The 115343-nt window shown below is 43.7% G+C and carries 109 protein-coding genes, 5 tRNA genes and 2 pseudogenes (1 of these 116 running past the window's edge); 65 read left to right on the plus strand and 51 right to left on the minus strand.

The window, feature by feature from the left end:
* Window positions 1–1362: pseudogene (locus ACPD8L_RS16295) on the minus strand (hypothetical protein); the annotation flags it as partial.
* Window positions 1363–1574: 212 nt separating this feature from the next.
* Here ACPD8L_RS16295 and ACPD8L_RS16300 point away from each other — a divergent pair.
* The 6 genes from ACPD8L_RS16300 (at window position 1575) to ACPD8L_RS16325 (ending at window position 6992) form a co-directional block, all read left to right on the plus strand.
* A complete protein-coding gene (locus ACPD8L_RS16300) occupies window positions 1575–2315 on the plus strand; it encodes a carboxypeptidase-like regulatory domain-containing protein (RefSeq protein WP_116217457.1) in 741 nt (246 codons plus the stop codon).
* Complete coding sequence (locus ACPD8L_RS16305; protein ID WP_421808884.1) at window positions 2312–3097, plus strand: carboxypeptidase-like regulatory domain-containing protein; 786 nt, start codon at window positions 2312–2314, stop codon at window positions 3095–3097. The genes ACPD8L_RS16300 and ACPD8L_RS16305 overlap by 4 nt, the downstream gene beginning before the upstream one ends.
* A 76-nt stretch (window positions 3098–3173) precedes the next feature.
* Window positions 3174–3692, plus strand: coding sequence for a DUF6702 family protein (locus ACPD8L_RS16310; RefSeq protein ID WP_293302587.1), 519 nt, complete (start codon window positions 3174–3176; stop codon window positions 3690–3692).
* Between the two features lie 60 nt (window positions 3693–3752).
* Window positions 3753–6071: a M1 family metallopeptidase gene (locus tag ACPD8L_RS16315; RefSeq protein ID WP_116217460.1), complete on the plus strand. Its 2319-nt coding sequence runs from the start codon at window positions 3753–3755 to the stop codon at window positions 6069–6071.
* A 78-nt stretch (window positions 6072–6149) separates the two neighbouring features.
* Window positions 6150–6428 carry a Sec-independent protein translocase subunit TatA/TatB gene (locus tag ACPD8L_RS16320; RefSeq protein ID WP_116217461.1) on the plus strand — a complete coding sequence of 93 codons (279 nt, stop codon included), beginning with the start codon at window positions 6150–6152 and terminating at the stop codon, window positions 6426–6428.
* Window positions 6429–6431: 3 nt separating this feature from the next.
* Window positions 6432–6992, plus strand: a complete 561-nt coding sequence (locus tag ACPD8L_RS16325) for a phosphatase PAP2 family protein (RefSeq protein ID WP_423944645.1) — start codon at window positions 6432–6434, stop codon at window positions 6990–6992.
* On the opposite strand, the gene ACPD8L_RS16330 is transcribed toward ACPD8L_RS16325, so the two are convergent.
* Entirely contained in the window at window positions 6970–7611 is a 642-nt protein-coding gene (locus ACPD8L_RS16330) for an O-methyltransferase (protein ID WP_423944648.1), read from the minus strand. The two genes, ACPD8L_RS16325 and ACPD8L_RS16330, sit on opposite strands and share 23 nt — an antisense overlap.
* A 70-nt stretch (window positions 7612–7681) precedes the next feature.
* On the opposite strand from ACPD8L_RS16330, the gene ACPD8L_RS16335 reads away from it, so the two are divergent.
* Window positions 7682–8140 carry a GNAT family N-acetyltransferase gene (locus ACPD8L_RS16335; protein WP_423944651.1) on the plus strand — a complete coding sequence of 153 codons (459 nt, stop codon included), beginning with the start codon at window positions 7682–7684 and terminating at the stop codon, window positions 8138–8140.
* 58 nt (window positions 8141–8198) lie between these two features.
* A complete protein-coding gene (kynU, locus tag ACPD8L_RS16340; RefSeq protein ID WP_423944653.1) occupies window positions 8199–9467 on the plus strand; it encodes a kynureninase in 1269 nt (422 codons plus the stop codon).
* Here the strand turns inward: kynU and ACPD8L_RS16345 are convergent.
* On the minus strand, window positions 9441–10322 hold the full coding sequence (locus tag ACPD8L_RS16345; RefSeq protein WP_423944655.1) for an AraC family transcriptional regulator: 882 nt from the start codon (window positions 10320–10322) through the stop codon (window positions 9441–9443). The genes kynU and ACPD8L_RS16345 overlap by 27 nt on opposite strands.
* Window positions 10323–10444: 122 nt before the next feature.
* Here ACPD8L_RS16345 and ACPD8L_RS16350 point away from each other — a divergent pair, with 122 nt between their 5' ends.
* Complete coding sequence (locus ACPD8L_RS16350) at window positions 10445–11593, plus strand: MFS transporter (protein ID WP_293302568.1); 1149 nt, start codon at window positions 10445–10447, stop codon at window positions 11591–11593.
* Between the two features lie 8 nt (window positions 11594–11601).
* Here the strand turns inward: ACPD8L_RS16350 and ACPD8L_RS16355 are convergent, their stop codons facing one another.
* Window positions 11602–12279 carry a hypothetical protein gene (locus ACPD8L_RS16355; RefSeq protein WP_423944657.1) on the minus strand — a complete coding sequence of 226 codons (678 nt, stop codon included), beginning with the start codon at window positions 12277–12279 and terminating at the stop codon, window positions 11602–11604.
* Between the two features lie 80 nt (window positions 12280–12359).
* Here ACPD8L_RS16355 and ACPD8L_RS16360 point away from each other — a divergent pair, with 80 nt between their 5' ends.
* The 5 genes from ACPD8L_RS16360 (at window position 12360) to ACPD8L_RS16380 (ending at window position 16275) form a co-directional block, all read left to right on the plus strand.
* Window positions 12360–12989, plus strand: a complete 630-nt coding sequence (locus ACPD8L_RS16360; RefSeq protein WP_116217469.1) for an RNA polymerase sigma factor — start codon at window positions 12360–12362, stop codon at window positions 12987–12989.
* A complete protein-coding gene (locus ACPD8L_RS16365; RefSeq protein ID WP_116217470.1) occupies window positions 12990–13178 on the plus strand; it encodes a hypothetical protein in 189 nt (62 codons plus the stop codon). It abuts the gene before it with no gap.
* A gap of 36 nt (window positions 13179–13214) precedes the next feature.
* Window positions 13215–14042: a mechanosensitive ion channel family protein gene (locus tag ACPD8L_RS16370; protein ID WP_421808890.1), complete on the plus strand. Its 828-nt coding sequence runs from the start codon at window positions 13215–13217 to the stop codon at window positions 14040–14042.
* 84 nt (window positions 14043–14126) lie between these two features.
* A complete protein-coding gene (locus ACPD8L_RS16375) occupies window positions 14127–14675 on the plus strand; it encodes a ClpP family protease (protein ID WP_423944661.1) in 549 nt (182 codons plus the stop codon).
* Window positions 14676–14922: 247 nt separating this feature from the next.
* Complete coding sequence (locus ACPD8L_RS16380; protein ID WP_423944664.1) at window positions 14923–16275, plus strand: FAD-dependent oxidoreductase; 1353 nt, start codon at window positions 14923–14925, stop codon at window positions 16273–16275.
* A gap of 663 nt (window positions 16276–16938) precedes the next feature.
* Here the strand turns inward: ACPD8L_RS16380 and ACPD8L_RS16385 are convergent.
* The 3 genes from ACPD8L_RS16385 to ACPD8L_RS16395 form a co-directional block, all read right to left on the minus strand.
* Window positions 16939–18207: an Ig-like domain-containing protein gene (locus ACPD8L_RS16385; protein ID WP_423944666.1), complete on the minus strand. Its 1269-nt coding sequence runs from the start codon at window positions 18205–18207 to the stop codon at window positions 16939–16941.
* 176 nt (window positions 18208–18383) lie between these two features.
* On the minus strand, window positions 18384–19163 hold the full coding sequence (locus ACPD8L_RS16390; protein WP_116217474.1) for a zinc ribbon domain-containing protein: 780 nt from the start codon (window positions 19161–19163) through the stop codon (window positions 18384–18386).
* 3 nt (window positions 19164–19166) lie between these two features.
* A complete protein-coding gene (locus ACPD8L_RS16395) occupies window positions 19167–20261 on the minus strand; it encodes a Nif3-like dinuclear metal center hexameric protein (protein ID WP_423944669.1) in 1095 nt (364 codons plus the stop codon).
* A 48-nt stretch (window positions 20262–20309) separates the two neighbouring features.
* On the opposite strand from ACPD8L_RS16395, the gene lpxK reads away from it, so the two are divergent.
* Entirely contained in the window at window positions 20310–21308 is a 999-nt protein-coding gene (lpxK, locus tag ACPD8L_RS16400; RefSeq protein ID WP_421808892.1) for a tetraacyldisaccharide 4'-kinase, read from the plus strand.
* Here the strand turns inward: lpxK and ACPD8L_RS16405 are convergent.
* The 9 genes from ACPD8L_RS16405 to ACPD8L_RS16445 all read right to left on the minus strand — a co-directional run bounded on the left by ACPD8L_RS16405 (window position 21305) and on the right by ACPD8L_RS16445 (window position 30107).
* Window positions 21305–23488, minus strand: a complete 2184-nt coding sequence (locus tag ACPD8L_RS16405) for a response regulator (protein WP_423944671.1) — start codon at window positions 23486–23488, stop codon at window positions 21305–21307. The two genes, lpxK and ACPD8L_RS16405, sit on opposite strands and share 4 nt — an antisense overlap.
* 35 nt (window positions 23489–23523) lie before the next feature.
* Window positions 23524–24534: a type I glyceraldehyde-3-phosphate dehydrogenase gene (gap, locus tag ACPD8L_RS16410; RefSeq protein WP_423944674.1), complete on the minus strand. Its 1011-nt coding sequence runs from the start codon at window positions 24532–24534 to the stop codon at window positions 23524–23526.
* Between the two features lie 27 nt (window positions 24535–24561).
* A complete protein-coding gene (gene lipA / locus ACPD8L_RS16415; RefSeq protein ID WP_116217479.1) occupies window positions 24562–25437 on the minus strand; it encodes a lipoyl synthase in 876 nt (291 codons plus the stop codon).
* 61 nt (window positions 25438–25498) lie between these two features.
* Window positions 25499–26059, minus strand: coding sequence for an RNA polymerase sigma factor (locus ACPD8L_RS16420; RefSeq protein ID WP_116217480.1), 561 nt, complete (start codon window positions 26057–26059; stop codon window positions 25499–25501).
* Window positions 26060–26094: 35 nt separating this feature from the next.
* Window positions 26095–26301, minus strand: coding sequence for a membrane or secreted protein (locus ACPD8L_RS16425; RefSeq protein WP_116217481.1), 207 nt, complete (start codon window positions 26299–26301; stop codon window positions 26095–26097).
* Window positions 26302–26375: 74 nt separating this feature from the next.
* Entirely contained in the window at window positions 26376–27134 is a 759-nt protein-coding gene (locus ACPD8L_RS16430) for an anti-sigma factor domain-containing protein (protein ID WP_116217482.1), read from the minus strand.
* Window positions 27131–27697: an RNA polymerase sigma factor gene (locus ACPD8L_RS16435; RefSeq protein ID WP_116217483.1), complete on the minus strand. Its 567-nt coding sequence runs from the start codon at window positions 27695–27697 to the stop codon at window positions 27131–27133. The genes ACPD8L_RS16430 and ACPD8L_RS16435 overlap by 4 nt, the downstream gene beginning before the upstream one ends.
* 202 nt (window positions 27698–27899) lie before the next feature.
* Entirely contained in the window at window positions 27900–28916 is a 1017-nt protein-coding gene (gene murB, locus ACPD8L_RS16440; RefSeq protein ID WP_423944680.1) for a UDP-N-acetylmuramate dehydrogenase, read from the minus strand.
* On the minus strand, window positions 28917–30107 hold the full coding sequence (locus ACPD8L_RS16445; protein ID WP_116217485.1) for a pyridoxal phosphate-dependent aminotransferase: 1191 nt from the start codon (window positions 30105–30107) through the stop codon (window positions 28917–28919). It abuts the gene before it with no gap.
* Window positions 30108–30333: 226 nt separating this feature from the next.
* On the opposite strand from ACPD8L_RS16445, the gene ACPD8L_RS16450 reads away from it, so the two are divergent.
* Entirely contained in the window at window positions 30334–31599 is a 1266-nt protein-coding gene (locus ACPD8L_RS16450; protein ID WP_293302527.1) for a PDZ domain-containing protein, read from the plus strand.
* A gap of 61 nt (window positions 31600–31660) precedes the next feature.
* On the opposite strand, the gene ACPD8L_RS16455 is transcribed toward ACPD8L_RS16450, so the two are convergent.
* Window positions 31661–32047 (minus strand): DUF1573 domain-containing protein, encoded by a 387-nt coding sequence (locus ACPD8L_RS16455; RefSeq protein ID WP_116217486.1) that lies wholly within the window; start codon window positions 32045–32047, stop codon window positions 31661–31663.
* Window positions 32048–32246: 199 nt separating this feature from the next.
* Between ACPD8L_RS16455 and ACPD8L_RS16460 the strand changes: the two genes are divergently transcribed.
* A complete protein-coding gene (locus ACPD8L_RS16460) occupies window positions 32247–34877 on the plus strand; it encodes a valine--tRNA ligase (RefSeq protein ID WP_423944684.1) in 2631 nt (876 codons plus the stop codon).
* 85 nt (window positions 34878–34962) lie between these two features.
* Window positions 34963–36228: a sterol desaturase family protein gene (locus tag ACPD8L_RS16465; protein WP_423944687.1), complete on the plus strand. Its 1266-nt coding sequence runs from the start codon at window positions 34963–34965 to the stop codon at window positions 36226–36228.
* Here the strand turns inward: ACPD8L_RS16465 and ACPD8L_RS16470 are convergent.
* The 6 genes from ACPD8L_RS16470 to rsfS are packed head-to-tail and all read right to left on the minus strand — an operon-like array spanning window position 36225 to window position 40933.
* Window positions 36225–36488, minus strand: coding sequence for an acyl-CoA-binding protein (locus ACPD8L_RS16470; RefSeq protein ID WP_116217489.1), 264 nt, complete (start codon window positions 36486–36488; stop codon window positions 36225–36227). The genes ACPD8L_RS16465 and ACPD8L_RS16470 overlap by 4 nt on opposite strands.
* On the minus strand, window positions 36481–37146 hold the full coding sequence (locus ACPD8L_RS16475) for a phosphatidylserine decarboxylase family protein (protein WP_423944689.1): 666 nt from the start codon (window positions 37144–37146) through the stop codon (window positions 36481–36483). Before ACPD8L_RS16475 ends, ACPD8L_RS16470 begins: the two co-directional genes overlap by 8 nt.
* The gene (locus ACPD8L_RS16480) at window positions 37136–37939 is read right to left on the minus strand and encodes a phosphatidate cytidylyltransferase (protein ID WP_423944692.1); all 804 of its coding nucleotides are present in this window, start codon (window positions 37937–37939) and stop codon (window positions 37136–37138) included. Before ACPD8L_RS16480 ends, ACPD8L_RS16475 begins: the two co-directional genes overlap by 11 nt.
* 4 nt (window positions 37940–37943) lie before the next feature.
* Window positions 37944–38552 (minus strand): LUD domain-containing protein, encoded by a 609-nt coding sequence (locus tag ACPD8L_RS16485; RefSeq protein ID WP_116217492.1) that lies wholly within the window; start codon window positions 38550–38552, stop codon window positions 37944–37946.
* 45 nt (window positions 38553–38597) lie between these two features.
* Window positions 38598–40550, minus strand: a complete 1953-nt coding sequence (gene ftsH / locus ACPD8L_RS16490) for an ATP-dependent zinc metalloprotease FtsH (protein ID WP_116217493.1) — start codon at window positions 40548–40550, stop codon at window positions 38598–38600.
* A 5-nt stretch (window positions 40551–40555) separates the two neighbouring features.
* The gene (gene rsfS, locus ACPD8L_RS16495; RefSeq protein WP_116217494.1) at window positions 40556–40933 is read right to left on the minus strand and encodes a ribosome silencing factor; all 378 of its coding nucleotides are present in this window, start codon (window positions 40931–40933) and stop codon (window positions 40556–40558) included.
* 82 nt (window positions 40934–41015) lie between these two features.
* On the opposite strand from rsfS, the gene ACPD8L_RS16500 reads away from it, so the two are divergent.
* Window positions 41016–41759: a biotin--[acetyl-CoA-carboxylase] ligase gene (locus ACPD8L_RS16500; protein WP_293302505.1), complete on the plus strand. Its 744-nt coding sequence runs from the start codon at window positions 41016–41018 to the stop codon at window positions 41757–41759.
* On the opposite strand, the gene ACPD8L_RS16505 is transcribed toward ACPD8L_RS16500, so the two are convergent.
* A complete protein-coding gene (locus ACPD8L_RS16505) occupies window positions 41753–42151 on the minus strand; it encodes an SRPBCC family protein (RefSeq protein ID WP_293302501.1) in 399 nt (132 codons plus the stop codon). The two genes, ACPD8L_RS16500 and ACPD8L_RS16505, sit on opposite strands and share 7 nt — an antisense overlap.
* Window positions 42152–42159: 8 nt before the next feature.
* A complete protein-coding gene (gene pyrE / locus ACPD8L_RS16510; RefSeq protein ID WP_116217496.1) occupies window positions 42160–42798 on the minus strand; it encodes an orotate phosphoribosyltransferase in 639 nt (212 codons plus the stop codon).
* A 7-nt stretch (window positions 42799–42805) separates the two neighbouring features.
* Here pyrE and ACPD8L_RS16515 point away from each other — a divergent pair, with 7 nt between their 5' ends.
* Window positions 42806–43405: an NUDIX hydrolase gene (locus tag ACPD8L_RS16515; protein ID WP_421808901.1), complete on the plus strand. Its 600-nt coding sequence runs from the start codon at window positions 42806–42808 to the stop codon at window positions 43403–43405.
* Here ACPD8L_RS16515 and ACPD8L_RS16520 read toward each other — a convergent pair.
* The 5 genes from ACPD8L_RS16520 to ACPD8L_RS16540 form a co-directional block, all read right to left on the minus strand.
* Window positions 43402–45210, minus strand: coding sequence for a M14 family metallopeptidase (locus ACPD8L_RS16520; protein ID WP_423944699.1), 1809 nt, complete (start codon window positions 45208–45210; stop codon window positions 43402–43404). The two genes, ACPD8L_RS16515 and ACPD8L_RS16520, sit on opposite strands and share 4 nt — an antisense overlap.
* Window positions 45211–45253: 43 nt before the next feature.
* Complete coding sequence (locus ACPD8L_RS16525; protein WP_293302492.1) at window positions 45254–45667, minus strand: response regulator; 414 nt, start codon at window positions 45665–45667, stop codon at window positions 45254–45256.
* Window positions 45654–47489, minus strand: a complete 1836-nt coding sequence (locus ACPD8L_RS16530; protein WP_423944702.1) for a PAS domain-containing sensor histidine kinase — start codon at window positions 47487–47489, stop codon at window positions 45654–45656. The genes ACPD8L_RS16525 and ACPD8L_RS16530 overlap by 14 nt, the downstream gene beginning before the upstream one ends.
* Before the next feature lie 199 nt (window positions 47490–47688).
* The gene (coaD, locus tag ACPD8L_RS16535; RefSeq protein ID WP_116217499.1) at window positions 47689–48147 is read right to left on the minus strand and encodes a pantetheine-phosphate adenylyltransferase; all 459 of its coding nucleotides are present in this window, start codon (window positions 48145–48147) and stop codon (window positions 47689–47691) included.
* Between the two features lie 32 nt (window positions 48148–48179).
* The gene (locus ACPD8L_RS16540; RefSeq protein WP_423944705.1) at window positions 48180–49154 is read right to left on the minus strand and encodes a D-alanine--D-alanine ligase; all 975 of its coding nucleotides are present in this window, start codon (window positions 49152–49154) and stop codon (window positions 48180–48182) included.
* A 78-nt stretch (window positions 49155–49232) separates the two neighbouring features.
* On the opposite strand from ACPD8L_RS16540, the gene ACPD8L_RS16545 reads away from it, so the two are divergent.
* From ACPD8L_RS16545 to ACPD8L_RS16565, 5 genes and pseudogenes are all read left to right on the plus strand, one after another.
* Window positions 49233–49820 carry a PASTA domain-containing protein gene (locus ACPD8L_RS16545; RefSeq protein WP_116217501.1) on the plus strand — a complete coding sequence of 196 codons (588 nt, stop codon included), beginning with the start codon at window positions 49233–49235 and terminating at the stop codon, window positions 49818–49820.
* Between the two features lie 2 nt (window positions 49821–49822).
* Window positions 49823–50851, plus strand: a complete 1029-nt coding sequence (locus ACPD8L_RS16550; RefSeq protein WP_293302482.1) for an RluA family pseudouridine synthase — start codon at window positions 49823–49825, stop codon at window positions 50849–50851.
* Between the two features lie 88 nt (window positions 50852–50939).
* Window positions 50940–51701: a peroxide stress protein YaaA gene (yaaA, locus tag ACPD8L_RS16555; RefSeq protein ID WP_293302479.1), complete on the plus strand. Its 762-nt coding sequence runs from the start codon at window positions 50940–50942 to the stop codon at window positions 51699–51701.
* A gap of 171 nt (window positions 51702–51872) precedes the next feature.
* Complete coding sequence (locus tag ACPD8L_RS16560) at window positions 51873–54419, plus strand: phosphoenolpyruvate carboxylase (RefSeq protein ID WP_423944709.1); 2547 nt, start codon at window positions 51873–51875, stop codon at window positions 54417–54419.
* Between the two features lie 35 nt (window positions 54420–54454).
* A pseudogene (locus tag ACPD8L_RS16565) lies at window positions 54455–55162 on the plus strand (uracil-DNA glycosylase family protein).
* On the opposite strand, the gene ACPD8L_RS16570 reads toward ACPD8L_RS16565, so the two are convergent.
* From ACPD8L_RS16570 to ACPD8L_RS16620, 11 genes are all read right to left on the minus strand, one after another.
* Window positions 55149–56645 (minus strand): M20/M25/M40 family metallo-hydrolase, encoded by a 1497-nt coding sequence (locus ACPD8L_RS16570; RefSeq protein ID WP_423944711.1) that lies wholly within the window; start codon window positions 56643–56645, stop codon window positions 55149–55151. The pseudogene ACPD8L_RS16565 and the gene ACPD8L_RS16570 sit on opposite strands and share 14 nt — an antisense overlap.
* 33 nt (window positions 56646–56678) lie before the next feature.
* Window positions 56679–57440, minus strand: coding sequence for a tryptophan synthase subunit alpha (gene trpA / locus ACPD8L_RS16575; RefSeq protein ID WP_423944713.1), 762 nt, complete (start codon window positions 57438–57440; stop codon window positions 56679–56681).
* Window positions 57441–57532: 92 nt separating this feature from the next.
* The gene (gene trpB, locus ACPD8L_RS16580) at window positions 57533–58714 is read right to left on the minus strand and encodes a tryptophan synthase subunit beta (protein WP_423944716.1); all 1182 of its coding nucleotides are present in this window, start codon (window positions 58712–58714) and stop codon (window positions 57533–57535) included.
* Window positions 58711–59442: a phosphoribosylanthranilate isomerase gene (locus ACPD8L_RS16585; RefSeq protein WP_423944719.1), complete on the minus strand. Its 732-nt coding sequence runs from the start codon at window positions 59440–59442 to the stop codon at window positions 58711–58713. The genes trpB and ACPD8L_RS16585 overlap by 4 nt, the downstream gene beginning before the upstream one ends.
* 107 nt (window positions 59443–59549) lie before the next feature.
* Window positions 59550–60335: an indole-3-glycerol phosphate synthase TrpC gene (trpC, locus tag ACPD8L_RS16590; protein WP_423944721.1), complete on the minus strand. Its 786-nt coding sequence runs from the start codon at window positions 60333–60335 to the stop codon at window positions 59550–59552.
* A gap of 85 nt (window positions 60336–60420) precedes the next feature.
* Entirely contained in the window at window positions 60421–61416 is a 996-nt protein-coding gene (gene trpD, locus ACPD8L_RS16595; protein ID WP_423944724.1) for an anthranilate phosphoribosyltransferase, read from the minus strand.
* An 87-nt stretch (window positions 61417–61503) separates the two neighbouring features.
* Window positions 61504–62070 carry an anthranilate synthase component II gene (locus ACPD8L_RS16600; RefSeq protein ID WP_421808910.1) on the minus strand — a complete coding sequence of 189 codons (567 nt, stop codon included), beginning with the start codon at window positions 62068–62070 and terminating at the stop codon, window positions 61504–61506.
* A 2-nt stretch (window positions 62071–62072) separates the two neighbouring features.
* Entirely contained in the window at window positions 62073–63470 is a 1398-nt protein-coding gene (locus ACPD8L_RS16605; protein ID WP_423944727.1) for an anthranilate synthase component I family protein, read from the minus strand.
* A 241-nt stretch (window positions 63471–63711) separates the two neighbouring features.
* Window positions 63712–64284, minus strand: a complete 573-nt coding sequence (locus ACPD8L_RS16610) for a YceI family protein (protein WP_423944729.1) — start codon at window positions 64282–64284, stop codon at window positions 63712–63714.
* A 34-nt stretch (window positions 64285–64318) separates the two neighbouring features.
* Complete coding sequence (locus ACPD8L_RS16615) at window positions 64319–64951, minus strand: NAD(P)H-dependent oxidoreductase (RefSeq protein ID WP_423944732.1); 633 nt, start codon at window positions 64949–64951, stop codon at window positions 64319–64321.
* Window positions 64952–64957: 6 nt separating this feature from the next.
* Complete coding sequence (locus ACPD8L_RS16620) at window positions 64958–65404, minus strand: MarR family winged helix-turn-helix transcriptional regulator (RefSeq protein WP_421808915.1); 447 nt, start codon at window positions 65402–65404, stop codon at window positions 64958–64960.
* A gap of 133 nt (window positions 65405–65537) precedes the next feature.
* Between ACPD8L_RS16620 and ACPD8L_RS16625 the strand changes: the two genes are divergently transcribed.
* The 27 genes from ACPD8L_RS16625 (at window position 65538) to ACPD8L_RS16755 (ending at window position 88635) form a co-directional block, all read left to right on the plus strand.
* Window positions 65538–66095: a TlpA family protein disulfide reductase gene (locus tag ACPD8L_RS16625; protein ID WP_423944736.1), complete on the plus strand. Its 558-nt coding sequence runs from the start codon at window positions 65538–65540 to the stop codon at window positions 66093–66095.
* 123 nt (window positions 66096–66218) lie between these two features.
* Window positions 66219–66527, plus strand: coding sequence for a rhodanese-like domain-containing protein (locus tag ACPD8L_RS16630; protein ID WP_116217519.1), 309 nt, complete (start codon window positions 66219–66221; stop codon window positions 66525–66527).
* A 6-nt stretch (window positions 66528–66533) separates the two neighbouring features.
* On the plus strand, window positions 66534–67043 hold the full coding sequence (locus tag ACPD8L_RS16635) for a DinB family protein (RefSeq protein WP_423944739.1): 510 nt from the start codon (window positions 66534–66536) through the stop codon (window positions 67041–67043).
* Window positions 67044–67064: 21 nt separating this feature from the next.
* Window positions 67065–68345 carry a DUF2851 family protein gene (locus ACPD8L_RS16640; RefSeq protein ID WP_423944742.1) on the plus strand — a complete coding sequence of 427 codons (1281 nt, stop codon included), beginning with the start codon at window positions 67065–67067 and terminating at the stop codon, window positions 68343–68345.
* An 8-nt stretch (window positions 68346–68353) separates the two neighbouring features.
* Entirely contained in the window at window positions 68354–68581 is a 228-nt protein-coding gene (locus ACPD8L_RS16645) for a PspC domain-containing protein (protein WP_116217522.1), read from the plus strand.
* A 3-nt stretch (window positions 68582–68584) separates the two neighbouring features.
* Window positions 68585–69592 (plus strand): potassium channel family protein, encoded by a 1008-nt coding sequence (locus ACPD8L_RS16650; protein WP_116217523.1) that lies wholly within the window; start codon window positions 68585–68587, stop codon window positions 69590–69592.
* A gap of 85 nt (window positions 69593–69677) precedes the next feature.
* The gene (locus tag ACPD8L_RS16655; protein WP_423944745.1) at window positions 69678–71297 is read left to right on the plus strand and encodes an alanine/glycine:cation symporter family protein; all 1620 of its coding nucleotides are present in this window, start codon (window positions 69678–69680) and stop codon (window positions 71295–71297) included.
* A gap of 176 nt (window positions 71298–71473) precedes the next feature.
* A complete protein-coding gene (locus tag ACPD8L_RS16660; protein WP_423944747.1) occupies window positions 71474–72169 on the plus strand; it encodes a ComEA family DNA-binding protein in 696 nt (231 codons plus the stop codon).
* Window positions 72170–72203: 34 nt separating this feature from the next.
* Window positions 72204–73343 carry an acyl-CoA dehydrogenase family protein gene (locus ACPD8L_RS16665; RefSeq protein WP_293304689.1) on the plus strand — a complete coding sequence of 380 codons (1140 nt, stop codon included), beginning with the start codon at window positions 72204–72206 and terminating at the stop codon, window positions 73341–73343.
* A 70-nt stretch (window positions 73344–73413) separates the two neighbouring features.
* Window positions 73414–73608, plus strand: a complete 195-nt coding sequence (gene rpsU / locus ACPD8L_RS16670; RefSeq protein ID WP_116217526.1) for a 30S ribosomal protein S21 — start codon at window positions 73414–73416, stop codon at window positions 73606–73608.
* Between the two features lie 98 nt (window positions 73609–73706).
* Complete coding sequence (locus ACPD8L_RS16675; protein WP_423944750.1) at window positions 73707–74597, plus strand: tyrosine-type recombinase/integrase; 891 nt, start codon at window positions 73707–73709, stop codon at window positions 74595–74597.
* Window positions 74598–74651: 54 nt separating this feature from the next.
* Window positions 74652–74954, plus strand: a complete 303-nt coding sequence (gene hpf, locus ACPD8L_RS16680) for a ribosome hibernation-promoting factor, HPF/YfiA family (protein ID WP_116217527.1) — start codon at window positions 74652–74654, stop codon at window positions 74952–74954.
* A 102-nt stretch (window positions 74955–75056) separates the two neighbouring features.
* Window positions 75057–75130: transfer RNA gene (locus ACPD8L_RS16685), tRNA-Thr, on the plus strand.
* A 23-nt stretch (window positions 75131–75153) separates the two neighbouring features.
* Window positions 75154–75236, plus strand: a tRNA-Tyr gene (locus tag ACPD8L_RS16690).
* Between the two features lie 78 nt (window positions 75237–75314).
* A tRNA-Gly gene (locus ACPD8L_RS16695) sits at window positions 75315–75387 on the plus strand.
* A gap of 98 nt (window positions 75388–75485) precedes the next feature.
* Window positions 75486–75557: transfer RNA gene (locus tag ACPD8L_RS16700), tRNA-Thr, on the plus strand.
* 48 nt (window positions 75558–75605) lie between these two features.
* Entirely contained in the window at window positions 75606–76793 is a 1188-nt protein-coding gene (gene tuf, locus ACPD8L_RS16705; protein WP_116217528.1) for an elongation factor Tu, read from the plus strand.
* 68 nt (window positions 76794–76861) lie between these two features.
* Window positions 76862–76934 (plus strand) — tRNA-Trp (locus ACPD8L_RS16710).
* A gap of 21 nt (window positions 76935–76955) precedes the next feature.
* Entirely contained in the window at window positions 76956–77144 is a 189-nt protein-coding gene (gene secE / locus ACPD8L_RS16715; RefSeq protein WP_116217529.1) for a preprotein translocase subunit SecE, read from the plus strand.
* Window positions 77145–77150: 6 nt separating this feature from the next.
* The gene (gene nusG, locus ACPD8L_RS16720) at window positions 77151–77702 is read left to right on the plus strand and encodes a transcription termination/antitermination protein NusG (RefSeq protein WP_116217530.1); all 552 of its coding nucleotides are present in this window, start codon (window positions 77151–77153) and stop codon (window positions 77700–77702) included.
* A gap of 155 nt (window positions 77703–77857) precedes the next feature.
* Entirely contained in the window at window positions 77858–78295 is a 438-nt protein-coding gene (gene rplK / locus ACPD8L_RS16725; protein ID WP_116217531.1) for a 50S ribosomal protein L11, read from the plus strand.
* Between the two features lie 20 nt (window positions 78296–78315).
* On the plus strand, window positions 78316–79005 hold the full coding sequence (gene rplA / locus ACPD8L_RS16730; protein ID WP_129656124.1) for a 50S ribosomal protein L1: 690 nt from the start codon (window positions 78316–78318) through the stop codon (window positions 79003–79005).
* A 26-nt stretch (window positions 79006–79031) separates the two neighbouring features.
* Window positions 79032–79550, plus strand: coding sequence for a 50S ribosomal protein L10 (gene rplJ, locus ACPD8L_RS16735; RefSeq protein ID WP_116217533.1), 519 nt, complete (start codon window positions 79032–79034; stop codon window positions 79548–79550).
* A 55-nt stretch (window positions 79551–79605) separates the two neighbouring features.
* On the plus strand, window positions 79606–79986 hold the full coding sequence (gene rplL / locus ACPD8L_RS16740; RefSeq protein ID WP_116217534.1) for a 50S ribosomal protein L7/L12: 381 nt from the start codon (window positions 79606–79608) through the stop codon (window positions 79984–79986).
* A gap of 127 nt (window positions 79987–80113) precedes the next feature.
* Window positions 80114–83923: a DNA-directed RNA polymerase subunit beta gene (gene rpoB, locus ACPD8L_RS16745; RefSeq protein WP_116217535.1), complete on the plus strand. Its 3810-nt coding sequence runs from the start codon at window positions 80114–80116 to the stop codon at window positions 83921–83923.
* Window positions 83924–83962: 39 nt separating this feature from the next.
* The gene (rpoC, locus tag ACPD8L_RS16750) at window positions 83963–88261 is read left to right on the plus strand and encodes a DNA-directed RNA polymerase subunit beta' (protein WP_116217536.1); all 4299 of its coding nucleotides are present in this window, start codon (window positions 83963–83965) and stop codon (window positions 88259–88261) included.
* A gap of 62 nt (window positions 88262–88323) precedes the next feature.
* Entirely contained in the window at window positions 88324–88635 is a 312-nt protein-coding gene (locus ACPD8L_RS16755) for a DUF3467 domain-containing protein (RefSeq protein ID WP_116217537.1), read from the plus strand.
* A 45-nt stretch (window positions 88636–88680) separates the two neighbouring features.
* Here ACPD8L_RS16755 and ACPD8L_RS16760 read toward each other — a convergent pair whose 3' ends face one another.
* Complete coding sequence (locus ACPD8L_RS16760; protein ID WP_116217538.1) at window positions 88681–89112, minus strand: hypothetical protein; 432 nt, start codon at window positions 89110–89112, stop codon at window positions 88681–88683.
* 113 nt (window positions 89113–89225) lie between these two features.
* Entirely contained in the window at window positions 89226–90815 is a 1590-nt protein-coding gene (locus ACPD8L_RS16765; RefSeq protein WP_116217539.1) for a peptide chain release factor 3, read from the minus strand.
* 398 nt (window positions 90816–91213) lie between these two features.
* Between ACPD8L_RS16765 and ACPD8L_RS16770 the strand changes: the two genes are divergently transcribed.
* The 9 genes from ACPD8L_RS16770 (at window position 91214) to ACPD8L_RS16810 (ending at window position 105461) form a co-directional block, all read left to right on the plus strand.
* Window positions 91214–94588 carry a T9SS type B sorting domain-containing protein gene (locus tag ACPD8L_RS16770; RefSeq protein WP_423944763.1) on the plus strand — a complete coding sequence of 1125 codons (3375 nt, stop codon included), beginning with the start codon at window positions 91214–91216 and terminating at the stop codon, window positions 94586–94588.
* Window positions 94589–94601: 13 nt separating this feature from the next.
* Window positions 94602–95549 (plus strand): PorP/SprF family type IX secretion system membrane protein, encoded by a 948-nt coding sequence (locus tag ACPD8L_RS16775; protein WP_116217540.1) that lies wholly within the window; start codon window positions 94602–94604, stop codon window positions 95547–95549.
* Between the two features lie 10 nt (window positions 95550–95559).
* Complete coding sequence (locus ACPD8L_RS16780; RefSeq protein ID WP_423944766.1) at window positions 95560–97506, plus strand: OmpA family protein; 1947 nt, start codon at window positions 95560–95562, stop codon at window positions 97504–97506.
* A 2691-nt stretch (window positions 97507–100197) separates the two neighbouring features.
* The gene (locus tag ACPD8L_RS16785) at window positions 100198–102240 is read left to right on the plus strand and encodes a T9SS type B sorting domain-containing protein (RefSeq protein ID WP_423944769.1); all 2043 of its coding nucleotides are present in this window, start codon (window positions 100198–100200) and stop codon (window positions 102238–102240) included.
* 2 nt (window positions 102241–102242) lie between these two features.
* Window positions 102243–103199: a PorP/SprF family type IX secretion system membrane protein gene (locus tag ACPD8L_RS16790; protein WP_423944772.1), complete on the plus strand. Its 957-nt coding sequence runs from the start codon at window positions 102243–102245 to the stop codon at window positions 103197–103199.
* 56 nt (window positions 103200–103255) lie between these two features.
* Entirely contained in the window at window positions 103256–103789 is a 534-nt protein-coding gene (idi, locus tag ACPD8L_RS16795) for an isopentenyl-diphosphate Delta-isomerase (protein ID WP_116219376.1), read from the plus strand.
* Window positions 103786–104193 carry a 6-pyruvoyl trahydropterin synthase family protein gene (locus tag ACPD8L_RS16800; RefSeq protein ID WP_423944775.1) on the plus strand — a complete coding sequence of 136 codons (408 nt, stop codon included), beginning with the start codon at window positions 103786–103788 and terminating at the stop codon, window positions 104191–104193. Before idi ends, ACPD8L_RS16800 begins: the two co-directional genes overlap by 4 nt.
* A 1-nt stretch (window position 104194) precedes the next feature.
* Window positions 104195–105163: a type I phosphomannose isomerase catalytic subunit gene (locus ACPD8L_RS16805; protein WP_423944777.1), complete on the plus strand. Its 969-nt coding sequence runs from the start codon at window positions 104195–104197 to the stop codon at window positions 105161–105163.
* Between the two features lie 25 nt (window positions 105164–105188).
* A complete protein-coding gene (locus tag ACPD8L_RS16810; RefSeq protein ID WP_421808927.1) occupies window positions 105189–105461 on the plus strand; it encodes a hypothetical protein in 273 nt (90 codons plus the stop codon).
* Here ACPD8L_RS16810 and ACPD8L_RS16815 read toward each other — a convergent pair whose 3' ends face one another.
* The 3 genes from ACPD8L_RS16815 to ACPD8L_RS16825 form a co-directional block, all read right to left on the minus strand.
* On the minus strand, window positions 105462–106160 hold the full coding sequence (locus ACPD8L_RS16815; RefSeq protein WP_116219380.1) for a DUF4369 domain-containing protein: 699 nt from the start codon (window positions 106158–106160) through the stop codon (window positions 105462–105464).
* A 46-nt stretch (window positions 106161–106206) separates the two neighbouring features.
* Window positions 106207–107469 carry a DUF819 family protein gene (locus tag ACPD8L_RS16820; protein ID WP_421808929.1) on the minus strand — a complete coding sequence of 421 codons (1263 nt, stop codon included), beginning with the start codon at window positions 107467–107469 and terminating at the stop codon, window positions 106207–106209.
* A gap of 77 nt (window positions 107470–107546) precedes the next feature.
* Window positions 107547–109745, minus strand: a complete 2199-nt coding sequence (locus ACPD8L_RS16825; RefSeq protein WP_423944781.1) for a DUF5916 domain-containing protein — start codon at window positions 109743–109745, stop codon at window positions 107547–107549.
* 164 nt (window positions 109746–109909) lie between these two features.
* Here ACPD8L_RS16825 and ACPD8L_RS16830 point away from each other — a divergent pair, with 164 nt between their 5' ends.
* Window positions 109910–110680, plus strand: a complete 771-nt coding sequence (locus tag ACPD8L_RS16830; RefSeq protein ID WP_116219383.1) for a S1/P1 nuclease — start codon at window positions 109910–109912, stop codon at window positions 110678–110680.
* Between the two features lie 12 nt (window positions 110681–110692).
* Here the strand turns inward: ACPD8L_RS16830 and ACPD8L_RS16835 are convergent, their stop codons facing one another.
* Window positions 110693–111562, minus strand: coding sequence for an AraC family transcriptional regulator (locus ACPD8L_RS16835; RefSeq protein ID WP_129656205.1), 870 nt, complete (start codon window positions 111560–111562; stop codon window positions 110693–110695).
* 208 nt (window positions 111563–111770) lie between these two features.
* Between ACPD8L_RS16835 and ACPD8L_RS16840 the strand changes: the two genes are divergently transcribed.
* Window positions 111771–112151: a hypothetical protein gene (locus tag ACPD8L_RS16840; RefSeq protein WP_116219384.1), complete on the plus strand. Its 381-nt coding sequence runs from the start codon at window positions 111771–111773 to the stop codon at window positions 112149–112151.
* A gap of 48 nt (window positions 112152–112199) precedes the next feature.
* On the opposite strand, the gene ACPD8L_RS16845 is transcribed toward ACPD8L_RS16840, so the two are convergent.
* Window positions 112200–112832, minus strand: a complete 633-nt coding sequence (locus tag ACPD8L_RS16845) for an MOSC domain-containing protein (protein ID WP_423944785.1) — start codon at window positions 112830–112832, stop codon at window positions 112200–112202.
* Window positions 112833–112898: 66 nt separating this feature from the next.
* Window positions 112899–113246 carry a DUF6249 domain-containing protein gene (locus ACPD8L_RS16850; RefSeq protein ID WP_116219386.1) on the minus strand — a complete coding sequence of 116 codons (348 nt, stop codon included), beginning with the start codon at window positions 113244–113246 and terminating at the stop codon, window positions 112899–112901.
* Window positions 113247–113361: 115 nt separating this feature from the next.
* Here ACPD8L_RS16850 and ACPD8L_RS16855 point away from each other — a divergent pair, with 115 nt between their 5' ends.
* Together ACPD8L_RS16855 and ACPD8L_RS16860 are read left to right on the plus strand one after the other, a co-directional pair.
* Window positions 113362–113955, plus strand: a complete 594-nt coding sequence (locus ACPD8L_RS16855; protein ID WP_421808933.1) for an RNA polymerase sigma factor — start codon at window positions 113362–113364, stop codon at window positions 113953–113955.
* Window positions 113948–114364 (plus strand): hypothetical protein, encoded by a 417-nt coding sequence (locus ACPD8L_RS16860; RefSeq protein WP_421808934.1) that lies wholly within the window; start codon window positions 113948–113950, stop codon window positions 114362–114364. Before ACPD8L_RS16855 ends, ACPD8L_RS16860 begins: the two co-directional genes overlap by 8 nt.
* On the opposite strand, the gene ACPD8L_RS16865 is transcribed toward ACPD8L_RS16860, so the two are convergent.
* Together ACPD8L_RS16865 and htpG are read right to left on the minus strand one after the other, a co-directional pair.
* A complete protein-coding gene (locus tag ACPD8L_RS16865) occupies window positions 114356–114715 on the minus strand; it encodes a DoxX family protein (protein WP_116219389.1) in 360 nt (119 codons plus the stop codon). The genes ACPD8L_RS16860 and ACPD8L_RS16865 overlap by 9 nt on opposite strands.
* 132 nt (window positions 114716–114847) lie before the next feature.
* Window positions 114848–115343, minus strand: the 3' end of a protein-coding gene (htpG, locus tag ACPD8L_RS16870) for a molecular chaperone HtpG (RefSeq protein WP_423944791.1). Its footprint extends 1394 nt past the window's final position; the window shows 496 of its 1890 coding nt (coding positions 1395–1890); its start codon lies off the right edge, out of view; the stop codon is at window positions 114848–114850.

Here is a 115343-nt window from a genome sequence, read left to right on the forward strand (position 1 = left end):
TAGTTCGTTGGTGTCGTCGTTGACAAACGCCGACAGGTCCACTTGGTTTCCGGGTGTCGCGGGGTTGCTCAGGGTTAGTATGTTGCTTGCATCTACACTGATGTCGGATAGTTCGTTGGTGTCGTCGTTGACAAATGCCGACAGGTCCACTTGGTTTCCGGGTGTCGCGGGGTTGCTCAGGGTTAGTATGTTGCTTGCGTCTACACTGATGTCGGATAGTTCGTTGGTGTCGTCGTTGACAAACGCCGACAGGTCCACTTGGTTTCCGGGTGTCGCGGGGTTGCTCAGGGTTAGTATGTTGCTTGCATCTACACTGATGTCGGATAGTTCGTTGGTGTCGTCGTTGACAAACGCCGACAGGGCCACTTGGTTTCCGGGTGTCGCGGGGGTGCTCAGGGTTAGTATGTTGCTTGCGTCTACATTGATGTCGGATAGTTCGTTGGTGTCGTCGTTGACAAACGCCGACAGGTCCACTTGGTTTCCGGGTGTCGCGGGGTTGCTCAGGGTTAGTATGTTGCTTGCGTCTATACTGATGTCGGATAGTTCGTTGATATCACTCAAATCTTCATCCGCAGTAATATGGTTATTGATGGCGGTGGTGTTGGCCAAAATATCCGCGCTCTCCTCTAATGGTGAAAGGTCTGTAAAAAAGCTGGTGGTTCCTTCATTTACTGTTAGTCGGTTGTTGGCTGGGTTAAAAGTTACCGCCGTAATATCATCATCCGCTAGATTATCCACATAACTTTTTGTGGCGGCATCCTGCGGGGCTGTTGGATTTTGCAAATTGGTAAGCCTAGCGGCATTCCCCATGCTCACGTCGGTCAAGGGAGTGCCAAACCCACTAAGGGGGATGGACAATTTGTCCAATTTAGCATTGGTAATGGTGCCATTTTGTATTTTATCGTTGGTTATGGTCTCTACGGCAATATGGGAATTGAGAACGGAGAAATTGGTGATGTTGTCGCTTCCGATTTTGTTCACCTCATAATTGTAATTGATGCCATCGGGTGTATCCTCTTGGGTAATGACCACTGTACTGTCCTGAGATGTAACATTGTGTAGGGCCAAGGTGCTTACGGTGAAGGAGTTGTCCAGAGTTTCACAGATGTTGATCCATTCCGTGCCATTATAGTAATGAAGGCAATCTTCGTCGGTGTTGTAGACCAAGGCACCGGCCAAAGGAGTAATGCTGTTCATCTCGATATTGCTGACCCTGGTAATGACCAAGGCACGCGTGCTGCTTTCCAATTCCAGTACGGAGGCTGGGTGCAAGGTTTGCGGATTATCGCCAATTTTTACCTGACCGCTAAGGGTGTTGATCATGAGTAGGCCAATGACCAAGTAGAAGATATGCGTTTTCACAGTATTCGTATTTGAGGGTTTCCAAACGGAAACTACAAAACTAAACCTATGATCGGATTATGGGAACATTTCCCGTCAAAATGCGAAGTTCAAGGGTGAACGGGCACCCTATTTGCCTTAAAAGCCGTGATAGAATTAACAAAAGTTTAGAACGGCTTTATTTTTTTATATCGTCTTCAAGGGTTTTCTTTAACTTGGGCTAAATATGTTTTATGAAAAATGCAATTGTCATCCTGTTCTCGCTGCTCCTTTCCGGGCTGTCCATGGCGCAGGATAACCGCCAGATTTTGAGGGGAAAGGTACTTTACAGGAATACCAATGTACCCAATGAGAATGTCATCAATTCCACCACGGGAATGGCCACCATCACCAATGAGGATGGCGAATTTGCCATTTCAGTGCAGGCAGGGGACCAATTGGTCTTCACGGCGATCAATTACCAGTTGGAAGTCATTACGATTACGGGTGAAATTCTACGGAACAATCGCTTGGTGGTGGAAGTGAACGAAAAAGTACGGGAGCTGGATGAGGTGGTCGTGACCCCTGAGGACCAAGAACGTTTCCTGGAAGTGAAAAATGAGGATTTTAAAGAGTATAACTACGAGATAGACCGTAGCACCGAAGTGGAGAATGTCGCAGAATCCCGAAGCGTTCGGGGTATGCGGGACGGACTGAACTTCGTGAATATCTTCAAGGCCCTGTTCAAGGCGCAACAGGCTGAAGGTCAGCAGAGGGAACCGCTCAAGGTCAGTGAGGTGCTTAGGCATGTCTATGATGATGAGTTTTTTGTGGCCGACCTACGGTTGCCTCAGGACAAAATAGATGATTTCTTGTTGTATTGCGATGATAAAATCCCATCGCAGACCCTATTGCGCAAGGAAAACGAATTTCAACTTATCGATTTTTTGGTAACCCAGAGCAAGGCCTATTTGGCCACCATGGATGACGAATGAAAAGATTCCTTTTGGCATTCGGATGTCTTATGGCAATTTCGGTCCAAGCACAAGATGGACCTTCCAAATCCCTTTTGGGCAGGGTCACCAGTCAAGGAGGTGATGTGGCCGGTGTAGTGGTCCAGAACATCAGTTCGGAGCAGGCTGTGATCACCGATATGGATGGGAACTTTTCCATTATAGTGCAACAGAACGATACCTTGGTGTTTTCGGCGGTTCAGTATCAAAGAAAGGTACTTCCCATAACCGAAGTGCTCTACAACACCAGTTTTGTAATGGTTCCCTTGGATGAGTTTGTGAATGAACTGAAGGAAGTAGTGGTAAGACCGTATGACCTTTCTGGCGATCTAAACCAAGATTTGGACAAACTTACCTTGGAGAAAGACGTTAGCGCCGAAGCTTTGGGATTGCCCAATGCACACCAGAAAATACCCACCCAAAGCGAACGGAAATTACAGGAAGCCGGCCGAATGAAGATCGTTGGTCCAGCTATTCCCATTAATCCCTTGATAAATGCCATAACCGGTCGCACCAAGATGTTGAAGGAAAGGGTGAAGTTGGATGGGACCTATGCCCGGACCCAAAGGGTCCAGGATTTTTATGTAGACTCGCTTTTTGTGGTCACGTTAAAGATTCCCATGGAAAAGATTGACGACTTTATGTATTTCTGTGAGGTGGATGAAGCTTTTCAAAAAACCGTAGATTCGCACGATAAACTCAAAATTTGGGATTTTATGGTCCAAAAGAGTAGGATGTATCGGAAGAACAACAATTTGGACTAGATTTTTGTCCATCCTTTGGCACAAAAATTGACCTAATACTGTAACACACCCCAAAGTTTTGAGTCAAATAGTACATATGATGAAAACGAGAATTGCAAAAAGAACGGCACTACTTTTTACTGCCGTACTTCTTTTGTCCTTTGCGTCGGCACATAAATTCTACGTTAGCGTTACCAATGTGGTGTATTCCGAAAAGGAGGATGCCCTTCAGATCACCAGTCGCATCTTTATTGATGATTTGGACAAATTGTTGGAGGAACGCTACGGTATCAAGGCAAAATTGGCCACTCCCAACGAAGCCAAGGTTTCCGATGAGTATATCGAAAAATATTTCAGGGCCAAGTTTGTCTTGGAACTCGATGGAAAGCCAACTCCCTACACGTTTTTGGGCAAACGCTATGACAATGATGTGGTGATCTGCTATTTAGAGGTTGCCCAAGCCAATTTTGAAGGGCTAAAAACACTTTCCGTACAAAATGAAATCCTTACCGATCTTTTCGATGAGCAGCAAAATGTGGTCCATATCAAATGGAAGGGACACAAAAAGAGTTTTGTGCTCATTAAGGAAAATAATAAAGGAATGTTAAACTTATAACGTATTGTTAAGAATTGGTTAAAATACGCTATTTTTCACCGTTTTAAAATCAAATTAAAAATGAACAAAGTCAAGTATTGTGTTGCTTCTTTCTTGTTTCTTTTTGGTGCCGTGACATTATCGGCGCAGGAAGAAGGAGAGGTGAAGCAAGAGCGACAACCCGGTCATTATAACCAAAGTAAATTTAAACAGTTGTACGAGGAGTTTTCCACTCCAAATAGCTATAGGGCTGCATCTGGGGCACCGGGCCCAGATTATTACCAGCAGCAGGCCGACTATGTCATTGATGTGAAATTGGATGACAAAAATGCACGTATCCATGGCGAGGAGACCATTACCTATCACAACAATGCTCCTGAGGATTTAGAATTTCTATGGGTGCAATTGGACCAAAACGTACGGGCCAAGGACTCAAAGTCCCCTCTACGCAACGGTAATGGAGTGAACATTGCCTATACGGCAGGAAACTTTGCCGAAACTTATATCAATGAGCCTTTTGATGGAGGTTTCAACATAGAGTATGTAAAGGACGCCAGTGGAAAGCCATTGTCCTATACCATCAATCAGACCATGATGCGGTTGAACATTCCCCAACCCCTAAAAAGTGGAGAAAAAATATCTTTCTCCATAAAGTGGTGGTACAATGTACCCGATCATACAGTGAACAGGGCGCGTTCCGGATTTGAGTATTTTGAGAAAGACGGTAACCGTGCCTATGTTATAGCGCAGTTTTTTCCAAGAATGGCCGTCTACAGTGATGTGGAAGGCTGGCAGAACCATCAGTTCTGGGGAAGTGGGGAGTTTGCCCTACCCTTCGGAAATTATGAGGTGAGCATTACCGTTCCATCCGACCACGTTTTGGATGCCACGGGTGAATTGCAGAATCGCGATGAGGTGTTCTCCAAAGAAATGATGAAGCGCTACAAAGAAGCCAAAAAGTCATACGATAAGCCCGTGATCATTGTAAACCAGGCTGAGGCCGAAGCCGCTGAGAAAGGCTTTGCCACCGATACCAAGACCTGGAAGTTCAAGGCCACCAATGTCAGGGATTATGCCTTTGCCACATCCCGAAAGTTTATTTGGGATATGCAGGCCGTAAAGATTGGCGGAAAGGATGTTATGGCCGTTTCCTTATATCCCAAGGAGGGAAATCCCCTTTGGGAGGATATGTCCACCAAAGCTGTGGTACAGACCCTAAAGACTTATTCACAACATACGTTTGATTATCCGTATCACAAGGCCATTTCCGTTCACGCCAAGAACCAGGGTATGGAGTATCCCATGATTTGCTGGAACTATGGTCGTCCTAACGAGGATGGTACCTATTCCGATAGGACCAAATTCGGGATGATCAGTGTGATCATCCACGAAGTGGGCCATAACTTTTTCCCAATGATCGTAAATTCAGATGAGCGTCAGTGGGGATGGATGGATGAAGGTCTGGATACTTTTATGCAGTATTTGGCAGAGCAGGAATTTGGAAGGAACAATCCAAGTGTCATTTCCCCCAACGAAAATTACCCATCACGAAGAGGGAATCCAGCCGATATTGTGCCCTATATGAGTGGAGATCAAAGCTTTATTTCCCCCATCATGTCCAATCCGGAGAACGTATACCAATTGGGCCCGAATGCCTATGGTAAACCTGCCACTGCATTGAATATTTTGAGGGAGACCGTAATGGGCAGGGAATTGTTCGATCATGCGTTCAAGACCTATGCACAACGTTGGATGTTCAAACACCCTACCCCAGAGGATTTCTTCCGTACCATGGAAGACGCTTCCGCAGTGGATTTGGATTGGTTCTGGAGAAGCTGGTTCTATACCACCGATTATGTTGATATAGGCGTAAAAGGCGTCAAGAAGTACTATGTGAGCAGCGAGCCCACGGCAGAAATGAAAAAGTACATGGCGGACAGGAACATTACCGAAGCCGATTTGCCGCCCTTGGTATATTTGGCCGAAGAATCCAGCGAGGACTTCATGCCTGAACTGAAAGGGAAGGCCCCATCAGAAACTTCGCAGAACCTAAAGGAATTTATGATGGACAACATGACCGAGGCCGATAGGGCAAAGGTCAAGGAGCCCAAATATTTCTACGAAATCACCTTTGATAAGCCGGGAGGCATACCCATGCCCTTGATCGTGGAGTATACCTATGCCGATGGTACCAAGGAAAATGTTACCTATCCCCCAGAAATTTGGAGAAAGAATGACGCCGAAGTAAAAAGGGTCATTTCCTCACAAAAAGAGTTGGTGGGCATTGTGGTAGATCCCAAGTTGGAAACCGCGGACATTGACACCACCAATAATGCGTGGCCCATGAAGGATGAAAAATCCGATTTTGATAAGTTCAAGGATAACATCAAAGGAAAATAATACAAAACTCTTGAAAGAGCCTCGTGATTTCACGGGGCTTTTTTTATTTTCCCAACAACTTCTGATTATATTTGTTGTATGTATTTTCTATTCATTAGCGGAGGAGAGATTTTTTTCATCCTATTTATAGTGGTGATGGTCTTTGGTGCCGATAAAATCCCTGGAATAGCCAAGGGGCTTGGTAAGGGAATGCGTCAGCTGCGGGATGCTACGGACGACATTAAGCGTGAAATCCAGAAAAGTGCCGAAAGCCAGGGCATCGATACCGATTTTACCAAAGATATTAGGAATGAACTCAACGAGGTCAAGAAAAATGTGGATGAAGTAACGGGCTCCATCAAAAGGGGAACCAAGTAATCCATGTTGGAGCGGCTTCTGGAGTGGGATCGGGACACCTTTATCTATCTCAATGGGCTGGGTATTGAAAGATATGACGGTTTTTGGACCGTTGTCACCAACTTCATGACTTGGACCCCACTCTTTATCCTTTTTATTTTTTTATTGTTCCGCAAATTTCCGAAACCCGAGGCCTTTTATAAACTATTGACCGTTTTGGGATTGGCCCTTTTTATCACGGCCATTACCCATTGGACCAAGATTTCCGTTGCCCGTTTAAGGCCCAACAACACCGAGGAGATCAACTTGCTTATACGGATTCTTAAAAGCCCGACCGATTATAGTTTTTTCTCTGGGCATGCCTCAAGCTCTTTTTCCCTGACTTTATTGCTGTTTCTGTTTTTGAGAAAAAAGATAAAATGGGCCTATCTGTTTTTCATTTGGCCCATCCTTTTTACCATGAGCCGTATTTATGTTGGCGTGCATTATCCCATTGATATTATTGTGGGGATGTTGGTAGGATTGTTGTCAGGGGCACTTTTTTATAGGTTGTACCAAAAATTTATTTCACCCTACACAAGGTAAGCCCATCCCTGATGGGCAACAATACCGTTTCCACTCTGGGATCGTTTTTCAGTTTTTCGTTATAGGCAAGAAGTGATGCTGTGGCCTTGTCGGACGGGTCAAGAGGTTCCACTACTTTTCCTGACCAAAGTACATTGTCCGAAAGGATGACACTACCCGGTTTGGTCTTTTGGATGACGGCTTCAAAATAGGCGTCATACTCTACCTTATAGGCATCTATAAAGATCAGGTCAAAAGTAAGGTCGAGTTTAGGGATGATGTCGAGCGCATCACCCGTATGTTGTATAATTTGGGAAGCGTAATCACTCCTATCAAAATACCTACGTTGCATATCGTGCAATTCCTCATTGACTTCAATGGTGTGTAGTTGTCCATCTTTTTGAAGCCCTTCGGCCAAGCATAGCGCTGAATACCCCGTATAGGTTCCAATCTCCAAAATATTTTTTGGCGCAATGATTTTGGACAGTAAACTTAACACCCGTCCTTGAAAATGCCCGGTAATCATGCGGGGACGGACCACCTTCAAGTGGGTTTCCCGGGATAGCTCAGCCAAAAGGGCCGGTTCGTTCTCGGAACTGTTGATCAGATAATTTTCAAGTGTGGAAGAAAGAAAATGCATGTTTTTATTTTTGCAAAAATAGAGAAAGAACTACATTGAAATACCAGTTTAGCAAAAGGAAACCATGTCAATGAAAAATATACAGATCAGGAATGCCCATTTGGAGGATTTGCCTGTGCTCTTGGAGTTTGAGCAGGAGATCATAAAGGCGGAGCGCCCTTTCGATGTCACCCTGAAGGAAGACCCTATCAGTTATTATGACCTCAAGGCCATGATTTTGGACCAAGAAGCCTCCGTAGTGGTGGCCGAAGTGGATGGAAAAGTAGTGGCTTCGGGTTATGCCATTTCCAAAAGGGCAAGACACTATTTGGACCATGAGTACTATGCCTATTTAGGGTTTATGTATACCGATGATCAATATCGGGGTATGGGTATCAATGCCAAGATCGTGGAGGCCTTAAAGTCTTGGTCCTTGGAAAGAAAGTTCAAGGAAATTAGGCTTACGGTGTACAATGATAACCTGCCAGCCATTAAAGCCTATGAAAAAGTAGGTTTTAAAAAGCACATCATAGAAATGCGTTTGGCATGACCCGTCAAAGTAAAATCGTATTACAAATTGTATTTTTGAAACCAATCAAAAGCATAGTATGACCTTTAAAAACACCTTGGAATTTGCCCAACAATTGGATGCGGAAGATACCCTTTACCGCTATAGGGAAGAGTTTCATTATCCGCAGGTAGATGGGAAAGATGTCATTTATTTTACGGGCAATTCTTTGGGATTGCAGCCCAAGCGTTCACAGAAATATGTGGATGAGGTAATGAAGGATTGGCGGGAACTCGCTGTGGAAGGGCATTTTTATGCCGATAAACCCTGGTGGGACTATCACGAACGGTTGGCCGAAGGCCTTTCCAAAGTAGTGGGAGCAAAGCCCGAAGAAGTTTCGGTCATGAATACCCTTACCGTGAACCTACATTTGTTGATGGTCTCCTTTTACCGTCCCACAGCCCAAAGGTTCAAGATCATTTGTGAGGAAAAGGCCTTTCCGTCCGATCAGTATATGTTGCAAAGTCAGGTCAGGTTTCATGGTTTGGACCCCAACGAGGCCATTGTCGAGGTAAAAAAGCGCGATGGGGAACATTCTTGGAGAACCGAGGATATCCTAAAGACGATTGAAGAAGTGGGGGATGAACTTGCACTGGTACTGATGGGCGGGGTCAATTACTATAACGGGCAGGTATTGGACATGAAGGCCATAACACAGGCCGGAAAGTCCGCTGGTGCCTTTGTGGGATGGGACTTGGCACACGGTGTGGGCAATGTGAAACTCCAATTGCACGATTGGGGCGCTGACTTCGCTGCATGGTGCAGCTACAAATATATGAACAGTGGTCCGGGGAATGCTTCCGGTATTTTTGTTAACGAACAGTACCTCGGTCAAAAGGATATTCCGCGTTTTGAGGGGTGGTGGGGCACTAAAAAGGAGACCCGATTTTTAATGGAACCTGAGTTCGACCCGATTGCTTCAGCGGATGCATGGCAGTTGAGCAATCCACCTATATTGTCCTTGGCCCCTTATTTGGCTTCTTTGGAGCTTTTTGATGAGGTGGGCATGGATGCCCTGATTGAAAAGCAACGGAACATAGTGGCCTATTTGGAATTTATCCTTCATGAAATTGATAAGCAGGTGGAAAGTTCCTTTGAAATCATTACACCTAAGGATCGAGGCTGTCAGCTTTCCGTGTTTTTACATGGCGAAGGCAGGTCCTTGTTTGATTATTTGATGAAAAATGGAGTGATTACGGATTGGCGGGAACCCAACGTGATCAGATTGGCACCTGCTCCCTTTTATTGCTCCTTTGCGGACATGTACAATTTTGGCCAGGTATTAAAGCAGGGCATCCTGCAAAAGTAGACTATCATATTTCCTTTTTAGATAATTGGAAGGGGTAGTGCCCTGATATTTTTTAAACTGTCGGGAAAAATAGGAAGGGTCATTGAACCCGGATTGGTACATGACCTCGGTGATCAACGTGTTGTTGGTATTGAAAAATTCCAATGCTTTATTGATTCGGAACTCATTCACAAAGTCGATAAAGGTACGTTGGGTCATTTTTTTAAAGAATCTGCAGAACGAATTTGAGGTAAGGCCCAACTGGGTCGAAATTTCAACTACGGAAATAGTGCCCGAATAGTGCTCGTTCACATATTCAAAGATTTCCTCCAATCTTTTGATGTCATCCTTTTTGAAGTTGTCCAAGGTGAAATTATCAAATAAAGGTTCATAAGAAGTTTCTCGGGACAAGTGGTTCAATATAGAGAGAAGGTTGATTAATTTGCCTTGATGGTCCAAATCCCCGAACCGTTCAAAATCGGGCCAAAGTCTTTTATGGACCTCAGAACCAAAGACCAAGACCTGTTTCGATTTTCGAATTAGGGCATTGATCTTGCCCAACTCGGGAAAAACCTTGAGTTTCTCCTCCAAAAACTCTTTTTTGAATTGGATTACGATCTCTAGGTTGTCCACTTGTTCCCTATTGCCAAAATCGGCATGGGGAATGTTTCCACCCAAAAAAACCAAAACACCGTTGGAATAGGCTTTCTTTTGTGGACCAATGCGCAATACCCCAGAGCCATTCTTTATATAGACCATTTCATATTCAGGGTGAACATGCCAACCTGCAGATGCACAATGGTTTTCATTGGCGTAGGACTCAATTTTTAAGGAGGTGTCTACGGCAACATTGATGGATTCCAATAAGGGCTTCATAAAGTAAAATTACCTAAAATTTAAAATAATAGGAATGCTTAGGAATAAATCATTTTAGTATTGGAATAATATAGGCAAGTCAATTAGGATTAGGATTGTTTAATTTGTAGGTACAATATTCTATGAAATCACTCGCACTTATTTTTTCCAACCCTAGGTATTTTGCTCCGGCCTGGGTTTTTACCAGTCTTAATATTTGGTTTGGTACTTGGGCCATTTATATACCCACTGTTAAGGAAAAGCTGGGTATAGACAAAGCTGATTTGGGTATTGCCCTATTTTGCTTGTCCCTTGGGGTTTTTACCATTTTTCCCATGGCCTCCAAGATCATCAACAGATTGGGAGTTGGAAAGGCTACTTGGGTTGGGGTGCTCTGTACAAGCTGTGCGGCCATGTTGCCCCTGATGGCTCCTAGCTACCCAATTCTAATGGGAAGTCTTTTTGTTTTTGGGTCCTGTACCGGATTTACGGATATCTCCATGAACACCTTGGTGACCGAAATTGAGAAAGAGGACAAGAAAAATTTCATGTCCGCGGCCCATGGTTTCTTCAGTTTGGGTGGAATTTTGGTGGGCTTGGGAAGTTTTCTTATCCCAGTTATTGGAAACCCGGTACTTCATATGGGGCTTACAGTGGCTTTGGTTTTGATAGTGAATTTAATGTTCTATAAAAACTACATCCATGTTGTTGCTGCTCCTGTGGAAAAGGAGCCCTTCAGCCTAAAGCTGTTCAAACCTTTGCTTTTGCTGGGTATTATAGGCTTTGTTTCCATGGGAAGTGAGGGAGCCATCATTGATTGGAGCGGTCTTTACCTGAAAGAGGTCACTATGGCCCCAGAAGTGCTTATTGGTTCAGGCTTTTTGGCATTTTCCACGGCCATGACCCTCGGGCGTTTTTTGGGAGATGGCATCAGCGCCCGGATTGGATCGGTTAAAATATTGGGTTTGGGAGCATTGGTGGCCATTGGTGGATATGCGCTGGTGCTTTCAGGACAGACCATACCCGCTATTGTTGGCTTTGCTTTTAATGGCCTTGGATTTTCGGTAATGGTTCCCGAGCTGTTCAGGATTGGGGGGAATGTAAAGGGGGTGGATTCCGCACAAGGCGTTTCCTTTATTGCAGGAACAGGGTATTCGGGCTTCTTGGTCGGACCCGTAATCTTGGGCTTCTTGGCAGAACAAGCCTCTTTGGTCCTCAGCTTTTATGTGTTATTGGCCTGCGTGCTACTAGTATTGGGGATTACATTCTTTCTCCATAAAACCCGAAAATAGACCTTCAATTATTGCACTTTCAATTGGGTGAAATAGAGATGGAAACTACCATCCGCCTTTTTGTGGCTCTTTGAAATTTGCATGCCATTGATTTCGGTATAATCTTCCCAAGTAGTAGTAAGTGAGGGTTCTTCTTGATTGGCTTTTCGGTAGGTCCACTCGCGGATGATATAGTCGTCCTTGAAATAAAAGTCATAGGCGTCTCCAGGAGTATACCCGCCATCATTGGCATATACAATGGTCAGCTTTTGCATGGTTTCCCCACTTATGGGGGCTTTCTCACTTAAGGAATGTCCAAAAGAATAGTTGCCCGCATCCCATATAAGATTAAAGGGCGCCAATAACCAATATTTGTCGTTGATAAACCCTCCGTTGGTTTTTTGGGCAATACTGTCCATGGATTTTCGGTTGTAGGTCAAGGTATCGGCCCCCGATATGGCAGTAACCTCATTTTTCTTGGTTTTCCAGACCCAACTGCGTTCAAAATGGATGCTGTCCCTATCCACATTGAACATAAAATCAATTTGGTTCACCGATTTCCAGTTGGCCAATCCATGCGCGTCGGCAATCAACTCAGGAATGTTTTTTTCAGGAGTGGCTTCAACAGTGTCCGGTGTTTTGGGTTCAGTCTTGCAGCCTATGAAAATGGCCAAAACAAAAATACTGACTAGGGATAGGGTCTTCATGTCTGGTTTTTAATCAAATATACCATGTTTTTAGCTTATCTTGCGCCCCATTTTTTGGTAAAAAACAAATCAACCTGGGTGTGACTTTTCTCAAAAAACTGTTTCTAATATTTATAAGTAACCCCGACAAGGAATATTTGGAAACGGAAGACCATTATGCCCATCTATCTGATGAGGAATTAGTGAAGCGTATTGTGGCGAGCAACGACCCTTTGTTATTTGAGAGGTTGTACGATCGCTATGCAAAAATGGTATACAACAAATGCTATGGATTTGCCAACTCTGATGATGAGGCAGAAGACTTGACCCAAGATGTTTTTCTACAGCTCTTCATTAAGTTGAAGATGTTTAAGGGTAAATCTAAATTTTCAACATGGTTATATTCCTTCACCTACAACTTTTGTGTCAACTACGTCAACCGGAACAAACAACGGAAGATAAGAGATCAATCCATTCCCGTGGAGGATACAGAATATAAACTTTCCGAAGAAGTCCCGGATGAGAGTCTCTATGAAATGAAGGCGGATAAGCTCAAGAAGGCCTTGGAGCTCATTGCGCCAGAGGATAAGTCAATTATGTTGTTGAAATATCAGGACGGAGCATCTATTAAAGACCTTGTAGGTATTATGGAGATTGGGGAAAGTGCGGTCAAGATGCGGTTGAAGCGAGCAAAGGAAAAACTATTGGAAATCTATAACACCCTACAATAGATGGCAAAGAAAGAAAGGAATCCGTTTAAGCAACTGGAGGCCTCCTTAAGGGAAGCTCCTCCAGGAATGAAGAAAAAGGTGATGAACGACATTGCTGCGGCAAAGTTGATCATGGACATGGCATCCCTCTTTTCCATTAATGTTGGAAGTGCTTTGCGAAAATTGTTCAGGACACTGGGAGAACACTAAGAAGAATACTAAGAAGAACACTATAAAGCTATATGTATGGAAACACTAAGTAATTGGAAGAATGTTACTTTGGACTCACTTTCTTCAATGGGGAAGAATATCGGCGCTGCCCTTCCCAAGATCGTGGGGGCCATTGCCATTCTTATTTTGGGATGGTTGATCATTAAGATCGTACTTTTTATTCTGGGCAAGATCTTGAAATTGGCCAAAATGGACGCTTTAAGTGAGCGTATCAATGAAATGGACCTTTTGGGCAATGGTAAGTTTAAAATCGATATCGTCAAGATTACCCTTGGGTTTGTAAAATGGTTGTTGCTGTTGGTCTTTTTTATTGTGGCTGCCGATATTCTGGATTGGGGAATCATCTCTACCGAAATAGGCAACCTACTGCGTTATTTACCCAGATTGTTTACGGCTTTGGTATTGTTTACCATTGGACTGTATTTGGGCAGTATAGTAAAAAATGCCATTAAAAATCTGTTCGAATCATTCGAGTTTGGGGGAGGTAAAATCATAAGTGGTCTTATGTTCTACGTAATTGTCATTTTTATGTCGATTACCGCCTTGAACCAAGCTGGAGTGGACACCACCATCATTACCAACAACATAACCATTATCTTGGGGTCATTTCTATTGGCCTTTGCCTTGGGCCTTGGTCTGGGTTCCCGGGAAATTGTGGCCGATCTTTTGCGGTCTTTCTATACCCGTAAAAACTATGCCGTTGGCGATAAGATTGTTATTGGGGAGGACAGTGGTGTTATCGAAGCCATAGAGAACAACAGTTTGACCTTGGTGACCAAGAAAGGAAAGTTTGTGATTCCAATTAAAGATGTGGTATCGCAAAAGGTGGAAATAAAGTCGTAAAACAGCAATTGGGGCAAAGTAGTTTCATTTGAACCGCAACTTCCTTGGAATTTGATTATTTTTGAAACTTTCAAGATATAAAAAATGAGTTCAAAGAAAGGAAAGGTTCAAGAATTGATTCAGGAAAAACTTCTGGAAGAGCGTAAAGTGTTTTTATGGGGCATGGTGGATGATGATTCGGCGAAACATGTCATAGACCGCTTGCTCTATCTGGATTTGCAGAACAACAAGGAAATCCAATTGATCATCAATAGCCCAGGGGGCTATGTGACCTCTGGTTTTGCCATTTATGATACCATCAAACAGATAAAAAGTCCGGTATCCACGGTATGTTCCGGTTTGGCGGCATCCATGGGCTCCATTCTACTTTCAGTAGGGGAAAAGGGAAGAAGGTTCATTCAGCCCCATGCCCGGGTAATGATTCACCAACCCAGTGGAGGTGCCAGAGGGCAGGCTTCCAACATAGAGATCCAAGCCAAGGAAATTATCAAGACCAAGGAGTTGGGTGCCCAAATTTTGGCAGATAACTGTGGCCAGTCGTTCGAAAAAGTGATGAAAGATTTTGATCGCGATTATTGGATGGGTGCCGAAGAATCTGTGGATTACGGTATTGTGGATGGAATCCTAGAGTAGAACATACATACTTAAAAGGAAAAAGTCCTTCGCAAGTTTTTGTGAAGGACTTTTTGCATATATATGGACGCCTAAGCGGAATATTCATAATATATACGGCAAGAGTGGTACCAAAAGTTTTTAAGGAAGTGTTAAAAATGACTTTTGCCTTTTTAGCTTTGAGGTTTTAGGGCATCGACCCAGTAAAGAAATAAGTGTTAAATTCCGTATTTTTGAGGTCTAACCACAATGGGCCCAAAGGGCATTTATGACACAGACCTCTAAAAATATAGCCATCATCGGTTCTGGATTGGTGGGTTCGCTCTTGGCTATTTACCTTCGGAAAAAAGGCCATTCCATAACAGTTTTTGATAGAAGACCGGACATTAGAACGATAGAGTTCTCGGGAAGGTCCATTAATCTGGCCATGAGCAATAGGGGCTGGCGCTCCTTACAGAAAGTGGGATTGGAAGATTCCATCAAGGAAATAGCCATTCCGTTGGACAAGCGGGCCATGCATGTGAACGACAAGCCGGTCTATTTCCAAAAGTATGGGAAAGACGGTGAGGCCATTTGGTCCATTTCCAGAGGTATCCTGAATAAACGGATGATTGATCTGGCAGAAGAAGCCGGTGCAGAGTTCCGGTTCAATGAGAAAGTTTGGGATGTAAATCTCCCAGAAGCCAAGATTTATACCGGGGAATCGGAGAAGAGTGAATGGAAAGAATACCAGTATGATCTTATTTTTGGCTGTGATGGGGCCTTTTCCCGCGTGCGCCACAAAATGCAACGTCGCAGTAGGTTTGATTACTCCCAGGATTTTTTGGATGTGGGTTATAAGGAACTGACCATTCCGGCCAATGCGGATGGGACCCATAAACTGGACAAAAACTCCTTTCATATTTGGCCTAGGGGTAAGTTCATGCTCATAGCCATGCCTAATATTGATGGTAGTTTTACCTGTACTCTCTTTTTACCTTTTGAGGGTGAGGTGTCTTTTGAAAAAATCACCACCCCCGATGAGGCCAAGGCCTTTTTCAAGGAATATTTTCCGAATGTAAAAAATGAGATTGAAAATCTGTCCCAGGACTTTTTCAAGAATCCTACCAGTGCCATGGTTACGATGAAGTGCTATCCGTGGACCTATTGGAACAAAGTGGCCTTGGTGGGCGACTCGGCCCATGCCATTGTGCCTTTTTACGGACAGGGCATGAATGCCGGATTTGAGGACATCTACGAGCTCAATGAGCTTATGGAAACCCATGGCGATGATTGGGATGCGATTTTCTCTGAATACCAAAAGACCCGAAAACCCAATGCGGATGCGATCGCGGAACTCAGTTACCGCAATTTTGTGGAGATGAGCAGCAAGACTGCAGATCCTAAATTTTTATTGCAGAAAAAGATTGAAAAGTGGTTTGCCTCAAAACATCCTGATAAATGGGTCCCGGTCTATAGCCGGGTAACCTTCTCGGATAAGCCCTATGCAGAGGCTTTGGCCATTGGGGATAGGCAAGAGGCTATCATGAAAGAGGTGATGCAGCTGCCCAATATCGAGGAGAAATGGGATTCCACAGGAGTGGAGGAAATGATTATTGGATTATTGGATAATCAGATTTAGTTATTATTCCGACCGGATGGGAGAAATCTTTTTTCAGCTCATGGATATTGCAAAATCGTTTGTGATATTTTGTGTCAATTGGTAGGGTAGGTGTTCAAAAGTTTCCTTCTGCTTTTAGGTATTGACACTGATTGCACGTCTTTTCTCGAAGACAGGGCCAGTTCCATGATTTTATGTTTGTTTGGGGTCATTTCGACCGAATGGGAGAAATCTTTATTCAGCTCATGGATATTGCAAAATCGTTGGTGATATTTTGTGTCAATTGGTAGGATAGGTGTTCAAAAGTTTCCTTTTGCCTTATATGTGCTGACTGATTCCACGAATTTTCTCGAAGACAGGGCCAGTTCCACGATTCTATGTTTGTCCGGGGTCATTTCGACCGAATGGGAGAAATCTTTATTCAGCTCATGGATGTTGCAAAATCGTTGGTGATATTTTGTGTCAATTGGTAGGGTAGGTGTTCAAAAGTTTTCTTCTGTTTTTAGGTATTGACACTGATTGCACGAATTGTCTCGAAGAAAACGTTCCCAAAGGTTTATTGAGCCAAATCGAAGTATGGCCATTGCCTTAGATTTTTAAACCGATGTGTTTATTTCTAAATGGCAAAGATCAAAGACAAAAACGACCAATTTTTTGAAATTTTATAAGTTCTTGGAATCTTTTTTAATGTACAAAAACAGAATAAGCACCGCTGTTTACCGTTTTCTCTATTTGCAACTCAGGATGGAATGCTCCATTTTTCCAAAGAGATGCCATATAGTTGACCTCACCACCTCCAGGTTCCGTATGTCCGGCAACGAGTACATCGCTGTCATCCACAAAAATTGAGAATCCATAGGTGTGTTGTATGGAGTCGTTGGGTAATGCAATGGTCTCTCCATTTTTCCAAATTGTTGCTACATTTTTGGAACCATCGTTTTCATAACCTGCTACATAAACATCAGTGTCTTTGACAAAAACGGAAGATGCTGTAGCGTAGTAGGCTCCATCCGTAAGAGGGTGGGCAACCCCATTTTTCCAGAGCATAGCTATAGTTGATCCGTTAATAAATTCATCACCAACCACATATGTGTCCTCGTCTTTTACAAATACGGCCTTTGCTGTTGCATTGTTGGTACCATCAGTGATGTCTTCTTCAACTCCATTTTTCCACAATTTTGCCACATACTTAGCCCCATTGAATTCATAACCAGCTACATATATGTTTTCTCTTTCCAAGAACACTGAATTTGCAAAGGAATCAAAGGGTCCGTCACTAAGGTCGGTAGCAACCCCATTTGTCCATAATTTTGCGATATAATAAGGTCCATGAAACTCCGTTCCAGCGATATAGGTAATGGAATTGTCCACTACTATGGAACTAGGGTATACAGACGTGCTTCCGTCAGAAAGCGGATGGGGTTCACCATTTTTCCAAAGCATAGCTACATCATACGAGCCATTAAATTCAGAACCTACCACATATTCATCATTGCCATCAACAAACATGGAAAGACCATAGGAATTTTGACTGCCATCAGTAAGAAATACAGGTGTTCCATTTTTCCAAAATGCCGCTCTAGCTATCTCATTGTCGTTGTCCATATATCCTGCCACGTAGGTGTTTGGCATAACGTTTAAATCCAACGATGTATTTATATCACCAAAGCTTGCCGTTATGGTAGCAAAGCCTTTGTCGACCGCAGAGATTTGCCCACTTTGATCCACAGTTGCAACAGATTCATCGGAAGAACTCCAAACAATGGTTCCATCAATTCCTGAAAGTGTTGCCTGAACATGGGCATCTTCCCCCCTGAACAATTCCAAGGTTTCGGTATCCAATGAAATGGTTGCATTTGGGTTGTTGTCAGATGGGGTTTCCCCGTCACTTTTGTCGCAAGACGATAGTGTTAAAGCAAACAGGCTGATGTAGAGTAATTTTTTTAGTTCCATAATACCTAAATTTTTATGAAAGCATAATTTCTACATTTATTGGTTTTTAACGGTTGCTGAATTGACGGATGCCCCTTTTGAATTGACGGATGGGTCTTTTAAGGCTGTTTGTTCAGAATCATGACAAACAAAAAAGCCACCTAAAAGGTGGCTTATATTTTTATGCAGTGCAGTTGTTATAGTTTGGCAAAAAGCGCTTGCATTCTTTCTTGTTCCTCTTCGGCCAACAAGGGGTCTACCAAGATTCGTCCGCTGTGCTCATCGGTGATGATTTTCTTGCGGGAAGCGATCTCTACCTGTACCTGTGGTGGAATGGTAAAGAAAGACCCTCCGGAAGCACCACGCTCCACAGGAACCACGGCAAGACCATTCTTAACGTTGTGTCGAATTCTTTTGTAAGCTTGGATCAAGCGGTCCTCGATTTTATCCTCGTATTCCTCGGATTTCTTCAATAGGGCTTTTTCCTCTTTCTCGGTTTCGGCCAAAATAGCATCCAATTCACCTTTTTTGTGTTTTAGGTGACCTTCGCGCTCGCTTAATTTTTCCTTGGTGTCGGCAACAACTTCCTTCTTCTGTTCAATTTGCGCCTTGAACTCCTTGATATTCTTTTCGGCCAATTGGATTTCCAACTCCTGGAACTCCACTTCCTTGCTCAACGAGTTGAATTCACGGCTATTGCGAACATTTTTCTGTTGCTCGGCGTATTTTTTGATCAAGGTTTTGGCCTCTTCAATAAGATTTTTCTTGGCAGTGATCTCAAAGTTGATGGTTTCCACATCGGTCTTGAGCTTGTCCATACGGGTTTTAAGGCCAAGGACCTCGTCTTCCAAGTCCTGTACTTCCAAAGGCAACTCGCCCCTTACATTGCGTATCTCGTCAACCCTGGAATCGATGAGCTGTAAATCGTACAGTGCTCTCAACTTTTCTTCCACGGTGCTTTCTTTTTTGTTCGCCATAAATTATAAATACTTGATGGGATTCGTTATACTCTCCGATAAAGAGACTGCAAAATTAGGAATTTTTTTCGTAAGATAATCAACCAATAAATCTTTTGTAAACTGCTCAGTTTCAAAGTGCCCAATATCTGCAATGACAAGTTGCCCTTCAGCTTCGTAAAATTGATGGTATTTTAGGTCCGAAGTAATGAAAACATCGGCCTTGGCCTTTTTGGCCGCCGTAATGGCAAAGGCACCGCTTCCGCCCAAAACGGCCACTTTTTTCACCTTCTTCCCCAACAGTTGCGAATGCCGCACAACAGAGGCGTTCATGGTCTTTTTTAACTGTTTTAAAAAGGTTTGCTCTTCCATTTCGGTTTTGAGCTCGCCCACCATGCCCATGCCCAAATCTTGATTGACATTCTCCAAAGCCACAATTTCATAGGCCACTTCTTCGTAGGGATGTGCCCCGAAAAGAGCTTTTAAAAGGTTGCTTTCCTTTTCAAAGGAATAAATGACATTGATTTGTACTTCTTTTTCCAAATGCAGCTCTCCCACCTCCCCAACACTGGGGTTGGCATTTGTCCCGGCTTTAAAACTACCCACTCCTTCCGTGCTGAAACTACAATTGCTGTATTTACCTATTTCTCCGGCTCCAGCTTTAAAAAGGGCCGATTTCACCTTTTCCGCATCTTCCAATGGGGCATAAGTAGTCAATTTTCGGATGGAACCGGTTTTGGGGATTAGGATTTTAGGGTCTTGAATCCCCAAAACCTCACAAATCTTGGCATTTACCCCCATAGGGCTGTTGTCCAAGGCCGTATGCATACTGTAAATGGCAATGTTGTGGGCAATGGCCTTCATCACCACCCGTTCCACATAGGTGCGGCCTGTGAGCTTTTTTAAACCACTAAAAATTATGGGGTGGAAACTGACGATGAGGTTGTGTTTTTTTTCAATGGCCTCGTCCACCACATTTTCCAAGGTGTCCAAGGTTACCAAGATACCTTGGACGGTCATGCTGGGGTTGCCCACCAACAATCCTACGTTGTCAAAACCCTCGGCATGGGGCAGAGGGGCCAGTTCTTCCAGTATTTTTGCAATATCCTTTACGGTCATTTCACATTTCTTAAGTAGGCTAAAGATAAAATATTATATTTTCGTCCCATGGTGCAATTGCTGCGCAAAATAGCGTTTCCTTTTTCCTTGATCTATGCCTTGGTGGTGCACGTACGCAATTTTCTGTACAACATTGGGGTGTTTGCTTCCAAATCGTACCGCACCCCGACAATTTGTGTGGGGAACCTTAGCGTAGGGGGTACAGGAAAAACTCCTATGATCGAATATCTGATCAGGGTATTGGACGGGCATAAAGTGGCGGTTTTGAGTAGGGGGTACAAACGCAAATCCGAAGGATTTTTGTTGGCAGATTCCAACAGTTCGGTATTGGATTTGGGGGATGAACCTTTCCAAATACATCAGAAATTTCCAGAGGTGTCCGTTGCTGTGGATGCGGACAGAAGAAATGGGATGGTCCAACTGGAATCCCAGGTACAGCCCCAAGTGGTTTTGTTGGATGATGCCTTTCAGCACAGACGTGTAAAGCCCAAATATTCCATTTTGCTCACGGCCCATGGCAATTTGTTCGTGGACGATTGGTATTTGCCTACCGGAAATCTAAGGGATGCAAAACGGGAATACAAGCGAGCTGATATGCTCATTGTCACCAAATGTCCAGATGTGTTGTCCAAGGACGATCGACGTACCATTTCGAAGAAATTAAAGCCATTGCCCCATCAAAATGTGCTGTTTTCTACATTGACCTATGGTGATCTTGTCAAACAAAGAAATGGGGATGGTTTAGTCCTTGATGTTTTGAAGGGAAAACGGTTGGCATTGGTCACAGGGATTGCATCACCCGGGCCGTTGGTGCATCACCTTGCATCTAAAGGACTGGTTTTTGAACATGTAGAGTTTGGGGATCACCACCACTTTACGGATGATGAAATCAACACATTCAAGGATTTTGAACTGATCCTGACCACTGAAAAGGATTATGTGCGATTGGAGGGGCGTGTGGAAAACCTATATTATTTGGAAGTGGCCCATAGTTTTGATGCCGAAGACCGTACCTTGTTGGAAAAAGCGGTCAAAGGGTTGTTCTAGACCAAGCCTTCCATTTTATTTTTGAAGATATTCTCCCCAATTTTTTGATAGAAGACCTCTGGTTTAAAGGGTTTGGTGACCACATCGTTGCAACCGGCCTGATAGAAACTGTCCAAGCTATCGTCCAATGAAATGGCGGTCAATGCAATGATGGGCGTCCCTTGATCGAACTTACGGATTTGGCGTGTAGCTTCCTCTCCGCTGATTCCGGGCATATGGATGTCCATTAAAATGGCATCATAGTCATTGGCTTTGGCCAAGTCAATAGCCTCGTTACCATTGTTGGCAATATCGCAGGTAATCTCTTTTTTGGTAAGCATCTTTTTGGTGATGACCTGGTTGATCTTGTTGTCCTCAACGATCAGGATGTGCAGACCTTTAAAATCAAATTCTTCGGGATCAAGTTCAAAGGCAACATTCTCCAAGGCTTTAGAATCGCACTTTAGGTCCATTTCAAAGAAGAAGGAGCTTCCATGGTCGATTTCACTTTCCAAATGGATGGTGCTTCCAAATAGGCCGAGTAGGCTTTTTACGATGGTTAGGCCAAGTCCAGTACCGCCATATTCCCGATTGATTTGTATGGAGCCTTGTTCAAAACTGTCAAAAATGTTTTTCTGTTGTTCCTCTGAAATACCAATACCATTGTCACGTACCTCAAAGTACAGACGTACATTATCTTCTTCTTTTTGCAATAGCTTCGCGATGACCTCTACCTTTCCGTTTTTGGTGAATTTGAGGGCATTGCCTACCAAGTTCATAAATACTTGGGACAGTTTTATGGGGTCTCCCAAAAGCTGTTGTGGAATGGCGGAATCATAATCAAGGATAAGCTTGGTCTTGTTCTCATTGGCATTCTGCTGAAGGGATTCCACCACATCGGTAAGCACTTTTTGCAGTTTGAACTCAATACTCAATGGCTCCAGTTTGTCCGCATCTATTTTGTTGATCTGGAGAATGTCGTTGATGAAGTTCAACAAATACTCACCGGAGAACTTCAATGATTTTAGGTGTTCTTTCTGATGTTCGGCAGGGTTTTCTTCCAGCAAAAGGTGGGTAAGCCCTGTGACTGCGTACAAAGGTGTCCGTAGCTCGTGGGTAACGGTTGAAAGAAAGTTGGTCTTGGCTTCCATAGCGGATACCGCTGCATCCCTGGCCAACTCCAATTCCTTGTTCTTGGTGTAGAGAAGGTCGTTGGTCTTGAGCTTGATTTGATTGTTCCTGAAAAGGGATACGGCAAGCAATGAGATGATGGTCAAAAAGGCCGAGGTGAGGATGGCGGTGATCTCCGAACGGTTTTTGGATTCACTGAGCTCCTCATTCTTTGCGGTAAGCTTGTTGATCTCGTTCATTTGATGCTCAAACCTGATCTTATCAGCAGTTTTTGCATCCAATTTGACCTTCTCAATAGTAAAGACGGAATCCTTTATCTGTTCCAAGGCCTTATTGTACTTCAAAGCTTCATTGTAACGGCCTATGATTTCATAAATCGCTGAGAGTTCTTCATTGGCCATTCGTATTTCTTTGGCAAAGCCATGTTTTTTGGCAAGTTCCAACGCAGCTTTGGAATGGACGATGCCCTCATCCATATCGTTCAATTTAACACTGATCTTGGCCAATTGTAGATTGGCCCTGGTTGCCAAAAAGGCCCTCTCCTTATCATCCGAATTTACAATAAGGGCGTGAAGGTTCTTTATGGCGTTGTCGTACTTTTCAATATTGGTGAAGATACTGGCCTCCAGAAGCAGAATATTGTTGCTCAGGTTCCTGTTGTTGCTCAGCATCCGTGATTCTTCCAATGATTTTAAGGATTGAAAGTTGTTGCCTTCGTCAAATAAGAGGGCTGCATCTACATAGAGGTGAAACGCCTGCCCATAGGAATAGGAAATGTCTTTTAAGAGGATACTGGCTCTGTCCCAATAGAAAATGGCCGTTTCCCTGTCCCCTTCCTCCAGAAACAAACGGGAATATTGATGGTAGGTGTCCAACAATAATTTGGCATCTTCATTTTCCTCGGCAATTTTGGCGGCTTGATCAAGGGTTTCCAGTGCCTTATCTATTTTGTTTTCATGTCTATAGGTCATGAATTCATCAAAAATAGTCTGTATGGTGGCGGTGGAATTGGCATCATTTTGACCAAAAGATAGTTGGGTGCATGCCAAAATGCACAGTAGAAATGGCAATTTACTGCCTATCCATTTGTGTAGTAAGCTCCTGATCAAACGTAATCTTTCTTTATAAGCAAAGCTATTAAATCAATAATTCTGGAACAATACCCAGTCTCATTGTCATACCATCCGATGATTTTCACCATTTTACCAATAACGGAAGTCATCAAAGAATCAAACGTACAAGAATGGTAACTATTGTTTATATCGATGGAAACAATAGGGTCTTCGGTGTAAAAAAGGATGTTTTTAAGTTCATTTTCGGCATAACTCTTAAAGGTAGCATTAATTTCTTCAATGGAAGTCTCCTTTTTTACATTAAAAGTGATATCGGTCAATGAGCCGTTGGGGACGGGTACCCGTATGCCACATCCGCCAATTACATCGGACAGTTCCGGGAATATTTTGGTCAACGCCTTGGCAGCTCCGGTGGTAGTGGGAATAATGGATTGTGCGGCCGCTCTGGCACGCCTCAAATCGCGATGTGGGGCATCGTGAAGGCTTTGGTCCGAGGTGTAGGAATGTATGGTGGTAATATACGCCTGTTCTATACCGCAAAGCTCGTTCACCACCTTGATCATGGGAGCGGCATTGTTGGTGGTACAGGATGCATTGGAAATAATATGGTCTTGGGCCTCAATGTCGCCTTCATTCACCCCAAGGACCACCATTTTAATGGCGTCATCTTCCGGGGGAACGGAAAGAATCACCTTTTTGGCCCCATTTTTCAGGTGAAAGGCCAATTGCTCCTCTTTTTTGAACTTTCCGGTCGCTTCTACCACAACATCCACATTATGGGCTGCCCAGTCAATATCTTGGGGATGGTTGTGGTTCAATACGGCCACTTTTTTACCATTGACCACAAAACCATCTTTTTCTGGAGTGACATCAGCATGGAATCTCCCATGGATGCTATCATATTTTAAAAGATGGGCCAGGGTAGGGGCATTGGCCAGATCGTTGATGGCCACCACCGAAATATGGGGATGGTCCTGTAATAATCTAAATAGGGTTCTGCCAATACGTCCGAAGCCGTTGATGCCAAGGGAAATCTGTTTCATGAAGGGCGATGTAGTAATAGGTTATGGCTAGTGAATGTGCTTATGGGCTTTGTAGGAAGACCGCACAAGAGCGCCACTTTCCACATGTCTAAAGCCCATTTCCAAGCCTATTTCCTCATATTTTTTGAATTGCTCTGGCAGAATGAACTGCTTTACGGGCAAGTGTTTTTTAGAAGGCTGCAGGTATTGCCCGATGGTGACCACATCCACATCAGCTTTTCTTAGGTCCTCCATGGTGGCAATGACTTCATCTTCCTCTTCGCCCAATCCCAGCATGATGCCGGATTTGGTTCGGTTGGCCCCATTTTTCTTCAAATACTCCAATACGCCCAAGCTTCGTTCGTATTTGGCCTGTATCCTGACCTCACGGGTAAGCCTTTTTACGGTTTCCATGTTGTGGGAGATGACTTCGGGGGCTACCTCCAAAATCCTGTCCAGATGGGTTTCAATACCTTGAAAATCAGGAATAAGGGTTTCAAGTGTGGTTTCAGGGTTCATGCGTCGTACCGCCTTTACGGTTTCGGCCCAGATAATGGAACCCATGTCCTTGAGGTCATCCCGGTCCACCGAAGTGAGCACGGCATGTTTAATGTTCATGATCTTGATGGAGCGGGCCACTTTTTCAGGTTCCGCCCAATCCACGGTCTCGGGTCTTCCGGTCTTTACGCCACAAAATCCGCAGGAACGGGTGCAAATATTCCCCAAAATCATAAAAGTAGCGGTGCCCTCTCCCCAGCACTCACCCATATTGGGGCAACTTCCCGAGGTACAGATGGTATGGAGGTCATATTTGTCCACCAAACCCCGTAGCTGGGTATATTTTTTGCCCGTAGGGAGTTTTACCCTAAGCCATTTGGGTTTTCCCTTGGGTGGTAAAACGCTTTCTGCTACACTTGTGCTCATACCTAAAATTTGAACTACAAAGATACGAAACTGGAAAGGAAACTTTAAGCGTAGAAAGCGCTCACTTTTTTTTGATGATTTCGGCCAAAAGTTTCTTGGCCCGCAGGAGCTTTACCTTGATGTTGTTCACCGGTTCGTTGAGTTCCTTGGCGATGGCGGCATAACTCAACTCGTTAAAATATCTCAGGTTGATTACTTTTTGATAATGGGGCTTCAATTTTTTGATGTCCTGTAACAAGTTTGCCAAATTTTGTTCCGTGATCAGTTGATCTTCCACGGTAGGGGTGTCGTCCAAAACCTTTTTCACCTCATCGCCTTGGGATTCCATTTCGTCCAAAAGACTGCGTTTTCTCTTTCGGATAAGGTCTACATGCAGATTTTTGGAAATGGTGATGAGCCATGTTTTGAACTCATAAGTCTCATCATAGGTATTTATTTTATCGAAAGCCCTGGAAAATGTACGGATGGTGATATCTTCGGCGTCATTTTCATTTTTGGTGCGCAGTAATTGAAAACCGTAGACATCGTTCCAAAAAGTGTCCAAAAGTGCACTAAAAGCAATTTGGTTTCCTTCCTTTGCTTTTAGGATATTTTCTTTAATGGACTTTTCGGTCTTCTCCAAAAATGTGACTTTGTATTGGCAGGATCAATGTATGATCATTGCGCTGGAACGGAGTCTTTTTTGCATTCTTGTTCATCGGGCATTTTTCCACAAAAACCACAGGCTTCACCTTCTTTGTTCAAAAATGGGTTTTGACTGGCGCAGGTACCTGCGAACTTACCGTCTTTTTTGCCCCAAATTTTTATTGCGATTCCAGCAAAAGCCAATGCCAAAAGACCAATGGTCAATAATGCTAACTTCATGTTCCAACTTTTTTACAAAGGTACAAAATACGTATATACAAAGCGGAAATTGGGGAATACTTTAAGAAAACCGCCTAATAGTTGATATTGGCCACAATGTTTTCCACCGATGGGGAGGTATTGCCTCCTTTGGGCTCCACGGTAATGTAGCTTACAGCCTTGTCCGCATAGGGAAGTGCCAATAGTTTGTCCTTCTCGTCAAACTGTTTGATCACTCCCAAGTTTACCAATTCCCCATTCACTTCGGCCCACATTTGGAAGCATTTGTTCTCCGGTAGGTTGGGCACATTGCTCACATTGATGTATGAAAGTTTTTTAACGGGGTTGATATAGGCAATGGCCTTAAGTTCCTTGCCTTCCCTCTTGCCATTAACGGCGTATTTTTTTGTGTCCGGGTTATTAAGAACAATGAACTGGTTTCGCATGTCTTCCAGCTGGTTCTTCATATTGTCTTCCAAATACTTGATTTTGTTGGTGACCAAGGTATTTTCTTGTTGAAGACTTTTGTTTTGGTTCCAGAAGAATACGGAAGAGCCCGCAAACAGCATAATGGCGACACTGGCTGCAACAGCATACCTGTAGAATCTTCTACGTACCATTTTTTCCTTTTTGGCACTGGAAACAATAATTTCTTTGAGCCCTTCAGGTGTTTTTCGGGCATACATTTTGGCGAAAGTCTCCAAATTGTCCTGAAGTTCATTATAGGTTTCCCTTACTTCAGGATACATGGTGATGTACCTTTCAGCCTTTAAGGTCTCTTCTTTTGTGGTATCTCCCAAAAGATACTTTTCCAGTATGTCGGAATCCAGAAATGTTTTTACTTTTTCTTTCATGGCGTAAAATTTAGTAAGGGGAGCAAGGCCAATGCCGTACCGTAAATCTTTCCAAGTTCCCTAAGGCCAATCTTTAATCTTGACTTTATGGTTCCCAAGGGGATATCCAATTCTTCACTTGCTTCCTGTTGCGTCATTCCCTCAAAAAACAAGGCCTCTAAAACAATTCGGTACTTAGGCTCTATCTTTTTAAGGTTGTCCTGGATATCCAGATGTTCGGGGCTCATGCCACTCACTCCTAAGTTATATACGTCCGAAACGTCTATTTGGACTTCCTTGTCCGCTTTATTGTTTACACTTCTTAATTTATCAATGGCGGTGTTTCGGGTTATTCGGAACAACCAGGTGAAAAGTTTTGCTTTTGAAGCGTCGTAGGAATCTGCTTTTTTCCAGATTTTAATAAAACTTTCCTGAAGCACATCCTGTGCCAATTCTTCATCTTTTACCACCTTGTAGGCCACACCATATAGGGTATCCCCGTAATTTTCATACAACAGGGATATGGCCTTATCGTCCCTTTCGGCCAAGAGTGAAACAATATGTCTTTCAATCAGTGTGCTCATCAACGATGGTTTATGGTAAAATTTTTAAGGGGCAAAAATCTAAAATAGGTTTTTCGTCGTATATACTACAGCGCTAAGTTAGAAAAAGCATTTTTGGTTGGCGTTGAAAAGAAAATCAAAAAGGTTTCGGCCTTTACGATATACATAAATTTGGTTAGTTTGGTTTGGTATAACCCCTGTTTTTGATTTATCAATGCAGGGGTTATTTTATGATATTGACCTCAGGCTGGATCTTGATGTTGAATTTTTGAGCCACTTCTTTTTGTATAAGTTGTGACAATTTTAGGATGTCTTCGCCAGTGGCATTTCCGTAGTTTACCAAAACAAGGGCTTGCTTTTCATGTACTCCGGCATTCCCAAATCGTTTTCCTTTAAAACCTGCTTGCTCAATAAGCCATCCAGCTGGAATCTTAAACTCCTCTTCATCCACCTCATAATGTGGGGCCTCTGGATGTTTCTTGATGAACCTTTCAAAGGCCTTTTTAGATATGACCGGATTTTTGAAGAAACTTCCACTGTTTCCCAATACTGCTGGGTCTGGCAATTTACTTTGCCTTATGGTGATGACCGCATCGGATATGTCCCTGATGGTGGGATAAACAATGCCATTTTTTTTCAATTCAGCCTCAATGGCCCCATACCCCGTGTGCAGGACATGGTCCTTTTTGGTAAGTTTTAGATGTACCGAGGTAATGATGTATTGACCCTTGGCCTCATTCTTAAAAATGGAATCCCGATATCCAAATTTGCAGGCTTCATTATCGAAACTTACAAGTTCTCCGGTTTTTATCTCCATGGCGGTACAGCTTACAAAAACATCCTTGAGTTCTACACCATACGCCCCAATATTTTGAATGGGGGCCGTACCCGTGTTGCCTGGGATCAAGGATAGATTTTCCAATCCACCATAACCTTTTTCCAAGGTCCATTGTACCAATCCGTGCCAGTTTTCACCGGCCATGACCTTTATTTTAACCTCATCTTCGTTTTCTTCAGCAATGGTGATGCCCTTTAGGTTGATATGTATCACAAGCGCATCGATATCCTTGGTAAGCAACATATTGCTTCCTCCGCTAATGATGAACTTTTTGGGATAGGATTTCAACTCCAATACTTTTTGGAGTTGCACTAGGCCGGTAATTTCAACAAAATAGCGGGCCTTGACATCAATACCAAAGGTATTGTAGGCCTTAAGGGATATGTTTTCCTGAATGTTCACCTAATTGTTGTACACTTTAAGCGCTTTGCCCAATATCTGGACCGCCTTTACAAGTTGGTCTTTTTCCAGCACATAGGCAATCCTTATTTGGTTTTTTCCCAATCCTGGCGTGGCATAAAATCCGCCTGCAGGGGCCACCATGACCGTATTGCCATTCATTTCAAATTTTTCGAGTAGCCATTGGGCAAAATCATCGGCATCGGCAATGGGAAGCTCTACCACGCAATAAAAAGCACCTTGCGGGACGGCTACTTTTACCCCTTCCAGTTTTCTAAGCTCAGCAATCAAGATGTCACGGCGCGATGCGTATTCAACAATGACCTCATCAAAATACGACTGCGGCGTCTCCAAGGCGGCCTCACTGGCTATTTGCGCAAATGTTGGTGGGGAGAGTCGGGCCTGGGCAAATTTAAGGGCGGTCTGGATGACCTCCTTGTTTTTGGATACCAAGCAACCTATCCGGGCTCCGCACATGCTATAGCGTTTGGAAACGGAATCGACCACAATGGCATGGTCCTCTAGACCTTCTTCCTGTAAAATGGAATGGTGCTGTCTACCTTCATAGGCAAATTCGCGATACACCTCGTCTGCTATCAGAAATAGATTGTGTTTTTTTACCAAAGCGGCCAGTTGTTGTATTTCTTCCTTGCTGTACAAGTACCCTGTTGGGTTCCCAGGGTTACAGATAAGGATGGCCTTGGTCTTTTCAGATATCAATTTTTCAAAATCAGCGATAGGGGGAAGGGCAAAATTATTTTCCAAGGTGGAAACTATCGGCACCACCTTGACGCCCATGGCCGTGGCAAATCCGTTGTAATTGGCGTAGAAAGGTTCCGGGATGATAATTTCATCGTTGGTATCCATAATACTTCCCATGGCAAAGGAAAGAGCTTCGGAACCTCCAGTGGTCACAATAATGTCCTTGGTGGTGACATGAATGTCTTTCTTGGCATAGTAAGCGGCAATTTTTTCCCGATAAACTTCGGAACCCTCCGTCATACTATAGGCCAATACCTCCACGGTATGGTTACGCACGGCATCCAAGGCCACTTTCGGGGTCTTGATGTCCGGTTGCCCAATGTTGAGGTGGATCACATGAATCCCTCTTTTCTTGGCGGCCTCGGCATACGGGACCAATTTACGGATTGGGGAAGCAGGCATAAGCCTTCCTTTTTCAGAGATACTTGGCATGTACTGATATTTTAGGCAAAAATGCTAAAACCCGCACTTGAAAACAACAGATTTGGGCATTATTTACACGGTTATTGGAATGTTAAATACGACTCGTTGTCTTTGATAATTTTGTATATTTCATAAGGATAACCCTTTAGAAGTAAGGAAATTGAAAAAAGGACTATACTTTTTTGTGCTTCTTTTTGTTGTGGCGCCCCTTTTGGTTTCGGCGCAAAAGTTTAAAATGCCCAGACACAAGAAGTTTCAAAAAGTAAAATTCGAACTGATTAATAACCTTATCATCATCCCCGTGCAGATCAATGGATCCGATCTTACCTTTGTTTTGGATTCTGGGGTGAGCAAACCCATTCTTTTCAACCTTTCCGGTCAGGATTCCATTTCCATCAACAATGTTTCCGAAGTGACCATAAGGGGATTGGGAGACGGTGAACCTATGAAGGCACTGAGTTCAATGGGGAATGTGTTCAGTTTGGGGGATGCAGAGAATTATTCGCAGGACCTGTATGTGGTTTTGGATAAGGGTATCAATTTCTCACCTTCGTTAGGCATTCCTGTACATGGTATTTTGGGTTTTGAACTGTTCCGGGATTTTATTGTGGAAATCAATTATGGGGCAAAATATATCAAACTCCATAATCCAGAGCACTATGTGCACAGGCAGGGCAAAAAAGCACAAACCCTTCCGTTGTCCATTATCAAAAGAAAGGCTTATGTGGAAGGCACCGTTCTGATCAAGGATTCCGAGAACATACCAGTTAAATTGCTTGTGGATACGGGAAGTAGCGATGCACTTTGGTTGTTCCATCAACCCGAAAAAGGCTTGGAGATTCCTGAGAAAAATTATGAGGATTATCTGGGAAGAGGGTTAAGCGGTGATATTTTTGGAAAACGGACCAAGGTCAATGGAATCAAAATTGGGGATTTTGAACTCAAGGAGGCCAAAGCAGCTTTTCCATATCGTGAATTCTTTGGGCTTATTGATAATTTGGGGGACAGAAACGGCTCGGTAGGAGGAGAGATATTAAAACGTTTCAATTTTGTTTTTGATTATGCCAATGGGGAGGTGACTATTAAAAAGAACGGGAACTTCCGTGTGCCGTTCCAATACAATTTGGCCGGAATTGAACTCCAGCATAATGGATTGCGGTACATTGCGGAAAGTATAGCAGGTGTTGGCGGCGTGGTAAGTTCAGAAAAGAATGCTTCCTTTGGAAATGTACAGATTCTACTGGAAAACAAAACCAAATTGAGTTTAGTGCCCGAAATCGTAGTTTCCGGGATACGGGCGGGAAGCCCTGCTGCTGAGGCTGGACTACGTGAAGGAGATGTGATTTTGGCGGTAAACGGTAGGCGGGTTTATCAGTATAAACTCCAAGAAGTGTTAAAAATGCTCAATGAAAAGGAGGGAAAGCGTGTTCGTGTGCTGATTGAACGTTATAATAAGGACTTACTGTTTTCCTTTGTCCTTAAAAAAGTCTTTGACGATTAAAAACAAAAAACCTCGAAAAAATAACTTCTCCGAGGTTTGTAGTACTATAATTTTCTTTTTTCTATTTGGCTCCCTCAGCCTTTACCGTACCTTTTATTTTTAGGATTTTGGTAGGTGTATCCGCATTGGAGGTTACCGTAATGGCCTTTCTAATGGGGCCAACCCTATTGGTATCGTACTTTACTTGGATTTGACCGGTTTTGCCGGGCAAAATGGGATCTTCAGGTTTTTTGGGGATAGTACATCCACAGCTAGATCGTACATTGCTGATTACCAATGGAACAGATCCGGTATTGGTGAATTCAAACACGCGAATTCCATCACTTCCTTTGGCAATTTCACCATAATCAATGGTTTCACTTTTAAACTCGATTTTTGCTGTTCCTTCTTGGGCATAAATTCCTAATGAAAGAAGACCAACAAACAACAGAAGTACAGTTTTTTTCATTTTTTTTGGTTTTGGGTGGATTTCAAATGTAGCTGATTCAATAGCTGCATCCAAAATTCTTTTGTTATGTAATAACGTTACTTATTTTTGTTTCGTATTTCAAGATTGGCTTTCATTCAGGAATAGCATAAAATTAACATGGTGCTTACCTTGAATTTGAACCAATCCATACCCTTAATTACAAAAACTGTACCGAAAAATGGAGATTCCATCAAAATATGAGCCCAATAGGGTTGAAGCGAACTGGTATGACTACTGGATGAAACACGATTTCTTCAGTTCAAAACCAGATGAAAGAGAGCCCTATACCATTGTTATTCCCCCACCCAATGTTACTGGGGTGTTGCATATGGGGCATATGCTCAACAATACCATACAGGATGTCCTGATCCGAAGGGCAAGACTTTTGGGTAAAAATGCGTGCTGGGTACCCGGTATGGACCATGCCTCCATTGCAACAGAAGCCAAGGTGGTGGCTAAGTTGAAAGAGGAAGGGATTCATAAAGCTGACCTAACCAGGGATGAATTTTTAAAACATGCCTGGGATTGGACCAATGAATATGGAGGGGTCATCCTTCAGCAATTGAAAAAATTAGGCTGTTCCTGTGATTGGGATCGCACCAAGTTCACCATGGATGACGATATGTCAGCCTCAGTAATCAAAGTTTTTGTGGATCTGTACAATAAAGGGCTCATTTACAGGGGCTATCGTATGGTGAATTGGGATCCAGAGGCCAAGACCACTTTATCCGATGAAGAGGTGATTTATGAAGAGAGACAGGGTAATCTGTATTATTTGGCTTATGCCATTGAAGGTTCCGATGAGAAGGTCACTATTGCTACTACACGACCCGAGACCATTTTAGGGGATACCGCCATCTGTATCAACCCCAATGATGAGAGATATCGCCATTTGAAGGGCAAAAAGGCCATTGTGCCCATCTGTAATCGGGTCATTCCGATCATTGAGGACGAATATGTGGATGTGGAGTTCGGTACCGGGTGCTTAAAAGTGACCCCGGCCCATGATGAGAATGATAAAAACCTTGGGGAAAAGCACAATTTGGAGGTCATAGATATTTTCAACGAAGATGCCTCCTTGAATTCCTTCGGAATGCACTACGAAGGCAAGGACCGTTTTGTGGTTCGGAAGGAGATTTCCAAAGAGTTGGAAGAAAAGGGGTATTTGGTGAAGACCGAGCAGCATACCAATAAGGTGGGAACATCCGAACGGACCAAGGCGGTGATAGAGCCCCGACTTTCCGACCAGTGGTTCCTGAAAATGGAGAAATTGGCAAAACCGGCCCTTGATGGGGTGTTGAAGACAAGGGATGTAAAGCTATATCCCCAAAAGTTTGAAAATACCTATCGCCATTGGATGGAAAATATCCGCGATTGGAACATTTCTCGACAATTGTGGTGGGGACAACAGATTCCTGCCTATTATTTTGGAGACGGACAGGACGATTTTGTAGTGGCCGAGACCAAGGAAGAAGCGTTGCAACTGGCCAAATCCAAAAATCCAAACATCCAAGCATCCGATCTACGCCAAGATGCCGATGTTTTGGATACTTGGTTCTCATCATGGCTATGGCCCATTAGCGTTTTTGGGGGTATTTTGGAACCTGAAAATGAGGAGGTAAACTATTATTACCCAACCAGCGACTTGGTCACTGGACCGGACATTTTGTTTTTCTGGGTGGCGCGGATGATCATTGCCGGATATGAATACAGGGATGAGAAACCCTTTGAAAATGTGTACCTGACCGGTTTGGTACGTGACAAGCAACGTAGGAAAATGTCAAAATCCCTCGGAAATTCACCGGATGCCCTCAAATTGATTGAGGATTTCGGTGCGGATGGGGTTCGTGTTGGACTTTTGTTGAGTTCCGCTGCGGGCAACGATTTGTTGTTTGATGAGGCCCTATGCCAACAAGGCGCCAACTTTGCCAACAAGGTTTGGAATGCCTTCCGATTGGTAAACGGATGGGAAGTGGCCGATTTGCCCCAACCCGAAGCGGCCAAGACAGGGATAGAATGGTATACCACCAAGTTTAACCAGACGTTGGCGGAGATTGAAGATCACTTCTCCAAATACCGTATTTCAGATGCTCTGATGGCTACCTATAAGTTGGTTTGGGACGATTTCTGCTCGTGGTTGCTCGAAATTGTAAAGCCGGCCTATCAACAACCCATAGACAGGGCAACCTATGATGCCGTTATCCATTTGTTTGAGGAAAATTTGAAACTCTTACACCCCTTTATGCCATTTTTAACCGAGGAAGTGTGGCAGCATACCGCAGAACGTACCCCGGAAGAGGCATTGATGGTATCCAACTGGCCCAAAGCCCAAAAAGTGGATACGAAGTTGATTGCTGATTTTGATTTTGCCGCCGAAGTGATTTCGGGTATACGCACCATCAGAAAGGAAAAGAACATTCCCCAAAAGGAAACTTTGGAGCTTTCTGTCTTGAACAGCGAGGGAGCAGGTACTGGGATGGATGCCATTATTATCAAATTGGCCAATATCTCCCAAATACAGACTGTGGATACTGGTTTGGATGGTGCCTTGAGCTTTCGGGTAAAGAGCAACGAGTACTTTATTCCGATCAGTGGGGCCATTGATGTGGAGGCCGAAATCGAAAAAATCAATGAAGAGTTGAAATACACCCGTGGATTTCTACAATCGGTACAAAAGAAATTGGGCAACGAACGCTTTGTGAACAATGCCCCAGAACAAGTGGTGGCCATAGAGCGTAAAAAAGCCGCCGATGCCGAGGCCAAGATCGAAACTTTGGAGAAAAGCTTGGCCAGTTTAGAAAACTCCTAGGTAGGGTAGAGACTTTTACTGTTTTCATTCCCATTTTGTCAATCAGTTGGGGATGAGTGTTTTACTTTTTCATATATTTAATACTATGGAATCGTATGCCACTGCCTTGTTGTATGCCATCCCCTTTTTTGTGGGGTTGGTACTTTTTGAGGTCCTTTACGGGTATTTCGCCAAAAAGCAGATGCACAATGTCATGGACACCGTGAGCAGTCTTAGCTCCGGGCTTACCAATGTGGTAAAGGATTCATTGGGATTAGGGGTTATCATAATCAGCTATCCATTTTTGTTGGAGCATTTGGCCCTTACGGAAATCAAGACTACGTGGCTGGTTTGGGTAGTGGCCTTTATTGTACTGGATTTTGCGGGCTATTGGAACCATAGATTGAGTCATCATATCAACTTTTTTTGGAACCAGCATGTCATCCACCACAGTAGCGAGGAGTTCAATCTTGCCTGCGCCTTGCGGCAACCCATTTCCAATTTATTGGGATATTACGCCCTTTTGTTGATTCCTGCTGCTCTTTTGGGTGTTCCCAACGAAGTTATCGCCATTTTGGCTCCTATCCATCTGTTTGCCCAATTTTGGTACCATACCCAGCATGTGGGTAAGATGGGTTGGTTGGAGTATGTTATTGTTACTCCATCCCAGCATAGGGTCCACCACGCCATCAACAAAGAATATATTGACAAAAATCTTGGACAGATTTTTTGTGTTTGGGACCGGATGTTTGGAACGTTCCAAGAGGAAATGGAGGATGTGCCACCACAATATGGCGTATTGAAGCCAGCCCATACCTGGAATCCTGTCATCATCAATTTTCAGCATTTATGGCGTTTGATAAAGGATGCATGGCGGACCAAGAGCTATTGGGACAAGCTGAGGATTTGGTTTATGCCCACAGGTTGGCGCCCTTCGGATGTCAAGGAAAAGTACCCTGTGGAGATTATTGAGGATGTATACCATTTTGAAAAATATAGACCAGAGGCTTCCAATGCGTTAAAGGGATATGCCATCTTCCAAATGGCGGCTACCACGGCCTTGATGCTTTTTATGTTCTACAACTATTCCGCAATAGGCTTTGATGGATTATTGCTTTTTGGGGCCTTCGTTTTTGTTGGAGTCTACGGCTACACCACCTTGATGGACCGTAAATCCTACGCCATTTGGATCGAGGTGATTCGAAGTGTGTTGGGCTTGGCTCTTATTTATGGTACACAGGATTGGTTTGGAATAAATGCCTATGCTTCCGTGGGTAGTCTTTTGGTGGCCCTGTACTTTGTTGTTACCATTTGTGGGGCGATATACTTTACCTATTTTGAAAAAAGCTATTCTACTCCTTTGGTGTCCTAAAGTTTTTTTACTTCAGATTCCACTAGGGCGATATATTTTTCCATAGCCTCTTTTACAGTAATGTTTTGTGCCTGAAAAAGGGCATTGGCCTTAAAGGCATTGATCAATGGGGTTCTACTTCCAGGGTTATCAAAATTTTTGTTGGCTACCTTAAAGTAGGCGTACAATTTCAATAATAAGTCGGCAGGTAGAGGTTCTGTGTACCCATTTACATAGGCCACTGCCTCATCAAAACGGGTATGTAGTTCCTCATCAATCATCCTGTTTGCGTATTGAGGCGATACAGGTTCTGGCCCCGACAACTTTTTGCCCAAGCTTTACCGTGATATTGCAGTCCAAAGGCAATAGAAGGTCTACCCGGGAGCCAAACTTGATGAATCCGGCATCCTGTCCTTGGGTTACTTGTTCGCCTTCCTCTGCATAGTTTATGATGCGTCTGGCCATGGCCCCTGCAATTTGTCGATACCCTATTTCACCAAATTTCGGGGTATGCAGCACTACCGTGGTGCGTTCGTTTTCTGTACTGGATTTTGGGTGCCAAGCCACCAAATATTTACCGGGATGGTATTTGGAGTAGGTGATGGTACCGCTGGTAGGGTAACGGGTCACATGCACATTTACTGGTGACATAAAGATGGAAACCTGCCTCCGTTTTTCCTTAAAATATTCGGGTTCGTCAACCTCTTCAATGACCACCACTTTGCCATCCACTGGGGCTAAAATGTCATCAAAATTTGGGGTGACCAACCGTTTGGGGTTTCTAAAAAACTGCAATATGGCAACGAGAAGGACAAGTGCTGCTATCTGTATGGTTAACCGAAGCCACTCCACTTCAACATAAAATTGAGCAGCAAGAATTGCAGCGACCACAATAAAAAAAGTGATGATGATAATTTTTTGTCCCTCTTTATGAAACATAGGAAAAGATATTAAGTACCAAATAAGCAAAAGGGGCTGCAAATACAAGACTGTCCAAACGATCCCAAATACCTCCGTGACCCGGTAAAATGGCCCCACTGTCCTTTACGCCTGCCACACGCTTGAACTTGGACTCCAAAAGGTCTCCCAGACTTCCTGCGAACACGATTACCGTGGCCAGGACCATCCACTGCACAACAGTTAGTTTAGTTTCGTAGAACGACATGATGTATGCTGCCGCCAGTGCAAAAATAAGACCTCCAATAGAACCTTCAATGGTTTTTTTTGGAGAAACTGAAGGAAATAGTTTGGTGCGGCCCAAAGTACGCCCTGTTAAATAGGCAAACGTATCATTGACCCATATCAAAATAAAGATGCCCGTAATGAGAAATTGTGCAAAACCATCTTCCTTGTACGGGATCATGGTAAGAAAGATGCATCCGCCGCCAATGTAGAGCACCGCGATGATAAACTTTTGTAATTCGGTAAATTTCCTGTCTTTTTTGGAGAAGAGGAACATGAGCAGGGCCATATCCACCGTAATGGTCAACAGCATTAAAATAGTGATCAAGGTACTGTCCTGAACCAAATAGATATATGCCCACCACAATGCCAAATAGGCCACGAAAATGTAATATCCCTTTAAACGGACAATTCTCTTGAACTCGGCCAAACAGGCCAGACCAAATGCCATAAAGAGAAAATCAAAAGCGTCTGAACTTAAAAAAACCGCTCCCAACAGAAGCACCACATAGATGATTCCCGTTATGGAACGCCTGAGGATTTCTTTCATGTAATCAATAGTCTTCTAAAAGCAAAAGATAGACATTTTTTGAGGCACTTCCATAGGAAAGAAAATCATCTTTGTTTTCCGGTGTGGGTTGGAAGTGTTTGAGTGTGGTGATATTGTTCGGGATATTTTTGCCGTATTTTTCCTTGATGATCTTTAGTGCCTCGCTAATGGAATCCACCAACTGGCTTGTAGTACCGAAGACGATTAGGTTGGAAGGCAATTCGTCCAACTTTTTTTCCTTGATTTGGTTGGAGCATACCAAGATGGATCCGTTGTGGGCCACCAAATGTTCGCAGGTGGTGAAAAAAATTTCACTTTCCTGACGATTTTCCGTGAATGCTATCTTTTCCGAAGAAAAGCGGGTCTCCAGTCGAGGGTCCAGACTATAGAAAAGATGATTTTGCCAATCGTTTTCGGAGATGATGCTCTTTAAAGCTTCGGATACTTCGGAAAAGTCCTCGCAGTAAATAAACTTGCCCCCGTTTTTCTTGAAGTAGATGGTGAACTTTTCGTCCACGGGAATTTTTAGATCGGGCATATGGTCCCCACGGGTTTCCACAGTTTCCTTTGAAACCTTTTTGCCTCCTCCAAAAAGTTTGCTAAAAACTCCCATTTATTTAGTTCGTATACATTCTACTTCGATAGTTGCCAATTGATGTTATTTAACAGGCTCTGGTTCTAACTCCTCTTCTTCTTTTTCAAAAGGGCGTCTTCCAAAAATCTTTTCCAAATCGTCCTTAAAGATAACCTCTTTATCCAAAAGTCTTTCTGCCAGTTCGGTAAGCTTGTCCTTATTGTCTTGCAACAATTTGATGGCTCTTTGGTACTGCTCTTCGATCATCTTGGATATTTCCAAGTCAATTTTTTGGGCAGTTTCCTCACTGTACGGTTTGGTGAACCCATATTCGTTCTGGCCAGAGGAATCATAGTAGGTGATATTTCCCAACTTATCGTTAAGACCATATATGGTAACCATGGCCCTAGCTTGTTTGGTCACTTTTTCCAAATCGCTCAAAGCTCCGGTGGATATTTTGTTGAAGATGACCTTTTCAGCGGCCCTACCCCCCATGGTGGCACACATTTCATCCAACATCTGTTCGGGACGTACAATAAGTCGTTCTTCAGGTAAATACCATGCGGCGCCAAGGGATTGTCCCCTTGGAACAATGGTTACTTTTACCAAAGGCGCTGCGTGTTCCAACATCCAGCTTACCGTTGCGTGGCCAGCTTCGTGGAACGCAATGGTCTTTTTCTCCTCTGGGGTAATGATCTTGTTTTTCTTTTCCAATCCGCCCACAATTCGGTCCACGGCATCCAAGAAATCCTGTTTGGTGACCGCTTTTTTCTCTTTTCGGGCTGCGATCAGGGCAGCCTCGTTGCAGACGTTGGCAATATCGGCTCCGGAGAAACCAGGGGTTTGTTTTGCCAAGAAATCCAAATCCAGGGTCTCGGCTGTTTTGATGGGCCTAAGGTGTACCTCAAATATTTCTTTACGCTCATTAAGGTCCGGAAGGTCAACATAGATTTGACGGTCAAAACGTCCGGCACGCATCAACGCCTTGTCCAATACATCGGCACGGTTGGTAGCGGCCAATACAATTACGTTGGTATTGGTGCCAAAACCATCCATTTCGGTCAAAAGCTGGTTCAATGTATTTTCACGTTCGTCATTGGAGCCGGTGAAATTGTTCTTTCCACGTGCTCTACCAATGGCATCGATTTCATCAATAAAAATGATGGCCGGGGATTTGTCCTTGGCCTGTTTGAAGAGGTCTCGGACACGAGAGGCCCCTACACCCACGAACATTTCCACAAAATCGGAACCGGATAGTGAGAAGAAGGGCACTTTGGCCTCTCCTGCCACAGCCTTGGCCAAAAGGGTCTTACCCGTTCCCGGAGGGCCTACCAAGAGGGCGCCTTTCGGAATCTTACCTCCCAGTGAGGTGTACTTGTCAGGATTTTTGAGGAATTCCACAATTTCCTGTACTTCTTCCTTGGCACCTTCCAGTCCGGCTACATCCTTGAAGGAAGTTCGGGTATCTGTTTTTTCGTCGAAAAGCTTTGCTTTGGATTTTCCAATATTGAAAATCTGTCCACCTGCACCGCCACTTGCACCACCTGACATTCTACGCATCAGGTAAATCCATATTCCTATGATCAGTGCAAAGGGGAGTAGGGATAGCAGTAGCTCGCCCAATACGTTGGATTCCGTGTCGAATTCAACAATGGTATCAAGGTTGTTTTCTTTTTTGATTTCGGTAATCTCGTTCTGGAAAATTTGCAGGTCACCATAGTCCAATACATATTGGGGCACCAAGCCGGCCGAAGGGAACAGCGGTTTTTCCGCTACACCTTTATGGACGTCTTTTTTCAGGGCCTCTTCCGTGAGGAAAACTTTGGCCTGACGGGTATTGGTAATGATGATGATCTTGGAGATATCACCGTTTCGCAAGTATTCCTGTAATTCGGACGTAGTGGTTTTTTCGGTATTGGAGAAACTGCTTCCGCCAAAAAATTGAAAGCCTATGATCAGTGCAATGACCACACCATAGATCCACCACGAACTAAAACGAGGTTTTTTAGGGGTATTTGAATTGTTTTCGTTTGCCATTTTTTTTAAGAATTGTAGCTGCTCTCCACCATGGTGACCTTGGCATCTCCCCAAAGTCCTTCAATGTCATAGAATTCCCTGATGTGTTTTTGAAATACATGTACCACAACATTTACATAGTCCATCAATACCCATTCTGCGTTTTCAGAACCTTCAACATGCCATGGTTTGTCATGGATGGCTTTGCTGACGGTTTTTTGGATAGAGGAAACAATTGCGTTTACATGCGTGTTGGAAGTACCATTGCAGATGATGAAGTAGTCGCAGACCGTATTTTCGATTTCCCTAAGATCAAGTAGATTTATGTCAACACCTTTAACTTCTTCAATCCCGTGTAAAATCAAGGCAATCAGTTCATCTGCGCTAGTTTTCGTTTTCTGCATTCAAAAATTTTAGTTTTTACAAAGTTATATTTTTTTTGTTTTCTTAGCCTTAGATTTTAACATATCATAAAGGCGTACCACATTGGGAGAACAATCACGGATAATCAAACTTGATGCCACGGACTCCACAAATCAGTATTTAAAGGATTTGTTGCAGACCAAAAATGCTTCGGATTTTACCGTGGTCGTCGCCAAAAAACAGCTCAAAGGAAGAGGGCAAATGGGGGCTACTTGGCAATCTGAAGAAGGTAAAAACCTTACTTTCAGCGCTTTAAAAAAGTTTAATTCTTTTTCGACAGAGCACCAGTTCAATTTGAACATTGCAGTGTCCTTGGCTGTTTGTGATGTTCTGAACACCATGGATCTTCCCAATGTCAGGGTGAAATGGCCCAACGACATTCTGTCAGGTTCATCAAAAATATGTGGCATTTTAATCGAAAATATTCTTAAAGGTCAGGAAATTCAATATTCCATTATCGGGATTGGCCTTAATGTGAACCAAACTTCTTTTGATAATTTGGACAAGGCGGCATCCATGCATACCATTAGTGGCCGCGTTTTTGACTTGGATGAGCTATTACATCTGATTTTGGATAGCATGAAACACCGTTTATTGGATATTGAAGACAAAACCATTGCCGAGCTTCTTCCCGAGTACGAACAGCATTTATTCCGAAAAGACAAACCCTCCACGTTCACCAATAGCAAAGGGGAGAGGTTTATGGGGTTTATCCGGGGTGTTTCGGAAACAGGGAAGCTTGTCCTGGAGTTGGAGGACCATATTTTTAGGGAGTACGACCTAAAAGAAGTATCCCTGCTTTATTGACCTATTTTATCCAAGTTGGAGGATAGGGTCTGCATGAAGTTGGTGATGGGCGATTTGATCATCATGGCCATCATGGCATTGAATTCTCCTTCAAAGTTCAGCGCCACTTCACTTTCATGATCACCCAAAGAAGTAATATCACCTGTCAAGGTAAACGGCAATTTGTCGCTGGCAGCTCCCAAAACCACTTTCTCATGGGGGATTTGCTCCTTCAACCTTAGCGTGATTTCTGGCATGCCCTTTAAGGCAAACTTGAAGGTTTTTTCATCCAAGACCTCAAATTTGTCAATATTACTGGGCATCAAGGTTTCAAAATTTTTGATATCGGAAAGAAAATCAAAAACTTCCTTACCACTTTTGGCCACTTTCTTTTTAGGGACTTCAATGTGCATTTTCTGGCTTATTTCCATTGCTGTGGATCAACCCTCCACTGCAATAAGGTTTTTAATTGTGATTCTTTGATATAATGTGTTTCAGAAGCTTGTTCTATGAGATGATCATAGTCGGAAAGGGTGTGTAGTTCCACATCTTCCTTTTCAAAGTTGTCCGTGGCTACTGGAAAACCATAGGTAAAAATGGCCACCATACCTTTTACGTGGGCACCCTGTTCTTTCAAGGCCTTGACCGCATTCAGGCTACTTTTTCCCGTGCTGATCAAGTCTTCAATGACCACTACATTCTGGCCGTGTTCCAGATATCCCTCGATTTGGTTTTGCCTTCCATGGGATTTGGGTTCCGGTCGGACATAGATGAATGGGAGGCCCAAGGCTTCGGCCACCAAAATGCCAATTCCAATGGCGCCTGTGGCCACACCTGCGATCACATCGGGTTTGCCATAGAGGTTTTCAACTTGTTTGGCCATCTCTTCCCGTACAAAATTCCGTATTTCAGGGTAGGAGAGCATGACCCTGTTGTCGCAATAAATTGGGGATTTCCACCCAGAAGCCCATGTGAACGGATTTTCGGGTTCCAACTTAATTGCATTAATTTGTAACAGCAGTTCAGCTGTTTTTTTTGCGATTCCCTTATCTAAAACCATTGCGCAAATGTATGAAGTTTTTGTAAATGAATCTCCACTGATTTTAACAAACAAGCGTCCGGATAAATCCAATGGAAGCCTTTTTTCCATGGATGGTGATTCTATTTTAAAGGCTATAGAGAAACTGGCCAAAGGGAAGCTGGACAAAGCGTATCTCTATCATCCCGATGGGGACGAGATCTTAAAGATGTTTCGCCATAAAATCCCTGTGGTGGTGGCTGGTGGTGGATTTGTCGTTAACCCAAAAGGCAAGGTGCTCTTTATCTATCGAAATGGAAAATGGGACCTGCCCAAGGGCAAAGTGGATAAAGGGGAATCTGTTGAAAATGCCGCCATTAGGGAGGTTGAGGAAGAGACCGGTGTTTCGGGACTGGCCATTGAACGGTTTCTGCGAACCACCTACCATATTTTTAAGAGAAATGGGGAATATCGTTTGAAGGAAACCCATTGGTTTGTAATGTCCACTTCGTTTACGGGCAAGTTGGTCGCTGAAAAATCGGAGGGCATATCCAAAGTAAAATGGAAAGGCCGAAGAAAGACCAAAAAGGCCTTGAAAAATTCTTACGCCAATATTGAGATCCTGTTTGAAGATTGGGAATGGGATTAGTCCCGGTCCAATATTTTTGAGGCTTCGCTATTTTTCTCAATACGATAGACCGGGTAGTTCAGATAGGCATCTTCCAAATATTTGGACTGTTGGAACAACCAATCCAATTGCGCATACCAATTTTCTGAAAATTCCGTATCCAATGCTTTCTTGGCCATAAAATTCTGTCGTAATACGGAATCCTTCACCAGCATATCCTTGGCTACATCTTCAAAGACATAGGGAGAAAAGCCTTCTTTTTGCTGGAGGACCGTATCAAAGAAGTTCCAATTGAAAAAAGAATCCACGCCTTGGGGTTCCAAGGTTTCCAAAATGTACCTGATCCCAGGTTGATGGGTGGGAATGACCACATCACCCGCATTAAAATGGACTATTTTAGTGCAACTGGTCACTTGGGTATTAAAATGGGGATAATGCCCTTCGTAAGGATTTTTACGGGTTTCATACTCCAGGATTTTATACCCGTTGACGGTAAGTGAAGTATCCTTGTCCAGTCTAAAATAACGGATGTTATTGGCTTGCAATCGGTCCATGACCTTCTCCCAGCTTTTCTTGACCACGTAGGCATCAGGCACGGTAATGGTATCCTTTGGGTAGTAGTAATTCCGATATACGGTTTCTTTGGTAAAGGGTTTGGTCCGGTCGTATTTTAAACGGGGAAGTCCGGTTACCTCGCTCAAGAGGCGTTCTGCTTCATATCCTTTGAATTGTAGTACAGAGGTTTGCGTGGTATCTACCTGCCAGGAGAAATAATACTGGGAAAGTCCAAGGTTCTCTTCATGGGTCTGTTTTCGTAGCTCCTTGATGGTGTCGTATTGTTTTTCCACCAGCTGTACAAGACTTTCCATAAGCTGATAGGTGCCTTCCACACGTTGGTCGTAGGGTTTTAGCATATGGGTCTCCACCATAAGTCCAAGGGTGTTCCAAAGCGAGGTGTAGCCTGTGGAGTATCTGGGATGGTCCATAAACTGGCTAAAACCCATTTCCGGTGGAACGTTGAAGACGTTTACATAGGGGGTAATGTCCCATTCTTTGTCCGCCAGGGACTTTTCCAGTCCCGGCATAAATTCTTTATGGAGGTACTGCCCTAAATTTCCACCCAATTTATTGTGCTGTGTGAACAAATGGGTCAGGGTATATTGATAATCCGCTCCGTTGCTCACATGGTTGTCCACAAAGACATCAGGTTTTACCCTGTGGAAGATGCTGGCAAAACCTTGGGCGTTTTTGGTATCCATTTTAATGAAATCCCGGTTCAGGTCGTAGTTACGGGCATTGCCCCGAAACCCGTATTCCTTTGGACCGTTTTGGTTGGCCCTTGAGGTTGAATTTCGGTTGAGGGCACCCCCAATGTTGTAAACGGGTATGGTGACCAATACGGTATTCTTTGGACTGGGCAGTGCTTTGGTGGCCAAGTCCCTGTACAGTAGCATGGTGGCGTCAATTCCATCACTTTCTCCGGGATGAATACCATTGTTGATCAGGATAATGGCTTTTTCCTTTCGGACATTCTCCAAGTTAAAATCCCCATCGGGGTTAAAGGTGACCATGTGTAATGGGTAACCACTATCGGTACTGCCTATCGTATGTATGTTGATTTGGGGGAAATCCCGTGCCAATCGCATATAAAATGCAATGGTTTCTTCGTAAGTCGCGGTTTCCTTGCCTTTTGAAGCTTCAAAAAAAGTTTGGTAAGAAGCGGCCTCATCCTGTTTTTGGTTTTCACAGGACAGACAGGTGATAAGTAGGGCAAAAAAGACAATGTACTTTTGTGCTATGCTAAATTCCTTATTGATCAATACCACTAAAAAACGCTGTTAGTAAACCTAAAAATACGGAATATTATGGTCACGATGCCAAATCTATACTTTCCAGGTCCGAAATCTCTATCTTAAAAATAGGCTTGTTCTTGTAGTTTAGACCATGCGGGCATCTATTTTTGAATTCGGTCCACTTTTGGTAATCCAAGGGGTCTATGGATGAGGTGATCATGTTTATGGTTATGTGCTCCTTGATATCCATTGAAATGAGCTCTTCCAAAAAATCCCATCCATCCATTATGGGCATGTTGATGTCCAAAAAAATCACTTCTGGAATGTCCTCCCCGTTTTCTATCCGTTTTTTAAGGGCATCCACCGCTTCCTTTCCATTTTCAAATATTTGGATATCGTCACAAATACAAACGGGTTTCAGCATCTTTTTGATGCCAAAAACAGTTATGGGATCATCGTCCACAATAAACATGCTGTTAACTTTCTTCATTAAAATACACATTGAATGTTGTACCCTTATCTACTTCACTTTTTGCGGTAATGCTACCACCCATGGCCTCAATTTGGTTTTTGATGATATATAATCCTAGACCTCGGGCATCCTTGTTATTATGAAACGTTTTATATAGTCCAAATATTTTGCCGCCGTACCGTTCCAGATCAATTCCAAGACCATTGTCTGAAACGCTGAACACCACATACTTGTCGTGCTTCTTGGCATTGATAGTGATTACGGGATTTCTTTCAGGGCTCTTGTACTTGACTGCATTGGTCAGTAAATTTACGATGATACTGTCCAAATAGGAGCTGCAGGCAGAAACACAAAGATCTTTGTCAACATGGTTGATGACCTCTACTTGGTTTTTTTCCAAAAGGGCCGATAGACTTTGCTGTACCTTGACAATGTTGTCATGGAGGTTGAGCGGACTCTTTTCCAGATTTACATTGGTGTTGATGTCGATGACCTCGTTCAGGTTGTCCAAGGTTTCCAAAAGACGGTCAGAAGCTTGTGAAAGCATTTTTAGGATATGCTCTTTTTCCCTTTCATCATCCTCATTGATAAGGAACTCCAATAACATTGAAAAATTCGCGGAATGGGACCTAAGGTTGTGGGAAACGATATGCGCAAAATTGATCAGCTTTTTGTTCTGTACCGAGGTAATATTGATAAGGTTCCTCAGTTGGTCCTCTTTTTTCTTGAGGGCCGTAATGTCCATACTGATGCCAATAAGCCCATTGATCTTGCCTTCATCATCAAAAAGTGGGATTTTGGAGGTTAAAAAATTGGTGTACTCCCCATCTTTTTTTATGCTGATGGTTTCTTTTCCCAAAATAGGTTTTAGGGTTCGGATAACTTGAAGGTCTTCATCCCGTGATGTCTTTGCAACTTCAGGGTCATATAGGTCAAAATCGGATTTCCCTATCATTTCTTCGGGCTTCTTGCCCAGATACTCACATTCTGCCTTGTTGACCAGAATTTTTCTGGAATCCAGATCTTTTGCAAAAATGTTCAAGGGAATATTATCGATCAGGGTATGGAGCAATTGCTCATTTTCCCGGGTCTTTGTTTCGGCCATTACCTTATCATGGATGTCTTGGAAGGTTCCAAAGACTTTTACGATCTCCCCATCCTTTTTAATGGGTTTGCCTGCGGCCTTTATCCATCGTTCTTCCCCTTTGGCAGTTATTATTTGAAGCTTTTGGTTAAAAGGGGTTCCCTGGGTCATTACCTGATGGAACAACATCGAAATCTTGTTGCGGGAATATCCTTGTTTATAAAAGGCTATGGCCTCACTTACCTCGGGTTGGTAGGATAAAGGTACTTGATGGATTTTTTTGGTTTCTTCGCTCCAGTACAGTTGTTCGGTTTCAATATGGTATTCCCAATTGCCAACATTCAGTACTTCAGATTGTGCCTGCAGCAATGTGTTCACCCTTTCCAGTTCCAGTTCCTTTTCCACCAATCGGGTGATGTCATCGGTTTGCACTATGGTGCCCATCAAGTTTTCCTTTTCATCAAACCATGGGGAAAAGGTGCTTTCAAACCATTGCCCAGATGCACCTGTGGTTTTGTGGTGTCTTATGGTGTGTGATGTACTGTCCTTTAAAGATGCTTGCAGGTCAATGTTCTCGACCATGTCCGAAAACAATTCAAAGATGTTGATGTCCATGCAGGACTTGGCTTGAATATCAAAAATATCGAGCCAAGAATCCGAGGCATCCATCAAAATACCTTTGGTATCCGCAAAGGCGGTTGCCTTGGGCAATTGCTTTAGCAAATAATGTTGGGCAATTCGTTCAACTGCTTTCAATGTACGGGGTCGTTAGGGGAACTTCTCGTAATTAAGAAATTTCTGACCAATTTATAGGTATTGACATTTATCAATAATTATTTGTTGTGAAAAGTTCCGAAACTGTTGTTTTTGGGAAAAAAAATAGGGTTTGAAAGTTTTTTTGTGGGACTTTAATTAGGAAAAACGTTGCGGAATTGTAAGATTTAGTGATAAACTATCATGATTTTACCACTACCGTTTCGGGGACCAATCCGGTGTAATCACCACCGTTTCTAATAACATCCCGTACAATGGAGGAGCTTATGTAGGATTTTCCTGATGAGGTCAATAAAAAGACCGTTTCTATCTCGGAGAGTTTTCTATTGGTATGGGCAATGGCCTTTTCGAATTCAAAATCTGCAGGATTGCGGAGTCCCCTCAATATAAAGTCCGCTCCAATTTTTTTGCAGAAATCCACAGTAAGGCCCTCGTAGGTGAGTACCTTGATCTTGGGCTCGTCCTTAAAGGCCTCCTTGATGAATTGGGTGCGTTCCTCCAAGGAGAACATGTACTTCTTTTCGGCATTGATTCCTATGGCAATGATCAATTCATCAAATAGGGTAATGCCCCGTTTGATGATATCGTAATGCCCAAGGGTAAGTGGGTCAAAAGATCCTGGAAAGATAGCGCGCCTCATGATGGGAAAGTTTGCTTAAAAATACAGATTTTCTATCGCAATGCCTCTACAATGGCACTGTCAAATAATTGATCCAATGAAATACCGGCCGTCTTGGCCTGTTGGGGCAAGAGACTTTCCTCTGTGAGTCCGGGAGTGGTGTTTACCTCCAAAAGGTGGGGGACATCCCCAATAAAGATAAACTCGCTACGGGTATAGCCCTTCATTCCCAAAGTTTTATAGATAAATTCGGCCAAAGCCCTGACGTTGGCTTCTTGGGTTTCGGATATCCGGGCCGGGGTAATCTCTTTGGATTTCCCTTGGTACTTGGCCTCATAATCAAAAAAATCATTTTCTGAAATGATTTCCGTAATGGGGAGCACGGTAACGGCATTATTGTACGTGATCACTCCCACGGAAACTTCGGTTCCGTCCAAAAAAGATTCAATGATTACCTCGTCATCTTCCTTAAAAGCTGCTGATAAAGCTTTGGTAAGCTCTGTCTTTTGGTACACCTTGGAGACCCCATAACTGCTTCCGGCCCTATTGGCCTTAACAAAACAGGGAAGTCCAACCTTTTCCACGATGGCATCTTCATCGATTTCCTGTCCATGGTTCACGTAGTATGAAGTAGCACAATGCACGCCATAAGGCTTTAAGGTACTCAACAAGTCCCGCTTGTTGAAAGTCAAAGCAGACTGATAGTGGTTACAGGAAGTTTGTGGAATTCCCAATAGCTCAAAATAAGCTTGGAGCAGTCCATCCTCACCAGGTGTGCCATGAATCGCGTTGAAAACACATTCGAATACAATTTTCCCGCCTTCAGGTTGAATACTGAAATCAGATTTGTCTACAGGAAATTCCTTGTTAGAATCATCCAGATACACCCACTTTTCCTTGGTGATCACAATCCGATAGGAATTGTATCGCTCTCTGTCCAAATACTTATGGACCACGTTACCGCTCTTTATGGATATGGCGTGTTCACTGGAGTAACCGCCCATGATAATGGCAATGTTTTTTTTCATCAGCTTGTCGAATATCGCGATGCCAAAGTAAAGAAAAAAGCACTGGCTTTCCTATATTTGTCCACATAAGCATATCGCATGAAACATTTTTTTGGATTTTTAAAAAGCAAGACCTTTCTCATACAATTGGGCCTAGCGGTCGTGGCCACAGTGCTTTTGGTTTTTTTGGCGTTGCAATGGCTTAAAAGTACCACCAACCATGGCGAGTTTGTGGAGGTGCCCGATTTTTCCAAAATGTCGGTAATGGATATGCGAAAAGCTGTTGAAGAGGCCGGATTGCGATATCAAGTGTTGGACTCCTCCAACTACAATCCGGATTACCCAAGGTTTTCCATCTTGGATCAAGACCCTCCCGCGGGAAACAAGGTCAAATCCAACCGAAAAATATATTTCACCGTGAATCCATCTGGGTACAAAAAGGTGAGTGTGCCGGATATCATCCAAGTCACCCAACGTAACGCCGCCTCCATGTTGAGGGCTGTGGGATTGGATGTGGAACGTGTTACCTACATTGACGAATTGGGTAAAGACATGGTCTACAACATGAAGTTTAAAGGGAAATACGTGAAACCCGGGGACAAGTTGCCCAAGACCTCCAAGGTAGAACTCATCTGTGGCAACGGAACCATTCCCGGTAGTGCCCGCGTACAAGCAGATTCGCAATAGTCATGGACGATTCGGACAACCAAGAACTTTCGCAGGAAGACCTCTTTGAGCATCACAGGTTTGTGGCATCAAAAGGCCAAGACCCTTTGCGTGTGGACAAGTTTTTGATGAATTTCATTGAAAATGCCACCCGAAATAAAATTCAACAAGCCGCCAAGCAAGGTCATATTTGGGTAAATGGTACCATAGTAAAGCAAAATTATAAGGTAAAGGCAGGGGATGAGGTCAAGGTGATGTTTGAGCACCCCCCGTATGAATTCCTCTTGACCCCAGAAGATATTCCTTTGGATATTGTCTATGAAGATGACTCCCTTTTGGTGGTGAACAAGCCGGCCGGCATGGTGGTGCACCCCGGTCATGGTAACTATTCAGGTACCTTGATCAATGCCTTGGTCCATCATTTTGACAATCTCCCCAATAATAGTTCGGAACGTCCCGGACTGGTGCACCGTATTGACAAAGATACTTCTGGGTTATTGGTCATTGCCAAGACCGAGGCGGCCATGACCCATTTGGCCCAACAGTTTTTTGAAAAGTCCAGTGAACGCGAGTATGTAGCCCTGGTATGGGGCAATGTGGAAGAAGATGAGGGAACCGTTGAAGGGCACATTGGTCGAAACCCCAAAAACCGACTACAGATGGTGGTTTTTCCTGAAGGGGATGAAGGCAAGGAGGCCGTGACCCATTACAAGGTGCTGGAACGTTTGGGCTATGTTACCTTGATTGCTTGCAAACTGGAAACGGGACGTACCCACCAGATACGGGTCCATATGAAATACATTGGCCATACACTCTTCAACGATGAGCGTTATGGAGGAGATAAGATTTTGAAAGGAACCACTTTTACCAAATACAAACAGTTTGTGGAAAACGCCTTCAAGACCCTTCCCAGGCAGGCCCTTCATGCCAAAACCTTGGGGTTTGAGCATCCCAAGACCGGGGAGTTTATGCGTTTTGAATCTGAATTGCCCCAAGACATGGTCAACTGTATAGAAAAATGGCGCGGATATGCCAAGCACCATGAATCATAGGTTACCTCAATCTTAAGATTGATAAACCCCATGGCCGTAAGGCGAAAAAAAGGAAAATCCTCGTTATTTTTACGGAAAATTAATTTCCATGAAAATTGTTATTTCTCCGGCCAAGTCGCTTGATTTTGAAACAGCATTGCCCACATCACAATATACACAACCCCAGTTTTTGGAGCAGTCCGAAAAGCTGAACGCCATCCTGAAAAAAAAGAAGCCAAAAGCCTTATCGCAATTGATGTCCATTTCAGATAAGCTTGCCGAGTTGAACTGGGAACGCAATCAACAATTTTCACCTCCGTTTACCCCGGAAAATGCCAGACCGGCCGTATACGCTTTCAATGGAGATGTTTACCAAGGCTTGGATGTCTATACCCTGCCAGGGAAAAAGCTTGACAAATTGCAGGATACCTTGCGGATTTTATCGGGACTCTATGGGGTGCTGAGACCTTTGGATTTGATTCAACCCTACCGGTTGGAGATGGGCACCCAATTGAAAATTGGCCGTAAAAAGAACCTGTACGAGTTTTGGAAAAAAGAGCTTACCGATCATCTGAACGGTGAATTGGAAGATAATGAGCTGTTCATCAATCTGGCCAGTAACGAGTATTTTGGCGCTGTGGATGAAAAGAAACTCAAGGTGCCGGTCATCACCCCAATTTTTAAGGATTGGAAAAACGATAAGCTCAAGGTCATTAGCTTTTTCGCCAAAAAAGCCAGGGGATCCATGGTACGGTATATTATAGACAGCGATGCCAAAACCTTGGAAGACCTTAAAGGTTTTGATCATGATGGCTATACGTTCAGCGCGGAGCATACCCTAAAGGAAAACCAACCCGTATTTGTGAGATAAGGCTTGTAAGGCCTTGAAAAGTTCCTTTTTTTTGGATAGGATACTACCAAGTGTTAAGTTTATGGAGCACATCTCCTAAATTGTGATACGCTTAAATTTAATCCCAAGGTTTGTCATTTATCACGACCTTTGGGAATTCAATCAAATTAAATAGAAAAATACCGAAATTACATGCAGCAGTCCAAACGGTTAGAAGAATTTAAAAAATCGGTTACCAATAAGTTCAATATTTACAACAGCCTCTTTTTGAGCCTACCCTACAAGAATGTGGAAAATGTGGGGATGCTCATTCCACTTTTACTGGATCAATGTGAAAAGGGATTGAAGGCTGGAAAAGATCCCCAAGAAATTTTGGAGGTCTTTTTTACCAATTTTGCTGGAATTGAGGATGAACAGGAGCGATTGGATTTGATGTTCCGCATCATCCAGTATGTAGAGCGCCAAGTGGTATTGTACGATAGTGTTGAGGATTCTGCTTTTCCCGAGCTTCAAAAATACAGCAACTCATTGACCATTAAGGACTATTTTGAGTTGGTCAACCGTACAAAGAATTGGGACAAGGCCTCCAAAAAGCTGTCTACCTTTAGTGCGAGGATTGTACTCACGGCCCACCCAACCCAGTTTTATACGCCTGCCGTTTTGGATATCATTGCAGAATTACGTTCGCTTATAGACAATGATCGCATTTACGATATTGATGTGACCTTGCAGCAATTGGGACTTACTTCTTTGGTAAATGCCAAGAAACCCACTCCCTTGGATGAGGCCAAGAATATCATATACATTTTACGGAATACCTATTACGATGCGGTTGGAGAACTGTACCAATATGTGAAGCGTAATATTAGGGATGCCGAATTTGAGAACTATAACATTATCAAACTGGGCTTTTGGCCCGGTGGTGACCGTGATGGAAACCCTTACGTGACTGCGGATATAACCCGCAAGGTTGCAGATGAGTTGAGGCTCACCCTTATGAAGTGTTATTACAATGAGCTGAAGGATTTAAGAAAAAAGCTGACGTTCAAGGGGCTTCAAGAAGACATCAACCAGCTTAGCGAAAAGCTGTACAATGCCATGTTCAATGCCGATGTGCATATCGCCTATGAAGAGGTCATACAAAGTCTCTATAGCATCAGGGAAAAATTGGTGGCAGAATATCATGAGCTGTATTTGGACCGCTTGGACCATTTGATTGATAAGGTGCATATCTTCAAGACACATTTTGCCACTTTGGATATCCGTCAGGATCATAGCAAACACAAGTTGGTCATAGAAACCATATTGAAGCAACAAGGTGCTATCAAGGAAAATCTTGAGGAGCTTCGGGAAGAGGAATTGGTACAATGGCTGCTTCACAAGGACTTGCAACTCAACCCCAACGATTACGACGAGGAGATTGTAAAAGATACCATTCTGAACATCCAACAATTAAAGGATATCCAGAAGAAGAATGGGGAAGAAGGCTGTAATCGGTATATCATCAGTAACTCCGAGGATATTTTTGCCGTTCTGTTCGTGTTCGGTCTATTCCGATGGAGCGGTTGGGATGAAAAGGACATCACTTTTGATATCATCCCTTTATTCGAGACCATGAAAGGGATGGAAGCTTCGGAAGAGGTAATGCAGACCTTGTTCCAGATTCCAAAATATAGGGAGCACTTGGAGAGACGAAATGAGACCCATACCATTATGTTGGGCTTTTCGGACGGCACAAAGGATGGGGGCTACCTCAAGGCCAACTGGTCCATTCTCAAGACCAAGGAAACCCTGAGCAAGGTATGTAAGAAGAATGGGATTAAAGCCATTTTCTTTGATGGTAGGGGTGGACCACCGGCGCGAGGAGGAGGAAAGACCCACAGGTTCTATGCCGCCCAGACCAAGGATGTGGCCAACCATGAGATTCAACTTACCATTCAAGGTCAGACCATAACCAGTACCTATGGTACCAAAGAGCAGTTCAAACACAATTCCGAACAGTTGCTCACCGCTGGTCTGCGCAATAACCTTTTTGGAAAGGAGCACACCATTACGGCGGCCCAACGCAAATTGATAGAGGAACTTTCAGAATTGAGTTTCAACAAATACGATGCATTGAAACAGCATGAAAAGTTCATTCCGTATTTGGAGCATCGCAGTACTTTAAAATATTATACCAAGGCCAATATTGGTAGTAGACCCGGCAAACGGGGGAATAAAAAACAACTCACCTTATCCGATTTACGTGCCATCTCTTTTGTGGGGTCTTGGAGCCAGTTGAAACAGAATGTCCCTGGCTATTTTGGATTGGGGACGGCCATTCAACAACTGAAACAAGAGGGCAAGCTCAACGAAATCAAAAAATTGTACAAGGAGGTGCCATTTTTTAGGGCGTTGATGCACAACAGTATGATGTCCTTGGCCAAAACCAATTTTGACCTGACCAGCTACATGAAGGAAGATCCAGAGTTTGGTGAGTTCTGGGACATTCTGTACAGTGAATTCCAATTGTCCCAAAAAATGCTACTTCAGATTTCCGGACAAAAGATTTTGATGGAGGACGAAGAGGTTTCCAGGGAATCCGTTAAGATCAGGGAGAAGATTGTATTGCCTTTGTTGGTCATTCAACAAAATGCGTTGTACCACATCACCCAAAACTCGGAATTCAAGGAGTTGTATGAAAAGATAGTGACGCGATCACTATACGGTAACATTAACGCGAGTAGGAACTCGGCCTAAGGCTTAGCCCTTTTTTGGGTTCAAAATATGGAGTATTGAATTCAAAGCCATTTCTGCATACCCATCCTTATGAGCCCTTCCTGTTTCCAGAGGCCACGAAATTGATTGTGGGCACTTTGCCACCACCGCGTTTCACTACTGGGGAATTAAGACCGGAGGATGTGGATTTCTGTTACGGAAGCTGCAATGGGCAGTTATGGCCCATTTTGGACCGTATTTTCAATTTGGGACTCCAATATGAAACCACCGTAGAAGCTATTGAACAGCGTAAAACCTTCTTGTTGGAACAGGGAATAGGGGTCTGTGATATTGTCCATAGTGCGGAGCGGGAAAAAATAGATGCCTCGGATTTGGGGATGCAGAACGTGGTACTTCGGGATATGTTGGGGTATTTACGACAATACCCCAATATTGAAACCCTTTTGTTTACAGGCGGGAACAGTAAGAATGGTCCGGAATACTTTTTCAGGAGACTATTGAAAGAACACAATTTAAAATTGAAAGTAATATCCAATGAGGTGCCAAGAATTCATGAGCTGGAATTGCCTGTCATTTCAAGTTCATTGTCAGTTTGAGCGCAGTCGAGAACTATTAAGACGGTATCCCTGACAGCTCCTTCTGGGGCGGCTAACCGAGCTGTAGGCAGCTTACTCCTGTACAAACAACTTAAAAATAAGAACCCTGAATTCAACACGGTTGATTTCAGGGTCATGCAGTATAGGGAGTTTTTTAGTCCATCTTAGTGGTAAGTATCCCATAAAAAGTCTTGATGCCGTACGCTAACTGCCCAATTTTCAAGTTTTCATTGGGACTGTGCTGGTTGTTGTCCGGGTTTACCATGGGAACAATGAATGCGGGAATCTTCAATTCGTTGATAAAGGGGGCAATGGGGACTGTTCCTCCCGTGGTCCGGATTTGAATGACATCCTTTCCAAAAGTATCCTTTAAAGTATTCACTAAAAACTGGCCATAGGGGTTGTCCAAATCAGTTCGGAAGGCATCGGTGACACTTTCTTCGGTCACTGTGACCACTTTTTCATGGGCCATTCGTTCCGCCTTGGTGGGTATGTGGTCCAAGACCTGATAGCCTTGTTGGGCAATATGGTCTTTCACCAATTTCTTCAGCCGATTACCGTCAGTTTCCACTACCAAACGAAGGTCAAGCTCTGCTGTGGCACTTTCCGGAACAATGGTTCGGGCTTTTTCCCCGATCCAACCCGACCCCATCCCACGGATGTTCAAAGAGGGATATTGCAAGGCCTCTTGGTAAAAGCCACCTACTTGTTCAGCAGATTTGAACTGTAGTTTATCCGAAATCTCCGCATCGCTATCCGGTACACTCTTTAATATGGCCATGGTGGGCTCATCTATGGAGATGCCATCATAATATCCAGAAATGGTCACTTTGCCATGGGCGTCTTTCATGCTGGCCAGCAACTGGGCCAATTGAAAGCCTGGATTGGGTGCATAATTCCCATAATGGCCACTATGTTGTGGCTTTACCGGGCCATAGGTGGTTAGGGTAAGTGTGGTTATGCCGCGACATCCATAGACCACAGTAGGGTCTCCTGAAGCATGTACAGGACCATCGGCAATGACCAAGAAATCGGCCTCCAGCAATTCACGATATTGTTTTACGGCCTTGGGTAAAGGTTTACTGCTTTTTTCTTCCTCACCGTCCAAAATGACCTTGACGTTAAACGGAATTTGTGCCCCTTCTTTTTTAAGCAGGTCGATGGTGTTCAACAACATGACTATGGGCGATTTGTCATCCGAAGTGGAACGCCCAAAAAGTCGCCAGTCATAGTTGATGTCATCATCCAATTCATCAAAAGAAACCGTCTTGAACCCATCCCCATCCGGCGCCTTCAATACAACTTCATACGGATTGGGCTGGTCCCATTTGGAAGGGTCCACGGACTGCCCATCAAAATGCATATAGATGAGCATGGTAGGTTTATCATCTTCAATGGGTAAAGCCGCAAAGAACAAAGGCATGTTTTCGGTTTCCAACACTGCGGTGTTAAAGCCACGCTCACTGAATTTTCGCTTGAGCCAAAGCACATTGTCATCAATGTCATCGGCATTTAGGGCGTCATTGGGAATGGAAATGAAATCCCTAAGCTCTGTAATGGCTTGGGCCACTTGACTTTTTATGGTCACTTCATCTTGTGCAAAAACAGAAAAGGAGCATATGGTAAAAAGGAAAAAGACAGCTTTTTTCATAGTAATTCTCGGGTTGTTTTTTGAACACGAAAATTAACGAATTTGATTTACAAAATCACCGATTTGCTCAACTCCATTTTGGGTCAAGTGTTTGATGAAGGCCGAACCAATGATTGCTCCTTTGGTATTTTTGGTGGCTTGATCAAACGTTTCGGAATTACTGATACCGAAGCCCACAATTTGGGGATTGTTCAGTTCCATGGAGGCAATACGATTAAAATATTGGGTCTGTTCGGTCCCAAAACCCGATTTGGCCCCAGTGGTGCTCGCAGAGCTCACCATGTAAATAAATCCGTCCGAAGCCTTGTCAATGGCCCTAACCCGTGCCTCACTGGTTTGGGGGGTGATCAAAAACACATTGATCAATCCATATTTTTTAAAGATAGGTTCGTATTCCTCTTGGTAGACATCCAAGGGCAAATCAGGCAAAATAAGCCCATCAATTCCTATTTCCTGACATTTTTGACAAAAGGCCTCCACCCCGTATTGAAAAACCGGATTGAAATAGCCCATGATGATCAAGGGAATGGAAACGGTTTCCCGTATATCCTTGAGTTGCTCAAAGAGCAGTTCGGTATGCATCCCATTTTTTAGGGCGATGGTGGAACTTTCCTGAATGGTAGGTCCATCCGCCAAGGGATCGCTAAAGGGCAATCCAATTTCAATAAGGTCCACCCCGTTTTTCTCCAGATCCTGGATGACTTTTACGGTATCGTTCAACTGGGGATAACCCGCAGTGAAATAGATGGAGAGAATCTTTTTATCCTCTTGTAGTTTTTGTTTGATTCTGTTCATGTTAAGCTTTGTTTTTGTCATTCCGCACCTGATGCTGAGTCCATTTTCAATCTAGCATTGGATTCCTGCTTTCGCAGGAATGACATTGGTCCTTATAGGTTGAAATAATCAATATAATTCTGTAGGTCCTTGTCGCCTCGTCCGGATAGGTTCACCACAACAATGTCGTCCTCTTTGAACTTTCTATCCTTAAAAATGGCGAGTGCGTGGGACGATTCTATAGCGGGAATAATGCCTTCCAATTCACAAAGTCCCAATCCTGCCTTCATGGCCTCATCATCGGTAATGGAAATAAATTCACCTCTTCCCGAAACATATAGATGGGCATGCAGTGGTCCAACACCTGGGTAGTCCAGTCCGGCGGAAATGGAGTAAGGTTCCGTGATCTGCCCATCCGCTGTTTGCATCAACAAGGTCTTGCTGCCATGAATGATCCCTACTTTACCAAGTGCTGAGGTGGCGGCACTTTCCCCGGAATGGATGCCTTTCCCGGCAGCCTCAACGGCAATGATGCCTACCTCAGGTTCATCCAAATAATGATAGAAGGCTCCCGCGGCGTTGCTTCCACCTCCCACACAGGCCACTACATAATCTGGATTTTCACGACCTTCCTTTTCCTGAAGCTGGGATTTGACCTCTTCAGAAATCACGGACTGAAACCGGGCCACCATGTCTGGGTAGGGGTGGGGTCCCACTACCGAACCGATAATATAATGGGTGTCCACCGGGTTGTTGATCCAATCCCGGATGGCCTCGTTGGTAGCATCCTTCAAGGTTCTACTGCCCGATAGTGCCGGACGTACCTCGGCTCCCAACATTTTCATGCGGGCCACATTGGGGGCTTGTCGGGCAATATCAATCTCACCCATATACACCACACACTTGATGCCCATCAGTGCACAGACGGTGGCTGTGGCCACTCCATGCTGACCGGCGCCTGTCTCGGCAATGATTCGGTTTTTGCCCAATTTTTTGGCCATCAAAATCTGACCAATGGTGTTATTGACCTTGTGTGCCCCAGTATGGCACAAATCTTCCCGTTTCAGATAGATTTTGGTGTTGTATTTTTCGGAAAGGCGTTTGGCAAAATAGAGTGGAGTGGGCCGGCCCACATAATCCTTCAACAATTGATGGAATTCTTCCTGAAAGGAAGGCTCCGCCATGATACGGAGGTAGTTTTGCCGGAGTTCCTCGCAATTGGGGTAGAGCATTTCTGGGATATAGGCACCCCCAAACTCACCATAATAGCCCCTTTCATCAGCATGATACGTCATTCGTTATTGGTTTTAAGTTGTAAATGGTCGTTGAGCGCTTCTTGGAACGCTTTCAATGACGCTATGTTCTTTAGTCCAGGTTGAGTCTCAAATCTACTGTTGACGTCGATGGCGTAACAGTATGTGGAGGCCGGACTGTTCATGAATTCTTTCAATTTTTCCACGGATTCCAAACCAATGCCCCCACTTAAAAAGAAGGGTTTGGTAGATGGATAGTTTTCCAAGATGGACCAGTCAAAGGTGTAGCCATTCCCACCGGGCAGTTTGCCTTTGGTGTCGAACAAGAAATAATCGCATACCGCTTCGTAATCTTTCAAAATGGAGAAATCAAAATCGTCCTTGATGGAAAACACTTTGATGATTTCCATACTTGTCAGGTCGAGCGTCCCGAAGGATTTCGAGAAGACCTCATTTTTATCGGATACTTTTTTATTTCTCGACTGCGCTCGAAATGACAAAAAGTTGGATTTTAATTCCTCGCAATAAGCAACACTTTCCTTGCCATGAAGTTGTACGGCATCCAATTGATATGGTGCAACTTTTTCCAAAACTTCATCCAAAGGGGCATCCACGAACACCCCTACTTTTTTGATGGATTTGGGTACATTGGGCATGTTGCCTTCAAAAAAGCGTGCAGAAGGTTCCCAGAAAATAAAACCCAGATAGTCGGGTTGCAATTGGGACACCTCTAGGGGGTTTTGGTTCATTCCGCAGACCTTTAGTTTCATAGTTTGCTTTTTTTGTCATTCCGATATGAGCGAAGTGATTGAGGAATCTCAGATCAGATTTCTCACTTTGATTTCGACTGCGCTCAATCTGACAGTTCGAAATGACCTTATCTATTTAATTCATTTATAAATTCCTTTGCACTCTTTCCGGGATCATCCGTTTTCATGAAATTCTCCCCGATCAAGAAACCTTGGTAACCATAGGTCCGGAGGTCCTTTATGGCTTCTACCGAACTGATGCCACTTTCAGAAACCTTTACAAAATCGTTGGGAATCTGTTCCGAAAGGGATTTGCTGGTCTCCAAACTTACGTCAAAGGTTTTGAGGTTCCGATTGTTTACCCCAAGCATGTCCAGACTGGGCATGATGGATTTTTGCAGTTCCTCTTCATTGTGTATTTCCAAGAGCACATCCAAGCCCAGACTTTTTGCCATTTCCGAAAAGGATTTGATTTCTTCCCGGGTCAAAATGGCGGCAATGAGCAAAATCACATCGGCACCATAAGCCTTTGCTTCCAATATCTGGTATTCGTCAATAATGAACTCCTTGCGAAGCAGGGGAATGTTCACCGCAGCATGGGCCAAGATCAAATCGTCCAAAGAGCCTCCAAAATATTTGCCATCGGTCAAAACCGACATGCCGCATACACCGGCCGTTTCATACCCCATGGCCACATCCTGTACATTCAGACTTTGGTTGATGACCGATTTGGAAGGTGAACGTCGTTTGTGTTCCGCAATGATTCCCGTGCTACTGTTTCGCAAGGCAGCGGCCAAGGAGACGGAGGTATGTTCCATCAATACGGATTGTTCCAATTGTGAGGGAGTGATCAATGATTTTTTTAAATCGACCTGCTTGCGTTTATCGGCTACTATTTTATCTAGAATGTTCATAAGTTGTTATTTGTCATTTAGAAATGAACGAAGTGATTGAGAAATCTTTTTTGTAGAGATGTCTCACATTCGTTCGACATGACAGCTAGTTTTTACTCAATTCCTGCAATTTTTTCAAAGCTTCCAATCCCTTACCGCCCAACAGAGCTTCTTTGGCTTTTTCAAAACCGGCCTTTGGGGTGATGCTTTCCACGGTGGCGATGGCCACTCCGGCATTGGCGCAGACCACATTGTTCTGTGCTTCGGTACCTTTACCGTTCAATACATCCAAAAATATCTGTGCCGATGCAGCAATATCCTCACCTCCGGTGATCTCTGATTGTGAAATTTTGGTCACACCAAAATCCGCAGGGGTCAACATGCTTTCTGAGTTGTTTGAAATGGTTTTGGTGTCTCCAGTCAAGGAAATTTCGTCATACCCATCCAAGGCATGGAGTACTGTGAACTTTTTATCGGTGTTCTGATACAGGTAGCCGTACATCCGTGCCAGTTCCAAATTGAACACACCCACCATCTGGTTTTTAGGGAAAGCGGGATTTACCATGGGCCCCAACATGTTGAAAAAGGTCTTTACAGCGAGTTCCCTTCGGATGGGGGCCACATTTTTCATGGCGGGGTGGAACAAAGGGGCATGCAGTACACAGATACCCGCTTCCTCAATGGATTTCTTTAAGAAATCGGCCTCATTGCTGAATTTGATGCCCAAAAATTCCATGACATTACTGCTTCCACATTTTGAGGAAACCCCATAATTACCATGCTTGGTCACTTTTACTCCGGCTCCAGCTGTTACAAACGAAGCCAGTGTAGAGATATTGAAGGTGTCCTTACCATCCCCGCCCGTTCCGCACAGGTCGATGGGGTCGTAATCGGATAGATCCACGGCCAAGCAAAGTTCCAAGAGGGCATCCCGGAAGCCTTCCAGTTCCTCAATGGTGATGCTTCGCATCATATACACGGTAAGGAATGCCGCAATTTGAGAGGTGTTGTAATCACCCTTGGCAATGTTCACCAAAATCTGTTTGGCCTCTTCCTTGGGCAGTATCTCGTGATTGATAAGTTTATTTAATGTCTCTTTCATCTTCTTTGCTTGTTATTCCTGCGAAGGCAGGAATCTATTTTTTTGAATCATTTTGGATTCCCACTTCCGCGGGAATGACATAAACAATCAACTGTTTAACCAATTTTTTAGCATTTGTTTTCCTTCTGGTGTGAGTACAGACTCTGGGTGAAACTGCACGGCGGTCACATCGTACTTTTTATGGCGAAGCGACATGATCTGTCCGTTTTCATCCACCGATGTGGCTTCCAGTTCCTCGGGTAGATTGGAGTCCACCACCCAAGAATGGTATCTTCCCACTTGGAGTTCTTTGGGCAATCCTTTATAAATGGGGTCGTCTTGGGTCACTGTGATGGTGGTGGCCACTCCGTGGTATACCTGATCGAGGTTGATCAAGCTCCCTCCAAACACTTCACCGATGGCCTGTTGCCCCAGACAAACACCAAAAATTCGCTTGGTAGGGGCATAGGTCTTGATGATTTCCTTGAGCAGTCCGGCTTCATCTGGAATCCCGGGCCCAGGAGACAATACTATAAGGTCAAAGGGTTCCGCTTCATCCAAGGTAAGCTGGTCGTTCCGTTTTACAGTAACCTCACAATCCAAATCTTCCAAATAGTGCACCAGGTTATAGGTGAAGCTATCGTAGTTGTCTATCATTAAAATCTTTCTTCCCATGATCAGATGGTTTCTGCAATTTCAAGGGCTTTGTTCAATGCGCCCAGTTTGTTATAGGTTTCTTGTAGTTCGTCGTCGGGGTTGGATGCAGCCACCAATCCTGCCCCAGCTTGGTAGTGCAGCTCATGGTTTTTGCTCAAAAAGGTGCGGATCATGATGGCATGGTTAAAATTACCCTTGAAATCCATAAAGCCAATGGCACCTCCATAATACGCCCGACTTGTTTTTTCATACTTTTCAATGAGTTGCATGGCCATATGCTTGGGTGCACCGCTCAAGGTTCCCGCAGGGAAGGTATCGGCCACCACTTTCATGGTGGTGATGTCCTGCTTTTTTTCCGCAGTCACCTTCGATACCAAATGGATTACATGGGAGAAATATTGCACCTCCCGATAGGTGTCCACATTTACGGTATTTCCATTGCGGCTAAGGTCGTTTCGAGCCAAATCCACCAACATCACATGCTCGCTATTTTCCTTATCGTCCTGGGCCAATTGTTTGGCCAGTTCGGCATCTTTTTCATCGTTTCCGGTACGTTTGTAGGTGCCGGCAATAGGATGGATTTCGGCTTTGCCGTCCTTTACGATCAATTGTGCTTCGGGCGAGCTGCCAAAGATTTTAAAGTTGCCATAATCAAAATAGAAGAGGTAAGGGGAGGGGTTGATGGAGCGTAGCGCACGATATACATTGAATTCATCCCCTTTGAATTTTTGGATAAACCTTCGGGACAAAACCAATTGGAACACATCGCCGCGTTGACAGTGTTTTTTGGCCAGTTCCACATGGGCCTTGTAGTCTTCATCTTTCAGGTTGGATTTGGGTTCGCCTTCTTTGATAAAATTGTAGGAAGCAAAGTTCCGAACATTGAAAAGTTGTTCTATCTCATCCACATTGCTTTGGGTTTTGTAGCAATGGGCAAAAAGATAGGCTTCGTTCTTAAAGTGGTTTATGGCAATGATGTTCTGATAAACGGCATAGTAGATATCCGGAATGCTGACGGAATCCTCTTTTTTCGAGATCTCCACATCCTCAAAATAGCGGACCGCATCGTAGGCCATATAGCCAAAAAGCCCATTATTTATAAACTTGAACCCGTTTTGGGTCACCGAAAATTGCTGCCCGAAGTTGTGTATCACCTCAGTGACATCGGTTTCGGGTGTGATCGGGGTAATATCTTTGGAGCCATCGGGAAACCGTTGGGTTATGGTTTCGTTCTCCACTTTGATGTAGGCAATGGGATTGCAGCAGATATACGAAAAACTGTTGTCGTTGGCATGGTAATCGCTACTTTCCAAAAGGATGCTGTTGGGAAATTTGTCCCTAATTTTCAGGTAGACGCTCACCGGGGTAATGGTGTCTGCCAGGATTTTTTTGTAATGTGTCTCGAGGGTGTAACTCATGTTGATTCTATAAATTAAAAAAGGCCTGTCGTGATGACAAGCCTCTTGTATGATTATAATGGGGACTTAGCTCACGACTTTCGAAGTAAGTTGATCCACCACCAAGTATTTGCAATTCTGTGATTCATTGCTTCAAATATAGAAAGGAAAATTTAACCAGCAAACAAAGATTTGTTTTAAAATTGGAAATCCCGTCCAAGACAGTCTCAAACGGGATTTCCACACACTAAACAGGAGCTGATTACATCTGTAGATCAACTACTAAATCAAATTCGTCATAGATCAATTTGTCTTTGGCTGTTCCAATGATTCCCGATCCGTATTTTACATCGTATTTGGTCCTGTCAATTTTTAAAGTGGCAGTGGCCTTATCTCCGTAAATGGATACATCAAAGGTAACGGGCTTGGTAATGCCCTTAATGGTTAGATCACCGGTAACTTCATAGCTATTTTTTCCCGAGGATTTTACTTTGGTGAACACCAATTTTGATGTGGGGTTGCTGTCAGTGGCAAAAAAATCTGCAGAGCTCAAGTGCCCGTCCAGTTTGTTTTTATAATCACCTTCGAGGTCAGTGGTGTTTATGGAGGTCATGTCTACCACAAACTCACCACCAACCAATTTTTCGCCGTTGAACTCCAAGGCACCGGATTGCAATTTTACGGTCCCGGTATGGGAACCGGCAACTTTATAGGCTTTCCAGGTTACACTGCTTTCTTCGGCCTTAACGGTTTTGGTTTCCTTTTCAATGGGGTTTGCCATTGCGGATGCACCGATGATTGTGGTCAATACCAAGCTTAAAACTGTCTTTTTCATGATTGTGTTTAATTTTTGTTTTTAACTATTACGATTATATATGGGTGAATAATTCCTCTTTTGATTTTCTGACCTTTGGCAGATTTTGGGTCTGATCTTCTTCGGACCTATAGCCCACGGCCAAAACCACAGCTGCATTAAGGTCCTTATCAGTAAGGCCTAAGATTTTGTTGTACTCTTCGGGTTGAAAACCTTCCATGGGACAGGTGTCTATTTTTAGCTCCGCTGCAGCCTGTAGGGCATTACCCAAGGCAATGTATACCTGTTTTCCTGCCCAGCTGGCCTTCACATCCGTGGGTAGACCCACTAAGTTGGATTTCATCATTTCGGCGTAGCCATTGAGGCCATCCAACGGAATGTTCCTTGTATCACTTAGGTTGGTGATGAAATCATCGACCAGTTCCTCGCCAAAATCTGTTGCATGGGCAAAAACAATCAGGTGCGATGCATCCGTGATTTGGGATTGGTTCCAAGAAACAGGTTTCAATTTTTCCCGAACCTCTGGGTCGGAAATCACGAATACATGGTAGGGTTGCAATCCGTAGGAAGAGGCGCTCAAACGCGTGGCTTCCAATAGACTGTTCAAATCTTGATGCGATATTTTTCTTGAGGCATCAAATTTTTTGGTGGCGTAGCGCCAGGTCCTATGTTCTAAAATGTTGCTCATCTGTATTTAAAATTTATCCAAAAGGAGGTTTAATTGTTCCAGTTCTTGTTTGGTAAAATGTTGAACGATATCATGCTCGGCTTCGGCCACTACTCTGTCCATTTTGGAAAGTACCTCCGAACCACTTTTGGTGATCAGGATTTCAACCTTACGCCGGTTGGACGGGCATACATTGCGATCAACATACCCCTTGGCCAACAACTTGTCCACCAAACGTGTGGTATTGCTCATCTTGGTCACCATGCGCTCATTTAAGGTGGATAGGTTGGCGGGTTTACCTTTCTGTCCCCTTAAAATCCGCAGTACATTAAATTGTTGAAGCGAAACCTCAAAAGGCTTTAAAGCATTTCCCACATGTTCATATATTTTGTTGTGAATCAGGGTGATGTGAATCAACGTTCGCGTCTCCAACGGCATTTTCTTGGCTGTCTTTATGATTTCCTCAACATTCATGTATAAACAATATTTGTATATACAAATGTATGTTGAATTTTTGTTTCTACCTTTGGTGTCACCGATAAATTTTTGTTAAAACAAAAGGAACGGCAGTGGCAACATGTAATTTTATAGGGTTAAAATGCAGGTAATGAATGGATTAAAGTTTTTAGGGGTGATTCTTTTGGGATTGATGATAGGTTGTGGCAACAAGACGGAACCCAATACATCTGATAATACTTTGGAGACCGAAGCGCATATCGAAGTAAAAACGGGACAGGAAGAACCCGTAAAATTTCCCGTGTATAGCTTCGAAGATTTTGAGCCTCTTTTACATCAAAATGATGATAAAACCTATGTGGTGAATTTTTGGGCCACGTGGTGCAAACCCTGTATTGCCGAGATGCCCTATTTTGAGCGTATCCATGCCGAGCAAAAGGATAACAATGTGGAAGTATTGCTCGTGAGTTTGGATATGCCCGGGATGTGGAAATCGCGTTTGGAACCTTTCGTGGAAGAAAAAGGGATGAAATCCAAAGTGGTCATTTTGGATGACCCCAAGCAAAATGAATGGATTCCCAAAGTCTCGGAAGATTGGGGTGGGGGAATACCGGCTACCTTAATATATAATAAGGACAAACGTACCTTTTATGAAAAAGGCTTCACCTATGAGGAATTGAATGAGGAGTTGGAGAAATTTTTAAATTAAGTATCATAAAAGCTCATCAACTTTCAGAAGTGTAAGAAGAAGTCAGTCAAAAAAAATATACGCATCTAATCCGGGGTAACGCTCCGGATTTTTATTTTTGCAGTATCTAAACCTATAGTAAAGATGGATTTATCACAAGAAGAGTGGACAGAGCAATTGGAAAATGATGACAAGGCCGTTATTTTGGATGTCAGAACCCCCGAAGAAATTGAGGAAGGGTATATTCCAGATGCCATTAAGATAGATATTTATTTGGGCCAGGAATTTATAGATGAACTGGAGAAATTGGACAAGTCCAAAAACTATTACGTGTACTGCAGATCGGGTAACCGAAGCGGGCAGGCCTGTGCCATTATGAACAGCATTGGCTTTGAGAATACGTACAACCTTGAAGGAGGTTTTATGGACTGGGAAGGCGAAATTGCCGAGTAAAACCCTATGCAACTACCGGAGGTCATAGAGGAACTGGAGAGAAACCGCAAGGTTTTTAGGGAAACTATGGCCCATTTGCCCCATCCACTTATCCATTGGAAACAGCGACCCACAGATTGGTCCTTGTTGGAAATTATCTGCCATTTGGTGGATGAGGAAAAAGAAGATTTTAGAGTTCGGGTGGATCATACCCTACAGCATCCAGATGATCCCCTTACCTCCATTGACCCGGTAGGATGGGTCACAAAACGGGATTATGGTGGGCAGGACTTCCAGAATAAAGTGGAACAATTTGACAAGGAGCGGCAAATATCCATCGCATGGTTAAAGACCGCTACCGACCTCAATTGGGATAATTCCCTATACCATCCTGAGTTGGGTACCATGTCTGCCCGTTCCTTTTTATATAATTGGTTGGCTCACGATTACCATCATATTCGTCAAATCAATCGCATCAAGTATCAATTTTTAAAGCAAAATTCAGGGGATTCCTTGACATATGCTGGAAATTGGTAGGTATTTTTCTATATTGCTCCTATGAAGGAAGACTTGCTCCATTACATATGGGGGCAAAAAAAGCTTCATGGAAGACAACTTACCTCAACTGCCAACGAAGCCATACGCATTAAGGCCCCGGGAGTCCCAAATCAGTATGCGGGTCCGGATTTTTTCAATGCCAGAGTGGAAATCGGTTCGCAAGCCTGGGTGGGCAATGTGGAAATCCATCTGAAATCATCGGATTGGTATGCCCATCATCATGAGATCGACCCCAACTACAATAATGTTATTCTACATGTGGTTTGGGAGGATGATATTTCGGTATTCCGAAAGGATGGATCTCAAATCTGCACCTTGGAACTCAAAAAGTATGTATCCGAAGCACTTTTAAACGGGTATCAAGACCTGTTGGAAAACGCAAAACCCAAATTCATCAATTGTGAAAAGGATTTGGGGGGAATCGATGCTTTTTTGGTAGATAATTGGCTTCACCGGCTTTATATTGAGCGGTTGGAGCAGAAATCCGATTTCATTTTTAAACTCCTGCAAGAATCCAACAACGATTGGGAAGGTGTGTTGTTTACCCTATTGGCCAAGAACTTTGGCACCAAGGTCAACGGGGATTATTTTTTGCAACGGGCACAAAAATTGGATTTCTCCGTGGTTAGGAAGACCAGTGATGAGGTGGAGCAATTGGAAAGTTTGTTATTGGGGCACTTTGGACTCTTGGAGGGAATAGACTGTATGGACCAATACTTTATCCGACTCAAAAAGGAATATCAGTATCTGGCCAGAAAATTTGAATTGTCCCCAGTGTTGTCCCGACCGGAATTCTATGGACTGCGACCGCCTAACTTTCCAACGATACGGGTGTCGCAATTGTCCCATTTGTACGCAAAACAACCCAATGTTTTTGCCCATCTCATGGAATTGGAACAGCTGGAAGACTTTTACCGAGCCTTCGATGTAGGTGTTGGACCCTATTGGAAAAACCATTTTACCTTTGGTAAACTCTCCAAGGAGAGCCCCAAAAAGCTTACTAAAAATTTTATTGACTTGCTGATCGTCAATACCGTTGTTCCTTTAAAGTTTTGCTATGCAAAGCATCTTGGGATGGATATCAATGAAAACCTTATTGCCATGGTCTTACAGATCCCTACGGAAAAGAATGCCATCATGGATGGGTTTGGCAACTTGGGGTCCCCTACCAAAAATGCACTGGAAAGTCAGGCCAAAATTCAGCTTTACACCCAGTACTGTTCCAAAAATAAATGTCTTCAATGCGCTTTGGGCGTGCATTTATTGAATAGAAATACATAATTTTAGCCATGGCTTTATTTTACGACACGCTATACTACTTCCAAAAAAGAGGTTTTGAAGTCTGTAGACGGATTGCCGAGCGTTTGGGCATACGCGCCCGGGTGGTTCGCACCACGTTTATCTACCTGACCTTTGTTACCTTGGGATTTGGATTTGCCCTCTACCTATTTATTGCATTTTGGTTGAAGATCAAGGATTTGGTCTACACCAAGAGAACCTCAGTTTTTGATTTGTAACCTATGATACGACTTCTGCGTTCCAAAATAGTATTGGCCCTGTCCTTAATGGTGTTGGTATTGTTGTTTGGAATGATAGGGTATAGGTTCTTGTCCGATTATACCTGGGTGGAAGCACTGTATATGACCATAATCACGGTCACCACGGTAGGTTTCTCCGAAGTAAGGCCCTTGGATGCCGAGGCAAAGATTTTTACCGTATTTTTAATTGTGACCAGTGTCTTCATTTTTGCTTTTGCCATATCGGTGGTCACGGAATATATTTTGGGAAAAAGCTCCTTGGAGCTGTTAAAAAAGAAAAAAGTGAAAAAACAGATAGACAGTCTTTCCAATCATGTGGTGGTCTGCGGCTTTGGTAGAAATGGGATGCAGGCCGCCGAAAAGTTGATGGCCTATAGAAAACCCTTTGTGGTCATAGAACGGGACAAGGAGATCATAGACAAGTATGAAGACGAGATCCTATTTGTGGAAGGCGATGCCAATGAGGACGATATCTTATTGCAGGCAGGTATAGAAAAGGCCCAATATTTGATCACCGCCGTGCCAGATGATGCGGCCAATCTGTTCATTGTGCTATCGGCCCGCCAGTTGAACCGGTCCCTGTTCATTATAAGCAGGGCGTCCCAAGTGACTTCCTTGAAAAAATTGGAATTTGCAGGGGCGGACAAGGTCATCATGCCCGATAAGATAGGAGGGGACCATATGGCCTCATTGGTGGTCATGCCCGATTTGATTACCTTTTTGGACCAACTCTCCATTGAGGGAGAGCATACAACAAACTTGGAAGAAGTGGGCATCGAAGATTTTACCAACCAAATGGACTGCAACTCAATCCGTGATCTGGATTTAAGGCGAAAAACAGGTTGTACCATTATAGGGTACATAGATCCCAAGGGGGAATATATCATCAACCCCGAGGCCGATTTGGTACTTCAGCCCAAAAGCAAGGTAATTGTATTGGGGAGGCCAGAGCAAATACGAAAACTCAACCAAATGTTTCAGATAGGATAGTTAAAAGATCATTAAATTTTTCTGCGTAAATTTTTTTTAGGATATTGCCCACTTTACATCAAATCAAATAATCAAAAACTCATTTATGAAGTATAGACTTCTCTCAATTTTAACCTTATTGTTACCTCTATCAACCTTTGCACAGGAAGCTGCAAAAAAAGGTTTGGATGAACGTGTGAACGATGCATTCATGCCTTTTGCGGTTTGGTGGGAAGGATTTGTCCTGACTTCTGTGCCCATAGGGGAATACAACATCCCCATTGTACTTATCTTATTGGTTTTTGGGGCCACGTTCTTTACCCTCTATTTTAAATTTCCCAATATATTGAAGTTTCCATTGGCCATTAATGTGGTTCGTGGTAAATATGAGGAAGTTGAAATGTACGGTCTTGAAAAAGTGGAGCTTCACATGACCGATGACGGCGATATTCCAGACACTATTCGAGATGAAAGTGAGGAAGGGGAGGTGAGCCACTTTCAGGCATTGGCCACTGCCGTTTCGGGAACCGTAGGTTTGGGGAACATTGCCGGTGTTGCCGTAGCGATTGCCCTTGGTGGTCCCGGTGCCACATTTTGGATGATAATCTGCGGTTTGATAGGGATGTCCACCAAATTTGTGGAATGTACCCTAGGCGTAAAATATAGGGATGTGGACAAGAATGGTGTGGTTCATGGCGGGCCTATGTATTACCTGTCAAGGGGTCTGGAAAAAAAGGGACTTAAAAACCTTGGAAAAGTATTGGCAGGAATCTTTGCTGTATTGTGTGTTGGTGCTTCCTTTGGAGGAGGAAATGCATTTCAGTCCAATCAGGCCGCGGTACAGTTGTCCACCATGTTTAACTTACAGGGTGGGGCCGTTGGTGTTGTCATAGGAGTGGTTTTGGCTGTTTTGGTAGGAATTGTGATTATTGGTGGAATCAAGAAAATAGCCAGTGTAACTGAAAAGATAGTTCCGTTCATGGCCGTGATCTACGTGATTGCATCCCTGATAATTATTTTTGCCAATATTAAATATATAGGAGAGGCATTTTCCATGATTTTCGCCGGGGCATTTACCCCTGAAGCTGGTTTGGGTGGTATTTTGGGTGTGATCATTGTTGGGTTCCAAAGAGCGGCGTTCTCCAATGAGGCTGGAGCTGGTTCAGCTTCCATTGCACACTCCGCAGTGAAAACCAAGTATGCCGCTTCAGAAGGTTTGGTGGCACTTATGGAGCCTTTTATAGATACAGTTGTAATTTGTACCATGACGGCTTTGGTCATCATTTTCTTCAACATGGATGCAGGGGCCTTTGATTATGGTAATGCTGTAGGAAGCACGGTGCTGATCAATGATACAGGGTCTTATATAGGAGGTGTTGACCTAACTTCCATGGCCTATGATTCGGTGATACCCGGATTTAGATATGTGCTCACCATAGCCATTGTGCTCTTCGCCTTCTCTACCATGATTTCCTGGTCTTACTATGGGTTACAATCCTGGAAGTATCTCTTTGGAAGAGGAAAAGCAGCCGACATGGCATATAAAGTATTGTTCCTGTTGTTCGTGGTTGTTGGAGCTGCAGCGACCCTGGATGCAGTGATCAAATTCTCAGATGCCATGATTTTGGCATTGGTTTTCCCCAATATGGTGGGGCTATTGATTTTGTTCCCAAGGGTCAAGGAGGAATTAAAACGATACACAAAGGCCATAAACAAGGTCTACTGATACAGTTTTAATTGGAAAAATCAAGATCCCACTTCAGGTTCAACAAACAAGAACGAAGTGGGATCTTTTTTTTATTGTTGATCATCTTCATTTTTCAAGGGATATATTTTTACATAAAAGCGAAACCCTTTGACGCAAGTCCAGCGGTGAAGGTCAATACTGCGAAGCAAACCCATTTGGATAGTTTAAAAGAAATGACCCAAATGGATGTCGGGAAAATCTTTCCGTTCAATCCCAATTACATCACTGATCATAAAGGATATACCCTGGGAATGTCACTGGAAGAGTTGGATCGGCTTTTTGACTACAGGGATAAAAATAAATTTATAAACTCGGCTGAGGAGTTTCAAAAGGTAACCCAGATTTCAGATTCCCTTCTGAACAAAATAGCACCTTACTTTAAGTTTCCAGCTTGGGTCAAGACAGAGCCCAGTGTCCAAAAGAAATTCTATCAGAACAATAGTGAAATTAATAAGGTAGAGGACTTGAATGGTGCCACCGCCGAGGAATTGATGCGAATCAATGGTATAGGTCCCACCTTATCCAAAAGAATTGTAAAGTTCAGGGACCGTTTGGGTGGCTTTGTGGTGAACGAGCAACTGCATGATGTGTATGGTCTGGAACCGGAAGTGGTCCAAAGAACGTTGGAACAATTTCAAGTACTTCAACCCCCGATCATCAAGAAAATCAATATAAACCAAGCCACAGCGGAAGAGTTGGCCCAGTTGGCGTATATTACCCAAGATGTTGCCCGAGAAATTGTGTTGCATCGAAAAAGCAACGGACCGTTTTCTTCCTTGGACGAGTTAGTTGGCGTTGGGGCGTTTCCAACCGATAGGATTGAGAGAATTAAGTTATATTTGACCCTATAAAATTGCACGAATGGTTACGGATACCCTATATACAATGAACTTTGATTATTCAGAGACCCAAAAGATGGTCGCCGAGTCTGCCCGGGAATTTGCCCAGCAGTATATACTTCCCCATGTCATGGAATGGGATGAGGCCCAAACTTTTCCCGTTGAGGTTTTTAAGAAAGCCGGGGAAATGGGATTTATGGGCATTTTGGTGCCCGAGGAGCTTGGAGGTTCTGGATTGGGATATCATGAGTACATTGCCATTTTGGAAGAGATTTCAAAAGTAGATCCCGCCATAGGGCTATCCGTTGCGGCCCATAACTCACTTTGTACCAATCATATTTTGAGTTTTGGGAATGAAGAACAAAAACAGCGTTGGATTCCCAAGTTGGCCACGGCCGAATGGTTAGGTGCCTGGGGACTTACAGAGCACAATACCGGCTCCGATGCGGGAGGAATGAACACTACCGCTGTGCGGGATGGGGATTCTTGGATATTGAACGGAGCAAAAAATTTCATCACCCATGGAAAAAGTGGGGATATCGCTGTGGTGATTGTCCGAACGGGAGAGAAGGGCGATAGTCATGGTATGACCGCTTTTGTGGTGGAAAAAGGAACTCCCGGGTTCACCAGCGGAAAGAAAGAGGATAAATTGGGCATGCGGGCCAGTGAGACCGCTGAATTGATTTTTTCAGACTGTAGGATACCGGATGCCAATCGTTTGGGAGAAGTGGGAGATGGGTTTATCCAATCCATGAAAGTCTTGGATGGTGGCCGAATTTCCATTGGAGCCCTGTCTTTGGGTGTGGCCAAGGGAGCTTATGAGGCAGCCTTGAAATACTCCAAGGAGCGCACGCAATTTGGAAAGCCCATTAGCGAATTCCAAGGCATATCTTTCAAATTGGCCGATATGGCCACGGAAATTGAGGCTTCGGAACTATTGCTGCATAAAGCCGCGTTCCTGAAAAATGAAGGTCGGCCCATGACCAAACTCGGGGCCATGTGCAAAATGTACGCATCGGAAGTATGTGTGAAAGTCGCCAACGAAGCGGTCCAAATCCATGGTGGTTATGGATATACCAAAGATTTCCCTGTTGAGAAATTTTATCGGGATTCCAAGCTTTGTACCATAGGGGAGGGTACCACTGAAATCCAAAAAGTGGTGATTTCCAGAAATATTCTCAAGTAATTTGTTTGGTAAATAGTATTTAGGTGTATATTTGCACTCCAAAATTCTAAAAGAAAGGAGGTTGTAGCCCATGTTAATTATACCAGTAAAAGAAGGAGAAAACATCGATAGAGCTTTAAAGCGTTTCAAGCGTAAGTTTGATAAGACCGGGACCATGCGTCAGTTGCGAAGCAGACAGCAGTTCACAAAACCTTCAGTAAGGCGCAGAGCCGAGATCCAGAAAGCACAGTACATTCAAGGCTTGAGGGATCAGGAGGAAGTATAAGCTCTTGATTAGAACATATACAGTATCCCGTTTCATTTATGAAACGGGATTTTTTGTTTTTATATGGGTCGGGAAACGGATTTGGCTACCTTTGGTGTATGTCGGTTCCTGCTTTCATATCCTACCTTCGGTTGGAAAAAAACTATTCTGAACATACGGTAAAGGCCTATGAACGGGATATTGTTGAGTTTTCCAAATTTTGTGGGGAAGACCATCAAATGGAATCCATTGTTTCCATGAGCTACCCCATCATCCGAAATTGGATCGTGTCCCTGTCCAATACAGGGCTGTCCAACAGAACCATCAACAGAAAAATATCTTCACTACAGGCCTATTACAAGTTCTTGTTGAAAGTAGGGGAAATAGAAAGTACTCCATTGGCAAAGCATAGGGCGCTCAAAACCGAAAAGAAGGTGGAAGTGCCCTTTTCGGAACCTGAAATGGAAAGAATCCTGTCAGAAATACCTTTTGAGGAAAGTTTTGAGGGGTCTCGGGATAAACTTATCATTGAGTTGTTGTACACCACGGGAATGCGCAGGGCGGAGCTGGTACATCTTAAATTGATGGATATTGATCATTCCAAAGGAACCCTAAGGGTTTTGGGAAAGAGAAACAAAGAGCGTATTCTTCCACTTTTGCCTACAACGGAGGTGCTTGTTCGGGAGTATATGGAGCATCGTTCCCAATTGGATGAAGTCGTGGACGAGGCATTTGTCTTTTTGACCAAAGGCGGTCTTAAAATTTATGAAACACTTGTTTATCGTATCATAAATAAGTATTTTAGTTTAGTGTCCCCCAAGGTAAAAAAGAGCCCACATATTTTGAGGCATACCTTTGCAACGCACTTGCTGAATAGGGGGGCGGACTTGAATTCAGTCAAGGAATTGTTGGGTCATTCAAGTTTGGCATCCACTCAAGTGTATACGCACAACAGCATTGCCGAACTCAAGAAGGTTCACCGGAAGGCCCACCCTAGAAACAAGAAATAGAACTCTTGTATTGTTTAACTTCACTGTCGCTTGGCAGTATTAAAACTACATCTTATGAAAGTAAACGCACAATCGGTAAATTTTGTGGCGGATGGTAAACTTTTGGACTTTGTCCAAAAACGGATGGACAAATTGGAATTGTTCTATGACAAGGTCATTGATTCGGATGTTTTCCTAAAAGTTGAGAACACCAGTGCCAAGGAGAATAAGATCGTGGAAATCATGGTATCTGTCCCTGGGGATAAGATGATGGTTAAAAAGCAATGTAAGTCTTTTGAGGAGGCGGTCGATTCGGCCTGTAGTTCCCTGGAAAGACAGTTGGTAAGGCGGAAGGAAAAATTAAGGGCTAAAGTTTGATCAAAATTTTTTGAATTTTATTTTGAATAAAAAAATAAATCTCTACATTTGCAGTCCGTTAGAAATAGCGGACTTTTTTATGTTCAAAAAAGCGGTAAAAATGCCGATATAGCTCAGCTGGCTAGAGCAGCTGATTTGTAATCAGCAGGTCGTGGGTTCGAGTCCCTCTATCGGCTCGTAAGATACTGAAAAATAAGGCGGGGGGATACTCAAGCGGCCAACGAGGACAGACTGTAAATCTGTTGGTTTTCACCTTCGCAGGTTCGAATCCTGCTCCCCCCACAATGTTGTTAGCGAACAACAGGGCGTGGAAAGTTTTTTGAAATGTTGATATTATTTGGGTGTAAGTCCCAAAAAAATGCGGGAGTAGCTCAGTTGGTAGAGCGTCAGCCTTCCAAGCTGAATGTCGCCGGTTCGAACCCGGTCTCCCGCTCTAAACCGATTTTGAAACGAGAAGTTTCAAGATGGTATAGGTTGAAGTTTAACATGCTGGACTTGCAACTTTAAACGCTAAACCTGAAAACGCAATAGGCCGGTGTAGCTCAGGGGTAGAGCGTTTCCTTGGTAAGGAAGAGGTCAGGGGTTCAAATCCCCTCATTGGCTCAAAACGATTTGTACACTAATATAAACTAAGATTAAAATTATTTTAAAATGGCAAAGGAAACTTTTGATCGTTCCAAACCCCACTTAAATATTGGTACCATTGGTCACGTGGATCACGGTAAAACTACCTTGACTGCTGCCATCACTACCGTATTGGCTAACGCGGGATTGTCAGAGCTTAGAAGCTTTGATTCTATTGATAACGCTCCCGAGGAAAAAGAAAGAGGTATTACTATCAACACTTCTCACGTTGAGTACCAAACAGCTAACCGTCACTACGCTCACGTTGACTGTCCTGGTCACGCGGATTACGTAAAGAACATGGTTACCGGTGCTGCCCAGATGGACGGTGCTATTTTGGTTGTTGCTGCTACTGATGGTCCTATGCCACAGACTCGTGAGCACATCCTTTTGGGTCGTCAGGTTGGTATTCCACGTATCGTTGTTTTCTTGAACAAAGTTGACATGGTGGATGATGAGGAGCTTTTGGAGCTTGTTGAAATGGAAGTAAGGGAATTGCTTTCTTTCTACGAGTATGATGGTGACAACGGACCTGTAATCTCTGGTTCTGCACTTGGTGCTTTGAACGGTGAGCAAAAATGGGTTGACACTGTTATGGAGTTGATGGAAGCTGTTGATAGCTGGATCGAACTTCCTGAAAGAGATGTTGATAAGCCTTTCTTGATGCCTATCGAAGATGTATTCACCATTACTGGTCGTGGTACTGTTGCAACTGGTCGTATCGAAACAGGTGTAGCTAACACTGGTGATGCTGTTGATATCATTGGTATGGGTGCTGAGAAATTGTCTTCCACTATCACTGGTGTTGAGATGTTCCGTAAGATTTTGGATAGAGGTGAAGCTGGTGACAACGTAGGTCTTTTGTTGAGAGGTATTGAAAAATCCGACATCAAAAGAGGTATGGTAATCTGTAAGCCAGGTTCTGTTAAGCCACACGCTAAATTCAAAGCTGAGGTTTATATCTTGAAAAAAGAAGAAGGTGGTCGTCACACTCCATTCCACAACAACTACCGTCCACAGTTCTACGTTCGTACAACTGACGTAACAGGTAACATCAACCTTCCTGATGGAGTTGAAATGGTAATGCCAGGTGATAACTTGACAATCACTGTAGATTTGATTCAGCCAATCGCCTTGAGCGTAGGTCTACGTTTCGCTATCCGTGAGGGTGGTAGAACAGTAGGTGCTGGTCAGGTTACTGAAATTTTAGATTAAACATTTCATAATAATAATGCACTAAAGGGTGTCCCAGGTTCCTGGGATACCTTTCAATGTAATTATAAACGGGTGTAGCTCAGTTGGTAGAGCACTGGTCTCCAAAACCAGGTGTCGGGAGTTCGAGTCTCTCCTCCCGTGCAAGAAAATACAAGTAGTACTATGTTGACTTACATTAAGGAATCCTTTGAGGAACTAAAGAATAATGTTACCTGGTTGGACAGGGACAAAGCTTCCAATTTAATGGTGGTAGTAGCTGTTTTTTCAATCCTGTTTGCCTTGGCAACATGGGGTGTGGATTCGCTTTTCAGTAAGTTGGTAGGATTGTATTTTGAACAAATAATAGGTTAAGTCGGTATGTCTGAGGTTCTGGAGAAAAAATGGTACGTGGTACGAGCTGTCAGTGGTCAAGAGAATAAAATCAAAGGCTATATTGAAAGCGAGGTAGAGCGTGCCGGTTTCGGAGATTATCTTGAGGAGGTCTTGGTGCCTACCGAGAAAGTCGTGCAGATCAGAAACGGAAAGAAAATCAACAAAGAAAGGGTTTACTTTCCAGGATATATCATGATCAAGGCCAATCTTGGTGGTGAAATGGTTCACATTATTCGCTCCATTACCAATGTAATTGGTTTCTTGGGCGAGGTTAAGGGAGGTGATCCCGTGCCTTTGCGCAAGTCAGAAGTAAACCGTATGCTAGGAAAAGTGGATGAGCTTGCTGTCAATACAGACAATGTGGCCATTCCATTTGTGTTGGGTGAAACGGTCAAGGTTATTGATGGGCCTTTCAATGGATTCAATGGAACTGTTGAAAAAGTCAATGAAGAAAAACGTAAGCTGGAAGTGATGGTGAAGATTTTCGGAAGAAAAACACCTTTGGAGCTCAGCTATATGCAAGTCGAGAAAGTATAGACTCAAGACCGGGAGAAACAAGATAAAAGACGATGAATGTCTTGGCTCTTGGTTCTATAAGTCTTGAATCAGAAAAGTAAGAATTAAATAGAGCTGTTACATATATAAAGCTGTGTTGCTTCCAATTGACACAACTTTAAATTTAATTAGAAACAATGGCAAAAGAAGTAGATAAGGTAGTTAAATTACAAGTTAGGGGAGGTGCTGCGAACCCATCGCCACCGGTTGGACCCGCCTTAGGTGCTGCTGGTGTTAACATCATGGAGTTCTGTAAGCAGTTTAACGCGCGTACACAGGACAAACAAGGTAAGGTTTTACCGGTTGTTATCACCGTTTACAAAGACAAATCTTTCGAGTTTGTTGTAAAAACACCACCTGCGGCAGTTCAATTGATGGAAGCAGCTAAGATTAAAAAAGGATCGGGAGAACCTAACAGGGTAAAGAATGGTTCCGTGACTTGGGATCAAGTTAGGACCATTGCCGAAGACAAAATGGCGGATTTGAACGCATTCACCATCGAGTCTGCAATGAGTATGGTTGCAGGTACCGCAAGATCTATGGGTCTTAAAGTAGCCGGAGCCAAACCTTTTTAAAATCTTAAAGCAGTATTTAAATGGCAAGATTGACTAAAAAGCAAAAAGAAGCCCAAGCCAAAATAGATAGAAATAAACTCTATTCTTTGGAAGAGGGATCAGCTTTAGTAAAAGAAATAACCAATGTAAAATTTGATGCCTCGGTTGATATTGCAGTTCGTTTGGGTGTAGATCCACGAAAAGCAAATCAAATGGTGCGTGGCGTTGTTACCCTTCCCCACGGAACTGGTAAAGACGTTAAAGTTTTGGCATTGGTGACTCCGGACAAAGAAGCAGAGGCTAAGGAAGCCGGTGCAGATTTTGTTGGGTTGGATGAATATTTGGATAAGATAAAAGGCGGTTGGACCGATGTTGATGTAATCATCACCATGCCAAGCGTAATGGGTAAATTGGGTCCATTGGGTCGTGTTTTAGGACCAAGGGGATTAATGCCCAATCCAAAGACTGGTACCGTAACCATGGATGTGGCTAAAGCTGTATCCGATGTTAAGGCCGGTAAGATAGATTTCAAAGTGGACAAGACAGGAATTGTACACGCCGCAATTGGTAAAGCTTCTTTCTCTGCGGATAAGATCGCAGGAAACGCCAAGGAATTGATTGATACCTTGGTGAAAATGAAGCCTGCCGCTGCAAAAGGGGTGTACATGAAAAGTATCTATTTGTCCAGTACCATGAGTCCAAGTATCCAATTGGATCCCAAAGCAGTTTAATTAACTGGTAGTTCAATATTTTAACTATGACAAGAGAAGAAAAAGCAACAGTAATAGAAGATTTGACTGCACAGTTAGCTGAAAATGCCAATATTTATTTGGCCGATATTTCAGGATTGGATGCCGTTGCCACTTCTAACCTTAGAAGGGCATGTTTTAAGGCCAATATTAAACTTGCAGTGGTTAAGAACACCTTGCTTGCAAAAGCAATGGAAGCTTCTGATAAGGAATTCGGTGAACTTTCCGAAGTGTTGAAAGGCAATACATCAATGATGTTGTCCGAAACTGGAAACGCACCTGCGAAACTTATCAAGGACTTTAGAAAAAAATCAGATAGACCCCTTCTGAAAGGAGCCTTCATTGAAGAAGCCATTTATGTTGGGGATGAAAACCTTGAGGCACTTGTGAACATCAAGTCCAAAGAGGAAGTCATTGGAGATATTATCGGATTGTTGCAATCACCAGCCAAGAATGTTATTTCTGGACTTAAATCTGGTGGCGGTAAATTGGCCGGTATCCTTAAGACATTATCTGAGAAAGAATAATTCGCGCACAATAAACTAAGTATATTTTTAAAAATTTTTATTAAACGATAGAAAAATGGCAGATTTAAAAGATTTTGCAGAACAGTTGGTAAACCTTACAGTAAAAGAGGTAAATGAGTTGGCCGACATATTGAAAGAAGAATACGGTATTGAGCCTGCTGCTGCTGCAGTAGCTGTTGCTGGTGGTGCTGCCGCTGGTGGTGGTGAAGATGCTGCTGAGGAAAAAACCGAATTTGATGTAATCCTTAAAGCCGCCGGTGGTTCTAAATTGGCAGTTGTTAAATTGGTGAAAGAATTGACAGGTCTTGGTCTTAAAGAGGCTAAAGATATCGTTGACAGTGCACCTAAAGCTGTTAAGGAAGGAATTTCCAAAGATGAGGCAGAAGGTATCAAAAATTCATTGGAAGAAGCAGGAGCAGAAGTTGAGCTTAAATAACAGCTTATACCATAAAGGTTCGGTTAAGGTCTTTCCATTTTTTGGTTAGACCTTAGCCTATTTTAATAAGGAGTGTATAAAGCCGTACACAGACCCCATAGTATTCACGATCAAAATTTGTCCATAGATGTTCACAAACACTATTGAAAGAGTTAATTTCGCATCCGCTAAGAACATACCGGATTACCCGGATTTCTTGGACATTCAGATAAAATCGTTTCAGGATTTCTTCCAATTAGAAACTAAATCTGACGAAAGAGGGAACGAAGGTCTCTACAACACCTTCATGGAGAATTTTCCAATCACCGATACCAGAAACCAGTTTGTACTGGAATTTTTGGATTACTTCATAGATCCACCCAGATATTCCATCCAAGAATGTATTGAGCGTGGACTTACCTATAGCGTTCCTCTTAAGGCACGTCTTAAATTGTACTGTACCGATCCAGAGCACGAAGACTTTGAGACCATTGTACAGGATGTGTACTTGGGTACCATCCCTTACATGACTCCAAGTGGAACCTTTGTGATCAATGGTGCCGAACGTGTTGTTGTTTCCCAGTTGCATAGATCTCCAGGAGTTTTCTTTGGACAGTCTTTCCACGCAAACGGAACAAAATTGTATTCGGCCAGGGTAATCCCATTCAAGGGATCCTGGATTGAATTTGCTACCGACATCAATGCGGTGATGTACGCCTACATTGATCGGAAGAAAAAATTGCCGGTAACCACTCTTTTCCGTGCCATTGGCTTTGAAAGGGACAAGGATATCTTGGAAATCTTTGACCTATCGGAAGAAGTTAAGGTTTCAAAAGCCGGACTTAAAAAAGTATTGGGCCGTAAATTGGCCGCAAGGGTATTGAACACATGGCATGAAGATTTCGTGGACGAGGATACCGGTGAAGTGGTTTCCATTGAACGTAACGAGATCGTTTTGGATCGTGATACCGTTTTGGAAAAAGAGCATATCGATGAAATCATTGATGCCGATGTGAAGACCATTCTACTTCACAAGGAAAACAATGCGCAGTCAGATTACGCCATTATCCACAACACCTTGCAAAAAGACCCTACCAACTCCGAAAAAGAAGCGGTAGAACACATCTATAGACAATTGCGTAATGCCGAGCCGCCAGATGAAGAGACCGCTCGTGGTATTATCGACAAATTGTTCTTCTCCGACCAACGTTACTCTTTGGGTGAGGTAGGTCGTTACAGAATGAACAAGAAATTGGGCTTGGACATTGGTATGGACAAAGAAGTCTTGACCAAGGAAGATATCATTACCATCATCAAGTATTTGATCGAGTTGATCAACTCCAAAGCAGAGATTGATGATATCGATCACTTGTCCAACCGTCGTGTACGTACCGTTGGTGAGCAATTGTCCCAGCAGTTTGGTGTAGGTTTGGCACGTATGGCACGTACCATCCGTGAGCGTATGAACGTTCGTGACAACGAGGTGTTTACCCCAATCGATTTGATCAACGCCAAGACCTTGTCTTCCGTGATCAACTCGTTCTTCGGAACCAACCAGTTGTCTCAATTCATGGACCAGACCAACCCATTGGCTGAAATTACACACAAAAGAAGATTGTCCGCATTGGGGCCAGGTGGTCTTTCCCGTGAAAGAGCCGGTTTCGAGGTGCGTGACGTTCACTATACCCACTACGGTAGATTGTGTCCCATTGAAACCCCTGAAGGACCAAACATTGGTTTGATCTCCTCACTTTCCGTATTTGCGAAAGTGAATAGCATGGGCTTCTTGGAAACTCCTTACCGTAAAGTTGCCGACGGAAAAGTAGACGTGAAAGATCATATCTACTTGAGTGCAGAGGAAGAAGAAGGAATGAAAATTGCCCAGGCGAACATTCCTTTGAAAGATGACGGCACCATTGATAGGGATAAGGTAATTGCCCGTGAAGAAGGGGATTTCCCAGTGGTTGATCCTGCTGAAATCCAGTACACGGACGTTGCCCCCAACCAGATTGCATCCATCTCCGCTTCCTTGATTCCATTCTTGGAGCATGATGATGCGAACCGTGCGTTGATGGGCTCCAACATGATGCGCCAGGCCGTACCATTGTTGCGTCCTGATTCACCTATCGTGGGTACAGGTCTTGAAAGACAAGTAGCTACCGACTCCAGGGTATTGATCAATGCCGAAGGAAATGGAACCGTGGAGTATGTGGATGCGCAAAAAGTCACTATCAAGTACGATAGAACCGATGAAGAGCGCTTGGTAAGCTTCGAAGAAGACTCCAAGACCTACGAATTGGTGAAATTTAGAAAGACCAACCAAGGGACCAGCATCAACTTGAAGCCTATCGTGAAGAAAGGCGACAAGGTGAAAAAAGGTCAAGTACTTTGTGAAGGATATGCTACCGAAAAAGGTGAATTGGCCTTGGGTAGAAACATGAAAGTAGCCTTCATGCCTTGGAAAGGATATAACTTTGAGGATGCGATCGTAATCTCTGAAAAAGTGGTTCGTGAGGATATCTTTACCTCCATCCACATTGATGAGTACGCTCTTGAGGTTAGGGATACCAAATTGGGTGCAGAGGAATTGACCAACGATATTCCAAACGTATCCGAGGAAGCTACCAAAGACTTGGACGAGTACGGTATGATCCGTATCGGTGCCGAGGTAAAACCTGGTGACATCCTTATTGGTAAGATCACTCCAAAAGGAGAATCAGACCCTACCCCAGAGGAAAAACTGTTGCGTGCCATCTTTGGTGACAAGGCCGGTGACGTAAAAGATGCTTCCTTGAAAGCCTCACCATCTTTGAGAGGTGTGGTTATTGATAAGAAATTGTTCTCCCGTTCCATCAAGGACAAGCGCAAGCGTTCCGAGGACAAAGAAGCCATCTCAAGATTGGAGATGGATTACGAGGTGAAATTCCAACAACTGAAAGATGTATTGATCGAGAAATTGTTTGGCTTGATCAATGGTAAAACATCACAAGGTGTCATCAACGATTTGGGTGAAGAAGTACTTCCAAAAGGAAAGAAATACACCATTAAAATGTTGAACGCCGTTGATGATTTTGCCCACTTGGTTGGAGGTAGCTGGACAACAGACGAGGATACCAATGCCTTGGTGGCCGATTTGTTGCACAATTACAAAATCAAATTGAACGACATTCAAGGTAACCTAAGAAGGGACAAGTTCACCATCTCCGTAGGGGATGAGCTTCCTGCAGGTATCATGAAGTTGGCCAAGGTCTACATCGCCAAAAAACGTAAGTTGAAGGTAGGTGATAAAATGGCGGGTCGTCACGGTAACAAAGGTATTGTAGCCCGTATCGTTCGTCAGGAAGACATGCCATTCTTGGAAGATGGATCTCCAGTGGACATTGTATTGAATCCATTGGGTGTACCCTCAAGGATGAACATTGGTCAGATTTATGAAACCGTATTGGGTTGGGCCGGATTGAAATTGGGCAAAAAGTTTGCTACCCCAATTTTTGATGGAGCTACCTTAGATGAGATCAATGCCTTTACTGATGAGGCTGGTGTACCACGTTTCGGACATACACACCTTTATGATGGTGGAACAGGTCAGCGTTTTGACCAGGCCGCTACCGTTGGGGTAATCTATATGTTGAAATTGGGTCACATGGTAGACGACAAGATGCACGCACGTTCCATTGGACCATACTCGTTGATTACACAGCAACCATTGGGTGGTAAAGCCCAGTTTGGTGGTCAGCGTTTTGGAGAGATGGAAGTATGGGCATTGGAAGCCTATGGCGCTTCATCTACCCTAAGGGAAATCTTGACCGTTAAGTCGGATGACGTTATCGGAAGGGCCAAGACCTATGAATCCATCGTGAAAGGCGAGACCATGCCAGAACCTGGATTGCCAGAATCTTTCAACGTATTGATGCACGAACTTAAAGGTTTGGGCTTGGATATCCGTTTGGAAGAGTAGAACACTATATTACATTAATTATATCATCACCATATTGTTATGGCTAGAATAAAAGACAATAACGCACCAAAAAGGTTCAATAAGATTTCCATAGGATTGGCCTCTCCAGAGTCCATTTTGGCCGAATCCCGTGGCGAAGTATTGAAGCCTGAAACCATTAACTATAGAACGCACAAGCCCGAGCGTGATGGATTGTTCTGCGAGCGTATCTTTGGTCCCGTAAAGGATTATGAGTGTGCCTGTGGAAAGTATAAGCGTATCCGTTACCGAGGAATCGTTTGTGATCGTTGTGGTGTTGAAGTAACCGAGAAAAAAGTACGTAGGGACCGTGTAGGGCACATCAACCTAGTGGTTCCCGTAGCACACATCTGGTACTTCCGTTCATTGCCAAATAAAATCGGATACCTTTTGGGATTGCCTTCCAAAAAGTTGGACATGATCATTTACTACGAAAGGTATGTGGTCATCCAACCCGGTATTGCCAAAGGTCCCGAAGGAGAGGAAATCCAAAAAATGGATTTCTTGACCGAAGAGGAATATTTGAACATCTTGGAGTCCATTCCTACTGAGAACCAGTACTTGGAAGATACGGACCCCAACAAGTTCATCGCCAAAATGGGTGCCGAATGTTTGATCGACCTATTGTCCAGAATCGATTTGGAACAATTGTCCTACGAACTTCGTCACAAGGCAAACACCGAAACATCAAAACAACGTAAGACCGAAGCCTTGAAACGTCTTCAAGTGGTTGAGGCCTTGCGTGAATCACAGGACAACAGGGAAAACAATCCTGAGTGGATGATCATGAAGGTCATTCCCGTGATTCCACCAGAATTGCGCCCATTGGTGCCATTGGATGGTGGTCGTTTTGCCACTTCGGATTTGAACGATCTATACCGTAGGGTGATCATCCGTAACAACCGTCTAAAGCGATTGATGGAGATCAAAGCCCCTGAGGTGATCTTGCGAAATGAGAAACGTATGCTTCAAGAAGCTGTGGATTCCCTTTTCGACAACACAAGAAAAGCCTCTGCGGTAAAAACAGAATCCAACAGACCATTGAAATCCCTTTCAGATTCCTTGAAAGGTAAACAAGGTCGTTTCCGTCAAAACCTTTTGGGTAAACGTGTGGATTACTCTGCTCGTTCCGTAATCGTGGTTGGACCGGAATTGAAATTGTACGAATGTGGTCTGCCAAAAGATATGGCGGCCGAGCTGTACAAGCCTTTTGTTATCCGTAAGCTGATAGAAAGAGGTATTGTAAAGACAGTGAAGTCTGCCAAGAAGATCATAGACAAGAAAGAGCCCGTGGTTTGGGATATCCTGGAAAATGTCCTTAAAGGACATCCAGTCCTATTGAACCGGGCCCCCACATTGCACCGATTGGGTATCCAAGCGTTCCAGCCCAAACTTATTGAAGGTAAGGCGATTCGTTTGCACCCCTTGGCGTGTACCGCATTCAACGCGGATTTCGATGGGGATCAGATGGCGGTTCACTTGCCATTGGGCCCAGAGGCCATTTTGGAGGCCCAATTGTTGATGTTGGCTTCCCAAAATATCTTGAACCCTGCGAATGGTTCGCCAATTACGGTACCATCCCAGGATATGGTTTTGGGATTGTACTATATGACCAAGGAAAGAAAGTCTACCAAAGAAGTTCCTGTAAAAGGGGAAGGCTTGACGTTCTATTCCGCTGAAGAGGTTGAGATTGCTTTTAACGAAAAGAAAGTGGATCTTAACGCTGGAATCAAGGTGAGAACCAAAGACTTCAATGAAAATGGAGAATTGGTCAATCAAATTATTGAAACCACTGTAGGTCGTGTATTGTTCAACTCGGAAGTACCGGAACAAGCAGGATTCATCAACCAAGTATTGAACAAGAAGGCCCTAAGGAACATTATTGGGGATATTCTTGCCGTGACCGATGTACCTACAACGGCCGAATTCTTGGATAAGATCAAATCCATGGGATATGATTTCGCTTTCAAGGGAGGTTTGTCCTTCAGTTTGGGAGATATCATCATCCCTGCGGAAAAGCAAGATATGATCAACGAAGCCAACGAGCAGGTTGATGGTATTATGATGAACTATAACATGGGTCTTATCACCAATAATGAGCGATATAACCAGGTTATTGATGTTTGGACTTCTACCAACGCCATGTTGACCGAATTGGCCATGAAACGAATCCGTGAGGACAAACAAGGATTCAACTCGGTATATATGATGTTGGATTCCGGTGCGAGGGGTTCCAAAGAGCAGATTCGTCAGTTGACCGGTATGCGTGGATTGATGGCCAAGCCTAAAAAATCTACCGCTGGTGGTGGTGAAATTATCGAAAACCCGATTCTTTCCAACTTTAAGGAAGGTCTATCGATCTTGGAATACTTTATCTCTACCCACGGTGCGCGTAAAGGTCTTGCGGATACCGCTTTGAAAACTGCGGATGCGGGATACTTGACCCGTCGTTTGGTGGATGTTTCCCAAGATGTGATCATCAACATAGAAGATTGTGGTACACTTCGTGGAATTGAAGTGGAAGCATTGAAGAAGAATGAGGAAATCGTGGAGACCCTAGGTGAGCGAATCTTAGGTAGGGTATCTCTTCACGATGTGTACAATCCATTGACAGAGGAACTGGTCCTTAAAGCAGGCCAGGATATCACCGAGGCCGATGTGAAGCGAGTGGAAGCCGCTCCGATTGAGAAAATCGAAGTAAGGTCACCATTGACCTGTGAGGCTCCTCAAGGAATCTGCGCCAAGTGTTACGGTAGAAACCTAGCGACCAATAAAATGGTGCAGCGTGGTGAAGCCGTTGGTGTTGTTGCTGCACAATCCATTGGGGAACCAGGTACTCAGCTGACGCTTCGTACCTTCCACGTGGGTGGTATTGCAGGAAACATTTCCGAGGATAACAAGTTGGAAGCCAAGTTTGATGGTGTTGCGGAAATTGAAGACTTGAGACTTGTTGAAGGTGAAAATGCCGAAGGAAACAAAACGAATATTGTAATTTCCAGAACATCGGAAATCAAGATCATGGATGCCAAGACAGGAATTACCTTGAGCACCAATAACATTCCTTATGGTTCCCAATTGTTCGTGAAGAACGGTGCCAAGATCAGTAAAGGTGAATTGATCTGCCAGTGGGATCCCTATAATGGTGTAATTGTATCAGAATTCACTGGGCAGATTGCCTATGAGAATATTGAGCAAGGGGTAACCTACCAAGTGGAGATTGATGAACAGACCGGTTTCCAGGAAAAGGTAATTTCCGAATCAAGGAACAAGAAATTGATTCCTACCTTGTTGATCAAGGACGGAAAAGGAGAAACCCTACGTTCTTACAACCTACCTGTTGGTTCCCATATTATGGTGGATGATGGCGAGAAGATCAAGGAAGGTAAGATCTTGGTGAAAATCCCACGTAAATCTGCCAAGGCAGGGGATATCACAGGAGGTCTTCCAAGGGTAACCGAGTTGTTCGAGGCACGTAACCCATCCAACCCAGCCGTTGTATCCGAGATTGATGGTGTGGTTTCTTTTGGTAAGATCAAGAGAGGTAACCGCGAGATCATTATCGAATCCAAAACGGGTGAGATCAAGAAGTACTTGGTTAAACTTTCCAACCAGATCTTGGTTCAGGAAAATGACTATGTACGTGCAGGTATGCCATTGTCCGATGGGTCTATTACCCCAGAAGATATCTTGGCCATCAAAGGACCATCTGCCGTTCAGCAATACTTGGTGAACGAAGTTCAGGAAGTATATCGCTTACAAGGTGTAAAGATTAATGACAAGCACTTTGAGGTGGTGGTACGACAGATGATGCGTAAGGTACAGATCCAGGATTCCGGGGATACTACGTTCTTGGAGAACCAATTGGTACACAAAGATGACTTCATCAATGAAAATGATGAAATCTTTGGCAAGAAAGTGGTCGAGGATGCCGGGGATTCCGAAAGATTGAAACCAGGTCAGATCCTAACGGCTCGTCAGCTAAGGGATGAGAACTCTATTCTAAGAAGAGAGGACAAGACCTTGGTTACGGCAAGAGATGCCGTTGCAGCTACCGCTACACCAATTCTTCAAGGAATCACAAGAGCGTCGTTGCAGACCAAGTCCTTTATCTCTGCCGCATCGTTCCAAGAGACTACCAAAGTATTGAACGAAGCCGCTGTAAGTGGTAAAGTGGATTCTTTGGAAGGATTGAAGGAAAATGTGATTGTAGGTCATAAGATTCCGGCCGGTACCGGTATGAGGGATTACGATAGTATTATTGTAGGCTCCAAGGAGGAATATGATGAAATCATGGCCCGAAAAGAGGAATTTAAATTCTAAATACAAACAAACCCTGACCCTAGCGTCAGGGTTTTCTTTTTCCATTTTTGAAAGACAAACGCATGGCAGAAAAAGAACAGAAACAAAAGCAGATCAATATAGAGTTGGATGAGAAAACCGCTGAAGGGACTTATTCCAACTTGGCCATTATCAATCACTCTGTATCGGAGTTTGTGGTTGATTTTATTAGTATGATGCCGGGAGCACCCAAGGCAAAAGTGAAGAGCAGAATAGTGCTGACTCCCCAACATGCCAAAAAGTTCTTGAAGGCATTGAACGATAATGTGGCCCGTTTTGAACAGGCACACGGCCCTATAAAAGATTATGAGCAGCCCCCGATTCCTTTGAATTTTGGACCTACGGGAGAAGCATAAAAAAAGCCCTGATTTTTAAATCAGGGCTTTTTTTTATGGGCTATACTATTTTAACCATCCTTTTTGGGTTCCAATTTTGGAAAAGAAGATGAGATATAGACCAATGATTACCACAATGATGGGCATGGTGTAAGTGGAAGGTCCAAAGGCCTCCACGGCGTTTGAGACAAAAAGCCAATGAATAAACTGTGCCACAGCCATGATCAAGGAAATAATGAAAAGAGGCTTTGCCCATTTTTTTCGGAGCAAAAGCCCAATAGATCCAATGGTCCCGGAAAAAACCGCAAGGGCAAAGGCTGCCGTGGCCCAGGCGGGGATACCTTCAAAAACCTCGCGTTGGGCTTGGTTGATGCTTTCTAAAATGGCTTGTTGGTTAAAAGCTTGGTTCAAGTAGTTGAAGACACCCGATAGATTCCATAAAAGGGCGATACTACTCACTACCCAGAACCAGATAGGTGGTTTTACTGTAGCTGTCATAATGGTTTTTTTTATTAGATTGTGGTATACAATGTACTAAAAATTAACACATTATGGATTCTGGTTCTAGTTTTTCACAAGAGTTGTCCAGTTTAGGTGTTGGGTGGTGGGATTTATTCAAATTCCGAGGTGAAGTGTAATTTCACCGTAGGATATTTTTGCTGGGTCATTTGGAGTGAAAAAGGAGAATCGGCCAAAAAGACCAGTTGGCCGCGTTTGTCCGTGGCCAAGAATTTTTGTTTTACCCTTTTGAATTCTTCAAACTCTTCATTGTTTTTGTCCTCGGGTTCTACCCAACAGGCTTTGTGCACAGGGAAATTTTCATAAGTACATTTTGCACCATACTCATGCTCCAATCGGTATTGGATAACCTCATATTGAAGTGCTCCCACAGTTCCGATTACCTTTCTACCGTTCAGTTCCAAGGTGAACAACTGGGCCACCCCTTCGTCCATAAGCTGGTCTATCCCTTTGTACAACTGCTTGGCCTTCATTGGGTCCGCATTGTTGATGTACCTGAAATGTTCAGGGGAAAAACTGGGGATGCCCTTGTAATGTAACTTTTCTCCACTGGTCAAGGTGTCCCCGATCTTAAAATTCCCGGTATCATGAAGACCAACAATGTCACCGGGATAGGAAATATCAACAATCTCTTTTTTCTCGGCAAAAAAGGCATTGGGACTGGAAAATTTCAATTTTTTATCGTGACGCACATGCAAATAGGGCGTGTTGCGTTCAAATGTTCCCGATACCACTTTAATGAACGCCAACCGATCTCGATGTTTGGGGTCCATATTGGCATGAATTTTAAACACAAATCCGGAAAAATCCTTTTCATTGGCTTTTACTAGACGTTCCTCGGCCATTTTGGCCCTGGGTGGTGGGGCAATATCCACAAAACAATCCAAGAGTTCCCGAACCCCAAAATTGTTCAGGGCAGAACCAAAAAAGACGGGCTGAAGCTCTCCTTTGAGGTAGGCCTCCTTGTCAAAATCCGGATATACACCATGCACAAGCTCCAAATTGTCACGGAGGCTCTCGGCAGATTCGGCACCTATTATTTTTTCCAGTTCAGGACTGTCAAGGTCATCAAAGGCAATGGTTTCCTCGATGTTTTTTTTGCTGTTCCCACTAAAAAGATTGATGTTTTTCTCATAAATATTGTAGATGCCCTTAAAATCATAGCCCATCCCAATTGGGAAACTCAGGGGGGTAACGGACAATCCCAACTTTTGTTCCACTTCATCCAGTAGGTCAAAAGCATCTTTTCCCTCACGATCCAATTTGTTGATGAACACGATCATGGGAATATTGCGCATGCGGCAGACCTCAACTAATTTTTCGGTCTGCTCCTCAACCCCTTTGGCAACATCTATGACCACGATCACGCTGTCAACAGCGGTCAAGGTTCTAAAAGTATCCTCAGCAAAATCCTTGTGTCCCGGAGTATCCAAAATGTTGATTTTCTTTCCATTGTATAAAAAGGCCAATACGGAAGTAGCCACGGAGATACCTCTTTGACGCTCAATTTCCATAAAGTCACTGGTGGCGGATTTTTTGATCTTATTGCTTTTAACCGCTCCAGCCTCTTGTATGGCACCACCGAACAGAAGTAATTTTTCTGTTAAGGTGGTTTTACCGGCATCAGGGTGGGAGATAATACCAAATGTTCTGCGGCGTGCTATTTCCTTTTCAAAGTCCATCAACAAAATTTTGCGCAAAAATAGGGTAATTCTAGCTTATGGCATGCATGTAAAGGGAGATAGACATTGTTGATATTTTTGGAAAAAAAGGAAGTGTTGGGCATGCCTCAATAGGAAAAAGTAAAGTAATTTTCGCCCCGCTTTGGTTTTGCCAAGGTTTCGGTATGATTTTGTATTGAAACGGACGTTACGGCACAAGTGGTAAATAATGATGAGGAATAAGCCTTTTATCGAGAAAAATAGGCGGTGAGCGTGAAATGCACTATTTATGTGACCAAATTGTGTTTGTACGTGTCGGAAAGACCAAGACCGAATAGTAAAAAATAAGAAAGCCCCAATTTTCTTACACTTACGAGAACTACGAGCCATGGTGATTAGTTGACCAAAACTTATCATTTATGGAGAACATTACGTTTGTAAAACTTTGGAATACTATAGTTCGCTATATAACGGCCACGGTTTTTTTCTTGGTTGTTGGACTGATTTCCTCCTTTGGGATGACACCCGACCATATATCTGTCTCAGGAGATACAGGCACTATTTCCAATGCCCATATTGCCCTGCCCTCATCATGGAATGGACTTGAATGGTTAAATCCATTTTTTAAAATCTCCGTGGACCCTGATTTTGACGGGGACGGTGTTACCTGTAAACAGGAAGAGGTGGATGGTACAGACCCCAACGACCCCTGTGATTTTGTTTTGGAGCATCAAGATTGCTCGCCCTCAGATGAATGGAAGAATTCTGATTGTGATGGCGATGGAGTGACCAATCAAAAAGAAAAGGAGGACGGCACCGACCCGTTAAATCCTTGTGACCTTATACTGGAGCACCAAAACTGTTCTCCTTCCGATAAATGGAAGAACATGGACTGCGATGGTGATGGGGTAACGAATGAAAAAGAGAAAGAGGACGGTACGGACCCATTTGATCCTTGTGATCTTATATTGGAGCACCAAAACTGTTCTCCTTCCGATGAATGGAAGAACATGGACTGCGATGGCGATGGGGTGACGAATGAAAAGGAAAAAGAGGACGGTACAGACCCCTTTGATCCTTGTGATTTTGTTCTGGAACATCAAAATTGTACCCCGTCAGAGGAATGGAAGAACATGGACTGCGATGGAGATGGCGTGACCAACGAGGACGAGAAGGAAGATGGCACCGACCCATTGGATCCCTGTGATTATAACCCAGATCATGTCACCTTGCCACAGAGCGGGGATTATTTGAACGCGGACTGTGATGGTGATGGAGTGACGAACGAAGATGAAGAGGAAGACGGAACGGACCCTAACGATGCCTGTGATTTTGTATTGGATAGCCAGACCGTGGACCCAAGTTCTACATGGAATACTGCTGATTGTGATGGAGATGGCGTGACCAATGAAGATGAGAAAGAAGATGGTACCGACCCATTGGATCCCTGTGATTATAACCCAGATCATGTCACCTTGCCACAGAGCGGGGATTATTTGACCGCAGACTGTGACGGTGATGGAGTGACGAACGAAGATGAAGAGGAAGACGGAACGGACCCTAACGATGCCTGTGATTTCGTATTGGATAGTCAGACCGTGGACCCAAGCTCTACATGGAATACTGCTGATTGTGATGGAGATGGCGTGACCAACGGAGATGAGAAAGAAGATGGCACCGACCCATTGGATCCCTGTGATTACAACCCTGACCATGTCACCTTGCCACAGAGCGGGGATTATTTGACCGCGGACTGTGACGGTGATGGAGTGACGAACGAAGATGAAGAGGAAGACGGAACGGACCCTAACGATGCCTGTGATTTCGTATTGGATAGTCAGACCGTGGATCCAAGTTCTACATGGAATACTGCTGATTGTGATGGAGATGGGGTGACCAATGAAGATGAGAAAGAAGATGGTACCGACCCATTGGATCCTTGTGATTATAATCCGGAAAGTGTCACATTGGAGCCATCAGCAGAATGGAAAGAACTGGATTGCGATGGAGACGGAAACCCCAACGATAAAGATCCCAATCCTTTAGAAGCTACGGCTGTTGATGATTCTGGATCAACCCCAGCCTTGACGGAGGTGGCCATAAATATTTTGGAGAATGATGATTATCTCCCTAACAATGATGACAATAATGTAGGTGTTACCAATTTGTCAAGAATTGGAGGAACTGCGGCCGGAGTTGTTTCCTTTGACCCAGATACTGGGTTTATGACCTATACCCCTACGGAATTGGAATCCAATTCCACAGTTACGGTAGTGTATCAAGTATGTAACGTAATGCCGGACCCAGATGTTTGTGCTTCGGCTACGGTTACCATTGAAGTGGGTGCCAATACTATTGATGCCGTGGATGACTCTTATATTGGAAGCACTTCTGGGGGAGACATCGCGGACAGTGATGTGCTTTCCAACGATACATTGAACGGAGCCCCTGTGACATTGTCAGAGGTTACTTTAACCTCGGACCCAACGGACGAGCTTACCATCAACCCTGATGGTAGTGTCACCGTTAACCCCGGTACAGCCGAGGGAATTTATACCATCACCTATACCATCTGTGAGATTGCCAATGCGGAAAACTGCGATACGGCCACAGTCACTGTGGAAGTCGTGGAGGGCATGGCCAACGTCATTGATGCCGTGGATGATTCATATACCGGAAATGGGGACATTGCGGACAGTGATGTGCTTTCCAACGATACTTTGAACGGAGAGCCCGCTACCTTGTCGAATGTCATTTTGACCTCAACCCCTACGGACGAGCTTACCATCAATCCCGATGGGAGCGTGACTGTTGCTGCCGGAACGGCCGAGGGTACCTATACTATCACCTATACCATTTGTGAGATTGCCAATGTGGAAAACTGTGATACGGCCACAGTTACTGTGGAAGTAGTAGAAGGCATGGCCAACGTCATCGATGCCGTGGATGATTCATATACCGGAAATGGGGACATTGCGGACAGTGATGTGCTTTCCAACGATAGCTTGAACGGAGAGCCCGCTACCTTGTCGAATGTCATTTTGACCTCGACGCCTACGGACGAGCTTACCATCAATCCCGATGGGAGCGTGACTGTTGCTGCCGGAACGGCCGAGGGTATCTATACTATCACCTATACCATTTGTGAGATTGCCAATGTGGAAAACTGCGATACGGCCACGGTCACTGTGGAGGTCGTGGAGGGCATGGCCAACGTCATCGATGCCGTGGATGATTTTTATACTGAAGGAACAGGAGGTGGTACTATTCCAAATGCCAATGTACTGTTGAATGATAGACTTGATGGGGGGGAAGTTACCTTGTCAAATGTCATTTTGACTTCGGAACCAACAAACTCACTCACGATCAATGATGATGGTACTATCACCGTTGCTTCAGGAATTACAGAAGGGGAGTATACCATAGAATATACCATTTGCGAGATAGACAACCCTGAAAATTGTGACACGGCAACGGTTACGGTAATCATAGAGGCGATAGAAGTAAACCAAATGGTGACCCCCAACGGGGATTTAAAAAATGATTTCCTATTTATCCGAGGGGTGAGCAAGATTAAGTCGAGCACATTGCAGATTTTTAATAGATGGGGCGTGGCCGTCTATGAAGGCAAAAACTATGATAATGTGAGAAATGTTTTTGACGGTCGTTCCAGAGGAAGGTCCTCATTGAGTGTGAACGACTATCTTCCGGCCGGGGTATATTTTTATATCTTTAATTATGAAACCGATAAAGGAAGTTTCACGGACACCGATTACATTTATATAAGCAGGTAACAATAGTGATAGAATGATAAAAAAACATTTTTTAGTTCCGTTTGTTGTATTGGGAATGATGTCCATGGGGCTGTTTGCCCAGCAAGATGCGCAGTATACACAATACATGTTCAATACCTTGAGCGTGAATCCCGCTTATGCAGGATCTAGGGGGCAATTGAGTTTTGCCGGACTATACCGTTCGCAATGGGTAGGTCTGGACGGTGCTCCCGAGACGTTTACCCTTAATCTTCATTCCCCTATTCGAAATAGCAGACTGGGTTATGGTGTTTCCATTGTCAATGACAATATTGGGGATGGCGTGGTACAGGAAACCTATTTGGATGCTGTGATCTCATATACTATTGAAGTGGCCCGTGACGCAAAACTCTCCTTCGGATTAAAGGCGGGCGGGAACATGCTCAGTCTGGATTTCAACGGGCTTAGGAACTTTGATCAAGAAGTGGTCAGCCAAGATAATATCGACAACAAGTTCAACCCCAATTTTGGATTGGGACTGTACTACCATACCGATAAGTTCTATGCCGGGGTATCGGCACCCAATATTTTGGAAAGCGAGTATTTTGACAACGATAATGATGATAACTCGGTGAACTTTTTGTCCGCGGAGCGAATCAATTTCTATTTTATAACAGGCTATGTTTTTGATGTGGGCGCCGATCTGCAGTTTAAACCTGCACTGCTTACCAAAGCCGTTGGGGGTGCCCCTTTGCAGGTAGATTTGTCTGCCAACTTTTTGTATGCCGAAAAATTCAGTTTTGGTGCGGCCTATCGCTTGGATGCGGCAGTAAGTGCCTTGGCAGGATTTCAGGTCACAGATCAGATTATGGTGGGCTTGGCCTATGATAGGGAGGTGACCGAATTGGGAGGAACCCAGTTCAATGATGGTTCGTTTGAGATTTTCTTGAGATTGGAATTGCTCAAATCGTTCCAAAGGACCGTTTCACCAAGATTCTTTTAAATAGGTTAGGATGCTAAAAAGAATACTCATACTTCTCATTGTGGTTTCAGGATGTGTCACAAGCATGATGGCACAAGACAGTATTCCCGATAAACAACAGGCCAAACGAAAGGCCAAGGCAGACCAACGTTATGAAGAATATTCATTTAGTCCGGCCATTGATATTTACAAAAAGGTACTGGACAAGGGATACGTATCCTCAGATTTATTAAAGCGCCTTGGAAATGCCTATTATTTTAATGCCAAGTATGAAGAGGCCGCCAGCATCTATAAAAAATTGGATGAGACCTATCCTGATGAGATGGAGGTGGACTATATCTTCAGATATGCCCAAAGTTTAAAATCCTTGGGAAATTATGACGGAGCCACAAAATTGATGGAAAGGTTCAAGACCTTGACAGCTGTCAATATTGATTTCGATGAGGACTATCTGGCCAAGATTGAGAAGAATTCTGGAAGATATACGGTAAAACCTTTTGAATATAACAGCAAATACTCGGATTTTGCCGCATCGTATTATGAGAAAGGACTCATATTCGCCTCGGATAGGGATACGGGTAACTTGGCCCGATATAGACATACATGGAATTCAAAGGATTTCTTGGATTTGTACAAGGTCAATGCCGATAGCATTTCCAATGATAGAGTGGTAAAGATTGAAGGAGATGTGAATACCCGACTTCATGAATCCACATCGGTAGTGAACAAGGATGGCACCATTATGTACTTTACCCGAAATAACTTTTTTGATGGGAAAAAGAAAAAAGATGAGGAGGGTATCATCCGTTTAAAGATCTACAGTGCAGAACGGGTCAATGGGATTTGGACGAACATCACCGAGCTTCCGTTCAACAATGATTCCTATTCTGTGGCCCATCCCATGTTGAGCCCAGATGGGAAAAAGCTCTATTTTGTTTCCGACATGCCCGGAAGTTTTGGGCAATCGGATATTTTTATGACAGAAATTATTGGTGATGGTACCTATGGGCCAATCATCAACCTAGGGAAAAACATCAATACCATTGGGCGGGAAACCTTTCCGTTCATAGCAAAGGACGGGGTGTTGTATTTCTCATCGGATGGCCATCAAGGTCTGGGAGGACTGGATGTCTTTGCAACAAAAATTACGTATAACGATTATGATCAACCGGTGGTCAACGTGGGGAGACCCATTAACAGCCCTCTGGACGATTTCTCCTTTATTTTCAATTCAGAAGATAATACAGGCTATTTTTCCTCCAATAGGGAAGGAGGTATGGGAGAAGACGATATCTATGGATTTGTGGAGAACGAACCTTTGGTTTTGGACTGCATACAAGAGGTATCGGGAACCGTCAGAGATCGTATATCCAATGAAGTGTTGGCAGGTGCCACAGTAAAGGTCATTGATGAGGAAAATAGAGAGATATCATCTACAATAACCGATTCCAAAGGCAATTACATTTTGCAACTGGATTGCTCCAAAGGGAATTTTGTAAGGGCATCCAGGGATGGATATGTACCCGCTGAAGAATACTTTAATAAGTCGGATGGCAAGCCCAGAATTATTGACTTTTATCTGGAACGCGATTTGGTAACTGGTGGATTTGGCGATGATTTGGCCAAACTACTTCAGTTGAGCACCATCTATTTTGATTTGAACAAATACAACATCCGACCTGATGCGGAGATTGAAATCCAGAAAGTGATTGTGGCCATGGAAAAATATCCAAGCCTAAAAATTAAGGTCAATTCGCATACCGATAGCCGTGGAAACGATGCATATAACCTTTGGTTATCCCAAAAAAGAGCTGAGTCAACGGTTAAGTATATGATTTCCAAAGGAATATCCGCAGATAGGTTGCAAGGTGAAGGTTTTGGGGAGTCCAGACTTGTAAATGAATGTTTCAATGGAGTTCAATGCTCAAAAGAACAGCACCAACTGAACCGTAGGTCTGAGTTCATCATATTTGAATGATATTGGCTTAACCGCGCATTCCAACTATCAACTTATATAAACTTCCCTTGGTAAACCAAGGGAAGTTTTTTTTTGAAAAAACTACCTTATCCCGGCTTTAGCATTTTCTGATTATGAAGTGAGGTCGGGCCCTGCTTTTTTAGTTTTTAATGCTTTTCTTTTTCTCCTTTCTTCTTTTAAAGAGCATGAAAGACGTTTCTTACAATTTTGTTAACATTTTCAAAGCATCTTTTTGAGGGCATGGCAAACCATTGATATTGCTGGTATTATCGATAAACGACCTTTGAAAATAACGGGTAATTTATGCAATCACCTCAAAAAATTAAGACTATACAATTGGATTCATGGTATACACAACAAATATTTTCACCCCCTATTAGTAAAGGTAATTTTGTAGCATGTAATAGAATTCAAGTGTTGGATGGAATCGGAAAACACTGGAAATCGAACAACAAATCATAAAAAAACAATACGATCCTCAACTAATAATAACCCCATGAAAAAGAGCGTATTATTCTTATTCTTGCTGCTTTCTACAGGAATTGCCTTTTCTCAAACAACGATTACTTTACAAGACCAATGCAATTGTGAAGTATTGTCAGGAACCGATGTCTCCAGTCCAGGAGCTCTAGTTCCCAGTGGTGCAGATATAGGTGACATCTATGTGAACACCAACACAGGAACCATTTATTTTTGGGATGGGAACTCGTGGGAGCTCACAGCTACAGATGACCAGCAATTAACGGGCTTTACTTTTAATGATGCAACCAATACGTTGACATTGACACTGGAAGATGGGGGAAGTGTCAATGTTGATTTAAGTAGTTTGAGTGATAGTCTAATAGATACCAATACTACAATTGCCTCTTTTGGGATTGATGGGGCCAATACCAATTTGGTGATTACAGATTCTGATACCAATACCTATGCCGTTGCACTGGCAGATATTGCGGCTTTGATTGATACGGACGACCAGACCCTGTCGGAGGTACTCTCCGAGGGCAACAGCGCGGGCACCTCGATCACCAATGTGACGGACCCTACCAACGCCCAGGACGCCGCCACGAAGAACTATGTGGACACGCAGATCACGGCCAATGCCGCTGACGGATCGGAGACCATCGTGAACGGAGGTACGGACATCAGCGTGAGCGGTACCGGCACCACTGGCGACCCTTACATCGTGAACAGCACCTTCACCGAAGTGGATGGCAGCATCACCAACGAGATACAGGATCTGGCGAGCGTGCTCGGAGAGGGCAACAGTGCGGGTACATCCATCACGAACGTGACGGACCCTACCAATGCCCAGGACGCCGCCACGAAGAACTACGTGGACACGCAGATCACGGCGAACACCGCTGACGGATCGGAGACCATCGTGAACGGAGGTACGGACATCAGCGTGAGCGGAAGCGGCACCACCGGCGACCCCTATGTGGTGAACAATACCTTCACGGAGGTCGATGGAAGCGTTACCAATGAGATCAACACCCGCTTCGAGGTAAGTGGGGCGAACCTAGAGATAGAAGATGGCAACGGGACCCTACAGGTACCCTTGGCGAACTTGGGCAGTGACGACCAGACGTTATCGGAGGTACTCTCCGAAGGCAACAGCGCGGGCACCTCGATCACCAATGTGACGGACCCCACGAACGCCCAGGACGCGGCCACGAAGAACTACGTCGACAGCCAGATCACGGCCAACGCCGCTGACGGCTCGGAGACCATCGTCAACGGAGGTACGGACATCAGCGTGAGCGGAAGCGGCACCACCGGCGACCCTTATATTGTGAACAGTACCTTCACCGAAGTGGATGGCAGCATCACCAACGAGATACAGGATCTGGCGAGCGTGCTCGGAGAGGGTAACAGCGCGGGTACATCCATCACGAACGTGACGGACCCNAGCATCACCAACGAGATACAGGATCTGGCGAGCGTGCTCGGAGAGGGTAACAGCGCGGGGACCTCGATCACGAACGTGACGGACCCGACCAACGCCCAGGACGCCGCCACGAAGAACTACGTCGACAGCCAGATCACGGCGAACGCCGCTGACGGATCGGAGACCATCGTGAACGGGGGCACGGACATCAGCGTGAGCGGAAGCGGTACCACCGGCGACCCCTATGTGGTGAACAGTACCTTCACGGAGGTCGATGGCAGCGTTACCAATGAGATCAACACCCGCTTCGAGGTAAGTGGGGCGAACCTTGAGATAGAGGACAGTAACGGCACCTTACAGGTACCCTTGGCTGATATCAATATTGATCAAACTGCTTCAGATGTTGATTTGGATACATCGGTTGATTCAGATGGAGATGGTAGTTCGGAAACAACTGTTGAAGGGGCAATTCAGGCCATGTCGCCGATTGTCTCCAAAGCGGCTCGGATTTTTTATCCACCTTCTATCGCAGTTGATGCTTCAACAAACGGAATCGGTAGAACAATAAACCTATATGATCAGTATGTAGCACAATTTGGTACTCCTGCAGTGGCAAGTTTAGGGGCTCCTGCGGCAATACCTACCTATGCGGCAACGGACCTATATTATTATGTAACCTATGCAGACCCTGCCGTGTTTGACAATATGAGTATTGATGCCAGTGGAGAGCTTACCTATGATATTATTGGTCAGCCATCAGACTATAATGCATTGATCAATGTGGTGTTTGTTGTAAAATAAGAATGATAAAGACGCTAGAAGATTTGAAATCCATCACCTCACATAAGTCTTTATTTATTGGATTGTTCATCCTGTTTTTGGGAATGAACTTTGCAAACGCCCAGTTTTTGCTTCAGGCTCCAAATACGGGTGATGAAAATAACTACCAATGGTTTGAAGCTTCCGATTTGGGTACAGTTCTCGGAACAAATTCTTTTTACGAAGCAACCCAACCCGGTGTTTATTTTGCAACGTACGATGGTACCCTTTGCGGGTCCAATGCCACAGGATATTTTATTTTAACCGATTGTGAAGCACCAAACAATGAAGTTACATTGGATATTTCTGCCAGTGTGCCTTCAGGGGCTACAGTAAGTTGGAGCCCGTCACTGAGTGGCGATCAAACCCGACCAACAGTCATAAGCACACAAAGTGTGATGCGGTACACGGCCACAATCACCAAGGTGGGCAATAGTAGTGAGCTTCCACGGTTTACAGTAGTCTGTATGAGCCAAGCGGCCACATTGGTCGATGATCTGATTGCGGTCAATGAAGATGAATCCGTTGAGGTACCTATCTTTGATAACGATTCGGATTTGCCTCCAACAGGAACGCTCACTACTACGGATCCAGCCAATGGTACCATCAACATTGATGACAATGGAACACCCAATGATCCATCGGATGATCGGGTAACCTATATTCCCGCACCGGACTTTAACGGAACCGATACGTTTGACTATACCATCTGTAACACTTTTGGGGATTGCAGTACTGCTACGGTGACTGTTGATGTACTTCCAATCGTGGATACCAATGATGATTCGGTTTCCACAGATCAAGGAGTGGATGTTGTTATTTTATGGAAAGGCAATGATAATGACATCCCCAATATAGGAACCATTACAGCCACAGATCCATCCAATGGATCCATCCAACTAAATGATAATGGCACCACGAACAATCCATCGGATGACAATATTACCTACATACCCAATCCAGGTTATACAGGAACGGATTCCTTTGAATATACGGTCTGTGATGACAATGGACATTGTGATACAGCCACGATCACAGTAATCGTAAACACTTCTGGAATTGACCTGGATAGTGATGGAGACGGTATTGTGGACAGTTTTGAGGATCTCAATGCGGATAATGACAATGATCCATCCACCAATCCAACGGATACGGATGAGGATGGTATTCCAGATTATTTGGATATAGATAGTGATAATGATGGCATTCCGGATAATATTGAAGCACAACCTGCTTTGGGGTATATTCCACCAAGTATGGTCGATGCCAATGGAAACGGATTGGATGATGCCTATGAAAATGATGGGAATATTGGTTTGATTCCTCAAGATTCCGATAATGACGGTATTCCAGATTATGTGGATACGGACAGTGATGATGACAATGTTCCAGATATTATTGAGGGCCACGATATGAACCAAGACGGAATTGCCGATATAACACTCATAGGTTCAGATAAGGACAATGATGGTCTTGATGATGCCTTTGAGGGCAGTACGGTCATCGATTTGGATGTCAATGATGAAATTGACGATCCCAACACTGACCTTTTGGATACCGATTCTGATGGTATTCCAGATTTTAGGGATTCCGACGACGACGACGATGGTATCGAGACCATTGACGAAGACTTGAACATGGATGGCAACTATGCCAATGACGATTCCGATGAAGATGGCATACCCAATTATTTGGATGCTGATTTGGGTGAAACTACGGCCGAAACCATTGATGTGATCAATGTCATCACACCCAATGGGGATGGAATTCACGATGTGTTGGCCATCAACGGTATCGAGGATTATCCGAACAACACAGTCAGGATTTATAACCGATGGGGAGTAATGGTCTTCCAGACCAAAGCATACAATACTACTGGAAATGTTTTTGATGGTACTTCCCAAGGTAGAGTAACGGTCGATCAAGACAACAAGCTTCCTGTGGGTACCTATTTCTACGTCATCGATTATCAAGATCAAGGTGGAAACATGAAACAAATCTCAGGATACATATACATTAACAGATAAACATGGTTACTGTGGAGGTAAAACATCTATTGAAGAACATAAAAGGACTACTGGCCTTACTTTTCTTAGGGATTGTGGGAACTGCCCATGCCCAACAAGATGCACAGTATACCCAGTATATGTACAATACAGTGAGTGTAAATCCGGCCTATGCAGGTTCGCGTGGACATTTGAGCATTGCGGCATTGTATAGAAACCAATGGTTGGGATTGGATGGAGCTCCTGAAACACAGACCCTGAATATCCATACACCCATGGGTTATAGAGGGGTTGGACTGGGAATTTCTGTGGTCAATGATAAGATAGGCCCTACTTCCGAAACCTATTTTGATGTGGACTTTTCGTATACCATACAAACCTCTTTTGATGCTAAACTGAGTTTTGGCCTTAAGGCCAGTGCCCATATGCTGGATATTCGTTATTCCGAATTGGATGAGTTTGAAATAGACCCACAGCTGCAGTCCCAACAAGATATTCAGAATAAATTTTCTCCGAATATTGGTGCAGGGGTGTACTACCATACGGATAGATTCTATGCTGGGCTTTCTGCCCCAAGGATTTTGGAGACCACCCATTTTGATACCTCTTCCGTATCCACGGCAAAGGAACAGATCAATTTATACGTCATTACCGGTTATGTTTGGGATTTGAATCCTTTCTTGAAATTCAAACCCACCCTTTTGACCAAAATGGTACAGGGAGCCCCTTTACAAGTAGACGTTTCGGCCAATTTTATGATGAACGAGCGATTTATTGGGGGTGTGGCCTACCGATGGGACGCGGCCTTTAGTGGACTGTTTGGTTTCATGGTTTCCGATCAGTTGATGCTAGGGTTGGCCTATGACCGTGAAATAACCGAATTGGGTGCCGCTACTTTCAACGACGGTTCCTTTGAGGTGATTCTTCGGTACGATTTCCTCAGAAATATCGGTAACCTCAAGTCCCCACGTTTCTTTTAGGAACAATTTAAAACCCTTGACCCCATAAATTCCTCCAAAGGTCATATTTTTACCTCATGGAAGAGGAAAAAGTGATATTGGTGAACGAGGCGGATGAGCCCATTGGTCTTATGCCCAAGATGGAAGCCCATGAAAAGGCATTGCTGCATAGGGCTTTTTCGGTTTTTGTGATGAACGATAAAGGAGAGACCATGCTCCAGCAACGGGCCCAGGATAAATACCATTCCCCTTTGTTATGGACCAATACCTGTTGCAGTCACCAGCGCGATGGTGAAAGTAACATTGAGGCCGGTAAGCGCAGGCTCATGGAAGAGATGGGGTTTCAAACGGAACTTACGGAACTGTTTTCTTTTGTCTACAAAGCTCCTTTTGACAATGGCCTTACCGAACATGAATTTGATCATGTGATGATGGGGTCCTATAATGACTCTCCCAATATCAATCCCGAGGAAGTGGCCGATTGGAAATGGATGTATCCGGCAGATATCAAAAAAGACATAGCCGCCAATCCCCATGAGTATACGGAGTGGTTCAAGATCATATTTGAACGCTTCTATGACCATATCACGAAAAACACCACTGCCCAATGAGAGTAAAAGTGAGCAGAAAGGCCAATTTTAATGCGGCCCACCGATTGCACAGACCTGATTGGGATGAGCAGAAGAACCAAGCCGTTTTTGGAAAATGCAACAACCCCCGTTACCATGGGCATAATTATGACCTTATTGTAAGTGTTACGGGTGAGATTGATCAAGAAACCGGATTTGTGATGGATCTAAAAGTGCTCAAGGACTTGATCAAGGAGCATGTGGAAGAGGCTTTGGACCATAAAAACCTTAATGCAGATGTTCCTGAGTTCAAGGAACTCAACCCAACCGCAGAAAATATTGCCGTGGTCATTTGGAACAAACTTAGACCCCATATAGATCAAGCCAATGAACTAGAGGTAGTGCTCTATGAAACACCACGTAATTTTGTAACCTATTCAGGATAAAATGGATTTATACCCTTTAAAGTTCAAGCCTATTCTCAAAGAACGTCTTTGGGGAGGAACAAAACTAAAAGATGTACTCAATAAACCTATAGAAAGTGATATTACTGGCGAAAGCTGGGAACTTTCCGGAGTAAGTGGAGATATTTCCGAAGTGGCCAATGGGGCTTTGCAGGGAACTTCACTTCAAGAGTTGATAAGCCTTCAGGGAGAAAGCCTCTTGGGAAAAGGTGTGATGGAACGGTTTGGGAATGAATTTCCCATTTTGATTAAATTTATCGATGCCAAACAAGACCTGTCCATTCAATTGCATCCCAATGATGCCTTGGCCAAGAAAAGGCATAATTCCTTTGGAAAAACAGAGATGTGGTACATTATGGATGCCAATCCCGGTGCCCAGTTGATCGTGGGTTTCAACAGGGATGTTGAAAAAAGCGAATATATTGAAAGTCTGGAGTCCGGTACTCTTTTGGATTTGATGAATTATGAAGAGGTAAAGGAAGGAGATACTTATTTCATCAATACCGGAAAGATACACGCCATAGGAGCTGGGGTGTTGTTGGCCGAAATCCAGCAAACCTCAGATGTTACCTATAGGGTCTATGACTTTGACCGAAAGGACAAGGATGGCAACCTAAGGGAACTCCATACCAGTTTGGCTGTTGATGCCATTGATTACGAGCGAAAGAACGATTTTAAGGTAGATTACCCAAAGGGTAAGGATGAAACCAATACCATGGTGGACTGTCCCTATTTTAAAACCAACTTTTTGGAGTTGACCCAACCCCTTAAACTGGATGTATCCCAAAGGGATTCATTTACCATATACATGTGTGTGGGAGGTGAGGCACAGATTACCAATGATTGGGGCACTGCATCCATTCAAAAAGGAGAGACGGTGCTGGTCGCAGCGTCCAGTTCCACCATTGAAATAAATACCGGTAACGCCAAACTTTTGGAAGTTACCATTTAATAGTACCTTTATAAAAAACACTGGTATGCCAAGTATACGTGATTTAAAAAAGGATGTCAACTTTGTCTTGGGAGACATCATAGAAGCGGTCTACATTTGGGAGGCAGGCTCAGATAACAAAGAATCCGAAGAGGGAACGGTCATCATTGACAAGGCCATTGAAGCTTTTGATGAGCTCATGGACAAAATCAACCAAAAAAATGTTGAGGACCAAAAAGCACATTTTAAAAGTGTGCGGGCCCAACTCGAGGAAAAGGCCACACAATTGGTCAACGATTTGAACAATCTTGCCAGTTAGTTAGTCCTGCTTGCTTAAAAAGTCTTGGAATGCCATTCCGTATTTGGAGGAGGCTACTTCTGGCGTAAGGGCGTTGTACACTGAATCCAAATATTTTGGATTGGCGTCGCTGGCCTCGGACATCATAATGTATGGTGTGGCGTACGAGTCGCCATTGTTCAAACCAAAGTTAAGGGCATATCGGTAGCGTCTTACCAGATTGATATCCGCCAAATTCTGTAGGGAATCCAAGGCGATGGAATCTTCCTGAAATTCTGGTAGTGCGGCCTGTTGTGCCAAAGAGATATCCCTAATGTTGAATTTGGATATCATTTCATTGAACTCCAGATATTTTTCATGGGACTTGGAACCGGATACCTCTGGGTCCATATCAAAGGTCTTCCAAGTGGTGTTGATGGTGATTTGTCCGGGTTCACCAAAAAAGGTGATACGGTCGTTGAGGTCGTTGTTGTCCTGTTTTTTCAGGTAGAGGTAAAAAATATCCGGGCTTTCCAACTCCTCTGAAAAACTGAAGGTCCCATCTCCCTCAATTTCCAGCGAATCCAAGACCATAAGGGTAGAATCCTTGAACTGCTGTAGATATAGGGTTCCTTTTTTCAATCCTTTTACGTTTCCGGAAACGGTCATGGTGTTTTCTGTACTTTTTTCACAAGACAGTACCAACATTCCCAATGACAATACGAACAATAACCTCTTCATCGATAAAAATTTTGCAGGGCAAATATCAAATAAACTTCTGAAATATTTAAACTTTGGCGGCGACTTCCATCAACAAAGCACATAAATAAGCACCGGCCGTACCCACAACATACCCAAAAACTGACAAAAGAATCCCCACTGAGGTCAATGAAGGATGAAATTCCGCGGCGACCACGGGAGCGGAGGCCGCACCTCCCACATTGGCCTGACTGCCCACAGCAAGAAAAAAGTAGGGAGCTTTGATAAGTTTGGCCACCAAGATCAAAAGTCCGGCATGAATGGTGATCCATATCAAGCCTATCGCAATAAGCCCGGGATTTTCTAAAACCTTGCCCAAGTCCATTTTCATGCCAATGGTGGCCACCAGAATGTAGATGAACATGCCACCGATCTTACTGGCCCCGGCACCTTCGTAGTTTTTGGCCTTGGTAAAAGAAAGCCCAATACCAATGGCGGTGGCAAATACCACCATCCACAAAAACTGGGAACCTAAGGAGGATAGAATTTTTTGTTTGTTTCGGATGACTTCAAAATTGTCTTCCAGAAAACCGGCGAAATGGCTACCCAAAAAATGGGCAATGCCTACTCCGGCAAAGGCAAAGAACAGCATCATGATAAAATCCTTAAGCGAGGTGACCCTTGCAATCTTTTCGGTATAGGTAGATACTTTTTCCTTCAATTCCTCAATAGAGGAATTATCTGCCTTGAACCAGCGGTCTATCTGCTTGGTCTTGCCAATTCCCAATAAAAGGATGGCCATCCAAAGGTTGGCCACAACAATATCGATCAATACCATACCCCCATAGTTTTCTTGGTTGTACTGGAACACTTCCAGCATGGCCGCCTGATTGGCACCACCTCCGATCCAACTTCCCGCAATGGTGGCCAGTCCACGCCATACGGCATCAAAACCACTGCCGCCGACTGTTTCAGGGGAAAATATGGAAACGATCAATATGGCCACGGGACCACCAATGATGATTCCGGCCGTACCGGTCAAGAACATGATAAGGGCCTTGGAGCCCAGATTGGCAATAGCCTTAAGGTCTATGCTCAAAGTCATTAAAATCAAGGCTGCCGGTAAGAGGTATCTACTGGCAATGTAATAAGTCTGTGAAGAGGATTCATCCACAATGCCCAAACTGGCCAAAATGGCCGGGAGCAAATAACACATGAGTACCGTGGGTACAATGGAGTAGAATTTTTTCCAAAAACCGGTGTTGAGGGATGAGGTGTAAAAAACAAAACCTAGGCAGAGACAGAGGAGTCCAAAAATGACCGTATCCTCTGTAAAGGGTAGTTGATCCATAGAATTTCAATAGTGACAGCCCCAAATATAGGAAAATCAAAAATGGTTGTGATAAGGCACCTTTACCTAATACAGGATCAAATGTTCAGCCAATAGGTCAGCTTTAAATTAATAGATCTGCTTCTGGGCATAAAGGAGTTCACAAAATAGTTGTCGTTATAGACCAAGAAAAGGTCCGATAGGGGCGCAAAACGCCATTGCAGTCTTGAATTAAAGCCTAGATTGTCCCTTTGGTTGCTGTATTGGATCAAGGTGGACCAAAAAATGGATTTGTTGAAGGTGATGTTGATTCGGGGGCTTACCAGCCATATATCCGCACTTTCATACGGATCGGGGAGTTTTATGCTGTCGTAATTCAGTCCTAGGGAAAGGAAGACCTTAGGTTGCAGGCGGAGGCTCATGTCCCCTTCAAATGAAAATCGCGTACCATTAAAAAAATCGCCATATCCGGGTTCAAGGGCATAGGAGAAGACCTTTCGGCGATCACTCTGGAATTCCACTTCATAACTGGTGTAGTAGTACCCTTGATCAGCAGGAAGTTCCACACCGCCATCGGTCCCGGTAGGATCAAAAGGCTCCGTGAGAAACGTAAATCGGTTAAAAAGACGTGCCGATAGCTCTTCCTGGGTTTTGAACTGTGCTTGCCACCCCGAAAAGATAAAATAGTCGGTATTCTTATATTCCAAGGTGGGTTTCCACTCAAAATTGGGGTTAAAAGTAAATCCATGGAAATTTAACTGTCCTTTCTTTGGCCAAAAATTCACCTCCACAAAAGGTTTGGCCACCACCACGTCTTCCCTTCTGATAAAACCAAGATCTGAGCGGAAATCCTCACCAATGAAGTTGCCATTCAACCCAACATTGAGGTAACGGGAATTGTAGTTGAGGTTTATCCCACCAGCTGCATCCCGGGAACCTATTTCGTGGGCAAAGGATTTGTGGTAGAAGAACTTTCCGGTCCAGGTGTTGTCCGCTGAGGCCAGATTGTAATCCAGTCCCAAAACCCGGTTGTATCGGTCCGTTTCCTCCAAAAAATCATAGTCATCAAAAGTTTGTCGGTTCACAAAAATGAAACTAAGGTTGGAACGGGAGAACATTCTCTGTTGAAGGGCCAGTACCGTATTGTTGTTACTGGCTATATGATTGGCTTCATCCTTTTCGGTCTGTATGGTCAAAAAACCCAATCGCAGATTTTCATTGAGCTTGCCGCTGAGCCGAACCCCACCAATAATCCCGTTCTCGATGGTTTCTTCTTCCAAGTCCTCCGCAATGCCAATTCTTCTTGAAAAGAAGGGGTTGGCATCCTCTTCACTACCAAAGGACCCAAAAAGATCACTGTTATCAATAAAGAACTGCCTTCTTTCAGGTAGCGAAATTTCAAAGCGGGTAAGGTTGGTCACAAAATTATCCACTTCCACGTTGGAGAAATCGGGGTTCACCGTAATGTCCAAATTCATTCCATTGCCAATGGATACCTTCGCATCCCCACCAAAATTCAAGGCGCTGAGGTCATTGTCGTTCTCGTAATCCTTGCCCACAATGCCATTTACATAAGGAATGATGGCCATAGGGGTGCGGGATTTCCCCAAGGGCTTTTCAAAGACCATATCTCCCATAAAAGCCAAACTATAGATCAATTGGTTTTGGGGAATTTCCATCCAGGTGCTGGTTTCATTGGTCTGCATATCAAATCGGTAGCTGTTGAACCGCCATTTGGTCTCCCCTTGTTTAAACTTGAACGAGGTCAGTGGAATGGCCAGTTCGCATACGTAATACCCATCATACAATCGGGTTTCGCCCTGCCATTTCACATCCCAAGAAGTGGTGAAACCACTTGGACCGGCCCCTCCGTTGGAAATCAGGGCCTCCCTTCGGACCCCGTAGGGGTTCATCCCAAAAAGGAAAGCGTTGGTGCCATCGTTGAACGTATCGAACAACAAACTGATATTGTCGTTTCCCCCAGCCCTATAATCTCTTTCCAAGGAAGGAATCACATAATTGTCCCCTTCGGTGTTGAGTTTAATACCAATGAAAAGGGTGGTGGCATTGTACAGCATCTTAATGTCGGTCTGTTGTGCGGCCAAAGTGGAATCAGAGGGAAAATATTGTTGAAAATCATGGGCACTTTCGGCAATTTCCCAAACCGATTCATCCAAAACACCATCTACCTGTATGGGGTCATTGATGAATTTAACGGTAAAGCTTTTGGATTGGGTTTGCGCAAAAAATAGCAAAGGAAATAGTGTTGTAGCAAGTACAAGACGGAATTTTAGCATTGTTTTGAGTCTAGTCGGTGCCCCAAATTTAAGTGTTAGGTTCGTTAAAAAAATCCCAAAGTTTTGTTGTAACATTTCTCATTAGTAGTAGGTTACAAAAAATGGTGTTTACTTGTCCCGATTTTTAGTTTTAGAGTTCCCTACTTTTGGACAAACCTTGAATGATGCGAAAAGCCATACTTCTTTTTTTACTTGTACCCTTATGCACCTTTGGTAACTTTTGGGGCAAAACAGGTCACCGGGTAACGGGACATATTGCTCAAAATCATTTGACAGGAAAGGCCAAAAGGGCCCTGAACGACCTTTTGGAAGGGCATAGTCTGGCCTTTGTTTCCAACTATGCCGATGAAATCAAGGCCGATCGTTCCTATTCCAAATTCTCGGCGTGGCATTATGTGAACTATCCTTTGGGGATGAGGTATGTGGATTCAGAAAAAAGCAAGTACGGGGATATTATCACTGCTATTGAGGAGTGTACCAAGGTAGTCAAGAACAAAAACAATAGCAGGGCAGATCGGGTTTTTCATTTAAAAATGTTGATTCACCTCATTGGAGATCTACATCAGCCCATGCATGCCAGTAGGGCAGAGGATAAGGGAGGAAATGATATCCAAGTGCAGTGGTTCGGCCAAGGAAGCAATCTGCATAGGGTATGGGACAAGGATTTGATCGTATCCTACGGAATGACCTATACTGAAATGGCAACGGAATTAGATCGTGGGGTTTCCCGTAAAGAGCGTAAAAAAATCCAAGAGGGGACTATTTACGATTGGGTGGATGAGTCCCATGAAATTTGCGCCACGCTTTACGAATCTGCCGAGGTGGGTGAAAAACTAGGCTATCGGTATACCTATGATTACAATGATCTATTGTTCGAACAACTACAAAAAGGGGGATTGCGATTGGCCAAGGTCTTGAACGATCTGTTCAGCTAAACAAGGTTTTATTTATTGCAAAACGGTTTTGAGCTGATTTCTGTACTCGGATGGGTTTTGTCCGGTAAAGGCCTTGAACGACTTGTTGAAATGCGAAAAGTTGTTGAAACCGCTGTCATAGCACACCTGCGTAATGCTGATGGGCTGCTCGGCCAGTAGTTTGGAAGCATGCACCAAACGGTATTCGTTCACGAACTGGGTAAAGGTCTTATTGGTGATTTTTTTAAAATAGCGACAAAAAGAGGGAACCGTCATACTTACCAAGTCTGCAATTTCACCTAGACTGATATCCTCTTTAAAATTGGTCTTTACATGGTTGAAGACAATATTGATACGGTCGTTGTCCTTTACCTCCGTTTCCATGGAAAAGCCTTCCCCATTCAACACCTTGATTTCGTCCGAGGTGGCCAATACATTCAAAATGTTCAAAATGGAAAGCAGGCGTTGAAAATCGGTCTGGTATTCCAGAATCTCCATTTTTTCACCCACTTTGGTCTTGGTCTTTCCCGAAAAGGCAATACCGCCCTTAGCCACTTCGAACAGTTTTTGGATGTTCTTCATCTCTGGGATGCTGAAAAAGTCGCTTCCCAAAAAATCTGCCTTCATCTGTATCAGGGTCTCACTTTTGTTGCCAGTTAACTTATCGGTAAAACCACAATGGGGCAAATTGGACCCAATGAGAATCAGGTCCCCATTTCTAAAATAGGACACATGGCTGCCTATTTGTCTTTTTCCAGAGCCTCCGTTAATATAGACCAGCTCCAGTTCGGGGTGGTAATGCCAGCCAATGTTCTTGTTCTCATGCCGTTCACTGAATTTTTGATATAGGAATGAGTGCCCAAAACTGGGTGCAATTGCCTCAAAAGCAGGTTTTTGAATCATTTTGGCCGTATTCTTTTTCACAATGTAAAATTATAGTGGTCCATAAAACGGTGTCTCCACAAAATTAACCAAAATATATGGTATTTTACCATTAACCTAATTTTAAGTATAATCATAGGGTAAAATTGTACATATACTGGAAAAGATGGTAGTGTTTCCGGGGAATATCCTGCAATAGATTTGTACTGTAATCCAAAAACAAAAAGTTATGAAAACAGTAGAAAGATATACCGTAGCGGTGATGTTCCTTTTTGCAACAACAATAGGACTTGCCAATATATCCAAGGATTCTTTTGATAAGAAAGGGAATGCCAAGAGTGAGGTGGAATTGAAGTTGGTCAATGTGAAGGTAGAGCCCGTTTTTGTGAAAAAGGGAGGGAAATTGATGATGAACCTTTTGAATCTATCACAGGAAAAAGTTACGGTTAAAGTATATGACAGTCAGAAAAGGTTGGTTTATAATGAAACCATAGATGGAAAAGTGGTTGTTGAAAAAGCATTCAACTTTGAAAAAGCCTTTGAAGATAAATACACCGTGGTTGTGGTCGATAAGTTGGGAACTTACACAGAGACCATGGTTGTAAAATAGTTTGTTTAGTTAATTTTTATGTGCATGGGGGCCATTTGGCCCCTTTTTTTATAGAAATTTTTTAAGCCGTTCCCTTTTGTGCAAGGGGAGGGAATCATTGGATATGGCCAATTTTAGGGCAGTCTTGTCTTTTTCTTTGGCATACAAAAGCCTGTAGAATTGCTGGGTGGTCAATGGGTTGTTGGACTCCTCTACCATTTCCATGGTATCGCCAGAGTTAACTTTTCCTACTTCCAAAATCCGAACATAGGTACCGGGCCATCCATGGTCTATAAATTGTTTCAGTATTTCTTGGGTTCTAAACTTCAAACCGAGCTTAAAACAAGGCTCCCTAGGTTGTGTTATCTGGACCAACGCGGTACCCAATCTGTATATACTGCCCACTCTTATTTGGGATTCATCCAATCCTTTAACGGTAAGGTTTTCACCAAACATGCCCCAATTCCAATCCAAATGGGGGTATTTTTCCTTCCAATACGGATATTGTTCGGCCGAAAACAAATAACAGGCCTTGTAGATGCCTCCATGCACCTTACGGTCTCCAATGGTGTCCCCCGACACACTTTCGGTTTCCAAAAGTAAAGGTGTGTCCACCGGGGATTTATAAATACCGGTGGTGATCAACTTGCCGTTCCAAGAAACTTCAGTGGGTTTTCCTAAGTTGGTGGAGATGATTTGCATGCCTCCAAGGTAAAAAAAACCATCGCAATCTGCGATGGTTTTTCATCATGTTTTCAATGGGACATACTATTTTTCCAAACGCTTGGCGACGGCAAATCCCACCAATAACCCAACCCCTGCCATTAGGAAAATGGTTCCGGGATAGGCTACATCTTCATTTACTCCCAAGTTATAAACCAGAAAAGCAGCCAGAAAAATGGCTATGCCAATACCGATAGAGAGTAGGGCGACATTGATAAGGATGATTTTCCAAAAAGGAACTTTGCCTTCACGTTTTCCCTGAAAAAAGATGCTGGCATCGGCTCCTTTCTCTATTAAGGCCATGCGTTCTTTGTTCCGGGTTGAATAGTACAGATAGGCAATCGCAAAGACTGCTCCAAAAATTACGGGTAAGATGATTACTTCAGATCCCATGATTGTTCGTTTTTAATGATTATACGTTATCGGTTTTGTACCTATGACGGGTTTTTTGTGGACCAGGTTACAAGGTTTCAGAAAAAAATGGAATTGATGTAACCAAAACTATGGGTTGGACGTCCAATCTGTAATGTTGACCACCAAGGAAAGAAAATTGATCCAGAGCATTCGCAAGGGAAATACCCGTGCATTTTCTGAATTGGTCAATAGATACAAGGATTTGGTCTATACCTTGGCCCTTCGTATGCTGGGCAACCGGGAAGAGGCCGAGGAGGTGTCACAGGATACCTTTATAAAGGTATTCCACTCGTTGGAGCGCTTTAAGGGTGATTCCAAGATATCGACATGGATCTATAGGATTGCCTACAACGCCTGTTTGGACCGGATACGGTTACGGAAGAGCAGAACATTCTTGGACGTTGGCGACATGGAAGATTTTATCTTTACGGAAATGGATACGGCCTTTGACAAAATGGTTAGGGAAGAGCGGGGAAGGCTTGTAGGGCAATGCTTGGCAAAGTTGCCCAGTGAGGATGCAGGACTATTGACCCTATTTTATTTTGAGGAGAAAAGTCTTTTGGAAATTGAACATATATTGAATGTTCCGGTAAGTTCGTTAAAGGTGCGACTGTTCCGGGCAAGGAAAAAATTGGCAGCGGTATTGGAGGGCCAGTTAAAACCAGAAATACTTCAAAACAATGGATGAGCAACAAAAAAAGGAACTGGAAACATTTGTGGACAAGGTTATGGGGGAAACTTCCTTGGAGTCGCCCTCACCGGATTTTACCGAAAAACTCATGGCAAAGATTGAGGCGCAATCCCAACAGCAGGTATTTGTGTCCCAGCCCCTTTTGCCGAAAAAGCTCCTCACAGTCCTGTTTCTGGGCTTTGTGGCTGGGTTTGTTTATCTGCTGATGACCTATGGTTTTGATTCCAGTCAAGGATGGTTTAAAAATATGCAGTGGAATTTGGATTTCTCCAATACATGGCGTTGGATGGAGGGATATACCGCTTCCAAGGCAACCCTATATGCTGTCTTGCTCTTTGGGGTGTTATTTTTTGTGCAAATACCTTGGCTAAAACGTTATTTGGACCAACACGGGACCTTAGGGTGATATATACCCATAAGCCCAGTACATCAATACAAATTGTAATGGAATCCGGAGGATTAAAATCCATTTGGGGATTCCGGCAGCCTCTTTTTTTCCGGAAAGCATGTAAAAGTGCACCGTCAGAAATACAATCAACATGGCAATGATTCCATAGGCACTCAGGTTTCTGGTCACCGGAAAACATAGGCCCAGCCCTAAAACCATTTCGGCCACACCACTCAAGAACACCAAAAATTTGGGATAGGGGAGGTAACGGGGCATAATACGCAAATACATCTTGGGAAATATAAAATGGGCCAAGCCTGCAACTAGGTACAGTACGGCCATTGCATAAAGATGCCAAGGGGTTTCCATATCCTAAAAATAGGAAAATGGATACCAAAAGGGAAATTGTCAGTTCGAGCGCAGTCGAGAACTCTTATTTAGGATATAGAAGAATTGCATCTCGACTGCGCTCGATGTGACAGTATTGTTGTAGATAGATGTTTACTTGATCATATCGTAGCTACGACTAATGAACTTAGTGAGCTCTTCCCCTTTAAGCAGACCTTTGCTCAATCGGGCCAAATCCAGGGATTGATTGATCAAACGTTCCCTCTTTTTGTCGGTTTTGGTGTTCAATATCTCGCTGACCAACTCATGGTTGGTGTTCACGATAAGGTTGTACATATCGGGCATGTTGCCCATACCAAACATTCCGCCACCTCCGGTTCGTTGCATTTCCTTCATGCGGCGCATAAATTCCGGTTCGGTGATGATGAAGGGGGAAGCATTGCTGTCCATGGCCTCCAATTGAATGGTATATCCTTTATCGGTACTGATGACTTTCTCCAAATTTTCCTTTAGGCGGTCTTTTTCTTCATCGGACAATTTGGAAATGGCCGTATCCTCTTTTTTGACCAAGTTGTCTATATGGTCAGAATCCACGCGGACAAAGGATAGATTTTCCTTGGAGCCCTCCAGTTTCTGCATCAAATGGGAA

The sequence above is a fragment of the Flagellimonas algicida genome (assembly GCF_049629585.1).
In the GTDB taxonomy this organism is placed as follows: Bacteria; Bacteroidota; Bacteroidia; order Flavobacteriales; family Flavobacteriaceae; genus Flagellimonas.

Bases quoted from the DNA above. Each gene is read 5' to 3' on its own strand.
- ACPD8L_RS16300 (WP_116217457.1), top strand. From the start codon at position 1,575: ATGAAAAATGCAATTGTCATCCTGTTCTCGCTGCTCCTTTCCGGGCTG.
- ACPD8L_RS16305 (WP_421808884.1), top strand. From the start codon at position 2,312: ATGAAAAGATTCCTTTTGGCATTCGGATGTCTTATGGCAATTTCGGTC.
- ACPD8L_RS16310 (WP_293302587.1), top strand. From the start codon at position 3,174: ATGATGAAAACGAGAATTGCAAAAAGAACGGCACTACTTTTTACTGCC.
- ACPD8L_RS16315 (WP_116217460.1), top strand. From the start codon at position 3,753: ATGAACAAAGTCAAGTATTGTGTTGCTTCTTTCTTGTTTCTTTTTGGT.
- ACPD8L_RS16320 (WP_116217461.1), top strand. From the start codon at position 6,150: ATGTATTTTCTATTCATTAGCGGAGGAGAGATTTTTTTCATCCTATTT.
- ACPD8L_RS16325 (WP_423944645.1), top strand. From the start codon at position 6,432: ATGTTGGAGCGGCTTCTGGAGTGGGATCGGGACACCTTTATCTATCTC.
- ACPD8L_RS16330 (WP_423944648.1), bottom strand. From the start codon at position 7,611: ATGCATTTTCTTTCTTCCACACTTGAAAATTATCTGATCAACAGTTCC.
- ACPD8L_RS16335 (WP_423944651.1), top strand. From the start codon at position 7,682: ATGAAAAATATACAGATCAGGAATGCCCATTTGGAGGATTTGCCTGTG.
- kynU (WP_423944653.1), top strand. From the start codon at position 8,199: ATGACCTTTAAAAACACCTTGGAATTTGCCCAACAATTGGATGCGGAA.
- ACPD8L_RS16345 (WP_423944655.1), bottom strand. From the start codon at position 10,322: ATGAAGCCCTTATTGGAATCCATCAATGTTGCCGTAGACACCTCCTTA.
- ACPD8L_RS16350 (WP_293302568.1), top strand. From the start codon at position 10,445: ATGAAATCACTCGCACTTATTTTTTCCAACCCTAGGTATTTTGCTCCG.
- ACPD8L_RS16355 (WP_423944657.1), bottom strand. From the start codon at position 12,279: ATGAAGACCCTATCCCTAGTCAGTATTTTTGTTTTGGCCATTTTCATA.
- ACPD8L_RS16365 (WP_116217470.1), top strand. From the start codon at position 12,990: ATGGCAAAGAAAGAAAGGAATCCGTTTAAGCAACTGGAGGCCTCCTTA.
- ACPD8L_RS16370 (WP_421808890.1), top strand. From the start codon at position 13,215: ATGGAAACACTAAGTAATTGGAAGAATGTTACTTTGGACTCACTTTCT.
- ACPD8L_RS16375 (WP_423944661.1), top strand. From the start codon at position 14,127: ATGAGTTCAAAGAAAGGAAAGGTTCAAGAATTGATTCAGGAAAAACTT.
- ACPD8L_RS16380 (WP_423944664.1), top strand. From the start codon at position 14,923: ATGACACAGACCTCTAAAAATATAGCCATCATCGGTTCTGGATTGGTG.
- ACPD8L_RS16385 (WP_423944666.1), bottom strand. From the start codon at position 18,207: ATGGAACTAAAAAAATTACTCTACATCAGCCTGTTTGCTTTAACACTA.
- ACPD8L_RS16390 (WP_116217474.1), bottom strand. From the start codon at position 19,163: ATGGCGAACAAAAAAGAAAGCACCGTGGAAGAAAAGTTGAGAGCACTG.
- ACPD8L_RS16395 (WP_423944669.1), bottom strand. From the start codon at position 20,261: ATGACCGTAAAGGATATTGCAAAAATACTGGAAGAACTGGCCCCTCTG.
- lpxK (WP_421808892.1), top strand. From the start codon at position 20,310: ATGGTGCAATTGCTGCGCAAAATAGCGTTTCCTTTTTCCTTGATCTAT.
- gap (WP_423944674.1), bottom strand. From the start codon at position 24,534: ATGAAACAGATTTCCCTTGGCATCAACGGCTTCGGACGTATTGGCAGA.
- lipA (WP_116217479.1), bottom strand. From the start codon at position 25,437: ATGAGCACAAGTGTAGCAGAAAGCGTTTTACCACCCAAGGGAAAACCC.
- ACPD8L_RS16425 (WP_116217481.1), bottom strand. From the start codon at position 26,301: ATGAAGTTAGCATTATTGACCATTGGTCTTTTGGCATTGGCTTTTGCT.
- ACPD8L_RS16430 (WP_116217482.1), bottom strand. From the start codon at position 27,134: ATGAAAGAAAAAGTAAAAACATTTCTGGATTCCGACATACTGGAAAAG.
- ACPD8L_RS16435 (WP_116217483.1), bottom strand. From the start codon at position 27,697: ATGAGCACACTGATTGAAAGACATATTGTTTCACTCTTGGCCGAAAGG.
- ACPD8L_RS16445 (WP_116217485.1), bottom strand. From the start codon at position 30,107: ATGCCAAGTATCTCTGAAAAAGGAAGGCTTATGCCTGCTTCCCCAATC.
- ACPD8L_RS16450 (WP_293302527.1), top strand. From the start codon at position 30,334: ATGCCCAGACACAAGAAGTTTCAAAAAGTAAAATTCGAACTGATTAAT.
- ACPD8L_RS16455 (WP_116217486.1), bottom strand. From the start codon at position 32,047: ATGAAAAAAACTGTACTTCTGTTGTTTGTTGGTCTTCTTTCATTAGGA.
- ACPD8L_RS16460 (WP_423944684.1), top strand. From the start codon at position 32,247: ATGGAGATTCCATCAAAATATGAGCCCAATAGGGTTGAAGCGAACTGG.
- ACPD8L_RS16465 (WP_423944687.1), top strand. From the start codon at position 34,963: ATGGAATCGTATGCCACTGCCTTGTTGTATGCCATCCCCTTTTTTGTG.
- ACPD8L_RS16470 (WP_116217489.1), bottom strand. From the start codon at position 36,488: ATGATTGATGAGGAACTACATACCCGTTTTGATGAGGCAGTGGCCTAT.
- ACPD8L_RS16475 (WP_423944689.1), bottom strand. From the start codon at position 37,146: ATGTTTCATAAAGAGGGACAAAAAATTATCATCATCACTTTTTTTATT.
- ACPD8L_RS16480 (WP_423944692.1), bottom strand. From the start codon at position 37,939: ATGAAAGAAATCCTCAGGCGTTCCATAACGGGAATCATCTATGTGGTG.
- ACPD8L_RS16485 (WP_116217492.1), bottom strand. From the start codon at position 38,552: ATGGGAGTTTTTAGCAAACTTTTTGGAGGAGGCAAAAAGGTTTCAAAG.
- ftsH (WP_116217493.1), bottom strand. From the start codon at position 40,550: ATGGCAAACGAAAACAATTCAAATACCCCTAAAAAACCTCGTTTTAGT.
- rsfS (WP_116217494.1), bottom strand. From the start codon at position 40,933: ATGCAGAAAACGAAAACTAGCGCAGATGAACTGATTGCCTTGATTTTA.
- ACPD8L_RS16505 (WP_293302501.1), bottom strand. From the start codon at position 42,151: ATGCACATTGAAGTCCCTAAAAAGAAAGTGGCCAAAAGTGGTAAGGAA.
- pyrE (WP_116217496.1), bottom strand. From the start codon at position 42,798: ATGGTTTTAGATAAGGGAATCGCAAAAAAAACAGCTGAACTGCTGTTA.
- ACPD8L_RS16515 (WP_421808901.1), top strand. From the start codon at position 42,806: ATGTATGAAGTTTTTGTAAATGAATCTCCACTGATTTTAACAAACAAG.
- ACPD8L_RS16525 (WP_293302492.1), bottom strand. From the start codon at position 45,667: ATGAAGAAAGTTAACAGCATGTTTATTGTGGACGATGATCCCATAACT.
- coaD (WP_116217499.1), bottom strand. From the start codon at position 48,147: ATGAGGCGCGCTATCTTTCCAGGATCTTTTGACCCACTTACCCTTGGG.
- ACPD8L_RS16540 (WP_423944705.1), bottom strand. From the start codon at position 49,154: ATGAAAAAAAACATTGCCATTATCATGGGCGGTTACTCCAGTGAACAC.
- ACPD8L_RS16545 (WP_116217501.1), top strand. From the start codon at position 49,233: ATGAAACATTTTTTTGGATTTTTAAAAAGCAAGACCTTTCTCATACAA.
- ACPD8L_RS16550 (WP_293302482.1), top strand. From the start codon at position 49,823: ATGGACGATTCGGACAACCAAGAACTTTCGCAGGAAGACCTCTTTGAG.
- yaaA (WP_293302479.1), top strand. From the start codon at position 50,940: ATGAAAATTGTTATTTCTCCGGCCAAGTCGCTTGATTTTGAAACAGCA.
- ACPD8L_RS16560 (WP_423944709.1), top strand. From the start codon at position 51,873: ATGCAGCAGTCCAAACGGTTAGAAGAATTTAAAAAATCGGTTACCAAT.
- ACPD8L_RS16570 (WP_423944711.1), bottom strand. From the start codon at position 56,645: ATGAAAAAAGCTGTCTTTTTCCTTTTTACCATATGCTCCTTTTCTGTT.
- trpA (WP_423944713.1), bottom strand. From the start codon at position 57,440: ATGAACAGAATCAAACAAAAACTACAAGAGGATAAAAAGATTCTCTCC.
- trpB (WP_423944716.1), bottom strand. From the start codon at position 58,714: ATGACGTATCATGCTGATGAAAGGGGCTATTATGGTGAGTTTGGGGGT.
- ACPD8L_RS16585 (WP_423944719.1), bottom strand. From the start codon at position 59,442: ATGAAACTAAAGGTCTGCGGAATGAACCAAAACCCCCTAGAGGTGTCC.
- trpC (WP_423944721.1), bottom strand. From the start codon at position 60,335: ATGAACATTCTAGATAAAATAGTAGCCGATAAACGCAAGCAGGTCGAT.
- trpD (WP_423944724.1), bottom strand. From the start codon at position 61,416: ATGAAAGAGACATTAAATAAACTTATCAATCACGAGATACTGCCCAAG.
- ACPD8L_RS16600 (WP_421808910.1), bottom strand. From the start codon at position 62,070: ATGGGAAGAAAGATTTTAATGATAGACAACTACGATAGCTTCACCTAT.
- ACPD8L_RS16605 (WP_423944727.1), bottom strand. From the start codon at position 63,470: ATGAGTTACACCCTCGAGACACATTACAAAAAAATCCTGGCAGACACC.
- ACPD8L_RS16610 (WP_423944729.1), bottom strand. From the start codon at position 64,284: ATGAAAAAGACAGTTTTAAGCTTGGTATTGACCACAATCATCGGTGCA.
- ACPD8L_RS16615 (WP_423944732.1), bottom strand. From the start codon at position 64,951: ATGAGCAACATTTTAGAACATAGGACCTGGCGCTACGCCACCAAAAAA.
- ACPD8L_RS16620 (WP_421808915.1), bottom strand. From the start codon at position 65,404: ATGAATGTTGAGGAAATCATAAAGACAGCCAAGAAAATGCCGTTGGAG.
- ACPD8L_RS16625 (WP_423944736.1), top strand. From the start codon at position 65,538: ATGAATGGATTAAAGTTTTTAGGGGTGATTCTTTTGGGATTGATGATA.
- ACPD8L_RS16630 (WP_116217519.1), top strand. From the start codon at position 66,219: ATGGATTTATCACAAGAAGAGTGGACAGAGCAATTGGAAAATGATGAC.
- ACPD8L_RS16635 (WP_423944739.1), top strand. From the start codon at position 66,534: ATGCAACTACCGGAGGTCATAGAGGAACTGGAGAGAAACCGCAAGGTT.
- ACPD8L_RS16640 (WP_423944742.1), top strand. From the start codon at position 67,065: ATGAAGGAAGACTTGCTCCATTACATATGGGGGCAAAAAAAGCTTCAT.
- ACPD8L_RS16645 (WP_116217522.1), top strand. From the start codon at position 68,354: ATGGCTTTATTTTACGACACGCTATACTACTTCCAAAAAAGAGGTTTT.
- ACPD8L_RS16650 (WP_116217523.1), top strand. From the start codon at position 68,585: ATGATACGACTTCTGCGTTCCAAAATAGTATTGGCCCTGTCCTTAATG.
- ACPD8L_RS16655 (WP_423944745.1), top strand. From the start codon at position 69,678: ATGAAGTATAGACTTCTCTCAATTTTAACCTTATTGTTACCTCTATCA.
- ACPD8L_RS16665 (WP_293304689.1), top strand. From the start codon at position 72,204: ATGAACTTTGATTATTCAGAGACCCAAAAGATGGTCGCCGAGTCTGCC.
- rpsU (WP_116217526.1), top strand. From the start codon at position 73,414: ATGTTAATTATACCAGTAAAAGAAGGAGAAAACATCGATAGAGCTTTA.
- ACPD8L_RS16675 (WP_423944750.1), top strand. From the start codon at position 73,707: ATGTCGGTTCCTGCTTTCATATCCTACCTTCGGTTGGAAAAAAACTAT.
- hpf (WP_116217527.1), top strand. From the start codon at position 74,652: ATGAAAGTAAACGCACAATCGGTAAATTTTGTGGCGGATGGTAAACTT.
- tuf (WP_116217528.1), top strand. From the start codon at position 75,606: ATGGCAAAGGAAACTTTTGATCGTTCCAAACCCCACTTAAATATTGGT.
- secE (WP_116217529.1), top strand. From the start codon at position 76,956: ATGTTGACTTACATTAAGGAATCCTTTGAGGAACTAAAGAATAATGTT.
- nusG (WP_116217530.1), top strand. From the start codon at position 77,151: ATGTCTGAGGTTCTGGAGAAAAAATGGTACGTGGTACGAGCTGTCAGT.
- rplK (WP_116217531.1), top strand. From the start codon at position 77,858: ATGGCAAAAGAAGTAGATAAGGTAGTTAAATTACAAGTTAGGGGAGGT.
- rplA (WP_129656124.1), top strand. From the start codon at position 78,316: ATGGCAAGATTGACTAAAAAGCAAAAAGAAGCCCAAGCCAAAATAGAT.
- rplJ (WP_116217533.1), top strand. From the start codon at position 79,032: ATGACAAGAGAAGAAAAAGCAACAGTAATAGAAGATTTGACTGCACAG.
- rplL (WP_116217534.1), top strand. From the start codon at position 79,606: ATGGCAGATTTAAAAGATTTTGCAGAACAGTTGGTAAACCTTACAGTA.
- rpoB (WP_116217535.1), top strand. From the start codon at position 80,114: ATGTTCACAAACACTATTGAAAGAGTTAATTTCGCATCCGCTAAGAAC.
- rpoC (WP_116217536.1), top strand. From the start codon at position 83,963: ATGGCTAGAATAAAAGACAATAACGCACCAAAAAGGTTCAATAAGATT.
- ACPD8L_RS16755 (WP_116217537.1), top strand. From the start codon at position 88,324: ATGGCAGAAAAAGAACAGAAACAAAAGCAGATCAATATAGAGTTGGAT.
- ACPD8L_RS16760 (WP_116217538.1), bottom strand. From the start codon at position 89,112: ATGACAGCTACAGTAAAACCACCTATCTGGTTCTGGGTAGTGAGTAGT.
- ACPD8L_RS16765 (WP_116217539.1), bottom strand. From the start codon at position 90,815: ATGGACTTTGAAAAGGAAATAGCACGCCGCAGAACATTTGGTATTATC.
- ACPD8L_RS16770 (WP_423944763.1), top strand. From the start codon at position 91,214: ATGGAGAACATTACGTTTGTAAAACTTTGGAATACTATAGTTCGCTAT.
- ACPD8L_RS16775 (WP_116217540.1), top strand. From the start codon at position 94,602: ATGATAAAAAAACATTTTTTAGTTCCGTTTGTTGTATTGGGAATGATG.
- ACPD8L_RS16780 (WP_423944766.1), top strand. From the start codon at position 95,560: ATGCTAAAAAGAATACTCATACTTCTCATTGTGGTTTCAGGATGTGTC.
- ACPD8L_RS16785 (WP_423944769.1), top strand. From the start codon at position 100,198: ATGATAAAGACGCTAGAAGATTTGAAATCCATCACCTCACATAAGTCT.
- ACPD8L_RS16790 (WP_423944772.1), top strand. From the start codon at position 102,243: ATGGTTACTGTGGAGGTAAAACATCTATTGAAGAACATAAAAGGACTA.
- idi (WP_116219376.1), top strand. From the start codon at position 103,256: ATGGAAGAGGAAAAAGTGATATTGGTGAACGAGGCGGATGAGCCCATT.
- ACPD8L_RS16800 (WP_423944775.1), top strand. From the start codon at position 103,786: ATGAGAGTAAAAGTGAGCAGAAAGGCCAATTTTAATGCGGCCCACCGA.
- ACPD8L_RS16805 (WP_423944777.1), top strand. From the start codon at position 104,195: ATGGATTTATACCCTTTAAAGTTCAAGCCTATTCTCAAAGAACGTCTT.
- ACPD8L_RS16810 (WP_421808927.1), top strand. From the start codon at position 105,189: ATGCCAAGTATACGTGATTTAAAAAAGGATGTCAACTTTGTCTTGGGA.
- ACPD8L_RS16815 (WP_116219380.1), bottom strand. From the start codon at position 106,160: ATGAAGAGGTTATTGTTCGTATTGTCATTGGGAATGTTGGTACTGTCT.
- ACPD8L_RS16820 (WP_421808929.1), bottom strand. From the start codon at position 107,469: ATGGATCAACTACCCTTTACAGAGGATACGGTCATTTTTGGACTCCTC.
- ACPD8L_RS16825 (WP_423944781.1), bottom strand. From the start codon at position 109,745: ATGCTAAAATTCCGTCTTGTACTTGCTACAACACTATTTCCTTTGCTA.
- ACPD8L_RS16830 (WP_116219383.1), top strand. From the start codon at position 109,910: ATGCGAAAAGCCATACTTCTTTTTTTACTTGTACCCTTATGCACCTTT.
- ACPD8L_RS16835 (WP_129656205.1), bottom strand. From the start codon at position 111,562: ATGATTCAAAAACCTGCTTTTGAGGCAATTGCACCCAGTTTTGGGCAC.
- ACPD8L_RS16840 (WP_116219384.1), top strand. From the start codon at position 111,771: ATGAAAACAGTAGAAAGATATACCGTAGCGGTGATGTTCCTTTTTGCA.
- ACPD8L_RS16845 (WP_423944785.1), bottom strand. From the start codon at position 112,832: ATGCAAATCATCTCCACCAACTTAGGAAAACCCACTGAAGTTTCTTGG.
- ACPD8L_RS16850 (WP_116219386.1), bottom strand. From the start codon at position 113,246: ATGGGATCTGAAGTAATCATCTTACCCGTAATTTTTGGAGCAGTCTTT.
- ACPD8L_RS16860 (WP_421808934.1), top strand. From the start codon at position 113,948: ATGGATGAGCAACAAAAAAAGGAACTGGAAACATTTGTGGACAAGGTT.
- ACPD8L_RS16865 (WP_116219389.1), bottom strand. From the start codon at position 114,715: ATGGAAACCCCTTGGCATCTTTATGCAATGGCCGTACTGTACCTAGTT.